The sequence below is a fragment of the Mycoplana ramosa genome (assembly GCF_041930185.1).
GTDB lineage: Bacteria > Pseudomonadota > Alphaproteobacteria > Rhizobiales > Rhizobiaceae > Mycoplana > Mycoplana ramosa.
Map to the genome: position 1 here is coordinate 1 of NZ_JBHEEW010000012.1, position 115343 is coordinate 115343.

Annotated in this window: 97 protein-coding genes, 1 tRNA gene, 2 pseudogenes and 1 riboswitch (1 of these 101 running past the window's edge); of the genes and pseudogenes, 43 read left to right on the forward strand and 57 right to left on the reverse strand. The window is 65.3% G+C overall.

The genetic code is table 11. The features are described 5' to 3' along the window. Window positions 1–75: 75 nt before the first annotated feature. The 3 genes and pseudogenes from cysD to JNC62_RS15510 all read right to left on the reverse strand — a co-directional run. Window positions 76–888 (reverse strand): annotated as a pseudogene (cysD, locus tag JNC62_RS15500) (sulfate adenylyltransferase subunit CysD); the annotation flags it as partial. Window positions 889–1296: 408 nt separating this feature from the next. After that, on the reverse strand, window positions 1297–3699 hold the full coding sequence (locus JNC62_RS15505; protein ID WP_374839921.1) for a methyl-accepting chemotaxis protein: 2403 nt from the start codon (window positions 3697–3699) through the stop codon (window positions 1297–1299). Between the two features lie 385 nt (window positions 3700–4084). Then, window positions 4085–5419 carry an O-antigen ligase family protein gene (locus JNC62_RS15510; protein WP_374839922.1) on the reverse strand — a complete coding sequence of 445 codons (1335 nt, stop codon included), beginning with the start codon at window positions 5417–5419 and terminating at the stop codon, window positions 4085–4087. A gap of 679 nt (window positions 5420–6098) precedes the next feature. On the opposite strand from JNC62_RS15510, the gene JNC62_RS15515 reads away from it, so the two are divergent. From JNC62_RS15515 to JNC62_RS15535, 5 genes are read left to right on the forward strand one after another with little or no spacing between them, the layout of a single operon-like run. Beyond that, a complete protein-coding gene (locus tag JNC62_RS15515; protein WP_374839923.1) occupies window positions 6099–11567 on the forward strand; it encodes a DUF4082 domain-containing protein in 5469 nt (1822 codons plus the stop codon). A 21-nt stretch (window positions 11568–11588) separates the two neighbouring features. Next, a complete protein-coding gene (locus JNC62_RS15520; protein WP_374839924.1) occupies window positions 11589–12839 on the forward strand; it encodes a GTP-binding protein in 1251 nt (416 codons plus the stop codon). Then, window positions 12836–13144 (forward strand): hypothetical protein, encoded by a 309-nt coding sequence (locus tag JNC62_RS15525; RefSeq protein WP_374839925.1) that lies wholly within the window; start codon window positions 12836–12838, stop codon window positions 13142–13144. Before JNC62_RS15520 ends, JNC62_RS15525 begins: the two co-directional genes overlap by 4 nt. A 27-nt stretch (window positions 13145–13171) precedes the next feature. Further along, window positions 13172–15316, forward strand: a complete 2145-nt coding sequence (locus tag JNC62_RS15530; protein WP_374839926.1) for a peptidase domain-containing ABC transporter — start codon at window positions 13172–13174, stop codon at window positions 15314–15316. Then, window positions 15313–16722 carry an HlyD family type I secretion periplasmic adaptor subunit gene (locus JNC62_RS15535; RefSeq protein WP_374839927.1) on the forward strand — a complete coding sequence of 470 codons (1410 nt, stop codon included), beginning with the start codon at window positions 15313–15315 and terminating at the stop codon, window positions 16720–16722. Before JNC62_RS15530 ends, JNC62_RS15535 begins: the two co-directional genes overlap by 4 nt. A 41-nt stretch (window positions 16723–16763) precedes the next feature. On the opposite strand, the gene JNC62_RS15540 is transcribed toward JNC62_RS15535, so the two are convergent. Next, the gene (locus JNC62_RS15540) at window positions 16764–17861 is read right to left on the reverse strand and encodes a 2'-deoxycytidine 5'-triphosphate deaminase (RefSeq protein WP_374839928.1); all 1098 of its coding nucleotides are present in this window, start codon (window positions 17859–17861) and stop codon (window positions 16764–16766) included. 73 nt (window positions 17862–17934) lie between these two features. Beyond that, window positions 17935–18013: riboswitch (SAM riboswitch) on the forward strand. 42 nt (window positions 18014–18055) lie between these two features. On the opposite strand from JNC62_RS15540, the gene JNC62_RS15545 reads away from it, so the two are divergent. After that, window positions 18056–19240: an O-succinylhomoserine sulfhydrylase gene (locus JNC62_RS15545; RefSeq protein WP_374839929.1), complete on the forward strand. Its 1185-nt coding sequence runs from the start codon at window positions 18056–18058 to the stop codon at window positions 19238–19240. Window positions 19241–19461: 221 nt separating this feature from the next. Next, on the forward strand, window positions 19462–19854 hold the full coding sequence (apaG, locus tag JNC62_RS15550; RefSeq protein WP_374839930.1) for a Co2+/Mg2+ efflux facilitator ApaG/CorD: 393 nt from the start codon (window positions 19462–19464) through the stop codon (window positions 19852–19854). 29 nt (window positions 19855–19883) lie between these two features. Here apaG and JNC62_RS15555 read toward each other — a convergent pair whose 3' ends face one another. The 4 genes from JNC62_RS15555 to JNC62_RS15570 form a co-directional block, all read right to left on the reverse strand. After that, window positions 19884–20345 (reverse strand): YybH family protein, encoded by a 462-nt coding sequence (locus JNC62_RS15555; protein ID WP_374839931.1) that lies wholly within the window; start codon window positions 20343–20345, stop codon window positions 19884–19886. A 129-nt stretch (window positions 20346–20474) separates the two neighbouring features. After that, window positions 20475–21464, reverse strand: a complete 990-nt coding sequence (locus tag JNC62_RS15560) for an Hsp33 family molecular chaperone (RefSeq protein ID WP_374839932.1) — start codon at window positions 21462–21464, stop codon at window positions 20475–20477. 206 nt (window positions 21465–21670) lie between these two features. Next, the gene (gene argF, locus JNC62_RS15565) at window positions 21671–22582 is read right to left on the reverse strand and encodes an ornithine carbamoyltransferase (RefSeq protein ID WP_374839933.1); all 912 of its coding nucleotides are present in this window, start codon (window positions 22580–22582) and stop codon (window positions 21671–21673) included. Between the two features lie 35 nt (window positions 22583–22617). Beyond that, window positions 22618–23811 carry an aspartate aminotransferase family protein gene (locus tag JNC62_RS15570; protein ID WP_374839934.1) on the reverse strand — a complete coding sequence of 398 codons (1194 nt, stop codon included), beginning with the start codon at window positions 23809–23811 and terminating at the stop codon, window positions 22618–22620. Here JNC62_RS15570 and JNC62_RS15575 point away from each other — a divergent pair. Next, a complete protein-coding gene (locus JNC62_RS15575) occupies window positions 23810–24067 on the forward strand; it encodes a hypothetical protein (protein WP_374839935.1) in 258 nt (85 codons plus the stop codon). The genes JNC62_RS15570 and JNC62_RS15575 overlap by 2 nt on opposite strands. 170 nt (window positions 24068–24237) lie before the next feature. Next, on the forward strand, window positions 24238–24756 hold the full coding sequence (locus tag JNC62_RS15580; protein WP_374839936.1) for a GcrA family cell cycle regulator: 519 nt from the start codon (window positions 24238–24240) through the stop codon (window positions 24754–24756). An 85-nt stretch (window positions 24757–24841) separates the two neighbouring features. Here the strand turns inward: JNC62_RS15580 and phoB are convergent, their stop codons facing one another. The 7 genes and pseudogenes from phoB to phoR all read right to left on the reverse strand — a co-directional run bounded on the left by phoB (window position 24842) and on the right by phoR (window position 32568). Further along, complete coding sequence (gene phoB, locus JNC62_RS15585) at window positions 24842–25525, reverse strand: phosphate regulon transcriptional regulator PhoB (RefSeq protein WP_310411495.1); 684 nt, start codon at window positions 25523–25525, stop codon at window positions 24842–24844. Window positions 25526–25571: 46 nt separating this feature from the next. Further along, window positions 25572–26285, reverse strand: coding sequence for a phosphate signaling complex protein PhoU (gene phoU / locus JNC62_RS15590; RefSeq protein ID WP_374839937.1), 714 nt, complete (start codon window positions 26283–26285; stop codon window positions 25572–25574). A 59-nt stretch (window positions 26286–26344) separates the two neighbouring features. Further along, a pseudogene (gene pstB / locus JNC62_RS15595) lies at window positions 26345–27161 on the reverse strand (phosphate ABC transporter ATP-binding protein PstB). Between the two features lie 14 nt (window positions 27162–27175). Continuing rightward, window positions 27176–28498, reverse strand: a complete 1323-nt coding sequence (gene pstA / locus JNC62_RS15600; protein WP_374839938.1) for a phosphate ABC transporter permease PstA — start codon at window positions 28496–28498, stop codon at window positions 27176–27178. Beyond that, window positions 28495–29976, reverse strand: coding sequence for a phosphate ABC transporter permease subunit PstC (gene pstC / locus JNC62_RS15605; RefSeq protein WP_374839939.1), 1482 nt, complete (start codon window positions 29974–29976; stop codon window positions 28495–28497). The genes pstA and pstC overlap by 4 nt, the downstream gene beginning before the upstream one ends. Window positions 29977–30056: 80 nt before the next feature. After that, window positions 30057–31091 (reverse strand): substrate-binding domain-containing protein, encoded by a 1035-nt coding sequence (locus tag JNC62_RS15610; RefSeq protein WP_374839940.1) that lies wholly within the window; start codon window positions 31089–31091, stop codon window positions 30057–30059. A gap of 190 nt (window positions 31092–31281) precedes the next feature. Beyond that, entirely contained in the window at window positions 31282–32568 is a 1287-nt protein-coding gene (phoR, locus tag JNC62_RS15615; RefSeq protein WP_374839941.1) for a phosphate regulon sensor histidine kinase PhoR, read from the reverse strand. 130 nt (window positions 32569–32698) lie between these two features. On the opposite strand from phoR, the gene ppk2 reads away from it, so the two are divergent. Further along, a complete protein-coding gene (gene ppk2, locus JNC62_RS15620; RefSeq protein ID WP_374839942.1) occupies window positions 32699–33580 on the forward strand; it encodes a polyphosphate kinase 2 in 882 nt (293 codons plus the stop codon). Between the two features lie 36 nt (window positions 33581–33616). On the opposite strand, the gene JNC62_RS15625 is transcribed toward ppk2, so the two are convergent. Further along, complete coding sequence (locus tag JNC62_RS15625; RefSeq protein ID WP_374839943.1) at window positions 33617–34771, reverse strand: serine/threonine-protein kinase; 1155 nt, start codon at window positions 34769–34771, stop codon at window positions 33617–33619. Between the two features lie 293 nt (window positions 34772–35064). Between JNC62_RS15625 and JNC62_RS15630 the strand changes: the two genes are divergently transcribed. From JNC62_RS15630 to JNC62_RS15640, 3 genes are all read left to right on the forward strand, one after another. Next, window positions 35065–36027 (forward strand): NAD(P)H-dependent flavin oxidoreductase, encoded by a 963-nt coding sequence (locus JNC62_RS15630; RefSeq protein ID WP_374839944.1) that lies wholly within the window; start codon window positions 35065–35067, stop codon window positions 36025–36027. A 124-nt stretch (window positions 36028–36151) separates the two neighbouring features. Next, window positions 36152–36227: transfer RNA gene (locus JNC62_RS15635), tRNA-Thr, on the forward strand. Window positions 36228–36402: 175 nt separating this feature from the next. Continuing rightward, window positions 36403–37572 (forward strand): calcium-binding protein, encoded by a 1170-nt coding sequence (locus JNC62_RS15640; RefSeq protein ID WP_374839945.1) that lies wholly within the window; start codon window positions 36403–36405, stop codon window positions 37570–37572. A gap of 60 nt (window positions 37573–37632) precedes the next feature. Here the strand turns inward: JNC62_RS15640 and JNC62_RS15645 are convergent, their stop codons facing one another. Continuing rightward, complete coding sequence (locus JNC62_RS15645) at window positions 37633–38793, reverse strand: AI-2E family transporter (protein WP_374839946.1); 1161 nt, start codon at window positions 38791–38793, stop codon at window positions 37633–37635. Between the two features lie 265 nt (window positions 38794–39058). On the opposite strand from JNC62_RS15645, the gene JNC62_RS15650 reads away from it, so the two are divergent. Continuing rightward, window positions 39059–39697: a 5-formyltetrahydrofolate cyclo-ligase gene (locus JNC62_RS15650; RefSeq protein ID WP_374839947.1), complete on the forward strand. Its 639-nt coding sequence runs from the start codon at window positions 39059–39061 to the stop codon at window positions 39695–39697. An 81-nt stretch (window positions 39698–39778) separates the two neighbouring features. On the opposite strand, the gene JNC62_RS15655 is transcribed toward JNC62_RS15650, so the two are convergent. Together JNC62_RS15655 and JNC62_RS15660 are read right to left on the reverse strand one after the other, a co-directional pair. Beyond that, entirely contained in the window at window positions 39779–41293 is a 1515-nt protein-coding gene (locus JNC62_RS15655) for a peptide MFS transporter (RefSeq protein WP_374839948.1), read from the reverse strand. A gap of 136 nt (window positions 41294–41429) precedes the next feature. Then, window positions 41430–41873 (reverse strand): BA14K family protein, encoded by a 444-nt coding sequence (locus tag JNC62_RS15660; RefSeq protein ID WP_374839949.1) that lies wholly within the window; start codon window positions 41871–41873, stop codon window positions 41430–41432. A 272-nt stretch (window positions 41874–42145) separates the two neighbouring features. On the opposite strand from JNC62_RS15660, the gene JNC62_RS15665 reads away from it, so the two are divergent. Both JNC62_RS15665 and pgi read left to right on the forward strand, forming a co-directional pair. Beyond that, window positions 42146–43843 (forward strand): long-chain-fatty-acid--CoA ligase, encoded by a 1698-nt coding sequence (locus JNC62_RS15665; protein WP_374839950.1) that lies wholly within the window; start codon window positions 42146–42148, stop codon window positions 43841–43843. A 149-nt stretch (window positions 43844–43992) separates the two neighbouring features. Beyond that, on the forward strand, window positions 43993–45621 hold the full coding sequence (gene pgi, locus JNC62_RS15670; protein ID WP_374839951.1) for a glucose-6-phosphate isomerase: 1629 nt from the start codon (window positions 43993–43995) through the stop codon (window positions 45619–45621). A gap of 188 nt (window positions 45622–45809) precedes the next feature. Here pgi and JNC62_RS15675 read toward each other — a convergent pair whose 3' ends face one another. The 3 genes from JNC62_RS15675 to JNC62_RS15685 form a co-directional block, all read right to left on the reverse strand. Further along, the gene (locus JNC62_RS15675) at window positions 45810–46736 is read right to left on the reverse strand and encodes a carbohydrate kinase family protein (protein WP_374839952.1); all 927 of its coding nucleotides are present in this window, start codon (window positions 46734–46736) and stop codon (window positions 45810–45812) included. Between the two features lie 75 nt (window positions 46737–46811). Then, the gene (locus JNC62_RS15680) at window positions 46812–47510 is read right to left on the reverse strand and encodes an orotate phosphoribosyltransferase (RefSeq protein WP_374839953.1); all 699 of its coding nucleotides are present in this window, start codon (window positions 47508–47510) and stop codon (window positions 46812–46814) included. Between the two features lie 146 nt (window positions 47511–47656). Next, the gene (locus tag JNC62_RS15685) at window positions 47657–48097 is read right to left on the reverse strand and encodes a DoxX family protein (protein WP_374839954.1); all 441 of its coding nucleotides are present in this window, start codon (window positions 48095–48097) and stop codon (window positions 47657–47659) included. A 243-nt stretch (window positions 48098–48340) separates the two neighbouring features. Between JNC62_RS15685 and JNC62_RS15690 the strand changes: the two genes are divergently transcribed. After that, entirely contained in the window at window positions 48341–49045 is a 705-nt protein-coding gene (locus tag JNC62_RS15690) for a Crp/Fnr family transcriptional regulator (RefSeq protein WP_374839955.1), read from the forward strand. 5 nt (window positions 49046–49050) lie between these two features. After that, the gene (locus JNC62_RS15695; RefSeq protein ID WP_374839956.1) at window positions 49051–50916 is read left to right on the forward strand and encodes a CHASE2 domain-containing protein; all 1866 of its coding nucleotides are present in this window, start codon (window positions 49051–49053) and stop codon (window positions 50914–50916) included. Between the two features lie 100 nt (window positions 50917–51016). On the opposite strand, the gene JNC62_RS15700 is transcribed toward JNC62_RS15695, so the two are convergent. From JNC62_RS15700 to pxpB, 4 genes are all read right to left on the reverse strand, one after another. Beyond that, the gene (locus JNC62_RS15700; RefSeq protein ID WP_374839957.1) at window positions 51017–51655 is read right to left on the reverse strand and encodes a FecR domain-containing protein; all 639 of its coding nucleotides are present in this window, start codon (window positions 51653–51655) and stop codon (window positions 51017–51019) included. Between the two features lie 152 nt (window positions 51656–51807). After that, on the reverse strand, window positions 51808–52842 hold the full coding sequence (locus tag JNC62_RS15705) for a proline racemase family protein (protein ID WP_374839958.1): 1035 nt from the start codon (window positions 52840–52842) through the stop codon (window positions 51808–51810). Between the two features lie 4 nt (window positions 52843–52846). Next, entirely contained in the window at window positions 52847–53857 is a 1011-nt protein-coding gene (locus tag JNC62_RS15710) for a 5-oxoprolinase subunit C family protein (protein WP_374839959.1), read from the reverse strand. After that, window positions 53854–54522 (reverse strand): 5-oxoprolinase subunit PxpB, encoded by a 669-nt coding sequence (gene pxpB / locus JNC62_RS15715; RefSeq protein WP_374839960.1) that lies wholly within the window; start codon window positions 54520–54522, stop codon window positions 53854–53856. The genes JNC62_RS15710 and pxpB overlap by 4 nt, the downstream gene beginning before the upstream one ends. A 180-nt stretch (window positions 54523–54702) precedes the next feature. Between pxpB and JNC62_RS15720 the strand changes: the two genes are divergently transcribed. The 5 genes from JNC62_RS15720 to JNC62_RS15740 all read left to right on the forward strand — a co-directional run bounded on the left by JNC62_RS15720 (window position 54703) and on the right by JNC62_RS15740 (window position 58592). Further along, on the forward strand, window positions 54703–55473 hold the full coding sequence (locus JNC62_RS15720; protein ID WP_374839961.1) for a LamB/YcsF family protein: 771 nt from the start codon (window positions 54703–54705) through the stop codon (window positions 55471–55473). A gap of 16 nt (window positions 55474–55489) precedes the next feature. After that, window positions 55490–55939 carry an acetyl-CoA carboxylase biotin carboxyl carrier protein gene (gene accB / locus JNC62_RS15725; RefSeq protein ID WP_374839962.1) on the forward strand — a complete coding sequence of 150 codons (450 nt, stop codon included), beginning with the start codon at window positions 55490–55492 and terminating at the stop codon, window positions 55937–55939. 46 nt (window positions 55940–55985) lie between these two features. Further along, on the forward strand, window positions 55986–57359 hold the full coding sequence (gene accC, locus JNC62_RS15730; protein ID WP_374839963.1) for an acetyl-CoA carboxylase biotin carboxylase subunit: 1374 nt from the start codon (window positions 55986–55988) through the stop codon (window positions 57357–57359). Continuing rightward, window positions 57356–57745 (forward strand): hypothetical protein, encoded by a 390-nt coding sequence (locus JNC62_RS15735; RefSeq protein WP_374839964.1) that lies wholly within the window; start codon window positions 57356–57358, stop codon window positions 57743–57745. The genes accC and JNC62_RS15735 overlap by 4 nt, the downstream gene beginning before the upstream one ends. A gap of 208 nt (window positions 57746–57953) precedes the next feature. Then, on the forward strand, window positions 57954–58592 hold the full coding sequence (locus JNC62_RS15740) for a DUF1236 domain-containing protein (RefSeq protein ID WP_374839965.1): 639 nt from the start codon (window positions 57954–57956) through the stop codon (window positions 58590–58592). Between the two features lie 85 nt (window positions 58593–58677). Here JNC62_RS15740 and JNC62_RS15745 read toward each other — a convergent pair whose 3' ends face one another. Further along, a complete protein-coding gene (locus tag JNC62_RS15745; RefSeq protein ID WP_374839966.1) occupies window positions 58678–59346 on the reverse strand; it encodes a phosphoribosyltransferase in 669 nt (222 codons plus the stop codon). Between the two features lie 232 nt (window positions 59347–59578). Between JNC62_RS15745 and JNC62_RS15750 the strand changes: the two genes are divergently transcribed. After that, window positions 59579–61906 carry a methyl-accepting chemotaxis protein gene (locus JNC62_RS15750; RefSeq protein WP_374839967.1) on the forward strand — a complete coding sequence of 776 codons (2328 nt, stop codon included), beginning with the start codon at window positions 59579–59581 and terminating at the stop codon, window positions 61904–61906. A 101-nt stretch (window positions 61907–62007) separates the two neighbouring features. Here JNC62_RS15750 and JNC62_RS15755 read toward each other — a convergent pair whose 3' ends face one another. Then, window positions 62008–62952 carry a nucleoside hydrolase gene (locus JNC62_RS15755; protein WP_374839968.1) on the reverse strand — a complete coding sequence of 315 codons (945 nt, stop codon included), beginning with the start codon at window positions 62950–62952 and terminating at the stop codon, window positions 62008–62010. A gap of 179 nt (window positions 62953–63131) precedes the next feature. Here JNC62_RS15755 and JNC62_RS15760 point away from each other — a divergent pair, with 179 nt between their 5' ends. Both JNC62_RS15760 and JNC62_RS15765 read left to right on the forward strand, forming a co-directional pair. Further along, window positions 63132–63563, forward strand: coding sequence for an Hsp20 family protein (locus tag JNC62_RS15760; RefSeq protein ID WP_374839969.1), 432 nt, complete (start codon window positions 63132–63134; stop codon window positions 63561–63563). Between the two features lie 141 nt (window positions 63564–63704). After that, a complete protein-coding gene (locus tag JNC62_RS15765) occupies window positions 63705–63962 on the forward strand; it encodes a BQ00720 family protein (protein ID WP_374839970.1) in 258 nt (85 codons plus the stop codon). Between the two features lie 112 nt (window positions 63963–64074). Here JNC62_RS15765 and trmB read toward each other — a convergent pair whose 3' ends face one another. From trmB to trpS, 15 genes are all read right to left on the reverse strand, one after another. Continuing rightward, a complete protein-coding gene (gene trmB, locus JNC62_RS15770) occupies window positions 64075–64776 on the reverse strand; it encodes a tRNA (guanine(46)-N(7))-methyltransferase TrmB (RefSeq protein WP_374839971.1) in 702 nt (233 codons plus the stop codon). Window positions 64777–64891: 115 nt separating this feature from the next. Next, a complete protein-coding gene (gene metK / locus JNC62_RS15775; protein ID WP_374839972.1) occupies window positions 64892–66148 on the reverse strand; it encodes a methionine adenosyltransferase in 1257 nt (418 codons plus the stop codon). 177 nt (window positions 66149–66325) lie between these two features. Continuing rightward, window positions 66326–66742: a helix-turn-helix domain-containing protein gene (locus JNC62_RS15780; protein ID WP_310411612.1), complete on the reverse strand. Its 417-nt coding sequence runs from the start codon at window positions 66740–66742 to the stop codon at window positions 66326–66328. A gap of 145 nt (window positions 66743–66887) precedes the next feature. Then, window positions 66888–68474, reverse strand: a complete 1587-nt coding sequence (lnt, locus tag JNC62_RS15785; protein ID WP_374839973.1) for an apolipoprotein N-acyltransferase — start codon at window positions 68472–68474, stop codon at window positions 66888–66890. A gap of 157 nt (window positions 68475–68631) precedes the next feature. Beyond that, complete coding sequence (locus tag JNC62_RS15790; RefSeq protein ID WP_374839974.1) at window positions 68632–69795, reverse strand: hemolysin family protein; 1164 nt, start codon at window positions 69793–69795, stop codon at window positions 68632–68634. Between the two features lie 9 nt (window positions 69796–69804). After that, the gene (gene ybeY, locus JNC62_RS15795) at window positions 69805–70311 is read right to left on the reverse strand and encodes an rRNA maturation RNase YbeY (RefSeq protein WP_374839975.1); all 507 of its coding nucleotides are present in this window, start codon (window positions 70309–70311) and stop codon (window positions 69805–69807) included. A gap of 16 nt (window positions 70312–70327) precedes the next feature. Continuing rightward, complete coding sequence (locus tag JNC62_RS15800) at window positions 70328–71383, reverse strand: PhoH family protein (protein ID WP_374839976.1); 1056 nt, start codon at window positions 71381–71383, stop codon at window positions 70328–70330. A 28-nt stretch (window positions 71384–71411) separates the two neighbouring features. Continuing rightward, window positions 71412–72812 (reverse strand): tRNA (N6-isopentenyl adenosine(37)-C2)-methylthiotransferase MiaB, encoded by a 1401-nt coding sequence (miaB, locus tag JNC62_RS15805; RefSeq protein ID WP_374839977.1) that lies wholly within the window; start codon window positions 72810–72812, stop codon window positions 71412–71414. A 41-nt stretch (window positions 72813–72853) separates the two neighbouring features. Continuing rightward, a complete protein-coding gene (gene olsA, locus JNC62_RS15810) occupies window positions 72854–73642 on the reverse strand; it encodes a lyso-ornithine lipid O-acyltransferase (RefSeq protein ID WP_374839978.1) in 789 nt (262 codons plus the stop codon). 38 nt (window positions 73643–73680) lie between these two features. Next, complete coding sequence (locus tag JNC62_RS15815) at window positions 73681–74106, reverse strand: Fur family transcriptional regulator (protein ID WP_374839979.1); 426 nt, start codon at window positions 74104–74106, stop codon at window positions 73681–73683. A 65-nt stretch (window positions 74107–74171) separates the two neighbouring features. After that, window positions 74172–74663, reverse strand: a complete 492-nt coding sequence (locus tag JNC62_RS15820; protein ID WP_374839980.1) for a GNAT family N-acetyltransferase — start codon at window positions 74661–74663, stop codon at window positions 74172–74174. Window positions 74664–74668: 5 nt separating this feature from the next. Further along, a complete protein-coding gene (gene tsaB, locus JNC62_RS15825) occupies window positions 74669–75328 on the reverse strand; it encodes a tRNA (adenosine(37)-N6)-threonylcarbamoyltransferase complex dimerization subunit type 1 TsaB (RefSeq protein ID WP_374839981.1) in 660 nt (219 codons plus the stop codon). Between the two features lie 30 nt (window positions 75329–75358). Next, complete coding sequence (locus tag JNC62_RS15830) at window positions 75359–75928, reverse strand: NifU family protein (protein WP_374839982.1); 570 nt, start codon at window positions 75926–75928, stop codon at window positions 75359–75361. 130 nt (window positions 75929–76058) lie between these two features. Beyond that, window positions 76059–76550: a universal stress protein gene (locus JNC62_RS15835; protein WP_374839983.1), complete on the reverse strand. Its 492-nt coding sequence runs from the start codon at window positions 76548–76550 to the stop codon at window positions 76059–76061. 161 nt (window positions 76551–76711) lie between these two features. Next, the gene (gene trpS, locus JNC62_RS15840) at window positions 76712–77776 is read right to left on the reverse strand and encodes a tryptophan--tRNA ligase (protein ID WP_374839984.1); all 1065 of its coding nucleotides are present in this window, start codon (window positions 77774–77776) and stop codon (window positions 76712–76714) included. 285 nt (window positions 77777–78061) lie between these two features. Between trpS and JNC62_RS15845 the strand changes: the two genes are divergently transcribed. Further along, complete coding sequence (locus JNC62_RS15845; protein WP_374839985.1) at window positions 78062–78556, forward strand: YcbK family protein; 495 nt, start codon at window positions 78062–78064, stop codon at window positions 78554–78556. Window positions 78557–78596: 40 nt separating this feature from the next. On the opposite strand, the gene murJ is transcribed toward JNC62_RS15845, so the two are convergent. The 3 genes from murJ to mutS all read right to left on the reverse strand — a co-directional run bounded on the left by murJ (window position 78597) and on the right by mutS (window position 85912). After that, window positions 78597–80192 (reverse strand): murein biosynthesis integral membrane protein MurJ, encoded by a 1596-nt coding sequence (gene murJ, locus JNC62_RS15850; RefSeq protein WP_374839986.1) that lies wholly within the window; start codon window positions 80190–80192, stop codon window positions 78597–78599. After that, a complete protein-coding gene (locus JNC62_RS15855; RefSeq protein WP_374840065.1) occupies window positions 80189–83026 on the reverse strand; it encodes a [protein-PII] uridylyltransferase in 2838 nt (945 codons plus the stop codon). The genes murJ and JNC62_RS15855 overlap by 4 nt, the downstream gene beginning before the upstream one ends. Window positions 83027–83167: 141 nt before the next feature. Further along, a complete protein-coding gene (mutS, locus tag JNC62_RS15860; protein WP_374839987.1) occupies window positions 83168–85912 on the reverse strand; it encodes a DNA mismatch repair protein MutS in 2745 nt (914 codons plus the stop codon). Between the two features lie 126 nt (window positions 85913–86038). On the opposite strand from mutS, the gene JNC62_RS15865 reads away from it, so the two are divergent. Beyond that, window positions 86039–88324: an NADP-dependent malic enzyme gene (locus tag JNC62_RS15865; RefSeq protein ID WP_374839988.1), complete on the forward strand. Its 2286-nt coding sequence runs from the start codon at window positions 86039–86041 to the stop codon at window positions 88322–88324. Between the two features lie 349 nt (window positions 88325–88673). On the opposite strand, the gene dnaA is transcribed toward JNC62_RS15865, so the two are convergent. The 3 genes from dnaA to mutM all read right to left on the reverse strand — a co-directional run bounded on the left by dnaA (window position 88674) and on the right by mutM (window position 92516). Continuing rightward, entirely contained in the window at window positions 88674–90227 is a 1554-nt protein-coding gene (gene dnaA / locus JNC62_RS15870; RefSeq protein ID WP_374839989.1) for a chromosomal replication initiator protein DnaA, read from the reverse strand. 861 nt (window positions 90228–91088) lie between these two features. After that, entirely contained in the window at window positions 91089–91355 is a 267-nt protein-coding gene (gene rpsT / locus JNC62_RS15875; protein ID WP_374839990.1) for a 30S ribosomal protein S20, read from the reverse strand. A gap of 270 nt (window positions 91356–91625) precedes the next feature. Then, entirely contained in the window at window positions 91626–92516 is an 891-nt protein-coding gene (gene mutM / locus JNC62_RS15880; protein ID WP_374839991.1) for a bifunctional DNA-formamidopyrimidine glycosylase/DNA-(apurinic or apyrimidinic site) lyase, read from the reverse strand. 175 nt (window positions 92517–92691) lie between these two features. Here mutM and ubiE point away from each other — a divergent pair, with 175 nt between their 5' ends. Both ubiE and ubiB read left to right on the forward strand, forming a co-directional pair. Continuing rightward, a complete protein-coding gene (ubiE, locus tag JNC62_RS15885; protein WP_374839992.1) occupies window positions 92692–93471 on the forward strand; it encodes a bifunctional demethylmenaquinone methyltransferase/2-methoxy-6-polyprenyl-1,4-benzoquinol methylase UbiE in 780 nt (259 codons plus the stop codon). Window positions 93472–93562: 91 nt separating this feature from the next. Next, entirely contained in the window at window positions 93563–95137 is a 1575-nt protein-coding gene (gene ubiB / locus JNC62_RS15890; RefSeq protein ID WP_374839993.1) for a 2-polyprenylphenol 6-hydroxylase, read from the forward strand. Between the two features lie 12 nt (window positions 95138–95149). Here the strand turns inward: ubiB and JNC62_RS15895 are convergent, their stop codons facing one another. Beyond that, window positions 95150–95776, reverse strand: coding sequence for a hypothetical protein (locus tag JNC62_RS15895; protein WP_374839994.1), 627 nt, complete (start codon window positions 95774–95776; stop codon window positions 95150–95152). Window positions 95777–95893: 117 nt separating this feature from the next. Continuing rightward, window positions 95894–97288, reverse strand: a complete 1395-nt coding sequence (locus JNC62_RS15900) for a selenium-binding family protein (RefSeq protein ID WP_374839995.1) — start codon at window positions 97286–97288, stop codon at window positions 95894–95896. Window positions 97289–97724: 436 nt separating this feature from the next. Between JNC62_RS15900 and JNC62_RS15905 the strand changes: the two genes are divergently transcribed. The 3 genes from JNC62_RS15905 to coaBC all read left to right on the forward strand — a co-directional run bounded on the left by JNC62_RS15905 (window position 97725) and on the right by coaBC (window position 101185). Further along, on the forward strand, window positions 97725–98810 hold the full coding sequence (locus tag JNC62_RS15905) for a hypothetical protein (RefSeq protein ID WP_374839996.1): 1086 nt from the start codon (window positions 97725–97727) through the stop codon (window positions 98808–98810). 191 nt (window positions 98811–99001) lie between these two features. Next, entirely contained in the window at window positions 99002–99802 is an 801-nt protein-coding gene (locus JNC62_RS15910) for a potassium channel family protein (protein WP_374839997.1), read from the forward strand. Between the two features lie 168 nt (window positions 99803–99970). After that, on the forward strand, window positions 99971–101185 hold the full coding sequence (gene coaBC / locus JNC62_RS15915) for a bifunctional phosphopantothenoylcysteine decarboxylase/phosphopantothenate--cysteine ligase CoaBC (RefSeq protein WP_374839998.1): 1215 nt from the start codon (window positions 99971–99973) through the stop codon (window positions 101183–101185). Window positions 101186–101231: 46 nt separating this feature from the next. On the opposite strand, the gene JNC62_RS15920 is transcribed toward coaBC, so the two are convergent. Next, window positions 101232–102047 (reverse strand): class II glutamine amidotransferase, encoded by an 816-nt coding sequence (locus JNC62_RS15920; protein ID WP_374839999.1) that lies wholly within the window; start codon window positions 102045–102047, stop codon window positions 101232–101234. Window positions 102048–102324: 277 nt separating this feature from the next. Here JNC62_RS15920 and JNC62_RS15925 point away from each other — a divergent pair, with 277 nt between their 5' ends. The 5 genes from JNC62_RS15925 (at window position 102325) to JNC62_RS15945 (ending at window position 107009) form a co-directional block, all read left to right on the forward strand. Continuing rightward, window positions 102325–103236: a pirin family protein gene (locus JNC62_RS15925; RefSeq protein WP_374840000.1), complete on the forward strand. Its 912-nt coding sequence runs from the start codon at window positions 102325–102327 to the stop codon at window positions 103234–103236. Window positions 103237–103411: 175 nt separating this feature from the next. Then, entirely contained in the window at window positions 103412–104089 is a 678-nt protein-coding gene (locus JNC62_RS15930) for a FadR/GntR family transcriptional regulator (RefSeq protein ID WP_374840001.1), read from the forward strand. Beyond that, a complete protein-coding gene (locus JNC62_RS15935; protein ID WP_374840002.1) occupies window positions 104086–105390 on the forward strand; it encodes a CynX/NimT family MFS transporter in 1305 nt (434 codons plus the stop codon). The genes JNC62_RS15930 and JNC62_RS15935 overlap by 4 nt, the downstream gene beginning before the upstream one ends. A gap of 116 nt (window positions 105391–105506) precedes the next feature. Beyond that, window positions 105507–106142: a DUF1326 domain-containing protein gene (locus JNC62_RS15940; protein ID WP_374840003.1), complete on the forward strand. Its 636-nt coding sequence runs from the start codon at window positions 105507–105509 to the stop codon at window positions 106140–106142. A gap of 15 nt (window positions 106143–106157) precedes the next feature. Continuing rightward, the gene (locus tag JNC62_RS15945) at window positions 106158–107009 is read left to right on the forward strand and encodes a DUF2182 domain-containing protein (protein WP_374840004.1); all 852 of its coding nucleotides are present in this window, start codon (window positions 106158–106160) and stop codon (window positions 107007–107009) included. 9 nt (window positions 107010–107018) lie between these two features. Here JNC62_RS15945 and JNC62_RS15950 read toward each other — a convergent pair whose 3' ends face one another. After that, window positions 107019–108602, reverse strand: a complete 1584-nt coding sequence (locus JNC62_RS15950; RefSeq protein WP_374840005.1) for a peptide chain release factor 3 — start codon at window positions 108600–108602, stop codon at window positions 107019–107021. Window positions 108603–108696: 94 nt separating this feature from the next. On the opposite strand from JNC62_RS15950, the gene dut reads away from it, so the two are divergent. Together dut and JNC62_RS15960 are read left to right on the forward strand one after the other, a co-directional pair. Continuing rightward, complete coding sequence (gene dut / locus JNC62_RS15955) at window positions 108697–109173, forward strand: dUTP diphosphatase (RefSeq protein ID WP_374840006.1); 477 nt, start codon at window positions 108697–108699, stop codon at window positions 109171–109173. After that, on the forward strand, window positions 109170–109463 hold the full coding sequence (locus JNC62_RS15960; protein ID WP_374840007.1) for a hypothetical protein: 294 nt from the start codon (window positions 109170–109172) through the stop codon (window positions 109461–109463). Before dut ends, JNC62_RS15960 begins: the two co-directional genes overlap by 4 nt. A 23-nt stretch (window positions 109464–109486) precedes the next feature. Here JNC62_RS15960 and JNC62_RS15965 read toward each other — a convergent pair whose 3' ends face one another. Further along, complete coding sequence (locus JNC62_RS15965; RefSeq protein WP_374840066.1) at window positions 109487–109927, reverse strand: Lrp/AsnC family transcriptional regulator; 441 nt, start codon at window positions 109925–109927, stop codon at window positions 109487–109489. A 122-nt stretch (window positions 109928–110049) separates the two neighbouring features. Between JNC62_RS15965 and JNC62_RS15970 the strand changes: the two genes are divergently transcribed. After that, window positions 110050–110946 (forward strand): DMT family transporter, encoded by an 897-nt coding sequence (locus JNC62_RS15970; RefSeq protein ID WP_374840008.1) that lies wholly within the window; start codon window positions 110050–110052, stop codon window positions 110944–110946. Between the two features lie 70 nt (window positions 110947–111016). On the opposite strand, the gene JNC62_RS15975 is transcribed toward JNC62_RS15970, so the two are convergent. Beyond that, window positions 111017–111535 (reverse strand): Dps family protein, encoded by a 519-nt coding sequence (locus tag JNC62_RS15975; RefSeq protein WP_374840009.1) that lies wholly within the window; start codon window positions 111533–111535, stop codon window positions 111017–111019. 201 nt (window positions 111536–111736) lie between these two features. On the opposite strand from JNC62_RS15975, the gene JNC62_RS15980 reads away from it, so the two are divergent. Both JNC62_RS15980 and cysK read left to right on the forward strand, forming a co-directional pair. After that, window positions 111737–112354: a LysE family translocator gene (locus JNC62_RS15980; RefSeq protein ID WP_374840010.1), complete on the forward strand. Its 618-nt coding sequence runs from the start codon at window positions 111737–111739 to the stop codon at window positions 112352–112354. Between the two features lie 138 nt (window positions 112355–112492). After that, on the forward strand, window positions 112493–113461 hold the full coding sequence (gene cysK, locus JNC62_RS15985) for a cysteine synthase A (protein WP_374840011.1): 969 nt from the start codon (window positions 112493–112495) through the stop codon (window positions 113459–113461). 44 nt (window positions 113462–113505) lie between these two features. Here cysK and JNC62_RS15990 read toward each other — a convergent pair whose 3' ends face one another. Next, on the reverse strand, window positions 113506–114210 hold the full coding sequence (locus JNC62_RS15990; RefSeq protein WP_374840012.1) for a GNAT family N-acetyltransferase: 705 nt from the start codon (window positions 114208–114210) through the stop codon (window positions 113506–113508). Window positions 114211–114475: 265 nt separating this feature from the next. Continuing rightward, on the reverse strand, window positions 114476–115343 hold the 3' portion of the coding sequence (locus JNC62_RS15995) for a YifB family Mg chelatase-like AAA ATPase (protein ID WP_374840013.1). Its footprint extends 665 nt past the window's final position; 868 of the gene's 1533 nt are visible here — the last part of the coding sequence; the start codon falls outside the window, past its right edge; the stop codon is at window positions 114476–114478.

Genomic DNA, 115343 nt, shown 5'->3' on the forward strand with positions numbered 1-115343 from the left:
TTTCCGGGGCTTTAGCGCCAGTTCCCGCCTTATCCCAGATATTCCCGGTAATTCCGGTCCTTCGTGTCAAACAACAGTCAGCATTTCCGCAACGATCTTCTCCAACGTGTCGGCGTCGGATTCGATGGCGCCGGTGAGCGGGTAGCAGCCGAGCGTGCGGAAGCGGACGAGACGCTTTTCCGCCTTCTCGCCCTTCTTGAGCTCCATGCGCTCGTCGTCCACCATAATCAGCGTGCCGTCGCGCTCCACCACGGGGCGCTCGTCAGCGAAATAAAGCGGCACGATGGGGATTTTTTCCTTCAGGATGTATTGCCAGATGTCCAGCTCCGTCCAGTTCGACAGCGGGAACACGCGGATCGATTCGCCCTTGTTGACGCGCGTGTTGTAGGTTCTCCACATCTCCGGGCGCTGGCTCTTTGGATCCCAGGTATGATTGGCGGTGCGGAAGGAGAATATCCGCTCCTTGGCGCGCGACTTTTCTTCGTCGCGCCGCGCCCCGCCGAAAGCCGCGTCGAAGCCATATTTGTCGAGCGCTTGACGCAGCCCCACCGTCTTCATCACGTGCGTGTGGTAATTCGAGCCGTGCCGGAAGGGGTTGATGCCCTCGGCAACGCCGTCCGGATTGATGTGCACGAGCAGGTCGAAACCCAGATCCTTCGCCATCTTGTCGCGAAACGCGATCATCTCGCGGAACTTCCAGGTTGTGTCGACATGGAGGAACGGAAAGGGCGGCTTTGCCGGGAAGAATGCCTTCATCGCCAGATGCAACATGACAGACGAATCCTTGCCGATCGAATAGAGCATGACGGGATTCGTGAAGTTCGCCGCCACCTCGCGGAAAATATGTATTGCCTCGGCCTCGAGCCGATCCAGATGCGAAAGGTGCATTCCGAAAAAGTCCTCTGAAGAATAGCTGACTGCACGACGGGACCGAGGTCTGCCTGCCCGTTCCGTAAGCAGGTGCCGGAAGATCTTCCCTCTTTCAAAAATGTGACCGAGGATGTCAACCCAAAAGAGGCCGTGCCGCCTATGACCCAGCCTCGAGAGACGCCGTGGCGAGCACTCGAGAGATCTATGGCATCGACGACGCTGAGATCGAAAATTGGGAGGCGACTGGAGGCGGTTGAGGCCGGCGCCTGTTTTCATATGTGGAGGACGCTTGCACGCCGGCCGCACCAAAATCGGTGAAAAGCGGCTCCTTGTCCCCTCGATCTTCAGACGGGGAGACGCCGGCCATCGCATCCGATGGCCGGCGCCTCCTGCTCCTGATTTTTCAGCCTGGCAGATGAACGCGCATCAGAACTCCTCCCAGCGCTCCCGGGGTGCGGCCGCCGCATTTCCGCTGCGCCCTGCAAAATTGGCGACGCGCTGGATCAATGCGCGCGCGGGCGAACGCGCAGCAGCGGCAGGCTGTTCCCGCACCGGCTTATCAGCCTCGCCGAAGCGGAACTTGGCGAGCAGTTCGTTGAGCGCGGCCGCCTCCGAGGCGAGGCTGTGGCTCGCGGCGGACGACTGCTCCACCATGGCCGCGTTCTGCTGCGCACCCTGATCCATGAGGTTGACGGCGGTGTTGATCTCGCCCAGGCCGACGGACTGCTCGCGGGCGGCCTCGACGATCGCCGTGACATGATGGCTGATTTCCTGCACTTCCGCGGCGATTGTCCGCAGCGCATTGCCGGTTTCGTCGACGAGCGCCACGCCGGTATTGACCTGCTCGGCCGAGCTGGTGATGAGCGCCTTGATCTCCTGCGCCGCCTTCGCCGACCGCTGCGCCAGCTCACGCACCTCCTGCGCGACCACGGCGAAGCCCTTTCCGGCCTCACCGGCCCGCGCGGCTTCCACCCCGGCGTTCAGCGCGAGAAGGTTCGTCTGGAAGGCGATGTTGTCGATCACGACGATGATGTTGTTGATCTCGCGGGAGGAGGTCTCGATCGCCCCCATCGCCGTGACGGTCTTTTCGACGATGGCGCTGGAGCGTTCGGCCTGCTCGCGCGCCCGCGCCACCAGGTTGCCGGCCTCGCTCGCCCTCTGGCTGGTGTCCCGCACGGCCGTGGTGATCTGTTCGATGGCGGCGGCGGTCTCCTCGACCGAGGCGGCCTGCATTTCCGTGCGCTTGGAGAGGTCATCGGCTGCCGCCCGGATCTGCTCCGAACCGGAATGAATGGCGGCGGCGTTATCGCCGACGGAACGCAGCGCCGCCTCCAGTTTGCTCGCCGACTGGTTGAAATCGGTCCGCAAGCGATCGAGAGACTCCGCAAACACCGTTTCGATCCGATGTCCGACGTTGCCTTCGGCCAGATGACCGAGAGCGGTACCGAGCGCGTCGACCGCTGCCTGCATTTTTTGCGCGTCGGCGGCCCGCTGCGCTTCGCGCTCGCGCCGCTCGCGCTCGGTCAATTCGCGGCCTTCGTGGGCTTCCGCCTCAAGTCGGCGGTTGTTGCGACCGGCTTCACGGAACACTTCCACCGCGCGCGCCATCTCGCCGATCTCATCGCGACGCTCGACCGACGGGATCGAGGTCTCCAGATCGCCGTCCGCCAGTCGGGACATTGTTTCCGTCAGCGACTGGATCGGCCGCGTCACCCGGGTGGTGACGATCCAGAAGGCGAACAGGCCCAAAACCACGGCAGCAAGCAGCACCGCAGAGCTGGCGATGAAGCCGTTGCGTCCGCTGTCCTCGATCTGATGCGTGTAGGTGCCCGCCGATTGGCCGATCGCATCCGACAGGGCCTGCAAGCTGTCGATGGCCTTTGTCGCCGCGGCAATCCACGCCTCACCGGTCAGCGGGTAGTCGCGGCCCTGCGCGCTGGCGGCGTAGACGCTTTTGCGAACCTCCTCGAACGTGCCGAAGAACTCCGAGCGCGCCGCAGCGATCGCAGACAATACCGACGGGTCGGCGAATTCGCGATCCGCATAACTGTCGATCGACACCCAGGACTGCTCGAGCCGCCCGCGGTATTCGGAAAGCGTTGCAAGCATGCTCTCGTCCAAACGGGCGCCGCGCGCAACCGCACCGCCGATTGCTGCACGCTCGCGCCCGGCATATTCGCTGACCACCCAGCTGGCCTGCCTCAGGTCGAGGACGATTTGCGTCCGGGCAAGCGCCGACGACGGCGTCACCTGCGCGTCGATGCGCAGATGCTGCGATGACATGATGAGCGCGGTCACCGTCGGCACCCATCGGCTTTGGATCTCGGGGTTTCGCGCAGCCCCCTCCATCGCCAGCTGGCCGTCAATGTCGCGCCGCAGGGCCTTCAGGGCCTCGTGGTCCTGCCGGACCTTCGCGATCATGGCGTTCTTGTCCTTGAAGTCGGACGAGCGTTGCAGCTGCTCGAGCGCCGCTTCGAGCGCCTCGTCTGCCCGCTGGCGATGCTCGAGGATCTTTGCGACGGTCGCCGGTCCGGCACTGGCCGCACCGGCGAAAGCGGTGTTCGTCATTCCGCGCTCGCTGGCGAGCGAGCCCGCGCTTGCAAGGAAGAGATCGCCGATTTCATTGTTCGCCCGCATGGCCTGCGCGCTGCGCATGCTATCCCATGTCGAGAGCATGTTCATGCCCGCCAGCACCAGCAGCGTCGCAACGAATGCCGACAGGATCAGAAACAGTGTGGCGCGGATCGTGATTGCGATCCGGCCGGAAGCTTTCGCCGCAAGGGGACCTGGTCCCGCCGCAATGCCTCCGGAAATAAGCGCGTTCGTCATAGAAGACCCTTCCCCACCTATCGTGGTTCCTCATGGGTTTAGTCAATGTCGGGGAAGCGGCATCCTGCCGCCTGCAGTGCCGGGCCGTTGGCTTACGGCCCGCACGTTTGCCAGATTGCTCTGGCACTGGTTGGTTGCGGTTCAATCCCGCACGCTTCGCCTGTCGCACAATCGCTGCACAGCGCTCCCCCTGCGCCGCAACCCTCGTCCGACCCGTGATCGACCATCCGGCAGACCCGACGAAGTGACGGTGGCGGCCGGAATAATGAACGGTAGCGTACGATTGCAAGCTTCAGTTAACAATCACTTACGGTAGTACTGAAAAAATTCGCCTCGAATTTGCATAAAGCGAACTCTCCAGCAGCTCGGGGTGTCGTCGTGGCAATTAGGATGAGGCGGGCCCGTTTGTCGGGCGGGCTCGCCTGTTCTCCGTGACTGGACGGGGCGAGCGAGTGATCCTTCCGCGGACCGGCCGGGGGCCGCGCTCTCGCATTGCCGGTTCCTCGGCCTCAAGCAACCAGACACCGCCCCCCAGCGTGAACAGAAAAAGGACGAAGGTGGCATTCCAGAAATGAACCGTCCAGCCGACACAGAAAAGACTGGCCATCGATGCAAGATAGGCAAGGCGATAGGCCATCAGCTTGGGATCCGCCGCCGCCGGCCGCAACGACACAGCGAGAAAGACCGACAGAAATGCCGCGAGCATCGCAACGGCGGCAGGAATGCCATAGACGATCGCGTGGTAAAGCCAGAACATGTCGATGCTGGGTGGCATCCACGCCGGTCGCTCCCAATCCTCCATGCCGGTGCCGAAGACCGGATGATTCAATGCGGACGCCGAGCCGTGGTTCCAGATCAGAACGCGGAAATAGGCGTTCGTCGGGCTGAAGGAGAAATAGGTGATCGCGAACTGAAAGACGCTCTGGTTGGAAGCGATCGCGACGAGTGTGTATCCGGCAAACATTGCAGCCCAAAACAGTTTCCAACGTTCCTTCACGCTCGCCAGCATGCCATTCCAGGTGAGCAGCACGATTTGCACGAACAGTGCGGTCAGCGGGCCCGAGGACATGGATAGAAACGCCGTCAAGGCGACGACCGAAGAGCGGAAGTAGCGCTTGACGATGCCCTGCCCATAGCCGAGCACCAGATGGGCCGGCGCCAGCGCACTGCCGACGACGACACCGAACAGGATCGGATGTTCGAGGACACTCTGCACGCGCGTCAGTCCCCAGCGCGTGTCGGGGACGGCATAGTGTGTCGTGACCAGCGCCCTTGAGGCTTCAAGCAGGATGTTGTTGCCCGTCAGGGCCTCAAAGACGGCAAAGGGCATCAACAACAGAATGCAGCGGAAGAACAGCAGCGCCACGTTGTAGTAGTCGCGGGCACTTCGAACGAAACACCGGGCCAGGAGATGAGCGCCCATCGTCTCGACGAACAGGATGCCGCCGCCCTCCACTGCAGATCCGACCCCGTCGCGGACAGCCATGCTGATTGCCGCCCACAGACAGTAGAACAGCAGGCAGAAGTCGGCGACGCGAAAGCGGCCGGCCGCGCCGTTGAGCCATCGGAACAGGCATGGAAGCACCATGGCAAGGAGAACGAGCCTGTACGGGCTGATGATCAGCCCATTCAGGTCGAACAGCCAGGGCACAAACAGGGCGACGACGAAGAACCTTATCGGCCATGCCGGCCAGGCGCCCGACCGTCCGGTCCATTCCAAGTTGCCATTCGCATCACTGACGGTCGACCCTGATCGCCGCGATTGGGCAACGCGCTCCTGTCGCGCCGGACGCGTCCGGATCCGCGCGGCAGGCGCGCTGTGCCTGACATTGCCGAATTCATGTGCACGCACGTCGCGTCCGCCTTCACTGTTCCGCAGCACGCTCCGATCAAGCCTCGGACACGGTATCGGTTCCATCCGGCATGATCCCGGCCGAAGGCCCGCCGGCCTTGCGGCTCTGGGCTGGGGAACCGTGCCGGAAACAACGGTATCTGCCCATTCTAGGGACGCCGAGCAGGAACAGTATCTGCCATTCCGTCTGAGTTCCAACCTTGCCCATACGTCGTAGGGGGTATTGCATCGTCACGATCGCCAAGGTTTTCGAAGTTGCGGTTCCGGGCCGTCATTGCGGGCGGCTTTCGCTTTCCGACGCTTGAGCCTTTCGCGGCAGCGCCCCCCGCAAGGCTCTCCTGCGCCGGCGCGCCGGAGGTAGGCGACATCATCCACGGACAAGGTGCATCGTCACATGGGAGGAGGCCGCCCGCGGGCCGGGTACTTCCGATTGATGTGGTACGCCGGCACCGGATTGTTGGCAGAATGTGATGTTAAGACTCAATTCATTTCTTCATTTCAACCGACACCCATGTCCGCGAAGTTCGGTGCGGATCGGAGGCGAAACATGTTCAGGCTTCACATCCGAAACCACGACCTGTTGAGCATGTCCGGCGGCACCAGCTACGGTGCAGCGCTTCGGCCTCACCTGGCCGGCAAGGGTGCGTGCCTGTCGCCGGCGACGGCGAGCCAGCCCGGCGACCTCCCGGGTATGTCCGATATCCGGGCGGCTTGGACGCAAGCCGTGTCCGCCGCGGACCTCCCGGCGTTGCCGGGATGGATGTCGACTTCCCTGATGACTGGCGGCTACGCCTTGTCCTGGAGTTTCGGTGCGCCGTTCAGCCCGGCCAGGGGGCTTTCGGCCGACGCGGACGGCCCATCGATTTCCGCTGATGGCCCAGAGCAGGCGCTTGAAAGCGCGCCGTCCGGCAACGGGTTCGCCCCATTCGCCCCCATGGCGCACCATCGGTCTTCGGGCGGCATCGCAGCGGAGGCGCCGGCGCCTGTGTCGATCTCTTTCCGGCCGGCCGCGGCGGCCGCGTTCGGCGCTCCCCCCAGCGCGGCGTCTGCCCGGTTGAGCGATGTCACGCCTCAGGCCGACGGGGAGGGCTTTGTCCCGAGCGTGACCCTGGCTGCGCCTGTGGTCACCGGCGCTTGGACGGGCGGCGAACGTGCGGACGATGTCGCGCCAGCGGCCGAAGGAGCCGGCCGGGCCGGCTTCGAAACTCCGACGGGATCGTCGCTCATGCCGGCGCCGTCAGCCGAGCCGATCGAAGCGGAGCCCGCGACCGAAGTGCTGGCCGCTCCGATTTCGGCGCTGGCTGCAGAACCCGCAGCGGCCACGGCCGCAACACCGAACAAGATCGCGCTTGAGAACATGAAGCAGGGAAACCCGCGCAGCGAATGGGGCGTCGCCGGCGACGGCGACGCCAACATCCAGGGTTTCGCTACGGAGATCAGCACCAATATCGGCCAGACGGTGGACTTCAAGATCGCCACCGATTCGACCAACTACCGGATCGACATCTACCGGCTCGGCTATTACGGCGGCGACGGCGCCCGCAAGGTCGCCACGATCAACCAGTCGCTCACCTCCGCGCAAATCCAGCCGCATCCGATCATCGACATGTCCAAGGGGCTGATTGATTGCGGCAACTGGTCGGTCTCGGCAAGCTGGGCGATCCCCTCCGACGCGGTCTCCGGCGTCTATATCGCCAAGCTGGTCCGCCAGGACGGCACCGCGGGGCAGAGCCTGATCCCCTTCGTCGTGCGCGACGACAGCTCCACGAGCGACATCGTCTTCCAGACCTCCGACACCACCTGGCAGGCCTACAACGCCTGGGGCGGCGCCAGCCTGTACTACGGCGAGGTCCCGGTCGACCCGGCCGAACTGATTGGCTACCGGCCGCCGAACTGCAGTTGCGGCCTGAATGCGATCGGTCGCGCGTCGGCCGTCAGCTACAACCGCCCCTTCATCACCAACACCAGCCCGTTCGGCGGCACGCACGATTTCATCTTCGGCGCCGAGCATTCCGCCATCCGCTGGCTGGAGCAGAACGGCTATGACGTTTCCTACATCTCCGGCGTCGATTCCGCCCGCAACGGCGGACAGTTGCTGAACCACGACGCCTTCCTGTCCGTCGGGCATGACGAGTACTGGTCGGCCGAGCAGCGCAGCAACGTCGAGGCCGCGCGCGACGCCGGCGTCAACCTGGCCTTCTGGGGCGGCAACGACTGCTACTGGAAGGTTCGCTGGGAAACCAGCATCGACGGCAACGGCACCCCCTACCGCACCATGGTCTGCTACAAGGAGACCTGGGGCACCAGCACCGATCCGAGCAATGTCGGCACCGGCACCTGGCGCGATCCGCGCTATGCCGATCCCGGTCAGCAGCCGGAAAACGCCCTGATCGGCACCATGTTCACGGTCGACAGCAATCGCCAGGACACGATGACCGTTCCCTATGACTTCTCCAAGCTTCGCTTCTGGCGCAACACGGACGTCGCCAACCTGCAGCCCGGCCAGACTTACAGCCTGCCGCGGAACATCCTCGGCTACGAATGGAACTCCGACGTCGAGAACGGCTTCCGGCCGGCCGGGCTCGTCAATCTGTCGCTCTCCAACGTCTCGGTAAACACCTATCTGCGCGACTACGGCACGACCATTGGCAATGCCGACGCCACCCACAGCCTGACGATGTACCGTGATGAGAGCGGCGCACTCGTCTTCAGCGCCGGCACCGTCTTCTGGTCCTGGGCGCTCGATGCCGCGCACGAAGGGGCGGCGACGCCGACCGACCGGAATGTCCAGCAGGCGATGGTCAACATGTTCGCCGACATGGGCATCCAGCCCTCCACGCTCGTCTCCAGCCTTGTCCTGGCGACCCAATCGACCGACACCATCAGGCCAACCTCGACGATCACCTCGCCGACGATCGGCGCCAGCTTCGTCGAGGGCCAGCACGTGACGATCACCGGCACGGCCCAGGATCTCGGCGGCGGCGTCATCGCCGGCGTCGAGGTATCCACCGACGGCGGAAACAGCTGGTTCAAGGCAACCGGCCGGGAGAGCTGGAGCTACAACTGGGTCGTCCAGGCGAGCGGCACCTATACGATCATGTCGCGGGCCGTCGACGACAGCGTCAACCTCGAGACGCCGGCGGCGGGCAAGCAGGTGAGCGTGACGCTGCCCTCGACCGCCAGCCTGTGGACGCTGGCCGCCAAGCCGGCGGTCGAGACCAACCTCGAACCCGACGGGGTTGAATTGGGCGTGCGCTTCCAGGCCAATACCAACGGCACGATATCGGGGATCCGCTTCTACAAGAGCTTCTACAATATCGGCGAGCACAAGGTCAGCCTCTGGACCGCCAACGGGACGCTGCTCGGGACGGCGACGTCGACCGGCGAATCGCTCTCCGGTTGGCAGACGGTGACCTTTTCCAGCCCGATCAATATTACCGCGGGGACGACCTATGTCGCCTCCTACCACACCAACGGCTACTATTCGAGCAGCACCGGATACTTCGACTCGGCCTACACGCGGGGGCCATTGAGCGTCAGCCCGAACGGCGGCGTATACGCCTATGGCGACAACGCGGGCATATTCCCGAACAGTTCCTACCGCGGCGAAAACTACTGGGTCGACGTCGTCTTCAACGCCTCGACCGTGAACAGCGTGCCTATCGCCGCCAACGACACGGGTTTTTGGGCGACCCAGAACACGGTTTTGACCATCCAGGCCGCGTCGCTGCTGGCCAACGACACCGACCCGAATGGCGATGCGCTCGCCATCACCGGGGCGGACAACGGCGTGAACGGCACTGCCGTCTTCAACAGCCAGACGAACACGGTCACCTTCACGCCGACGACCGGCTACACCGGGCCCGCGAGCTTCCGCTACACCATCTCCGACGGGCGCGGCGGCACGGCCTCGGCCACTGTCAGCCTGACGGTCAACCCGCCCTCGACGGCGACGAGCCTGTTCTCGCTCACCGATACGCCGAGCGTCGCCTCCAACAACGACGCCAGCCCGGTCGAGCTCGGGATGAAGTTCGTGGCCTCGGCGAGCGGCCAGATCACCGGGTTGCGCTACTACAAGAGCGCCCAGGACACCGGCACCCATGTCGGCTCGCTGTGGACCAGCTCCGGGACGCTGTTGGCGAGCGCCACCTTCGTCAACGAGAGCGCCAGCGGCTGGCAGACGGTGATGTTCTCGCAGCCGGTCAACATCACCGCCGGCACGACCTATGTCGCCAGCTACCAGTCCAACGGCCGCTATGCCGCAACGCCGAACTACTTCACCACGACGCGGACGAACGGCGTGCTCAGCGCCCCCTCCAGCTCCACCAGCGGCGGCAACGGCGTCTATGCCTACGGCTCGGGCAACGAGTTTCCGACCTCGAGCTGGAGTTCGTCGAACTACTGGGTGGACGTTCTGTTCGAGCGCTCCACCGCCAACGCGGTTCCGGTGGCCGCCAACGACAGCGGCTTCTCCACCACGCCCGGCACCGCCGTGACGATCCAGGGGTCCTTGCTCCTTGCTAATGACAACGATCCGGACGGCGACCCGCTGACGATCACCGGGGTCGACAACGGGGTGAACGGCACCGTGGCCTTCAACAGCCAGACCAACGCCGTCACCTTCACGCCGACGGCCGGCTACAGCGGACCCGCGAGCTTCCGCTACACCATCTCCGACGGGCGCGGCGGCACGGCCTCGGCCACCGTCAGCCTGACGGTCAACCCGCCCTCGACGGCGGTGAGCCTGTTCTCGCTCACCGATACGCCGAGCATCGCCTCCAACAACGACGCCAGCCCGGTCGAGCTCGGGATGAAGTTCGTGGCCTCGGCGAGCGGCCAGATCACCGGGTTGCGCTACTACAAGAGCGCCCAGGACACCGGCACCCATGTCGGCTCGCTGTGGACCAGCTCCGGGACCCTGTTGGCAAGCGCCACCTTCGTCAACGAGAGCGCCAGCGGCTGGCAGACGGTGATGTTCTCGCAGCCGGTGAACATCACCGCCGGCACGACCTATGTCGCCAGCTACCAGTCCAACGGCCGCTATGCGGCGACGCCGAACTACTTCACCACTACACGGACGAACGGCGTGCTCAGCGCCCCCTCCAGTTCCACCAGCGGCGGCAACGGCGTCTTCGCCTACGGCTCGGGCAACGAGTTCCCGACCTCGAGCTGGAGTTCGTCGAACTACTGGGTGGACGTCCTGTTCGAGCGCTCCACCGCCAACGCGGTTCCGGTGGCCGCCAACGACAGCGGCTTCACCACCACGCCCGGCACGGCTGCGACGATCCAGGCCTCGGTGCTGCTCGCCAACGACAACGATCCGGACGGCGACCCCCTGACGATCACCGGGGTCGACAATGGGGTGAACGGCACCGTGGCGTTCAACAGCCAGACGAACGCCGTCACCTTCACGCCGACGGCCGGCTACAGCGGACCGGCAAGCTTCCGTTACAGCATCTCCGACGGCCGCGGCGGAACGGCCTCGGCCACCGTCAGCCTGACCGTGGTCCCGCAATCAACGGGCACGCAGAGCGTCTTTGCCGCCACCAGTACGCCGACGACGCTCTCGGTCAACGACAACAACCGCGTCAACCTCGGCATGAAGTTCCAGGCGGACGTGGCCGGCTCGATCACCGGCTTCCGCTTCTACAAGGGCGCCAACAACACCGGACCGCACACCGGTTATCTGTGGAGCGCGACCGGCACGCTGCTGGCGAGCGCCACCTTCACGAACGAGACCGCCAGCGGCTGGCAGACCGTCAATCTCTCGAACGACGTCGCGATCCAGGCGAACACGACCTACGTCGTGTCCTACAGCAGCAACGGCAACTACTCGGCAACCAGCAACTTCTTCAATTCGGGCGTCGACAACAACAACCTCCATGCCCTGTCCTCCGCCTTGAGCGGCGGCAACGGCGTGTACGGATACGGGGCGGCGGGCTTGTTCCCCACCAGCACCTACAACAACACGAACTACTACGTGGATGTACTCTTCAGACCGCAGTTGGCGGCCTAAGGTTGGGCACAAGGGGCAGGCATGGTCGACGACAATCGACTCCCCGTAACCGTGCTGGCAGGGTTTCTGGGGGCCGGCAAGACGACGATTCTCAATCACGTTCTTCGCAACCGCGAGGACCTGCGGGTGGCGGTCATCGTCAACGACATGAGCGAGATCAACATCGATGCGGATCTCGTTCGTGATGGCGGCGCAAACCTTTCGCGGACGGACGAGACGCTGGTCGAGTTGACCAACGGATGCATCTGCTGCACGCTGCGCGACGACCTGCTCGGCGAAGTGCGCCGGCTCGCAGGCGAGCGGCGCTTTGACTATCTGCTGATCGAAGGCACCGGAATCGCCGAACCCCTGCCGATCGCCGCGACATTCTCCTTCCGCGACGCGGCCGGGACGGCGCTGAACGACATCGCCCGGCTGGACACCATTGTATCGGTCGTCGACGCCGCCAATCTGCTGGCGGACTATGCCAGCACCGATTTCCTCAGCGACCGGGGTGCGACGCGCGACGCGGACGACCATCGCAGCCTCGTCGACCTTCTGGTCGAGCAGATCGAATTCGCCGACGTCGTCGTCGTCAACAAGGTCTCCGAGGTGTCCGCGGAAACGCGGCAAGCCGTTCGCCGGATCATTGCCGCGCTCAATCCCGATGCGCGCGTGCTGGAGACGGACTTCGGCGTGCTTCCATTGCGGGCCATCCTCAACACCGGCCTGTTCTCCGAAGCCAAGTCGGCCAGGCATCCCTTGTGGCACAAGGAATTGTTCGGGTGGGGCGACCATGTGCCGGAGACCGAGGAATACGGCATATCCAGCTTCGTCTACCGGGCACGCCGCCCGTTCGATCCGGCGAGGTTCCATGCATTCCTCTCCAGGGACTGGCCCGGCCTGATCCGGGCGAAAGGGCATTTCTGGCTGGCGACGCGCCCTGACTGGATCGGCCTGCTGTCGATTGCCGGCGTGCAGCGGCGCACCGAGGCGAAAGGGCTTTGGTGGGCGACGGTGCCGCCCGCCCACTGGCCCCGCCAGCCGCAGTTTCACGCGCTTCTCGACCGCCACTGGAGCCCGATCTGGGGCGACCGAAGGCAGGAGCTCGTCTTCATCGGCAACGGGCTGGTCGAAGCCGCGATCCGGTCAGCGCTCGATGAGTGTCTGGTCGGCGACGAGGCCGGCTTCGACGCGCGCAGCATGCGCGATCTCGATGATCCCTTCCCGCCCTGGTACCACGACGCCCCTCCTCCTCCACCCGCGAACCACAACCTATGGAGAACACAATGACCCAGGAACTCTATTCCGATGGCATCGGCGAGATCACCGTGACCGGAACGATCGTCCGGATCGACCTGATGTCGCTGTCGGCGACCGAACGCGACGCGAACAACAATCCGAAGCCGGTGTTCCGCCAGCGGGTCGTCATGCCGGTGGATGCCTTCGCCAACGCGGTCGACCTCATGCAGAAGGCGCTCAACGGCCTCGTCGAAGCGGGCGCCGTTCGCCGTGTCGGCGACATGACGGGCCTTCCGGCAGGCGATGCGGGGCAGCAGGCACGGGGCTCGACGAACGAGTCGCCGAATTTCAACTGAGACCGTTCGGCAGTATTGGGAGCGGCCATGGGCACGTCTCAGCACACCAACCTGCAGTGCCTGACGCTGGTCGCGCGTCATCATGGAATCGACCTCGCGCCCGAACGGCTGATGCATGACTATGCCGTCGGCGAGCAGGCGGTCCCCACGCGGAAACTTCTCAGGATGGCGAAGGATGCCGGCCTGAAGGCCCGGCATGTTCACCTGACCTGGGATGGCCTGTTCACGCTGGGCCAGGCCTATCCCGTGCTCGCCGAACTCGACAACGGCAACTGGATCGTGATCGCCGGCGCCGGCGGCAGCGGCGAGGACCGGATGATCCGCGTGCTCGATCCGCTCGCGAAGCGTCCTGAGTTCATACTTCTCGACGAGGAGAAATTCTCCAGAAGCTGGCATGGCTCCGTCGTGCTCCTGAAGCGCAACTATCGCCTCTTCGACGACGATCAGCCCTTTGGGCTGCGCTGGTTCCTTCCTGAAATCATCCGCCAGCGCAGCCTGTTTCGCGACGTGGCGCTGGCCGCCTTCGTCCTTTACGGGCTCGGCCTGACCACACCGATCTTCTTCCAGCTGGTGATCGACAAGGTGCTGGTGCACCAGAGCTATGCGACGCTGACCGTCCTCACCGTCGGCATTGCGATTGCGCTGATTTTCGACGCGGCCTTCACCTTTCTGCGACGCTACCTGTTGCTCTACGCGACCAACAAGATCGATATCCGGATCGCCACACGAACGTTCGGCCATCTGCTCGATCTGCCGATCGCCCTGTTCGAGCAATCCTCCGCCGGCGTGATCGTCAAGCATATGCAGCAGACCGGGCGCATTCGCGAATTCCTGACCGGCCGGCTGTTCCTGACGCTTCTCGACAGCCTGTCGCTGCTGGTGTTCGTGCCGATCCTGCTGCTCTACAGCGTCAAGCTGACCTTCGTCGTGCTCGGCTTTGCCTTGCTCGTCGGGCTCGTCGTCATGGTGCTCGTCGGGCCGTTCCAGCGACGGCTGCAGGCGCTCTACCGGGTCGAGGGCGAGCGCCAGGCGCTGCTGGTCGAAACCGTGCACGGCATGCGCACCGTGAAATCCCTTGCGCTTGAGCCGCGCCAGCGGCAGGTGTGGGACGATCGTTCGGCCGAGACCATCTCCGTGCGCTTTCGCGTCGACAAGATCTCGTCGATCGCCCAGGCCATCACCGGGCTTTTGGAAAAGCTGATGAGCGTCGCCATCATCGGGCTCGGAGCGCTCGACGTCTTCAGTGGTGCGATGACGATCGGCGCACTGGTCGCCTTCAACATGCTGGCGGGGCGCGTTTCCGGGCCGCTCGTCCAGATCGTCACCATGGTGCACGAGTACCAGGAGGTGGCGCTCTCGGTGCGGATGCTTGGCGAGATCATGAACCAGCGCCGCGAACAGGCCGGTCGCGGCCGCGGGATCCGGCCGGAGTTCAGCGGACGGATCGAGTTCGACAGGGTCACCTTCCGTTACGTGCCGGAAAACGCCCCTGCCCTTGACGACGTCTCGTTCACGGTGCCCGCCGGCTCGGTCTTCGGCATCGTCGGCAAGAGCGGCTCCGGCAAGACGACCGTAACCCGGCTTATCCAGGGGCTGTACCAGAACCAGCAAGGGCTCGTCAGGATCGACGGCTATGACAACCGGGAAATCGACCTCGTCCATCTGCGCTCGAGCATCGGCGTGGTGTTGCAGGACAATTTCCTCTTCCGCGGCACGGTGCGCGAGAACATCGCGGCGGCCAAGCCGGATGCAAGTATCGAGGAGATCGTCGATGTTGCCCGTATTGCCGGCGCAGAGGAATTCATCGAGCGGCTGCCGCGCGGCTTCGAGACCATGCTGGAAGAGAACGCCGCCAACCTTTCGGGCGGACAGAAGCAGCGCCTCGCCATCGCCCGGGCGCTGCTGACCAACCCGAAACTGCTCATTCTCGACGAAGCCACGAGCGCGCTCGATCCCGACAGCGAAGCGATCATCCGCGAAAACCTGAGCAAGATCGCCAAGGGGCGCACGGTCATCATCGTTTCGCACCGGCTTTCGACGCTGGTCGATGCCGATGCGATCCTCGTCGTGGAGCGCGGCAAGGTCGCCGATATCGGCCGCCACGACCAGCTGGTTTCACGCTGCATGACCTATCGCCACCTGTGGACCCAGCAAACGAGGCAGGTGGCATGAGCGACGACGGCGCGAAACGGCAGGACACTCTTCCCGCTACGACCGGAACGCCCGGAACCGAACTCGTCGTCCAGTACGCTCGTCCGCCGGTGATCGCGGAGTTCCAGTCGGACGCCGTGGAGCTCGAAGAGCGCCTGCCGCCCAGGGTGGCGCGAATGACCCTCTACGGCATCACCGCGCTGATCGGCTCGGCCATCCTTTGGGCATCGCTCTCGAAGATCGACGAGGTCGTCATCGCCCCCGGCAAACTCGTCACCACCCAACCGACCATTGTCGTTCAGCCGCTCGAGACGTCGATCATCCGCTCGATCGAGGTGGCGGCTGGGGACGTGGTTCACGCGGGCCAGACGCTTGCCAGAATGGACGCGACCTTCAGCCAAGCGGACGCTGACCAGCAGCGCACGAAATTTTCCGCCCTCGACGCCCAGGTCAAGCGCATCGACGCCGAACTCGCAGGGGCTGACTACACGGCAATCGCCGGCAATTCGCCGGATGAGGTGCTGCAGGCGCAGCTTTTCGTCCAGCGGCGCGCCTACTATCTCGCGCAGGTGCAGAACTTCGACCAGCAGATCGCCGGCCAGCTTGCGGTGATCGCCTCCAGCAAGGATCAGCAGGCAGTGCTGACGAACCGGCGCGAAAATCTCAGTCGTATCGAAAGCGCCCGCGAGTCCCTCTACCGGAAGGACAGCGGCTCGCTGATCAACTTCCTCGGGGCGCGCGACGCGCGGCTCGACGTCGAGACGAGCCTGTCGGCGTTGCGCGGCAAGGCGGCGGAGGCCGATCATACGCTGGCGAAGCTGCAAGCCGACCGACAGGCTTTCGTTGAGGACTTTCGCAGGGCGGCGATGGAGCAACTGGTCGAACTGCGCAACCAGCGCGACACGGTCGCCGATGAACTGAAGAAAATGGAGCTGCGGCGTGAGATGATCACGCTGACGGCACCGGCTGACGCCGTCGTCCTCGACCTGGCCCAGCGCTCGGTCGGGTCGGTGGTCCGCGAAGCCGAGCCGATCGTGACGCTCGTCCCGCTCGACGTCCCGCTCGAAGCGGAGGTCTCGGTGAGCTCGCGCGACATCGCACGCGTGGCGGTCGGCAGCGAGGCCCGGATCAAGCTCGACGCCTATCCGTTCCAGAAGTACGGAACGGCGTCGGGGACGATCCGGACGATCAGCCGCGATGCCTTCAACCCGACCCAGCAGGAAGCCGCCACCGGACTATCGCCTGCGCCCTACTTCAAGGCCCGGCTGCCGCTGACCGACATGCAACTCCGCTCCGCCGGTGAACCGATCCGGCTCCTGCCCGGCATGACGGTCTCGGCCGAAATCAAGGTCGGTCGCCGAACCGTGATCTCCTATTTCCTCTATCCGCTGCTGCGCGGGCTCGACAGCGCCATCCGCGAGCCCTGACGGGTGCCGCGGCTCGCAATGACGACCCTTCCAGCGGACGTTCAGCTCGTGCGAAAATGCTTCGACAGCTTCAGGCCTTGCGCCTGGTAGTTGGAGCCCAGTCCGGCGCCGTAGAGGCTTTCGGGAAGTTCGAGCATTCGCTCGTAGACGAGGCGGCCGACGATCTGGCCGTGATCGAGGATGAAGGGCACCTCGTGGCTGCGCACTTCCAGCACCGCCCGGCTGCCCGAACCGCCGGCGGCGGCGTGGCCGAAGCCGGGATCGAAGAAGCCGGCATAGTGCACGCGGAACTCGCCGACGAGCGGGTCGAACGGCGTCATCTCGGCAGCATAGAGCGGCGGCACGTGCACCGCCTCGCGCGAAACGAGAATATAGAATTCGTCCGGATCGAGGATCAGTTCGTTGCGGCCGCGGCTGAACAGCGGCTCCCAGAAATCGAACACGTCGTGCTGGTTCTTCTTGTCGACGTCGATGACGGCCGTGTGATGCTTGCCGCGATAGCCGATCAGCCCTTCCGGCCCGGTGCCCTTCAGGTCTATCGAAAGGGCGATGCCGCCGCCGGAGACGTTCGGGGTGTCGCTCGCCACCAACGTGTCGGACGCGTGCAGCGCCAGCAGTTCGGCATCCGACAGAATGGCATTGCCGCTGCGGAAGCGGATCTGCGACAGGCGCGAGCCGCGCCGCACCACGATCGGGAAGGTCCGGGGCGAGATTTCGAGATAAAGCGGCCCTTTGTAGCCGGCCGGAATCTTGTCGAACTCCTGCGCGCGATCGGTGATGACGCGGGTGAAGATGTCGAGCCGGCCGGTCGAACTTTTCGGATTGGTGGAGGCAGACAGATCCTCCGGCAGGTCGAGGCTTTCCATCAGCGGCACGATGTAGACGCAGCCCGTCTCCAGCACGGCGCCGTGGTCGAGGTCGATCACATGCAGCTTGAGCCGGTCGAGCTTGTCGGCAACGAGATGCGCGGGCCCGGGTAGGAAACTGGCGCGGACGCGAAAGGCCTTCGAGCCCAAGCGCAGATCGAGACTCGCCGGCTGGATCTGGTCAGAATCCAATGCGGCCTCGCTTACGAGCCTGTCGCTGTCGAACAGCCCCTTGATGGCGCGGTCCGCCAGAATTCCTGTTGCACGTACCATAAAGCGTTCCTTTAAGCTGGCCGACAAAACCAAATACGGGCAATTGACGCAAGCACCGCCAGGCAGTATGGACCGGATATCCCGTGGTGATTTGGCCGGTCGGCTTGCAGCCACGTTAAACAAGTAGCTAAAAAGGCCGGGTGTCCAACCGGCCTGCTTTTGCGGCCGGTTTTTTTGTTTGGAAGGCAATCATCATGAGCAAGTCCTGGCGCCCGGCAACCCAACTCGTCCATGGCGGCACCACCCGCTCGCAGCACGCCGAAACGTCCGAGGCCATCTTCCTGACCCAGGGCTTCGTCTATGAAACGGCCGAGGCCGCCGAGGCCCGTTTCAAGGGCGAGACGGAGGGCTTTATCTATGCTCGCTACGGCAGCCCGACCAACGACATGTTCGAGAAGCGCATGTGCCTGCTCGAAGGTGCCGAGGAAGGCCGGGCCATGGCCTCCGGCATGGCGGCGGTCGCTGCCGCGATCCTCTGCCAGGTGAAGGCCGGCGACCATATCGTCGCCGCCCGCGCCCTGTTTGGCTCCTGCCGTTGGGTGGTCGAAACGCTGGCGCCGAAATACGGCGTCGAGTGCACGCTCGTCGACGGGCGCGAGCTCGCCAACTGGGAAAAGGCGATCCGGAAGAATACCAAGGTCCTTTTCCTCGAAAGCCCGACCAATCCGACGCTCGAGGTGGTCGACATCGCCGGCGTCGCCAGGCTGGCAAACCAGATCGGCGCCAAGGTCGTGGTCGACAACGTCTTTGCCACGCCGCTGTTCCAGAAGCCGCTCGAGCTGGGCGCGCATGTGGTCGTCTACTCGGCCACCAAGCACATCGACGGTCAGGGCCGTTGCCTCGGTGGCATCGTGCTGTCCGACAGGCAGTGGATCGAGGAGAGCCTGCAGGACTACTTCCGCCACACCGGTCCGGCCATGTCGCCGTTCAATGCCTGGACGCTGCTGAAGGGGATCGAAACGCTGCCGCTGCGAGTCCGCCAGCAGACCGAGAACGCATCGCGCATCGCCGACTTTCTCGCCGATCACCCCAAGGTCGCGCGCGTCATCTACCCCGGCCGCAAGGATCACCCGCAGGCCGACATTATCGCCCGGCAGATGTCCGGCGGGTCCACGCTGATCTGCATCGAGCTCAAGGGCGGCAAGGAAGCCGCTTTCGCCCTGCAGAACGCACTCGAGGTCGTCGAGATCTCGAACAATCTCGGCGATGCCAAGAGCCTGATCACCCATCCGGGAACGACGACGCACAAGAACCTGACCGACGAGGCCCGCGCGGAACTGGGCATTTCGCCCGGCACTGTCCGCTTCTCCGCCGGCATCGAAGACAGCGAGGATCTGCTCGCCGACTTCGCCCAGGCGCTGGAGAAGGTAAAATCCTGAACCTGGCAGAGCAGCGCATGCCAGCCGTGCGCTGCTTTTTTGCCCCGGAGGCGCCAACGCCGCTTGACGATCGACAATTGTCTTGATCGGATCGTCAAGAACGTGCCAACCAATGCGTAGCGCGTGCTGATGCACATGCCAATGCGCAGATGCGACGCCTCTGCCCGCATGATTCGACCCGACCCGTTCAAGAACAACCCGTTCGAGCTCAAGGCCCTGGAATGTACAGAGCGCTTACCCGCGATATCGAGGTCACTGTCGAGCCCTACTTCCTGGAGGAGCAATCCGACCCGGACGACAGCCGCTATGTCTGGGGATACCGCATCGTCATCGCGAACCATTCCGATGCGACGGTGAAGCTGATGGCGCGCTATTGGAACATCACCGACCAGAACGGGCTGGTTGACGAGGTCAGCGGGCCTGGCGTGGTTGGCGAACAACCGGTGCTGGGACCGGGGGATACGTACGAGTATTCCTCCGGCTGCCCGCTCGACACGCCCTCCGGCGTCATGTTCGGCCATTACCAAATGGAAACGACGACCGGCGAAGCCTTCGATGTCGCCATCCCCGCCTTCTCGCTCGACGCGCCGGGCCAGAGCCGCACCCTGAACTGAAACCGCCGGCGCCGAGAGCCTCTCCGGATCTACATCGCGCCGTCGCTGTTGAAGATGTCGGCCATCACCTTCCAGTCGTCACCGGCCTTCTTCCACACGACCACGTATTTTCCCTTTTCGTCGACGGGCTTTTCGGTCGCGTATCGGAGTTCGTATGTTCCGATCTCATAGGCGAGGTCACCCGACTCCGCGACCTCGACAAGGGTGGGCGAGAAGGTGAGGGAAAAGTCCTTCATGCCGACCAGGCCCTTCCAGGCGGCCTCGACCGCGCCTCGTCCCTTGGCAATCGGCATGCCCGGCGCCAGGATCGATCCGTCCTCGGCATAGAACGCGGCGATGGCCTGCGGGTCCTTGGTCGCAACGGCCTTCAGCCAGGCCTCGTCATTGTTCAGGATCTGCTGCTTGTCGGCGTCCGAATTCGCGGCCGGCATATCGGCCGCCATCACGACGCCGACCGTCATCGGCACGAGAAAGGCAAGTGCGCGCATCATGGCCTCCTCCTCGACGAGCGTGGCGACGGCAGGACGCTGTCACCGCGATCGTACTGTCCATGCGGGCGACTCTAACACAAAAGCGGACGCCGGGGCGGCATTCGCTTTTGCAACCAGAACCCTGGCGCGTCAGGCAGCGGTCACTTCGCCGACCTCGAAGCGATACGTCGTCGAACAGAATTCGCAGGTTGCCGCGATATGGCCGTCGGTCGCGGTATTCTCGACCTCATCCGGCGACAGGCTCGACAGCACCGCCTTGAGCTTGTCGCGCGAGCAGGAACACCGGTCGAACACCTGCTGCGGCGGATAGACCCGCACACCACGCTCATGAAAGAGGCGGAACAACAGGCGTTCGGTTCCGACATTCGGATCCGTCAGTTCGTCGGCATCGATCGTCTCGACGAGCGATCGGGCCTCGGCCCACTTGTCGTCTTCCCCGATGCTGTGACCGAACTTTTCCCCGTCTCCGCCCGGCAGATCCGCCTGGCGCATGCGTTCGGGCGACTCCGGGAGGAACTGCGCGACCATGCCGCCCGCCCGCCAGCGGTGACGCGCCTTGCCGTTCTCATCGCGATCGAACAGCTCGGCCACGCCCAGCCGGACGCGCGTCGGGATCTGTTCGGACTGGCGAAAATAGACCCCGGCGATCTCCTCGAGCGTGTGGCCGTCGAGGGCGACGATGCCCTGGTAGCGCTGCGTGTGCGCGCCCTGGTCGATGGTGAACGCAAGGATGCCCTTGCCGAGCAGTTCGTGCGGGGCGGCCTTGCCGGACTGCACCGCCGCATCCAGCGCGTCGGCGTCGAACCGGGCATAGGCGCGCACGTTCTCGGGGCTGGAAAAGTCCGCCACGAGCAGATCGACCGGACCGTCGCTCTTCGTCTGCAGGATCAACTTGCCTTCGAACTTCAGCGACGTGCCGAGCAGGACCGTCAGCACGATCGCCTCGGCCAAAAGGCGCGCGACGGGCTGCGGGTAGTCGTGCCGCTCGAGGATCGCGTCAAGCACCGGCCCAAGCTGGACCGCGCGGCCGCGCACGTCCAGGCCTTCCACCTGGAACGGCACGACGTGATCGTCGCCGGCAAAATCGATTTCGCCAAGTGTCGGGGCTGGCTGGGCCATATTTCGCTCCTTCAACGCCCGGCCGTCCGGCGCGATGCTGGTCACATCTGCCTGCGACGGCTGCGTTCTTCCATGATTCTGCACCATCGCCGCCGGAATGGTCTCATATCCGGCGGACGCGACGCCAGCGACGTCGCTGCAACATTGGGGTTCGCGCCATAGATCGTGGCACGTCGAGCCGTTTTCAATAGGGCGTGAACGGCCGGTCAAATGGCGTTCAGGCACCAGGCCAGAATCGACTTCTGCGCATGCAGGCGGTTCTCCGCCTCATCGAAGACGACCGACTGCGGTCCGTCGATCACCTCGTCCGTCACTTCCTCGCCGCGATGGGCGGGCAGACAGTGCATGAAGAGCGCATCCTTGTCGGCCTTCTGCATCAGCGCCCCGTTCACCTGGAACGGCTGGAAGATGTTGTGACCGCGGGCACGGTGCTCCTGGTTCATCGACACCCAGCAATCGGTCACGACAGCGTCGGCGCCGGCGACGGCCCGGTCGGCATCATGGCAGAGCACGATCTCGCCGCCATTGTTGCGTGCCCAGTTGAGGATCTTGTCCTCCGGCTCGGAGCCAAGCGGCACGGCCATGTTCATCCGGTAGCCGAAGCGGGCCGCCCCCTCGACGAAGGAATGCAGCACGTTGTTGCCGTCCCCGGTCCAGGCGATCGTGCGGCCCTTCACCGGTCCGCGGTGCTCCTCGAACGTCATGATGTCGGCCATGATCTGGCAGGGGTGCGTCAGGTCGGTCAGCGCGTTGATCACCGGCACGGTCGCATGTTCGGCCATCTCCAGCAGGCGCGCATGGTCGGTCGTGCGGATCATGATCGCATCGACGTAGCGCGACAGCACCTTCGCCGTGTCGCCGATCGTCTCGGCGCGCCCAAGCTGCATCTCGGTGCCGGAGAGAAACAGCGTCTCGCCGCCGAGTTGACGCATGCCGACGTCGAACGACACCCGGGTGCGGGTCGAGGGCTTCTCGAAGATCATCGCAAGCATCTTGCCGGCAAGCGGCCTGTCTGCCGTGCCCTGCTTGGTCGCCGCCTTTCGCACCTTGGCGTCGTCGATGATGGTGCGAAGGTTCTCGGCCGTCATGGCGGAGAGATCGAGGAAGTGTCTGGCCATGTTGTCAGTCCTGCTGTTTCACCCTCGGCATCGCCTCAGGCCTGCTTCTTCTCGGCGCTCAGTTTCTCCGCCGCCCGTTCGATCCGCGTCAGCCCCTCGCGCGCCTCCTCGGCGGTCGTGATCAACGGCGGCAGCAACCGCAGCACGTTGTCGCCGGCCGGGACGAGCAGCATGTGTTCCGCGCGAACCGCCTTGAGCAGGTCGCCCGAGGGGACCTTGGCCTTGATGCCGAGCATCAGGCCCTCGCCGCGGACTTCCTCGATGATATCCGGAAAGCGGTCCGCCAGCGAGGCCAGGCCCTGGCGCAGCACGAGCGCCACGTCGCGAACGTGCTGCAGGAACCCCTCCTCCAGCACGACGTCCAGCACCGCATTGCCGACCGCCATCGCCAGCGGATTGCCGCCATAGGTCGAGCCGTGCGTGCCCGCGACCATCCCCGCCGCAGCCTCCGCCGTCGCCAGGCAGGCGCCGAGGGGGAAGCCGCCACCGATGCCCTTCGCGACCGCCATGATGTCCGGGGTGACGCCGGCCCATTCATGGGCGAACAGCTTGCCGGTCCGGCCGACGCCGGACTGCACCTCGTCAAGCACGAGCAGCAGCCCGTATTCGTCGCAGAGCGCGCGCAGCTCCCGCAGGAACTCGTTCGATACCACGCGGATGCCGCCCTCGCCTTGCACCGGCTCGATCAGGATTGCCGCCGTCTCTTCCGTTATCGCGGCCTTCACGGCGGCGATGTCGCCGAACGGCACTTGGTAGAAGCCGGGAGCCTTGGGTCCGAAGCCTTCGAGATACTTCTCCTGGCCACCGGCGGCGATCGTCGCCAGCGTCCGGCCATGGAAGGCCCCCTCGAAGGTGATGATGTGAAACTTGCCTGGATGGCCCTTGGCGAAATGATAACGCCGCGCGGTCTTGATCGCGCACTCCAGCGCCTCTGCGCCGGAATTGGTGAAGAACACCTTGTCGGCGAACGTCGCGTCGATCAAACGCTTGCCAAGGGCTTCCTGCCCCGGCACCTCGTACAGGTTCGACACGTGCCAGACCTTGTCGGCCTGACTCTTCAGGCTGTCGACCAGATGCGGATGAGCATGGCCGAGCGAATTGACCGCAACGCCGGCGGCAAAGTCGAGATAGCGCGAACCGTCTTCCGCGATCAGCCAGACGCCTTCGCCGCGCTCGAAGCGCAGCGGCGCACGCAGATAGGTCTCGTAGAGCGGCGTGGCGTCAGCCATGGCGCGTATCTCCTTCGCAGCGGATGCGGAAATCCATTCTCGTCTTGAGCTTTCCGTGTGGAAAAATGAAAAATGCCGCCCAGCGGCGGCGGCGGCACTATCGGCATTTCGGCGGTCGATGTCAATAAAAGCAGCTTCCATCCGTTCCGCCCCAGTTGGTCGCGGAGACGGATCCGGATTGCGCGCGGAAAGTGTCGCCGCGCAGCCACACCTCAACGAGCAAGTTGGGGAAAACTGGAAAATCGATTCGGCCTGAATCGGGCGACTCTTGTCACCGAGTCCCCCTGTCAGTAGGTTAAAAGTCAATTGCTAGACTGCATGCGGCGGAACTAGTCACCAACAGTATCAAGGCGTTCCGAGCTCCGGAGCCATCCGGGGCATTGACGACGGATTCCCGGTAGCGAACGCTGGAACGGAGGCGATAGTATGAACTGGACAGACGAGAGGGTCGAGAAGCTCAAGAAGCTCTGGTCCGAAGGATTGAGCGCCAGCCAGATCGCAGCACAGCTCGGCGGCGTCAGCCGCAACGCAGTCATCGGCAAGGTGCACCGCCTCGCTCTGCCCGGCCGCGCCAAGGCCGGCGGCACGCCGACAGCGACGCGCGCCAAACGGCCGGCCGCTGCGCCGCGCCCCGCGAACTTCGCCCCGCGCGTCGTCACCCGCACCGTCGCCCGTCCGGCAGGCGCGACCGTCGTCAAGGAAGAGGTCGCGTTCGAGTACGACGACGCACCGCTCGCGCGCATCGACACCAACGTGGTGTTGCCGATGTCGCGCCGGCTGGAGCTGACCGAACTCACCGAGCGCACCTGCAAGTGGCCGAATGGCGACCCGCTGACGGACGATTTTCACTTCTGCGGCAACGAGTCCCCGGACAATTCGCCCTACTGCCTCTACCATCAGCGTCTGGCCTACCAGCCGTCGGCCGAACGTCGGCGCATGCGCTGACCGGTTCAAGGCCGGGAACGAGGACCGAAATTGCAAACGGGCCCCGCGGGGCCCGTTTTTCGTTTCCGACGTCGTGGCCCGCCGATCAGGCCTCCAGCGAATAGCCGGCTCCGCGCACGGTGCGGATGACGTCCTGCATGTTGGAAAAGTTCAGCGCCTTGCGCAGCCGGCCGACATGCACGTCCACCGTACGCTCGTCGACGTAGATATCATGCCCCCAGACGCCGTCGAGCAGCTGCGAGCGCGAGAAGACGCGCCCCGGAGAGGTCATGAAAAACTCGAGCAGGCGGAATTCCGTCGGGCCGAGGCGCACCTCGCGCGTCCGGCGATGGACCCGGTGCGTCTCGCGGTCGAGTTCGATGTCGCCGCACTTCAGCAGCGTCGAGACCACCTCCGGCCGGGCGCGCCGCAGCATCGCCTTCACCCGAGCCATCAGCTCCGGCGTCGAGAAGGGCTTCACCACATAGTCGTCGGCGCCGGTGGCAAGACCGCGCACCCTTTCGCTCTCCTCGCCGCGGGCCGTCAGCATGATGATCGGCAGGCGTTCGGTCTCGGAGCGCTGGCGCAGACGCCGGCAAAGCTCGATGCCGGAGACGCCGGGCAACATCCAGTCGAGGATCAGAAGATCCGGCTGGCGCTCCTGCAGGCGGATCTCCGCTTCGTCGCCGCGCAGGATCGTATCGACCTCGAAACCCTCCGCTTCGAGGTTGTAGCGCAGGAGGACGCTGAGCGCCTCCTCGTCTTCGACCACGGTAATCTTGGGAACCATGCCTTGAGAACTCCGGCGTTCTAAAATTCAGACACTTCGAGGCGGATCATTCCATCTCCGCGCCGACCGAGGTGGTGTGATCGTCCTTCGGGCGCTCGCCTTCCGGTGGTGCACCCGTCGCCATGTAGAAGATCGTCTCGGCGATGTTGGTGGCGTGGTCGCCGATGCGCTCGATGTTCTTGGCGCAGAACAGGAGATGGGTGCAGGGCGTGATGTTGCGCGGGTCTTCCATCATGTAGGTCAGGAGCTCCCGGAACAGCGACGTGTAGACCGCGTCGATCTCGTCGTCACGCTCACGGATCTCCTTGGCCTTCTCGACGTTGCGTGAGGCATAAACGTCGAGCACTTCCTTCAGCTGCATCAGCGCCAGTTCGGCCAGATGCTCCAGACCGCGGGCGAGCTTGCGCGGCATGCCGGAACTCTGCACGGCAATCACGCGCTTGGCATTGTTCTTTCCAAGGTCGCCGACGCGCTCGAGTTCCGCAGCGATGCGGATCGCGCCCATGATTTCGCGCAGGTCCGCCGCCATCGGCTGGCGCTTGGCGATCGTCAGGATCGCCTTTTCGTTGATCTGCCGCTCGGCATTGTCCAGGATGACGTCCTCGGAGATGACCTTCTGCGCCAGCGCGGCATCGGTGTTGACCAGCGCGCGCACGCTGTCACCCACCATCTGCTCGGCGGTGCCGCCCATCTCGGAGATGCGGCGCGCTAGGTACTTCAACTCTTCGTCGTAGACGGAAACGATGTGGGTCGATGACATGGTTTTATCCTCAACGGGCGCCTTGGCGCCGGGTCTTCATTCGCGACTGCGCAACGAGTTTAGCCGAACCGGCCCATGATGTAGTCCTGCGTGCGCTGGTCGTCGGGATTGGTGAACATCTTGTCGGTGTCGTTCTCCTCGACAAGATTGCCGAGGTGGAACATGGCGGTGCGCTGCGAAACACGCGCGGCCTGCTGCATCGAATGGGTGACGATGACGATGGTGAAGTTTTCGCGCAGCTCGTGGATCAGTTCCTCGACCTTGGCGGTGGCGATCGGATCGAGCGCCGAGCAGGGCTCGTCCATCAGGATCACCTCCGGGCTGACCGCGACGGCGCGGGCAATGCAGAGACGCTGCTGCTGGCCGCCCGACAGGGCCCGTGCCGCCTTCATGCAGCCGGTCCTTCACCTCGTTCCAGAGGCCGGCCTTCTGCAGGCTGTGCTCGACCACCTGGTCCAGATCCGCCTTGTTCTTGGCGAGACCGTGAATGCGCGGCCCGTAGGCAACGTTCTCGTAGATCGACTTCGGAAACGGGTTCGGCTTCTGAAAGACCATGCCGACACGGGCACGAAGCTCGACCACGTCGATGGCGGGGTCGTAAACATCCTCGCCGTCGAGCGTGATCGCGCCGGTGACGCGGCAATTGTCGATCGTGTCGTTCATGCGGTTGAGCGTGCGCAGGAACGTCGACTTGCCGCAGCCGGACGGGCCGATCAGCGCCGTCACCGTATTCTCTCGGATGTTGAGGTTAACGTCGTAGAGGGCGCGTTTGTCGCCGTAGTAAACGGAGACATCCTTGCCGACCATCTTGTAGGGCACAGTGTTCATCTTCTTTTCCAGCGCTTCTTCAGCCATGGCTTCGGTCATGATGTTCATCAGCTTCTACCCCACTACCAGCGGCGCTCAAACCGGCGCCGCAACAGGATTGCACCGAGGTTCATGACGATCAGGAACACCAGCAGCACGATGATCGCCCCCGAGGTCCGCTCGACAAAGGCACGCTCGGCCTCGTTCGCCCACATGTAGATCTGCACCGGCAGGGCCGTCGACGGATCGAGCGGCGTGGCGGGTACGTTGGCGACGAAGGCGACCATGCCGATCAGGAGCAGCGGCGCGGTCTCGCCGAGCGCATGCGCCAGGCCGATGATCGTGCCGGTCAGGATGCCGGGCATGGCGAGCGGCAGGACGTGGTGGAAGATCGTCTGCATCTTCGAGGCGCCAAGTCCGAGGGCGGCGGCACGGATCGACGGCGGCACGGCCCGCAGCGCCGCGCGGGTGGCGATGATGATCGTCGGCAGCGTCATCAGCGTCAGCACCAGACCGCCAACGAGCGGCGCCGAACGCGGCAGGCCGGCAAAGTTGATGAAGACGGCGAGGCCGAGAAGACCGTAGACGATCGAAGGCACGGCGGCGAGGTTGTTGATGTTGACCTCGATCAGGTCGGTCAGCCGGTTCTTCGGCGCGAACTCCTCCAGATAGATCGAAGCGGCAACGCCGACCGGCAGCGACAGCACGAGCACGATGCCCATCAGGTAGAGCGAGCCCACGAGCGCCACGCCGAGGCCGGCGGCTTCCGGCCGGCTGGAATTGCCGTTGACGAACAGCCCGGTATTGAAACCCTTGGCGAGCACGCCTTCCGCTGCAAGCTGGTTCATCCAGCCGACCTGGTCGTCGGAAATCTTGCGGTTCTTTTCGTCGACGGTCAGGTCGAACTGCCCCTTGAAGGCGGAATCGATGGTGGCGCTGGCGAGAACGGTGACGGGCACGGTCTTGCCGATGATCGAGGGATCGTCCTCCACCATGTCGCGCAGCGCCACGCGCGCGCTTTCCGACACCATCGCCGAAATCTGCTTCAGCGCCGCCCGATCGGTCGACTTGACGCCGAGCTTCTCGGCCAGCGCATTGCGCACCAGCAACGGATAGTTGGCGGTCACCAGCACCTTCGGATCGGTGGCGCGCTTGTTGGAGGGGTCGATGACCTTCTCGGAGAATTCGACCGGCAGCGTGATCTCGGTCTGCTGGAAGGCGGTGTAGCCCTTGCCCGCGACCGACCACAGCAGCACGAACAGAAACACCAGACCGAAGGTGATCGCGGCGAGGCCATAGAAGCGGAAGCGGCGTTCGGCGGCATAGCGGCGGCGAATGCCGATGTCGCGGCGCGGCGGTGCCTTGGAGACGGTGTCGCCGGAAACCGGTGTAACGAGATCGGTCATTCGTACTGCTCCCGGTATTTGCGGACGATATAGAGCGCGTAGACGTTGAGTGCGAGCGTGATGCAGAACAGGGTGATGCCGAGTGCGAAGGCCACCAGCGTCTGCGGCGAGGTGAATTCCAGGTCGCCGGTCAGCTGGTTGACGATCTTCACGGTCACCGTCGTCATGGGCTCGAACGGGTTGATCTGCATGCGCGCGGCGACACCTGCGGCCAGCACCACGATCATCGTCTCGCCGATGGCTCGCGAGGCGGTCATCAGCAGCGCACCGACGATGCCCGGAAGGGCGGCCGGCAGGATCACCCGCTTGATCGTCTCCGACCGGGTGGCGCCGAGACCGAGCGAGCCGTCCCGCAACGCCCGCGGCACCGCGGTGATGATGTCGTCGGACAACGAGGAGACATAGGGGATCAGCATGATGCCCATGACGATGCCGGCGGTGAGAACGCTCTGCGCCTGGATGAAGCTGGCGTAGTTGCCGGTGGCCAGGCCGTTGAGGCTGGCGGAGATGTCGCGCAGGAACGGGCCGACGGTGACGAGCGCGAAGAAGCCGTAGACGATCGTCGGGATGCCGGCCAGCACTTCAAGCAGCGGCTTTGCCAGCGAGCGCATGCGGGGAGATGCATATTCGGCCATGTAGATGGCGGCGAACAGCCCGACCGGAACCGCCACGAGCATGGCGACAAAGCCGATATAGAGCGTGCCGGCCAGCAGCGGAATCAGGCCGAACTGGCCCGAGGAGCTGGCGCCCGCGCCGGCGAAGCGCGGATCCCAGACGGTGCCGAAAAAGAACTCGGAGGCCGGCACCATGCGGAAGAACAGGATCGCCTCGGTCAGCATCGATGCGGCAATGCCGATCGTCGTCAGGATGGCGATCGAGGAGGCGCCGATCAGCGACCACAGCACGACCCGCTCGACCTTGTTGCGCGCGCGAAGCCGCGGGGCGACTGTGCGAAGGGCCACGAAGGCGCCCGCAAGTGACAGAGCAATCGACAGGGCGGCAAGTGCCATCCGGCTCGACTGCGACTTGGCATTCAGGGTGGCTGCCGAATCCAGCATGTAGGGCTGCGCCTCGGCGGCGACGGCGACACCCTTTGCGGCGAAAACCGACTGGAGGGTCGAAGGATCCTGCTTGACGGACCGAACTTCGTCCTCGGAAAGCAGCGGAAGGCCGCGGGCGATCGTGGCGACCATGCCGAAGGCGAGGCTCTGCTGCGACGGCGACTGTGCCTTGACCGCATCCGGAAAGCTGTCACGGACGGAAGAATTGACGATGAACGGGCTGATCGTCAGCCAGAGAGCGATCAGGATCAGCGGCGGCAGCAGCGCCGCGAGCGCCACATAGGCGCCGTAGTAATTCGGCCGGGAATGAAGCGCGGAAGACCGGCCCCCGGACACCGCGTTTGCCCGCATGCGGCCGAGAACAAAGGCGACCGCGGCAATGGCCGGCAGGATGGCGAGTAGTAGCGTCGTGCTCATGCGGATGTCCTGGCCGCCTCATGCGGGAAAGTTCGAATGAGCGGAACCGGCGCAGACTGGCTGCGCCGGTTCCCTCAATATTACATGGTCTTGCCGGCTTCGACCGCCGTGCGGATCTCTTCGCGCTCTGCATCCGGAGCAGCCACGAGACCGTACTCGGCGAGCGGGCCGTCGGGGCCGATCATCTGGTCGGATACGAAGAACTCGACATATTCCTTCAGGCCCGGGACGACACCGACATGCGCCTTCTTGACGTAGAAGAACAGCGGACGGGATACCGGGTACTCGCCCGAAGCGATCGTCTCGACCGACGGCGTCACGCCGTTGACGGTGGCAACCTTCAGCTTGTCGGCATTGTTCTCATAGAACGACAGGCCGAAGACGCCAACGCCGGACTTGTTGGCGGCGATGCGTGCGAGCGTCTCGGAGTAGTCGCCGTCGATGTCGACTGCAAGACCATCCTTGCGGACGGCGATGCACTTCTTGCCGGCTTCCTTCTCGTCGGCGACCGCAGCCTTGATCACGTCGACAGCACCGGTATCCTTGCAGCCGACCGCAAGAACCTTCTCTTCGAAGACTTCGCGGGTGCCGTGCTTTTCGCCCGGAATGTAGGCGGCGATTTCGGCGTCCGGAAGCGCCGGGTTCACTTCCGACCACTTCTTGTAGGGATTGGCGACGAGCTTGCCGTCAACCACGACCTCGGCGGCGAGCGCCTTGTAGATGTCGGCCGGGGCAAAGGCGAGGTCCGGATTGCCGGCGTCGGTCGCAAAGACGATGCCGTCATAGCCGATCTTGACTTCCTGGACGTCGGTGACGCCGGCCGCCTTGCAGGCTTCCAGCTCCGAATCCTTGATCTTGCGCGAGGAATTGGCGATATCGATCGTAGCCTCGCCGACACCCTTGCAGAATTCCTTCAGGCCGGCGCCGCTGCCGCCGGATTCGACGACGGGGGTCTTGAAGTCGCCAAAGGTCTCGCCGAAGGTCTCGGCGACGATCTTGGCATAGGGCAGAACGGTCGAGGAACCGGCGATCTGGATCTGGTCGCGGGCCGCGGCACCGCCAGCGAAGGCGACCGAGGCAACCAGTGCGGCTACGGTGAGCTTAAGAGAATTCATCTGTTGTCTCCCATGATGGGCTTGTGTGGGTTCGCCGGCGGCCGGCCTTTGCCTGCCGTCGATCGGCGGCCCTATCTAGCGCCCCGTCGCAATCGCTTTTATGTCACTTCGATGAAACATTTGTGACATAGCAAGCACCTGATATTCCAGTGCTATTCTCGACAATCCCAGATTTTCGCCGATCTTTGTGTCAGAATTTGACGGTGAAGACCGTTCCCTGGCCGACCTCGGACTTCACCACCAGCCGGGCGCGATGGCGCGTCAGGATGTGTTTGGCGATCGCAAGCCCCAGGCCGGTGCCCTTCTTCGACCGGCTGGCTTCCACATTCACCCGATAGAAGCGCTCGGTGAGGCGCGGAACGTGCTCGGGCGGGATGCCCGGGCCAAAATCCGTGACGGTCACTTCCGGATGCTCGAAATCGGCCGCCGAGAGCTGCACTTCGACGCGCTTCCCCTCCTGGCCATACTTGCATGCATTCTCTACCAGGTTCTCGAACACCTCGGTCAGCTCATCGCGGTCACCGGCAACCTCGACGGCCTGTTCCGGCAGGTCCAGATGGATCTGAACGCCCAGTTCGGCCGCAAACGGCTGCAGGCTGTCGCACACATGCCCGAGCAGCGGCTTGAGATCCACCATCTCGTCGGGGACGATATTCGATTTCAACTCCAGCCGGGAGAGCGATAGGAGATCGTCGACAAGCCGGCTCATTCGCGTGGCCTGCTCATGCATGATGCCCAGGAACCGCTCATGCGCCTTCTCGTCGCCCTTCGCCGGTCCCTGCAGGGTTTCGATGAAACCCCGCAGCGAGGCAAGCGGCGTGCGCAGCTCGTGGCTGGCATTGGCGACGAAATCGGAACGCATCCGGTCGATCCGCCGCGCCTGTGAGACATCGCGGAACGAAATCAGGAAGTAGCGTCCACCGCCGAGCAGTTGGCCGAGCGACGGCATCGGCGCGGCGCGCACGATGTAGGCCGTCTCGGCCGGCAATCGCTCGGAATGTTCGATTTCCTTCGTCTGCCCGATTGCGATTACCTCGCGTGCCATGTCGAGGATTCCCGGCGCACGGATGCGCCCCGCCAGATCGGCATTGCGCGGGATGGGCCCGAACAGAGCGGTGGCGGCCCGGTTCTGAAGCTTGACCGTCTCGTCGGCGGTGACCACCAGCACGGGCATGTCGAGCGCATCGATCAGCACGGCGATCGACGCAAGTCCATCACTGGCGTTCGCATCCGGACGCGCCGTGGCGACGGGCATGGGGTCAGGTTTAGCCTCGATGCGGTCGGCGCGGGCAAATCCGGCGAGAACCAGCAGCACCGCCGCAAAGACGACCCAGCCCGCCGGTATCCCGCCCATCCACATCAGGAAGGCGGTGAACATGACGGCGGCCAAAAGCACGCGCTCGTCCCACAGCTGCCCCAGGAGCCAGCGAATTGTCGACCCGCGCGTCTCCACCAGAACTCCCTTCGTCACCTTCATCGGCTTGCTCCGCAATTGCCACCCCAACAGGCAGCAATAGCGCGATTTGATGACATGTTTTTCACGGTGCGCTTGAAATCGCAACGCGGATATGTCCTGCTCGCCGGACATCGAACGGAGGGCACGCGGCATGGTGATCTTTCCCGACATAAAACCTGTGGAGATCGAGATCGGCGGCAAGAAGCGCCCAGTCGACATCGACGATCCAAAGCTTCCTGATTGGGTCGATGACAACGCCCTGTCTTCGGGCGGCTTTCCCTACCAGAAAAAGATCGGCAAGGACGAGTACGACGACACCTTGGAGCGGCTGCAGATCGAGCTTGTGAAGGTGCAGTACTGGCTGCAGGCGACCGGCCGGCGCGTGATCGCCGTTTACGAGGGACGCGACGCCGCTGGCAAGGGCGGCACGATCTTCGTCACGCGCGCCTATCTGAACCCCCGATCCGCGCGGGTCGTGGCGCTCGCCAAGCCGACCGAGAGCGAGCAGGGGCAATGGTACTACCAGCGCTACGTGGCACAGTTTCCCACCGCGGGCGAATTCGTCCTGTTCGACCGGTCCTGGTACAACCGCGCCGGCGTCGAACCGGTCATGGGTTTCTGTACGCCGGAACAGTACGAAACCTTCCTCGAAGAGACGCCGCACTTCGAGCGGATGGTGCTCAACGATCGCATCTTCTTCTTCAAGTTCTGGCTCGACATCGGCCGGGAGATGCAGATCAAGCGCTTCCACGATCGCCGGCATGATCCGCTGAAGACCTGGAAGCTGTCGCCGATGGACGTCGCCGCACTCAACAAATGGGACGACTACACCGAAAAGCGCGACCGCATGCTGAATAAGACCCACACCGAGCGTGCGCCCTGGACCGTGATCCGCGCCAACGACAAGCGGCGCGCCCGTCTCAACGCCATCCGCCACATCCTCCACCGCATCGACTACGAAGGCAAGGACCGGGGCGCGATCGGCGAGATCGACGACAAGATCCTCGGTTCAGGCCCGAAGTTCCTGAAATAGCGAACCGGACATTCCTGGTCCACGACTGCGGATCGGTTATTCGCCCGGCAGGACGCGAATGGCAAAGAGGTTGACCGCGGCCCCTCCGCCGCTCACGTCGCTGTTGATGAACAAGCGCCCCGCCCCGTTTGGCGAAAGCGTGCGGTCGAAGGTGACCTGGAACAGCAGATCCGTGCGATCCGAGACGGCGAAGCGATGGCGATCACAATCGCCGAGCGTGGCGAAGTCGCATTCGACCGAGACCTGAACGGGCTTGCCGCTCTCGGCCTCGACCGTCAGGGCGATCGTGGACGTCTTGCCGGCCATCGCCTGCAGGACCTCCGGCTCGACCGACACCGCCACGGCGCCGTCTCGATCGGGAACCTGCGAGACGAGCCGGACCGCCGGTCCCTCGTCCGTGCTGACCGGTTCGAAGCGCCCCTTGGCCCCGGCCGTCAGCGCACTGGTCAGACTCGGCTCGAAGACCTCCCGCCAGTCGGCTGAAAAGGTGTTCTGCGTGTCGAGCGCCTCCTTGACCGGATCGTTTCCGGAGAAATCCTCGCCCCGCACCGTCTGCGGCGGGTTGGCTACGCTGCCGTCGCGTGCGCCGGGAGGCAGCAGCAAGCCACTGCTTTGGACCCACCAGGCCGCCGTCCCGATCGCGGCAGCCAGTGTCGCGACGACCAGCAGGAAGGAGAACAGCCGCCCGCGCCGCCTGGGCGCCTTGGCCATCCGGGGCGAGGCTGCAACGGTCGCATCCACCTGCCCCGCGGGATTGACGGCAGCAGGCCGCACACCCTTGGCGGCCGCCCCAAATCCATCCCCTCGATCAGGCCGGATCTCATCCAGCATCGGCACCGCTGCGGCTGTCGCAGGCGGCTTCTCCCGCGCCATCGGCCGTTGGGGCCTTACTTGCGCATCCGCCGCCGTTTTTCCGCGCTCGTTCGCCGCGCTTTGCGGCGCAACCGGTGTCCGCTCCGCCAGCGGCCGTTCCGCCTTGATGGCGGCACGCTGTTCGCTCTCGATCTGGCGGATGGTCACTTCGAGGCGATGGCGCTGTGCGGCGATCGCCTCCGGATCGTTGATCTCCTGCTTGCGCAGCCCCGCCTCGAGGGCGTTGCGTGCCGACTGGTAAATCCGCGCACGCGTCTCGGGGTCGTTGCTGTCGGCGCGCGCGAGCGCATTCCTGATGGCCTGTTCCAGTCCGCTCACATTGCCTCCTCGGGCGGCTTCGCGCAGATCCAGCCGCGCGGGTCAAACGCGATCAAGGCGTCTTCGATTTCCTTTGTTTAAGAATTCGGTAAACGTTGCGGCAGCGTTCCGCAAGCCTTGCGACGACTCATGCGGGCGCAACGGTGTGAAAACCCGCGGAACCGCAGCCTTGCGCTCTCAGCCGCTTGGAGCCGAAGGGGGTGGACCGGAGGGAACGCTGCAAGGCCTTTTCAAGCGGCAGGAAGATTGTTACGGTTTTTACGTTTTCGTAAACGTCAATCGATGGACCGATCATGCCCCTTCCCGCCATTCTGCGCGACAATCTGCGATTGCCCGTCGTCGGTTCGCCGCTCTTCATCATTTCGCATCCGGCTCTGACTTTGGCCCAATGCAAGGCGGGCGTGATCGGCGCCTTTCCCGCGCTCAATGCCCGGCCGGAATCGCAACTCGACGAGTGGCTTGCCGAAATCACCGAAGGCTTGCGCGACCACGACGCGAAACATCCCGGGCGCCGCGCCGCCCCCTTTGCCGTCAACCAGATCGTCCACAAGTCCAACAAGCGGCTCGAGCACGACCTGACGCTGTGCGTGAAGTACAAGGTGCCGATCGTCATTTCGTCCCTCGGTGCCATGCCCGAGGTCAACGAGGCGATCCACTCCTATGGCGGGCTGGTGCTGCACGACGTCATCAACAACCGTCATGCCAGCTCCGCGATCCGCAAGGGGGCCGACGGCCTGATCGCGGTGGCCGCCGGCGCGGGCGGCCACGCCGGCACGCTGTCGCCGTTCGCGCTCGTCCAGGAGATCCGCCAGTGGTTCGACGGGCCGCTGCTTCTGTCGGGTGCGATTGCCACCGGGGCTGCGATCCTCGCCGCCCAGGCGATGGGCGCGGACATGGCCTATATCGGCTCCCCCTTCATCGCCACGACCGAGGCCCGCGCCAGCGACGCCTACAAGCAGGCCATCGTCGAGGGCAATGCGGCCGACATCGTCTATTCCAACTTCTTCACCGGCATCCACGGCAACTACCTGCGCGCGTCGATCCGCGCCGCCGGACTCGATCCGGACAAACTTCCCGAGGCCGACCCCTCCAAGATGGACTTCGAGAAGTCGGAAAGCGGCGCCAGGGTCTGGAAGGACATCTGGGGCTGCGGTCAGGGGATCGGCGCCGTCAGCGGCGTCACCTCCACTGAGGCGCTCGTCGCCCGCCTGGAAGGCGAATACCGGGCCGCCCGAGCCCGCCTTGCCGCCCTTTGAAGCCGGCCGCGCCCACAGGCCGTCGAAAAAGCGCCAAAGCGCCAACAGATGACTTGAAATCTCCGCGCAATGCGGTTATCAGCCCCACACATTCCGGCCCACGAAGCTTCGCGGGCCGATGCGGGCCGCTTTAGCTCAGTCGGTAGAGCACATCATTCGTAATGATGGGGTCACGTGTTCGAGTCACGTAAGCGGCACCACTTCCCGTTGATTTTCAAATATTTGCAGTTGCCCCCGTGGCTGGGTTGAACCCTTGCGCGGCGCGCTTGACTCGCACCTGCTTTAGGCGTCGCTTTTTAAGCGCTGCATAAACAACCAAAACACCCTAGCTGTTCCAACCAGGAATTGAAAACCTGGAGGACTTCAATCATGGCTTTGAGGGGAATCGGTTCAAATCTGATCGGCACCGGCATTCAAGTTAACCTTGGCACGACCGACGACGTCTACGTCGCCGCAAATGTGCTCCTTTCGTCGAGCAACACTGCTGCCATCTACGGTTCGGGTAGCGGGCACATTGTTTACGTCGACGGCACAATTGCCGCTGCGGCGGACGGAATAGCTCTCCGGGGATCAGCTTCTGCAGATCGCGACCAGCATGTCATCATCGGGCAAGCGGGCAACATCAGGAGTTTTGGATCTACCGGCATATCGATCTATGGCATCAACAGCGTCTTAGAGAATTACGGAAAAATCTGGTCAGACTACGACGGCGTCTACATGAACGGCGAGTCAAACGCGACGACGTCAAGAGTTGTCAATTCCGGAACGATAGAAGCCGCCAACTGGGCGATCTGGCATGGTTCAGACGCCACCGAAACACTTGTCATCACCAATTCGGGCATCATCAAGGGTGGACAATACGCGATCTACAGCAGCAATGACGTGCCCCCCTCCATCGAGAAGATAACGAACACCGGCAAGATCATCGGCAACATGGCCCTGAAGACCGGCAACGACGTGTATGACGGCACCGGTGGCCGGCTGACCGGAACGATTTTCGCCGGTGCGGGCAACGATACGCTAAAAGGTGGCATCGACAACGACAGGTTCAACGGCGAGGCCGGCGGCGACAAGCTCTATGGCGGGAAAGGCAACGACACCCTGAAAGGCGATGCAGGTAATGACCATCTGCAAGGGGATGACGGCAACGACGTTCTCGTCGGCGGTGACGGCCATGACACGCTCAACGGCGGCATCGGAAAGGACACGCTTACAGGCGGCGCCGGCAAGGACATGTTTATTTTCAAAAGCCTGAGGGACAGCACGGTCGACGCCCTTGGCCGTGACGTGATCAAGGATTACTCCCGTGCGCAAGGCGACAAGATCGACCTGAAAGGGATCGATGCCAACGCCAAGGCAAGCGGCGATCAGGCGTTCGTCTTCATCGACAAGCAGGCGTTTCACAAGACGGCTGGCGAACTGCGCTACGAGATCAAGTCGGGCGACACCTACATCCACGGCGATACCAACGGCGACGGCAAGGCAGACTTCTCGATCCTGCTGGATTTCTCCCTCGCCATGAAGGCGACCGACTTCATCCTCTGACCGCCGTTAGGGTTCAGGGGGGCGTGCGACATTTCGTGCGCCCCGCCCCCGCTCGAGACGCTATTCCGCCGCCCGCTTCTCGATGACCGGCCCAGCCTCGCTGGTCAGCTCCACTTCGCGCACCCACTCGCGCCAGACCGCCACCAGCAGCGCCATCAGGACGGGGCCGATGAAGAGGCCGAGGAAGCCCATGGTCTTCACGCCGCCGATCAGGCCGAAGAAGGTCGGCAGGAACGGCAGCTTGATCGGGCCGCCGACCAGCCGCGGGCGCAGCGTCTTGTCGACGATGAAGAGTTCGATCGAGCCCCAGAGGAAAAGCGCGATGCCGGCAAACGGCGACCCGCTGGAGATCAGGTAGATCGAGACGAGCGTGAACGAGAGCGGCGCCCCGCCGGGAAAGAGCGCCATCAGACCGGTCAGCACGCCGAGCGTGACGGCCGAGGGAACGCCGGCGATCCAGTAGGCGACCCCGAGCACGATGCCCTCGCCGATCGCAATGAGCGTCATGCCGGTGACGGTCGAGCTGATCGTCGCCGGGACGATGCGCGATATCCGCCCCCAGCGCATCGGCAGAATGCGTTCGCCGATGCTGTCCACCTGCGCCATGAAGGTCTCGCCATCGCGGTAGATGAAAAACAGGGCGATCAGCATGAACAGCATCGTCAAAAGCAGGTGAAACGCCGCCCCGCCTGCGGCCAGCGCCACCCGATAGATATTGCCGATGTTGGCGCCGCTGATGATCTGGGTCAGCTCGCCAATGGCGCCGGGATGATCCAGGAGATCCGTCCATTGCTTCGCCGTCCACTCCCCGATGACCGGCAGGGCGCGAATCCAGCCGGGCACCGGCGCGCCGGTCTTGTTGGTCGCCACCGCCCAGCCGATCCAGTCGCGCACCTCGTGGAAGGCGTAGGTGATCGCGTACATCAGCGGCACGACGATGAAGCCGAGGATCAGCAGGATGGCGACCGATGCGGCCAGCGTCCGGCTGCCGCCGATCGCCTGACGGAGGCGGCAGAAGAGCGGCCAGCTCGCCGAGGCGATCACCAGCGCTGCAAGCACCGGCACGACGAAGCCATGGAAGAAATAGATGCCGGCGATGATGATGAGCAAGAGCAGCCAGCGTGCGGCGGAAATCGGAGAGATCAACGCGACGCTGAAAGGCCGGGCGGCTCCGAGCAAGCGCGGTTCGGAGCGGATGTTGCGCACTTCGGGCTGATGCACCGTGTTCCTCCTTGTCGGCGTCGCCCCCGGTACCGGTGTTTGTCGGGCCATGTCACCTCGATTATCGTGATATCAGTGTCTTATGTCATGACAAAGAAAACCTTGCGTGTCCGGCGATCTTTTTTGCCGTGGCCCCGGCGGACATCGCGCTCCTTGCAGGCCCGCAGTGCTGGAACCACCGATTGCGACGGCTGCTGCCGCACTTGGATGGGATGCGGCTGGCGCTGTTCGGCACAATGGCCGCAGTCCTCATCGGGAGAGCACGATGCACGACAAGGAAAGCAGCAGTGGCGATACAGCAACCTCCGGCGCCAGCGCCAAGACCGGGATGGCGACGCCGCTCCCGATTGAGGGTGTCGCCGGGTGGCGGAAGCAGGAACGGGAGCGGTTGATCACGCAGCGGCTCGCCCATTCCACCGAGAGCCGGACGCAGGCCGCGGCGACCATCCTTGAGCGACTGCGAGAGACGGTGGGCGACGTCCGCGGCCGACGGATCAGCCTGTACTGGCCCTTCCGCGGCGAGCCGGACCTGCGGCCGTGGATCGAGGAGATCTGGGCCGCCGGCGGCATGGCGCTGCTGCCGATCGTCGTGGAGAAGAAGCATCCGCTGCTGTTTCGCAGCTGGCGACAGGGCGAGCGCCTCGAACGTGGCGTCTGGAACATCCCCATGCCAGTGGATGGAGTTGCCACCGATCCGGATATCGTGATCGCGCCGGTGGTCGGATACGATCCTGCGCACTATCGGCTGGGCTATGGCGGCGGCTTCTTCGACCGCACGCTCGCAGCGCTGCAAAAAAAGCCAATGGCCATCGGCGTTGGCTACCGTTCGCAGGCGATCGCGACGATCCATCCCCAGCCGCACGACATCCCCATGGACCAGATCATCGCGGCAGACATCGGCTGAGCCGGATCGCAACGCGCCGGTCGGTTGGCTGGGCGGGCAGATGCAGGTAGAGGCCTCTGCGGCTGGGCAACGTCGTGTCGCCTATTGAGCCGGTGCCGTCTCCTCGACACGCTCGCTGCCGCCGAGGATCCAGCGGGTCAGCGGGCGGGCGAGAAGGATGAGCACCAGGCCGAAGCCGGCGCTGGTCAGGAAGATGCGCAGGAAGGCGTCCTCCAGGCCGGTCGCGTGCTCCGTGTCCATGCCGGCGGCGAGCAGCCCCGCCATCAGGTTGCCGAGCGAGGAGGCGACGAACCAGAAGCCCATCATCTGGCTGGTGAACCGGTCCGGCGCCAGCCGCGAGAACGTGGAAAGGCCGACCGGGCTCAGCATCAGTTCGCCGACGGTGTGGAGGAGATAGGTGGCGATCAAAAACAGCGCCGAGACCCTCACGCCGGTTGCAGCGGTCTGCGCCGCGGGCACGAGGACCAGATAGCCCAGCCCCATGAAGACGAGCCCCGCGCCGAATTTCACGAAGACGGGAATGGTCCAGCGCTGCTCGGCATAGATCCAGAACGCGGCGAAGGCCGGGGTCAGAAGGATGATGAAGAGTGCGTTGAGGTTCTGAAACCACGAGGCGGGCACGGTGAAGCCACCGAGTTCGCGACGGGTGAGATCGTTGGCGAACAGGTTGAGCGAGGACCCCGCCTGCTCGAAGCCCGACCAGAACAAGGCTGCCGCGACAAAGAGGATGGCAAGCGCGATCATGCGCCTTTTCTCGGCGCCGGTCAGGTCGCCGGCGAAGTAGATGTTGAGGAAGAAGCCGACGGCCACGGTGACGATGATCAGGCCCATGGCCTTGGCCAGGCCCGCGGCGCTGGCGAGGTCGATCAGGCCGGTGACGGCGGCGGCGGCGACCAGCACGACGACGAGGCCGCCGATCAGGCCGGTGAAGAGATGGTCGCGGCGGCCGGTGGCCGCATCGGGGTGGTGATGGACGGCGGGCACGCCGCCCTTGTCGCGCAGCGACCTGGTGCCGGCGTAGAGGAAGTTGACGAGGCCGATCAGCATGGCGACGGCGGCGGCGCCAAAACCCCAGTGCCAGCCCCAGTTCTCGCCGAGATAGCCGGCGATCAGGCCGCCGAGGATCGCGCCGACATTGATGCCCATGTAGAAGAACGAGAAGCCGGCATCGCGGCCGCCGATATCATTCTTGTCATAGAGCTGGCCGACGAGGGCCGAGATGTTGGGCTTCAGCAGTCCCGTGCCGGCGGCGATGCAGACGAGGCCGATGAAGAAGATCGTCGCGGCGGAACCGGACATTGCGAGCAAGGCGTGCCCAAGCATGATGGCGATGCCGCCGAGAATGATCGCCCGCTTGCTGCCCCAGAACCGGTCGGCGATCCAACCGCCAGGCAGGGCCAGGATATAGGCCGAGGCGGTGTACAGGCCGTAGATCGCCGCCGCGTCGGCCGTCGTCAGGCCGAGGCCACCATTCTGCACCTGGTCGACGAGAAACAGGATCAGGATCGCCCGCATGCCGTAGTAGCTGAAGCGTTCCCACATTTCGACGAAGAAAAGGGCAATGAGGCCCGACGGATACTTCACCGACGTCGCCATTGACGCCTCCCGACCGTTACTCGAGGAAACTATAGCGCAGATCGGCGGTCTCGACACGCGTCAAGACCGCCTGCCACTCGAAAGCATTGCGTGAGCGAGCTTTAGTCCGGTGCGATCATGGGTCCGCTGTGCGCGCCTACTGCGGCACGCACGGGACGCGTGGGCCGCCGGCCCTCGGCAGGTAGGTGTTGTCCGAGAGCCGGTAGCTCCGGTAGCGGTTGGCGCACCATTGCTCGGCGGTCATGCCATAGATGGGCGCGCCCGGCCCCACTGTCACGTCGCCGAGCAACTCTCCGGTGGTAAACGCGGACCGCGGATACCAGTAACCATCCTTATAACGAAAGTACCCGTCCCGATAGAACCGGCTGCCAAGGAATCCGCGATGGTAGCGCCCACCGCCGCGCAACGTGTCGACGGGATCCCCGCCTCGGCCGAGCGCATCCACCGGGTCGCCGCCCCCCAGCAGGGTGGCGTCGTTGGAGGAGCGCAACGCATCGATCGCCCCGGCTGGGGCCGGCGCGGCGAAGGCGAGACATCCACCGATGGCGGCTGCGGACAGGATGGCGAACAGTTTATCCATTGCTCTCTGCCTCCCCTTCATATGTCATTCTCTCACCCTCACCGGCACATTTCCAGCTGCTTGGCGACGGCACCGATCCTGTCGGCATGACATGATTGCACCGGGTCCTTGTCCTGGGTGTGACCCGTGCTGACGCTTGCGGCAATGCTCGCTGGCGATTGTGCTTGAAGCCACGGATCAAAGGCATCATGCTCGTTGCATCGGATGGTAGGGGATGCGATTCCGGTGCAGATTCCGGCCAATGCAGTCGAGACGAGGGAGGACGCGCGCTCATGTCAGCAACCAGGGACCAGGCCGCCACCGCCCCGAACAAGGTCTGGCTCGCCTCCTACCCTCCGGGAACCCCTGCCGAGATCCCGCCACTGGCGTATCAATCGATCGGCGCGGCCCTTGTGCACCATTGCGGGACGTATGCCGACCATCCGGCCTTCACCAGCATGGGCAAGTCGATCAGCTTTCGCGAGCTGGAGGCGCAGTCGGCCGGAATCGGGGCGTGGCTGCAGTCACGCGGCTTGGCCAAGGGCGATCGCGTCGCCGTCATGATGCCGAACATCCTGCAAAACCCGGTGGTGGTCTACGGCATTCTGCGCGCCGGCTACACGGTGGTGAACGTCAACCCGCTCTACACGCCGCGGGAACTGGAGCACCAGTTGAACGATGCCGGCGCCAAGGTGCTGTTCACGCTGGAGAACTTTGCCCATACGGTTCAGAAGGTGGTCGCGCGCACCCATGTCAGGGACATTGTGGTCTGCAGCGTGGGCGACATGCTGGGTGTGAAGGGCCTGATCGTCAATTTTGTCGTGCGCAAGATGAAAAAGCTCGTCCCCGCCTGGTCACTGCCCGGCCATCATGCCTTCAGGAGGGTGCTGGCCAAAGGCGGTGGCCTGAAGCTCACCGACCTGAAGGTGCAACTGAACGACATCGCCTTCCTGCAGTACACCGGCGGCACCACGGGCGTTTCGAAAGGGGCCATGCTGACCCATGCGAACCTGCTGTCGAACATGGAGCAGATGGGCATCTGGCTGGAGACCGCCTTTATCGGCAAGCAGCGGCCGGAGCGGCTGGTGTTCCTGTGCGCGCTGCCGCTCTATCATATCTTCGCGCTGACGGTGAATTCGCTGGCCGGGCTGCTGACGGGGGCGAACAACATCCTGATCGCCAATCCGCGCGACATCCCTTCCCTGGTAAAAGAGATGGCCACCTACAAACCCAATGTCTTTCCCGGCCTCAACACGCTGTTCAACGCGCTGATGAACAATGCGGGGTTCCGCAAACTCGACTTTTCCGACCTGGCGCTCACCTTCGGCGGCGGCATGACCGTGCAGCGACCGGTCGCCGAGCGTTGGCACAAGATGACCGGCTGCCCGATCGCCGAGGGCTACGGCCTTTCGGAGACCTCCCCGGTCGCGACGGCCAACCGTCTCGACTCCGCCGAGTTCACCGGCACGATCGGCATGCCGCTCCCCTCGACCGAAGTCGACATTCGCGACGACGCGGGCAACTCGCTGCCGCTCGGCGAGCTCGGCGAGATCTGCATCCGCGGCCCGCAGGTGATGGCGGGGTACTGGAACCGGCCGGAAGAGACCGCCAAGGTCATGACCGCGGACGGCTATTTCCGCACCGGCGATATCGGTTTCATGAACGACAAGGGCCTGATCAAGATCGTCGACCGCAAGAAGGACATGATCCTTGTTTCCGGTTTCAACGTCTTTCCCAACGAGGTGGAAGAGGTGGCGATGACCCATCCCGGCATCGTTGAATGCGCGGCGATCGGCGTGCCGGACGAGCATTCCGGCGAGGCGGTCAAGCTCTTCGTCGTCAAGCGGGATCCGGAGCTGACGGAAGCGGATGTGAAGGCCTATTGCGCGGCGAACCTCACCAACTACAAGCGGCCGCGCTATGTCGAATTTCGCAACGAACTGCCGAAATCGAACGTCGGCAAGATCCTGCGAAAGGATCTTCGGACGTAAAGTGCCACCACTTTTGAAATAAATCGATTTAATCTTTCCACGTAAAAGCCGGCCGCTTCCGCGTGAAAGCGGCGCAATGCCCTTGATTCCAGCCGTTCAAAACGACTAGCTAGCGCTCGTCAGCCATAAGCGATGCAGGGAGCCCGACCATGAACGCGCTTGTCGAGACGCTGAAAACCACCGTTGCGGAAACCGGTGCCACGGACATCCGTGCCGCCTTCGCCGCGGACCCGCAACGCTTCGCCCGCTTCAGCGTCGCGCTCGACGATTTCCTCTTCGACTATTCAAAATGCGCGGTGAACGATCGCGTGCTGGACGGTCTCGAGGCGCTGGCAAGGCAGGCCGGCGTCGAGAGGAAGCGCGAGGCGATGTTCGCCGGCGAAAAGATCAACATCACCGAGGACCGCGCCGTCCTGCACACGGCCCTTCGCAACCGCGCCAACAGCCCGGTTCTGGTCGACGGCAAGGACGTCATGCCGGAGGTCAACGCGGTGATCGAGGCGATGGGCGCCTTTTGCGACGGCATCCGCTCCGGCGCGATCACCGGCGCGACCGGCAGGAAGATCACCGACGTCGTCAACATCGGCATCGGCGGCTCCGATCTCGGCCCGGCGATGGCGACGCTGGCGCTCAGCCCCTATCACGACGGGCCGCGCCTGCATTTCGTCTCGAACGTCGACGGCGCCCACATCGCCGACACGCTGAAGATCCTCGACGCCGAGACCACCCTCTTCATCGTCGCCTCGAAGACCTTCACCACGATCGAGACGATGACCAATGCCGAAACGGCGCGCGGGTTCATCGTCGACAGGCTCGGCGAAGCCGCCGTCGGCCAGCATTTCTGCGCGGTCTCGACCGCACTCGACAAGGTCGCCGCCTTCGGCATCGGTGCGGAGCGCGTTTTCGGCTTCTGGGACTGGGTCGGCGGGCGCTATTCGATCTGGTCGGCGATCGGCCTGCCGCTGATGATCGCGATCGGCAAGGACGATTTCGCCGGATTTCTCGCGGGCGCTCATGCGATCGACAACCATTTTCGCACCGCGCCGATCCGCCGGAACATTCCGATGCTGCTTGGCCTGATCGGCTTCTACCATCGCAACGTGCTGGGCTACCCTTCGCGGGCAATCCTGCCCTACGACCAGCGCCTGTCGCGCTTTCCGGCCTACCTCCAGCAACTCGACATGGAATCGAACGGCAAATCGGTGACGCTGGAGAGCAAGCCGGTCGAGGGCAATACCGGGCCGGTCGTCTGGGGCGAGCCGGGCACCAACGGCCAGCACGCCTTCTACCAACTCATCCATCAGGGGACCGACATCATCCCGACGGAGTTCATGATTGCCGCCAATGGCCATGAGCCGGAGCTCCGTCACCAGCACCAGTTGCTGATGGCCAACTGCCTGGCCCAGTCCGAGGCCTTGATGAAGGGCCGCACGCTTGCCGAAGCCAGGGCGCAGCTGACCGCAAAGGGCATGGACGAGGCGAAGGCCGACAGGATCGCCCCGCATCGCGTCTTTACCGGCAACCGGCCATCGATCACCATGGTCTACGAGGCGCTGACGCCGTTTGCGCTTGGCCGCCTGATCGCGCTTTACGAGCACCGGGTCTTTGTCGAGGGCGTGCTGTTCAACATCAATTCATTCGACCAGTGGGGGGTCGAACTCGGCAAGGAACTGGCGACGGGGCTGTTGCCGGTGATCGAAGGCAAGGAAAGTGCCGCCGGCCACGATTCGTCCACGGCCGGGCTGGTGGCGGCGCTGCTGAAGGCGGCGAAGGCGTAAAGCGCTCGCCCATCCGCCTGCCGGCACCGTCTCCCCGCAGGCGGGGAGAAGGATCGATGCGTCACGAGCCGTGTCTCTGTTTTGCGCCACCAAAACATGTTTTCCCTGTGCGGCTTGCGCCATGCAGCCATCTTCCCTCTCCCCGCTTGCGGGGAAAGGGTCAGGGTGAGGGGCAATGCCGTGGGCTGTTACAGCCCGATCTCGCTCGCCCACGGCGGATTGGCGCCGGCGCGCGACACCGTCACCGCCGCCGCCTTGGCGGCAAGCGCCAACGCATCGCGCAGCGCCTCTTCGGAAAGGGCGGCCACCTGCTGCTTCGTCAAGAGGTCGTTGCGCTTCAGCGACGCCAGGACGCCGGCGTCGAACGTATCGCCGGCGCCGATCGTATCGACGACCGCGACCTTCTCGCCGGGCACGGAGACCTTGAAATCCCGCGTGTAGCCGTCGGCGCCGTCGGCGCCCTTGGTGATTACCACCACCTTCGGCCCGCGTTTCAGCCATTCGGCGGCCAGTTCGTCATGGCTGCCGTGCATGCCGAACCAGTCGAGATCCTCGTCGGAGAACTTGATGATGTCGGACTGCGCGGCCATCCGGTTGATGCGCGCCATATGGGCCTGGTTGTCCTTGATGAAGCCGGGGCGGATGTTCGGGTCGAGCGAGATCACGCGCCTGTCGTGCTCACGCGCCAGCAGCGCCTCGTAGGTGGAACCACACGGCTCGGGGATCAGGCTGATAGCACCGAAATGCAGCGCCTCGCAGTCATCGCCGAGCACGGGCAGGTCTTCGATCGTGATCATCCGGCCGGCGGTGTTCTCGTCATAGAAGGCATAGGTCGCCTGGCCGTTGACGAGCTTGACGAAGGCGACGGTCGTCGGCCGGGAGAGGACCGCGCAAGGACTGTAGTCGACGTTGCTGGCAGCCAGCGTCTTGCGCAGCACGTCGCCCAGCATGTCGTCGGAGAGGCCCGTGAAAAAAGCGGTCGGCACGCCGAGCCGCCCGAGCGCGATCGCCGTGTTGAAGATCGCCCCACCGGCATAGGGGGCATAGGCGTCTTCGCCGAGCGTCGATGTCCGCGGCAGCATGTCGATCAGCGCCTCGCCACAGCACAGGATCATGAGAGCCCTCCTCCGCCTTTGAACCCATTTTCAATCGATTTAATCGAGCGCCACGCAAAATACCAGCGGTTTTGCTCAGGTGGTCGGAAGCGCGTTGACGCCGCCGTGGTCGGCCGACCAGAGCAGCGGTGCGTTGAGAAAGGCTTCGACCGAGGCGAGCGTCGCCTCGTCGAAAAGTTTTTCTGACCGGGCGGCGGCAAGCACATGGCGCCAGGTGGCGATGTGGTGCAGCTTCACCTTTCCGTTGGCGAACCGCGCCTCGGCCTCCGGGAAGATGCCGTAGTAGAACAGAGCCATGCCATGATCGACGACACCGCCGGCCTGGCGGATCGCGTCGATGAAGGTGAACATCGAGCCGCCGGCCGTCGTCAGGTCCTCGATCACCAAGACGCGCGCGCCTTCCGGCATGTGTCCCTCGATCTGCGCGTTGCGGCCGTGGCCCTTCGGCTTCTTGCGGACGTAGATCATCGGCAGGCCGAGGCGGTCGGCAAGCAGCGCGGCAAAGGGAATGCCGGCCGTCTCGCCGCCGGCCACCACGTCGAACTGCTCGAAACCCGCGCCGCGCAGCACGGTGGCGGCGGCAAAGTCCATGGCCGCCGAGCGCACACGCGGATAGGAGATCAGCTTGCGGCAGTCGATATAGACCGGGCTCGCCATGCCCGAGGCCAGCTTGTAGGGCTCCTCGGGCCGGAAGTGGACCGCCTTGATCTCCCACAGCATGCGGGCGAGCAGCTCCGCCATCGTGTCGCGATCCGGAAACGAATTGGAAAACATGACAAGCCTCCTGCTGGTGTTTCCGAGCGAATACCAGCAAGGCGCGGCATTTGCCATACAAACCGGCGATTACAGCGGGCTTCAAAAAACAAAAAACCTCCCCGGTGCGCCGGGGAGGCTTGTGTCGATCCGGAGAAACAGGTGTCTCAGGCGACGGCCGTGGCGGAACCGCGGCGCGCATCGACGGAGAGGGTGCCCGGGCCGAAGGCGGCCAGCACGAGGAAGCCACCGGCAATCGTCAGGTTCTTCATCATCATCAGGCTGTTGAACATGCTGAGCATCATGTTGGCACCGTCCGGGAAGTCCGGAACGTTGATTGGGCTGCCGTGGAAGACGAGCGCGGTGAAGGCACAGAAGGCGGCCAGCAGGTAGGCGGTGATCTTCGTCTGGAAGCCGACGAGGATGAACAGACCGGCGACGAGTTCGAACAGGCCGGCGAGGTAGGCGAGCGCGGTGGCTGCCGGCAGGCCGGCGCCGGCGATCATGCCGGCGGTGCCGGCGGGATCGAGCAGCTTGGGATAGCCAGCCAGGATGAACATGGCCGAAAGCAGGATGCGTCCGACGAGAATGACGACGTTCTGAGGCATGGAGTAAGCTCCTGAAAGGGTTGCAGCGGGACTTCTTGCGGCAATTTTTACCAGAACTTCGCGTTTACACTAGCCCGTCACCAAGTGGACAGTTCGTTCAATATTTGCGCACGATATCCGGCCTGATTCCCAGTTCGCGCGCGCGGCTGCGCCGCTTCAGCCTCCGACTTTTCTGTTGCAACCGAAGGCGGAGTGGAGGAAGAATTCCGCCAAAGATCGCGGGGCTGGGGGGAGCATCGGGGCATGAGCGAAATCAGCAAGAGCACCGCGTTCTGGCGCTCGTTTCCGATCTTCGAGGGCTTCACCAAGGAGACGATCGCCGATGTCGCCGCGATCGCGAGCTATCGCAAATGGAACGCCGGCAACGTGCTGTTCCAGCGCGGCGACGAAGGCAGCTACCTCATCGTCGTCGTCTCCGGCCGCATCAAGATCGCGCTGATCACCCCGCAAGGCAAGGAACTGACGCTGCGCCACCTGGAGGCCGGGTCGATTTTCGGCGAGATGGCGATCCTCGACGGTCAGCCGCGTTCGGCCGACGCCACGGCCATGACCGTCACCGAGGGCTACATCATCAGCAAGCGCGACTTCCTCGAGGTGTTGGAGCGCAATCCCCAAGCCTATCACGCCATCATCCATTATCTCTGCACCAAGCTGCGCGAAACGACCGAGCAGCTCGAAACGATCGCCCTCTACGACCTCGACGCCCGCGTCGCCCGCTTCTTTCTCGCAACGCTTCGCAACATCCACGGCAACGAGCTGCCGGAAAGCGCCAACCTGCAGCTTTCGCTGAGCCAGGCGGAGATCGCCAGCATCGTCGGCGCAAGCCGGCCCAAGATCAACCGCTCGATCCTGACGCTCGAGGAGGCCGGAGCGATTCGCCGCACCGACGGCATCATCTTCTGCCACATCGGCAAGCTGCTCGGCATAGCCGAACCCTTGGACGAGTAGCGGCCTTGGGCGCCGAATTCCGACAGCTGCGCACCACGCCGCTTCTCGTCGGAATTCTGGCCAGCCTGCTCTGCGCCGTCCTAATCTACACCCTCCCCCGCGTTGCGCTCGAAACGCCGCGCGAACTGTTCTTCGACAGGCTGACCCAGTCGGTTCCCGCACCGGAGAGTGACAGGCTGCTCGTGGTCGATATCGACCACGCCTCCTTCCAGTCGGTGGCCGGCGGCGAGTGGTACCGCGCGCATACGGCGGAACTGATATCCGCACTTGCCGCAGCAAAGCCCGTCGCCGTGGCGCTCGACTTCGTCTTCAGCGGCAATTGCGATGCCAGCGATCCGGGAAACCGGGCGTTGGCGGAGGCCGTCGGCAAGGTCCCGGCCGTGCTGGGATTCCTGATCGGTGACCGACCGCTTCCGACACCGACGCCCGTTCCCGAACTGGCCGTGCAAAGGCCGGTGGACATCCCGCCCTCCTGGTTCGTCGACGGAACCGAGGCGTCCTGCCCGATGTTCCAGGATCGCGCCGCCGCCGCGGCGTCGGCGTTTCTCGTCGGCGACGCGGACGCGCTGGTGCGCCGGGTCCAGGCCTATTCGATCATCGACAACACCGCCTATCCGGCCCTGGGCGTCGAGGTGGCGCGCCGCGCCGCCGGCGCGGGGACGCCGGTGCTCGGCGGCACGCCCGCCTGGATCCGGCAGGACACGCGCATCCTGCATCCGGACGAGAGCGGCAGCCTGCGTTTCGTCGCCGCGGATGCCGCGCGCATCGCACGCCGGACGGTGTCTGCCACGGCCGTGTTGCGCGGCACGGTGGCACCGGAACGCCTCGCGGGCAGGGTCGTTCTGATCGGCAGCAGCATGCCGGCGCTCGGGGGCTTGCGGGCCAGCGCCTCGATGCCGCTCGAGCCTTCGGTGCAGATCCACGCCGATCTTGCCACCGCGATCCTGACGGGATTCATCCCGACGCGCGACCAGCGCCTTGTCGGCTGGGAGGCGGCATTTGCGCTGGTGGCGGGGATCGGCATCGCGTTTGCCGTCACGCGGCTGCGGCCAATGCCTGCCGCAGCCCTCGGCCTTGTCCTGCTCGCCGCCACCGTCGCCGCGGCGGCACTGATCTACCGGCAGACGGCCCTCCTTGTCGATGCCGTCAGCATCGTGCTTGCGCTGGGTTCCATTGTGCTGGTGACCGGCATCTTGCAGTTTTCGCACGTGCGCCGCGCCGAGCAGACCGCCCGTCAGCGCTTTGCCCAGTACCTGCCGGAATCCGTCGTCTCCCGCTACGTCGACAACCCGGGCCTGGATCGCGTCGCCGGCGAGGAACGACAGGTCACCGCCGTCTTCACCGACATCGAAGGGTTCTCCGCACTTTCCCACCGCATCGGTCCGCAACGCCTCGTCCCCTTGCTCGACATCTATTTTCGCGAGGTCAACGCGCTGGTCGAGCAGCGAGGCGGCATGGTCAACAAGATCGTCGGCGATGCGGTGACCGCGCTGTTCAACGCGCCCGACGACCTCGACCGCCACGTCGACAAGGCGATCGCGTGCGCCGTCGCGATTCACAGCCTAACCGAAGAGATGCGCCAGCGCCCGCCATTTGCCGCCGTCACCTTCGGCCGGACGCGGATCGGCCTTGAAACGGGCCTGGTGGTGCTCGGCGAGGTCGGTACCGGCGGACGGCTCGACTACACCGCCCATGGCGAGGCGATGAATGTCGCAGCGCGCCTGCAGGACGAAAACAAGGCGCTCGGAACCGACATCTGCATCGGTCCCGCCGCCGCCGCGCAAGCCAGCCGCCCCCTGCGCTCCCTCGGCTTCCGCGAGATCCGCGGGATCGGTTCGATGGAACTCTTCACCCCGGACGCACCGCAATAGCGGCGACTGCCGCCAGTCGTAAACAGGCGTCGTGGCTGCCGCGCCAAGCACGCGCGGTCTTTCAGAACCGCTCGGGCTCGCTTCCTGTTTCGGAAACAGGCTAGCGCACCCCGACGCTTTCATAGGCCTCGCGGATGCGCGCCTCGCCCCATCGCCGCACTGGCCCAGGTGCCGCGCCCGGGGCCGCTATGTCGATGCCCTCGCCTGCGCCGACCCGGCGCGTAACACCGCCGCCGGTGACGTCGACGGCCCCACGTTCGACGAAGACGGCGAAGGCTCCGCGGTTCGGTCCGGCAAAGAACTTGGTGCCGCGCACGCCGATCATGCCGAAGGCGGTGCGCAGGGCGAGATCCAGCTTCGGCGCTCCCTCCGGCCGATCGAAGATCATTCGGCCCGTGCCCAGCTCGATCGTGCCGCCCTGGCCGGCGATAAAACTGTCGACCAGCAGTTGGGTCTGGCTGCCGAGCAGAAGCTTGGTGTCGCTGCCCAGTGTCAGCGCGGCGAAGCTCTGCTCGCCGGTGATGATGAAATCGCGGTCCATGATGTCGGCGCCGGCACGGATCGGGGCGTTCGTGCCGCCGATCTTGCGGCTGACCATGCCGCGCACTTCATCGGCGGCACCGATGACGGCATTGGCCGCAGCGGTCCTGGAGGGGATCGACGCGAGCGCGAGGAGGCTTCCTGCGACGAACTCGCGACGGCCAACCGGCAGCCCGCCCCAACGGTCTCGTTCCTGCATCGCCAACCTCATTACCCGCCCGATCGTGACGGCCCTCACCTCGGAAACGGTTGGGCTGGTCGATTTCTTCGTTCGGCCGCAACCTTTCGAGAAAGGCAGCGGCCGATCATGCTGGTTAGGTCGGGATGCTCATGCGGCTCCACGGCGCACGATCAGAGGATCTCGCCGGCCTGCGGGCCCCAGGTATCGGTCATGGCAAAGCCGTTCGCCAGCGGGTCGGTCGGATCGAGCGCGACCTGGTGGAGGCCGAAGGTCCATCCGCGGCCGGTGATGGTCGGGATGATCGCCTTGCGGCCGGCGACTTCCGTCTCCGCCTGCAGGCCGACCTCGAATTCGGTGCCGATAATCGAGCGGGACTTGAAGGTGTCGCCGACCTTGACCTGGCCGCGGGCATGGAGCGTGGCGAGGTTGGCCGAGTTGCCCGTGCCGCAGGGCGAGCGGTCGACGCGGCCCGGCCACATGGTCGTGGCGGTGCGGATCGTGCCGTCTTCCTCGCGGTCGCGGAACATCACATAGGCGATGCCGTTGATCTCCGGAATTTCCGGATGGACGACGGGCATCGCCTTGTTGATCAGGTCCTTCAGCGCCATGCCGGCGTCGACCAGCTTGCGGGCATTGGCCTTTTCGATCTTCGTGCCGATCTGGTCGACATCGACCAGCGCGTAGAAGATGCCGCCATAGCTGATGTCGAAGCGCACGCGGCCCCAGTGGGGCGTGTCGATCTCGGCGTCGAGCTCGTGGGCGTAGCAGGGCACCATCGTCAGCTTCACCTTCTCGCAGCGGCCGTCGCGGCAGGTCGCCGTCGCCCTGACAAGACCAGCGGCCGTGTCGAGCGTGACGATCGTTTCCGGCTCCTTCATCTCGATGATGCCGCTTTCCAGCAGCGCCGTCGTGATGCAGATCGAGTTGGAGCCGGAGGAAGCGTGCGCCTGGTCGGCCTGCAGGATGATGAAGCCGGCATCGGCTTCCGGGCGCTTGGCCGGCAGCAGCAGATTGACCGAACCGGTCGCCGCCGCGCGCGGCTCGAGGCAAAGCCACCGCCGCAGGCTGTCATCGACCGTGTTGATGTAGTTCAGCTGCTCGGCGATCGTGTTGCCGGGGATCTTCGGCACGCCGCCGATCGCGACCTTGCCGATTTCACCTTCGCAATGAACGTCCAGCAGCTGGATCGTACGTTTCCATCTCATCGTTTCATACTCCACTCATGTGATTGGATGTCTGGCGCCGCTCGCTTTGCCTGTCCTTGCGGGCAAGCGATGCGAGCGTTGCAATGTCGTCGAGTGCGCGGCGCTGGCGAACGAGCGCCGCGACGGCTTCCGCCCTGTCGACCAGCGCGAAGCGCAGCGTCGCGCCGACCGGCGCCTGCGCCAGCCGCCACAGGTCGGCCTCGATGACATTGGCGATCTTCGGATAGCCGCCGCAGGTGTTGGCCTCGGCCAGCTGGATGATCGGCTGTCCCGACGGCGGCACCTGCACCGTGCCCGGCATGATGCCGTGCGAGAACAGCTCGAGCTTCCGGGTCAACGCAAGGTCGGGCCCGCTGAGGCGATAGCCCATGCGATTGGCCTCGTTGGTGACAATCCATGCGGTCGAAAAGAAGGTCTCGAGCGCCGTGTCGGTGAAGGCCAGGTACTCCGCCGACGGCAGGACACGCAGGACGACCGGGCTCTCGGTCGGCGCCCCGCCGTCGCGCAGGGTCGTCGGATCGATGCCGATGCCGCCCTCGGGAAGCGCGCCGCCGACCACGAGCGGCAGCCGGTCGCCGCGATTGAGGCCCCGCCCCTGCCAGCCGCCAAACCCGCTCTTCAGGTCGGTGGCGCGCGAACCGAGCACCTCCGGCACGTTTAGGCCGCCACCCATCGCGAGATAGGCGCGCGCGCCGGCACGCGGCAGGCCGAGCGTCAGCGTTTCGCCGGCCCGCGCCGTCTCCGCCCACCACGACGGCAGCGACCGGTCGCCAAGCGTCACCGGACAGTCCGCTCCCGTGAGGGCGAAGACGGTGTCGCGCAGAAAGCGCAGGCGGAAGGGAAAGAGCGAAACCTCAATGCCGGCCGCATTGGGCGGGTTGCCGATCAGAAGATTGGCGGCCGCCATTGCTGCCGTGTCCATCGCCCCGGACCAGCCGACGCCGACGTCGAGAAACCCGGAGCGGCCAAGGTCCTGGACGCTGTTGACCGCACCGGTCGAAAGGATTTCGATCACAGCTCGATCCTTTCTGCGCGGAAGCGGATCCGGTCTCCCGGTCGGAAGGCGGCCGGCGGATCGCGTGAAGGGTCGAACAGCGCCATCTCCGTCCGCCCGATGATGTGCCAGCCGGAGGGCGCCGTCACCGGCATGATGCCGGCCTGCGCACCGCCGATGATGACCGAGCCGATCTCCACCTTCATGCGCGGCACCGCGCGCCGCGGCATGGCAAGGCTCGGATCGAGCCCGGACAGGTAGACGAAGCCCGGCATGGCGCCGACGGCGGCGACGGAATAGTGGGCCTGCGCGTGCCGCCGCACGACGTCCGCCGGCGTCAGGCCGCAATGCTGCGCCAGGGCGGCAAGGTCCTCGCCCGCGGCACCGCCATAGGCAACCGGCACCTCGATCTCGCGCCCGGCGACGGCGTCGGGGACGATGTTGTGCCAGGCCGCATCAAGCTTGCGCTCCAGCCTCTCCGGCGCGATCGCGACCGGATCGAACACGACCATCAGGTTGTTCATGCCCGGCACGGTCTCGCGAACACCGTCCAGCCGGCGCAGCGCCCTGGCCACCGCCCAGATCCGCTCCTGCGTTGCCGGCGAAAAGACCGTGTTCGCGGCATCGAGCAGAACGGCGCCCGCCCCCTCCATACTGATTACCGGATTTTCGCTTTTGTCGATCAAACGGGGGATCCAATCCGAACGGCGTTGCAGGATTGACGATGACGGCCCTGATATATCAGGTCGGATCGCAATCCAACTGCTTTCATCATGCGTCGGCGAGCGCATCGCATCAACTGCGCTTTGGGCGGGACAGACGGACGAAATCGTCCTAGAAGCAAGTTGGAACGGGAGGAGACGAAAATGACCGACAAGCCCTTGAGCGTCGATCTCAATTCGGACATGGCGGAAGGTTTTGGCGCCTATCGCATGGGAGACGACGACGCCATCCTGCGCGTCGTGACGTCCGCCAACATCGCCTGCGGTTTCCACGGCGGCGACCCGGAAATCATGGCGACCACCTTCGGCCTTGCGCGCGAGCGGGGCGTCGCCGTCGGCGCGCATCCCGGCTTTCCGGACCTTTGGGGCTTCGGCCGGCGCAACATTCCCTTCTCCGCCGGCGAGATCGAACGGCTCGTCGCCTACCAGATCGGCGCGGCCCAGGCGCTTTCGAGCTACGCCGGCCATCCGATCACCCACGTCAAAGCCCATGGCGCGCTCGGCAACCTCACCCAGCAGGACGCCGAGGTCGCGATGGCGGTCAACCGGGCGATCAAGGCCGTCGATCCGAAACTCGTCTGCCTCGTGATCGCGCTCGGACATCAGCAGCGGCAGGCGAACGAGATGGGGCTCGCCACCGCCTCGGAGATCTTTGCCGACAGGGCCTATACCGAGGAGGGCCATCTCGTCCACCGCAGCCAGCCGGGCGCCGTCATCCATGACGCAGCCGAAGCGGCCGCCCGCGTCGTGCGCATGGTGCGTGCCGGCGCGATCGAGACCGTGACCGGCAAGTGGATCGAGACGCCGATCGATTCCATCTGCGTCCACAGCGACACGCCGGCCGCCGTGACGATCGCCCGCACCGTCCGCGATGCGCTCGAGGCGGACGGCATCACCGTGCGCAATTTCCTTTAAGTAGGCGGAGTCGGGGATGGATCTCGAAGTCATCGAACGGCTGATGCAGATGCTGTCGAACTCGGATGTCGAGGAGATGGAGGTGACGGAGGGCAACCTGCGCATCCGGCTCGCGAAGGGCGCGACTGCGCGTAGCAACACTACGCCAGTGGCGAGCAGCCACAACGCATATTCCGCGATCCAGACGGCTGATGCAGCTGAAGCTGCCATCGACAGCAACGTGCACACGATCGTGGCCGGCCTCCCGGGCACCTTTTATCGCGCTCCCGCGCCCGGCACAGCACCGTTCATCAATGCGGGCGACGAGATCCGCGACGGCCAGCAGCTCGCGATCGTCGAGGCCATGAAGATGATGAACCCGGTGGAGGCCGACTGCGACGGCACCGTGCTGGAGATCCTCCTCGACGATGCCGCAGCCGTGCAGGCCGGAACCCCGCTGTTTCGCATCCGCAAGCTGGCCGGCTGACCATGCCCCGCCAATCCACTCGCCCTGATCCCGATTGGATGACGCCATGACCCGGCGTTTCGGTACCGTGCTCATCGCCAACCGGGGCGAAATCGCGCTTCGCATCCTGCGCGCCTGCCGGGAACTCGGCCTCGCCACCGTCGCCGTGCATTCGGAGGCCGACCGTAACCTGCGGCATGTCGAACTCGCCGACCGCTCGATCTGCATCGGCCCCGCGCCCTCGGGCGCAAGTTATCTGGATGCGCACGCGCTGCTGCTCGCCGCCCGCCATGCGGGCGCCGATGCCATCCATCCCGGCTACGGCTTCCTCGCCGAGAACGCGACGTTTGCGCGAATGGTGGAAGATGCCGGCCTCGTCTTCGTCGGTCCGCCGTCGCAGGCGATTGCGCTGATGGGCGACAAGGTCTCGGCGAAGGCGGCGATGCGCGCAGCCAGCGTGCCCTGTGTACCCGGATCAGACGGCGCCCTGCCCGACGACCCGGCCGAAATCCAGGCGCTCGCCGCGGCCACCGGCTATCCGCTGATCGTCAAGGCCGCGGGCGGCGGCGGCGGTCGCGGCATGCGCGTCGTGCGCCGTCCGGAAGATCTTGCGAACGCCGTCGCCGTGACCCGCGAGGAGGCCGGCCGCGCCTTCGGCAACCCGGCGCTCTATCTCGAGCGCTTCCTGGAGCACCCGCGCCACGTGGAGATCCAGGTCCTGGCTGACGCCCACGGCAACGCGGTCTATCTCGGCGAGCGCGACTGCTCGGCCCAGCGCCGACACCAGAAGGTCATCGAGGAGGCACCGGCGCCGGGCATCGACCGGAGCCTGATCGAGGCGATCGGCCGGCGCTGCGCAGAAGCCAGCCTTGCGATCGGCTACCGCGGCGCCGGCACCTTCGAATTTCTCTACCAGGACGGCGAGTTCTTCTTCATCGAGATGAACACCCGCGTCCAGGTGGAGCACCCGGTTACCGAAATGGTCACGGGCATCGACATCGTCGAAGCGCAGCTGCGCATCGCGCAGGGCGAAGCGCTCGGATTTCGGCAGGACGATGTGCGCCTGTCGGGCCACGCGGTCGAATGCCGCGTCAACGCCGAAGACCCGTTCCGCTTCACGCCTTCACCCGGCCGGATCGAACGCTTCGTCGCACCGGGCGGCTTCGGCATCCGCGTCGAAACCCACCTCTATGCCGGCTACGAGGTGCCGCCGCACTACGATTCGCTGGTCGCCAAGATCATCGCCCATGGCGCAACGCGCGAGGAGGCGCTGGTGCGCATGCGGCGGGCGCTCGCGGAAACGACGATCGAGGGCATCCGCACCAACATCCCGCTGCACCTGAAACTGCTCGAGGAGCCTGGCTTTGTCGCCGGCGGCTTCGACATCCACCACCTGGAACGGCTGCTCGAAGGTGGCGCCCTCGGAGGCACGCCGCAATGACCGACGATTTCGCCAGCCGGCTGGAAGAGCTGATGACGCGCTACGGCATCGCCGAGCTCGACATCGAGGAAGGCGGCCTGCGGCTGTGCCTGCGCCATCGCGCCCCCCGTTTTCAGGCGCCGGGTGAGACGGCAGACGCGGGCGCAAAAGCGGCCGCGATCTTTCGCTCGACCGCTTTCGGCACGCTGCACCTGTCGCATCCCGGAAGCGCCGCCGCCCCGCGGGCGCTGCCCCGGACGGTCCGGCGCGGCGAGATCATCGCCTATGTCTCGATCAGTTCGCTGCTGCGCCCGATCCTCGCCCCGCGCGATGCCCTGCTCGTGACGCTGTTGCAGGCGGACGGTGCGGAGATCGGCTATGGCGATCCGCTGTTCAGCGCGGTCTAGGATCGCGATGCGGCGTCCCGATAGGCGCGCCCTGCCCCTCGCCTCGGCACATCGCCGCCGGAGACGTTTCACCCGCCAGCCTCTCGTTTCGGGCCGTTTCCATGACGACGGCTCGTAATTCTCCGCGTCCGGACGTCGGAACCCTATCCACCGGCAGGCGTTTGGCCCTGGTGAAGGGACCGACAGACCCCGTTCGAAGGAGATGATTATGTACAGGATACTCATGGCTGGAGTTGCGCTTGCGTTGGCGGGCGCGACGACCGTCCACGCTGAAGAAAAGAAGAACAACCCCGGGCTCGGCGCCGCCACCGGCGGGGCGGCAGGTGCCTTGACCGGCGCGCTGGTTGGCGGGCCCGTCGGCGCGGCGATCGGCGGCGTGGCCGGCGCGACCCTTGGCGCGGCCGCTTCCGTTCCACCGGCCGCACGCACTTACGTGGTGGAGCACCCGGTCGAACCGGTCGTGCTCGAAGGGCCGGTCACGGCTGAAACCCGCCTTCGGGAAGACGTCGTGCTGACGCCCATCCCCGACCATCCGGACCTCGCCTACGTTTACGTCGATAACCGCCCGGTGATCGTACGAACCCGGGACCGGCGGGTCGTCTATGCGCAGGACGTGCAGACGACGGGCAGCATCGCCCGGGGAGTGCCGCCAGCGACAATCACCTATATCGAGCGCCATCCAGTCGGCCCGGTTGTGCTTGAGGGGCCTGTCGAGACGGGAACCGTCATTCCCGACAACGTCGACCTCGTCGCCGTGCCGGACAGCCCGGACTACAGCTACATCTATGTGGATCAGCGCCCGGTCCTGATCGAGCGCAACACCCGGAAAGTCGTCTGGGTGCGCTGATCGCCCCCATGCGTCGGCGGCCCGCTCCCCGTGTGGCGGGCCGCGCCTGCATGCCTGATTTTGGGGAAACTGACGACGCCGCGCTTCAGGCCTGTCCTGCCTCACCGCTTCCACGCTGCAGCGCCTCGATGACCTCCCCGTCGGAGACCTGCGCAAAGTCGAGGTAGTGCAGCCCCACGGCGCGAAAGTCGCGCGGTTGCTTCAGGCAGACGACACGGTCGACCGACGGCGTCAGGAGCTCGATCGCCTCGGGCGGAGCCACGGGAATGGCCAGCGTGACCGAGCGGACGCCCTGCAGACGGAGCGCTTTCAGTCCGGCGGCCAGCGTGGCCCCGGTCGCCACGCCGTCATCCGCGACGATCACGTCGCGCCCCTCCAACGTCACTGCCGCTTTGCCGCCGAGATAGGCTTTTCGCTGCCGGTCGATCTCGGCGATCTGCCTTGCGACCTCGGCCTCGATATAGGCCCGGGTCGCCCCGCTCGCGCCGACAAGATCGCTGTTGAACACCGTCTCGGGCGCCCCGCAGTGGGCAACTGCGCCGATCGCCACTTCCCGGTTCCACGGGGCACCGATCTTGCGCACGAAGAGGAGGTCGAGTTCGGCCCCGAGCCGGGCGGCGATCTCCGCTCCGACTGCGACGCCGCCGCGCGGAATGGCGAGCACCACCGGCCGCTCGAAGGCTTCGCGCGACAGCAACTCCGCCAGGCTCCGGCCCGCATCGGCTCGATCGACAAACTGATGGAATCCGGACATTCCGGCCCCCACAGAGAGGAAGAGAAACTCACTGGAGTTCAGGAGGTCATCATATCAAATTCGTTAATGTCTTGACGATACTGAAATAGACAGAAGAGCAGCCTCCGCAGGGTCTGGAGCTGTTCCCGGATGCCGGTCGGCATTTGCATTTCTCCATGACGGAGCCACTCCCATTTTGATTGCGTCTGGTCGCCGCGAAACACCGGCGAATGTCTCAACTCGTGAGGATCACATGTTCAACATACAGGCCAAGTCGCTTGCGACGAAGCTGATCGCAGTAACCGGGAGCACCATCGCCATCGTTATGCTGGCGTCGAATTTCGTCCTGATTTCCCAGTCCGAGGACCGGGTGGAAAGGCTGATCCTGAACGAGGCAAACAGCGAGGCACGCGCGATCGCCGCAGACATCGCCGGAGCGGTGGGGGAACTGGCCGGGGCAGCTCGCTCGACAATGGGCATCATCGGCACGGGCCACGAAGCCGGACGGCTCGATCGCAAAAGCGTCATTGATCTCCTGAAGGTCAATGTGGAGCGCAACGACTTTGCCTTTGGCAGCTGGTTCGCCGCGGAGAAAGACATCTTCGACGGCAAGGCAGCCGAATTTGTCGGGAACACCGAGTTCGGTGGCGCCAAGGATGGCACCTTCAATCCCTACTGGACCAAACGCGCGGACGGCATCACCTTCTCCACGTTCGAGTCCGAGTATGACTCCGAATTCTATCAGCTCGCGGCAAGGAGCGGTAAGGGCGCCATGACCGCACCCTACCTGGAAACAGGGACGGGGCAGGCCATTTCCATCGCCTCGATCGCCTATCCGGTCATGTCGAACGGCAAACTGATCGGCGTCGGCGGGATCGATGTCAGGCTTACGACGCTTGCCGAACGCGTCTCCCAGCTCAAGCCCTTCGGCTCGGGCCGCGTTCTGGTCTTGACCCAATCCGGCAAATGGCTGGTTGCCCCGCAACCGGACCTGCTGATGAAAGACTATGAGGGAACCGGCAGCGAGGTCATCAAGGACGCGCTCGCGTCACAGAAGATCGGCCTCATCTCTGACCTCCAGTTCGACAATGGCGCGTCGTTCGACCGGGTCGTCTATCCGGTCGCGCTGCCGGACGTGAATGCAACCTGGGTCGTCCTGGTCGACATCCCGCACACGGTGATCAACGCCCCCGTCAAGGATCAGACCTTCATGATGGTGATCGGCGGCCTGATCGTGCTCGGCGCCGTGCTGGTCGGCCTTTGGGTCGCGGTCCGCCGGTACGTGCAGAAGCCGCTCGCTGGCCTCGTCAGCGATGTCGAGATCCTGAGCCAGGGCGACTACGCCCATCCGGTTTCCGGACAGGAGCGCAGCGACGAAACCGGTGCCGTAGCCAAGGCGCTGGAAGGGTTCCGCCACCAGCTCGCCGACGCCAGGCGCCTGGAGGCCGAAGCCGAGAGCCATCGCCAGATGAGCGAAACCGAGCGCAATCGCTCGGAGGCCGAGCGGCAGGCGGCAAGCACCGTGCAGCGCGACATCGTTGCGCGTCTTGCCGACGGCCTTGCCCGGCTTTCCGCCGGCGAGCTTTGCTATCGCCTAGATGGCGAGTTCCCCGGCGAGTACGCCAAGATCAAGACCGACTTCAACTCCGCCATGGCGAGCCTCGAAGAGACGATCCAGACGGTCAATGCATCGGTCGCCAACATCGGCAACGGCACCAACGAGATCTCCAATGGCGCTGCCGACCTGTCGCACCGGACCGAACAGCAGGCCGCAAGCCTGGAGGAAACTGCAGCCGCCCTCGACGAGCTGACCTCGCAGGTCAATTCGAGCGCCGACAATGCCCGCATCGCCGCGCAGTCGGTCGCCATCGCCAGCGACGATGCCGGCAAGTCGGGCGAGGTCGTGCAGAAGGCGATCGCCGCCATGAAGGGCATCGAGAAGTCGTCTGCCGAAATCTCCAACATCATCGGCGTCATCGACGAGATCGCCTTCCAGACCAACCTCCTGGCGCTCAACGCAGGCGTCGAGGCCGCGCGTGCCGGCGAGGCTGGCAAGGGCTTTGCCGTCGTCGCCCAGGAGGTGCGCGAGCTCGCCCAGCGCTCCGCCAATGCCGCCAAGGAGATCAAGAACCTCATCAACGCCTCGGAAACGCAGGTGCGCGAGGGCGTCAGCCTCGTCGGCAATGCCGGCGACGCGCTGCACAAGATCGCCGACCAGGTCATGCAGATCAACGAGCTGATCCGTCAGATCTCCTCCTCGGCGTCCGAACAGGCCGTCGGCCTGAAGGAGATCAATTCGGCGGTGAACCAGATGGACCAGGTGACCCAGCAGAACGCGGCGATGGTGGAGGAAACCACCGCCGCCAGCGTTGCGCTGAACGAGGAGGCCAAGACGCTGCAGTCGCTCGTCGCCCGCTTCCGCACCGAGCGCGGCCAGCCGGTCGTGGCGCGGCAGCCGCAGCGTCCGGTCCAGGCCGCCGCACAGCCGACGGCGCCGGTCCGCCGCCCTGCCCCCGCCCGCGCGATTCTGCAGGTCTCCGGGAATACGGCGCTCGCCCGGGACGATTGGGAAGAGTTCTGATCCGAACGGCATGACACAAACAGGAACGGCGCCCTCGCGGCGCCGTTTCCATTTTCAGTTCGTGCTGATGTCGTTCGGCAGAAGCCTCTTCCGCAACCGCCTCACAGTCGCGCGACGCGCTCCGTCAGAAGTTCGAAGAACCCGTGCGCGTCGACGTCGCGCATGACCCGGGCGTTGGGCTTGCGGTCGGTGACCTGCCACCAGTCGACAACGGTCATGCCGGCGGTCAACTCCGAAGCGGTCTCGATCTCGACGTTGCAGACCCGACCGTCGAACAGATCGGGACGCAGCAAATAGGCGATCACGGTCGGATCGTGCAGCGGCCCGCCGTCGGAGCCGTACTTCTCGACGTCGAAGCGCTCGAAGAACTCCAGCATCTCCACCAGCGCGATCGCCGGCCGCGACCCGATGGCGCGGATCTTCTCGACCCGGGTGTTGAGCGTCAGCACCTTGTGCGTCACGTCGAGCGGCATCATCACGATCGGGACACCGGCGCGAAACACCATCGCGGCGGCCTCCGGATCGACATAGATGTTGAATTCCGCCGCCGGCGTGATGTTGCCGCCCTCGAAGAAGCCGCCGCCCATCATGACGATCTCGGCAAGCCTACCGGCAATGTCCGGCGCCTTCTGCAGCGCCAGCGCGACGTTCGTCAGCGGCCCGAGCGTGCACAGGGTGATCGTGCCCGCCGGCTCGCTCCGCAGCGTCTCGACGATGTAGTCGACCGCATGCGTGGCCTGCAAGGCCATGGTGGGCTCGTCGAGATCGGGCCCGTCGAGGCCGGTCTTGCCGTGCACGTGCTCGGCGGTAACGAGCGGGCGGCTGAGCGGTGCATCGGCACCGGCAAAGACCTTGACGTCGGTGCGGCCGCACAGCTCGCAGAGGATGCGCGCGTTGCGCGCCGTCAACGACAGCGGCACGTTGCCGGCGACGGTGGTGATGCCGAGAACGTCCAGTTCCTCGGGGCTGCCGAGCGCCAGCATGATGGCCGCCGCATCGTCCTGACCCGGGTCGGTGTCTATGATTATCTTTCTTCGTTGCGACATGGGTCTTCACTTTCTCGAATCATCTGCAGCGCCGTCCTCCCGGCAAGCGGCCGACTATATTTGCCGGAGGCCGCGTGGCAAGCGTCTTGCGCCCCCGTCGGACAATACCCATATTGCGCTCATGCGGGATGCTGAAATTCGGGTCCCGCAACGGTCGCTTGAAAGCAAGGACTAACAAAATGACGCGCATACAACCCTTTGCCAGCCCGCTCCTTCTCGGGTTCGACGCGATGGAGAAAACGCTCGAACGGATCGCCAAGGGCAACGATGGCTACCCGCCATACAACATCGAACGGATTCGCTCCGATACCGCGTCCGGCGAGCCTGAGCGGCTTCGCATCACGCTGGCGGTCGCCGGCTTTGCCGAGGACGAACTCGAGGTGACGACGGAAGAGAACCAGCTGGTCGTCCGCGGCCGGCAGGCCGACACGAGCGAGCGCGACTTCCTCTATCGCGGCATTGCCTCCCGGCAGTTCCAACGCATGTTCGTCCTTGCCGACGGAATGCGGGTGCTCGGTGCCGAGTTGCGCAACGGCCTCCTCTCGATCGACCTCGTGCGCCCCGAACCGGAGCGTTTGGTAAAGAAAATTAACATTTCCGTACCAGACTAGGCCAAAGCGATCATTGCAGCGGCGACCACCGCGAAATGCTCACGGATAGTCTGATCTAAACCGGACGCACCGACGGGTCATGACGACAGCGGGCATCCGGGCAGGCCGGTAGTCAATCCGGCGAATTGCCAGGAGGCAACCATGGGACTGAAGACAATTACGCCTCAATTCACACAGGCCGACCTTGCACATCTGGGCGCGGGCGAAATCGGTTATATCCGCAAGATGCGGGCCGACGAAGTGTCGCGCTGCTTCCCCGAAGCGCCGGACATCGATCCGAGCCTCGACCTGTGGGCGCTGTTTGGCGCCGACGGCACGCCGATCCTTCTGACCGACAATCGCTCCAGCACCTTCTACAAGGCGGCGGAAGACGAGTTGCGCACGGTCAGCCTGCACTGACCCGCGGCCGTCTTTCAGGCGCGCTTGCCGGGCATCCTTTCGGCTTTCACCCATTTTCGTCCCGGAGCCGGTTTCCGGTTTCGGGAGAAACGCTTCTCGAACGCCGCCGGGATCAGACCCGCCGGAAGGTGAGATAGGCGGAGCTCCGGCCCTCCCGCCGCGCCTTGGCCTCGTAGCGCGTTCCGGGCCAGCCGGCAAACGGCGTCAGCCAGTCGGCGGCATCGCCGGCCGTCCAGTCGAAGGCCGGATGTGCGCCGCAATGCAGGAGCGTCCAGTTGACATAGGTGTCGATGTCGGAGGCGAAGCAGAACTGCCCGCCGGGCTTGAGCACGCGGGCGAACCGGTCGAGATTGACCGCCGAGACGAACCGGCGCTTCCAGTGCTTCCGTTTCGGCCACGGGTCAGGATAGAGCAGGTCGATCTGGTCGATCGAGGCTGCCGGCAGCCAATCCAGCACCTCGGTTGCGTCATCATCATACAGGCGAATATTGCGCGCGCCGGTCTCAACGATCCGGCCGACCAGCTTTGCCATGGAATTGACGAAGGGCTCCACGCCGATGAAGCCGGTATCCGGCTGCTCCAGCGCGCGGTGCATCAGGTGCTCGCCGCCGCCGAAGCCGATTTCCACCCGCAGGCGGGCGGGCGTGAAGGTGAACAGGTCCTCGATCCGGTCCGGAGCCGGTCGTGACAGGTCGAGCGCCAGCGTCGGCAGCACCTCATCCATCTGCCGCGCCTGCCGTTCGCGGAGCGGTTTGCCCTTGCGGCGTCCGAAGAAGGCTTCCGTGGCGCGGCTCGGGTGCTGCTGTTCTGTCATCGGCTGGTCTCTCACGATAAAAGCGGGTGTCTGCCTGAAGCCGGCCCCGAAAGGGGAACCGGTTCCTCAGGCAGACGCCCGCTTTACAATCTTCCGACGCCTCCGCAAAGGCCGATCAGGCCGCCTTGAGCGTCTCCGCCCGAACCGCTTCCTTCAGCGGCTTGACCAGGTCCAGCTTCTCCCAGGAGAACGACCCGTCGCGGCCGGCCTTGCGGCCGAAGTGACCGTAGGCAGCGGTCTTGGCGTAAATCGGCCGGTTCAGGTCGAGGTGCCGGCGGATGCCGGAGGGCGACAGGTCCATCACCTGGCGGATCGCGGCCTCCACTTGATCCTCGGTCACCTTGCCGGTGCCGTGCAGGTCGACATAGACCGACAGCGGCTGGGCGACGCCGATCGCATAGGACAGCTGAATCGTGCAGCGATCGGAGAGCCCGGCCGCAACGACGTTCTTGGCCAGGTAGCGCGCCGCATAGGCCGCCGAGCGGTCAACCTTGGTCGTGTCCTTGCCGGAGAACGCGCCGCCGCCGTGCGGCGCGGCACCGCCATAGGTATCGACAATGATCTTGCGGCCGGTCAGGCCGGCGTCGCCGTCCGGCCCGCCGATGACGAACTTGCCGGTGGGGTTGATGTACCAGATGCAATCGTCGGCGATCTTGATGTCGTGCAGAGCCTCGCGGATGTACGGCTCGACCACCTTGCGGACCTTGGCCGAATCCCAGCTGTCGTCGAGGTGCTGGGTCGACAGCACGATCGAAGTGACTTCCGACGGCTTGCCGTCGACGTACTTCACCGTCACCTGGCTCTTGGCGTCGGGACCTAGCTTGGCCACGTCGCCGTCGCCCTTCTTGCGGGCGTCGGCCAGAAGCTGGAGGATCCGGTGGGAGTAGTAGATCGGCGCCGGCATCAGCTCCTCGGTTTCGCGGCAGGCATAGCCGAACATGATGCCCTGGTCGCCGGCGCCCTCGTCGCCCTGCTGGTCGGCGGCATTGTCGACGCCCTGGGCGATATCGGCCGACTGCGCGTGAAGCAGCACGTCGATCTTGGCGTTCTTCCAATGGAAGCCGCTCTGCTCATAGCCGATGTCGCGGATCGCCTTGCGCGCAGCCGCCTTGAATTTCACGGGGTTGATGACGTCGTTGCCGTGCTTGTCCTTCTTCATCAGGCTCGGCGGCAGCCGCACCTCGCCCGCAATGACGACGCGGTTGGTCGTCGCAAGCGTCTCGCAGGCAATGCGAACGATCCAGGGGTCGAATTTCGTCTTGTTCGCTTCGCGGTAGACCAGGTCGACGATTTCATCGGAGATCCGATCACAGACCTTGTCGGGATGCCCCTCGGCCACGGACTCGCTGGTGAAAAGATAATTGCTGCGCATACGGGAGTTCCCTCAATGAAGACGCACCCGTCTTAGTCATTTCGGGCTCGAAAAACAAGCGCAGAACGACATAAACATATCTTTATGTCCAACTATTTCACCGCAGTCGCCACAAAAAGATAACGGCCCCCAAGGGAGCCGTTTTCCTGCGCACAAATTGTCCAGGCACGCGAGCGGCTATTCGACTTCCGCCTCGGCCGCGAGTGCCTTCACGAGGTCCACGAGTTTGCGTCGCACCTTGGGATCGGCGATCTTGACGAAAGCGCGGTTCAGTTGCAGCCCCTCCGAGGAGGAAAGGAAATCAACCACATAATTCGAACTGGAGGCCTCGGCCATGCCGGGTTGATTGCCCGAGCCGTCGCCCGGGGCATCTTCGAAGAAGAAGGAAACCGGCACGTTGAGTATGCTGGAAATGTTCTGCAACCGGCTCGCGCCGACTCGATTCGTGCCCTTTTCGTATTTCTGGATTTGCTGGAAAGTGATTCCCAGGTTTTCGCCCAGTTTTTCCTGACTCATGCCAAGCATGGTGCGGCGAAGGCGGATCCGGCTACCGACATGAATGTCGATCGGGTTCGGCTTCTTCTTGTTTTCCATCTTTGCTGTTTCCTAACGCGCGAAATGGCCTGTCATCCGGCATCGACCATTGGGCCTTACGTCACGTTGTACCCGAAAATTTTCCGGACTTGATATACGAATATGATGCCGGTCGCTGTCACTATGCAATTTTAGGGGTTTTTGGTCAATTCGCTCGCCTGATAAAACCATTGCGAGAAATCACCGCAGCTCCGAAAAAGATTGCAACTAGAGACCAAAACCAGAGGTTTTGTGACACAATATCAGGAAAAGCGGCGACTTTTCCCGGTATGGCTGCATCGATGAATCCACCCATATCATAAGGAAGCCCTAATGCAACCTCTCCGTTGGAATCGACGACTGCCGAGATCCCGTTATTGGCGGCGCGCACGAGCGGCAGACCCGTCTCGACCGCACGCACCCGGGCCTGATGGAAGTGCTGGTAGGGTCCGGGCGTGTTGCCGAACCAGGCATCATTGGTGACATTGAGCAGGGCGTCGGTCGCATAGGCCGCTTGCTCGATCTCGCCGGGGAATATCGCCTCGTAGCAGATGAGCGGGTAGAACGATCGTCCCATAGGCAGCGTCAGCACCTGATGGGCGCGTGCGCCGGAAAAACCGCCCGAGACGGCGGCAACGGCATTGATCCCCCATGAATTGAACGCCTCCTCGAACGGCATGTATTCGCCGAAGGGAACGAGATGCACCTTGTCGGCCGCGCCGAGGATCTGCCCCTTTCCGTCGATCGCATAGATCGAGTTGTAGTAGCGCGGCGGCTTGCCGGCGCCCCCCTCCTCCGTGCGCACCGCCCCGGCGATCAGCACCTGATCGTCATCGAGGACATCGGCGATCCTTGCCAGCGCATCGGGACTGTCGGTCAGGATGAAGGGGATCGAGGTTTCCGGCCACACGACGATGTCCGGACGTTTTTCGCCGGAGGGCGGCGCGGCGGTCAGCGCCAGGTGCTTCTCGAACACCGCGGCCCGCTGCCCGTCGTCAAGCTTGAGCGACTGGTCGATCACCGGCTGCACCAGCCGGATGGTCACATCCGTATCGGCCGGCTCGGGCTTCAGGCGCAGCGCGTAGAAACCGTATCCCGCCTGCAGCGCCAGCAGCAGGACCGCGAGCGAAAAACCCAGCCGCTTGCCGCGACCGGTCCACAGTAGCGCAGGTGCAGCGAAGACGAAAACCGCCAGGACGTTCATGCCGGCTATGCCGACAATGCGCGCCGGCTGCATCATCAGTGTCACCGGCATTGCGCCGTAACCGACCGCATTCCAGGGAAAGCCGGTGAACAGCCAGGAGCGCAACCACTCGGCAAGCCCGAAGGCGGCGGCGAGCGCAAGGATGCGGCCCAGGCCGTCGGACCAGAAGAGCCGCGCCAGCGCGGTCGCAACGCCGTAGAAGAAGGCCAGGAATGCCGGCAGGCCCAGCACCGCCAGCGGCAGCGCCCAGGCAAACTCATCCGCCTCGACCAGAAGCGCATTGCCGAGCCACCAGAGCCCACCGAGGAAATAGCCGAACCCGAAACACCAGCCGATGCGGAAGGCCGGGGCCAGCCGGCGCAGCAGGCCGGCGTCCGGATCACCGCTCGCCCCGTCGATCAGCCAGACCAGCACCGAAAACGAGACGAACAGGGCGGCAAAGAAGCCAACCGGCTGCAGCGCCAGCACCCCGACCAGGCCCGCCAGGAATGCCACCGTTGCCCGCGCCCAGCCGGACATCAGCATGACCTTGCCTGCCAGTCGCTCCATACCGTCCCCTCAAGCCTCGCGCGAATCAGCGCGCCAAGTCTTTCAAAAAACGGCGCCCTTGTCGCGCACCGCTAGAGGCCGTGAAGGTGGCAAAAGAGCGGCGGCGAAGGCGCGGGAGCATCCCTGACGGAATCAGTTCAGCACAATCGCGCCGGGGTCAGGCGCTGTTCTGGGTCTTGTCGCCTTCGACAGGGGCGGTCTCGGGCCGGGGGATTGCATTCTCGCTCTCCGGTTTCGCCAGCCGGCGGCGCTGGGCGGGCGGACGCTTGCGGGTGATCCGCACGCGCTTGACCCGGCGCGGATCGGCGTCGAGCACGTGGAACTCGAAGCCGGGCAAGGCCTGCACGACCTGGCCGCGCACCGGGATGCGACCGAGCGAGTTGAAGATCAGGCCGCCGAGCGTGTCGGCGTCTTCAAGCTGCTCGCGAATGTCGAAATCGCTGCCGATCGTCTCGGCGAGTTCCTCGAGCTCGGCCCGCGCATCGGCGATGAAGACGTCGTCGGAGACCGGTGTGATCATCGCCTGATCGTCGTCGTGCTCGTCCTCGATGTTGCCGACGACCATCTCGACGATGTCCTCCAGCGACGCAAGACCGTCGGTTCCGCCATATTCGTCGATGACCAGCGCCATCTGCGTGCGGGCGGCCTGCATCCGCCCCATCAGGTCGGACGCCAGCATCGAGGGCGGCACGAACAGCACCGGGCGGATGATGCCCGCCTCCAGCACCGTCTTGTTCAGGTCGATGCGGGCGAGATCGAACTGCGCCTTCGGCGCCTTGACCGGCTTTTCACCGGCGGCAGCGAGCGCAACCGGCGCGGCGGCGCCGTTCTTCGCGCCCGTGCGCCGCTTGTTGCGCGCCTGCTTCGTCACATAGGCGAGCAGATCGCGGATGTGGACCATGCCACGCGGATCGTCGAGGCTGTCGCAGTAAACGGGCATGCGCGAATGGCCCGATTCCTCGAAGATCACCATCAGTTCGCCGATGGTGACGTCCTGCTCGACCGCCTCAATGTCGGCGCGCGGCACCATCACGTCTTCGACGCGGACCTCGCGGAAGCGCAGGATGTTGTGCAGCATCGCCCGCTCTTCGGGCGAAAAGGCCGCGTCGTCGGCCGGGTCCGAGGTCTTCAACGCCTCGGCCAGGTCATGGCGCAGCGTCGAAGCGTCCTGGTTGCGGAAGAAGCGCGTGGCGCGCGCCCAGAAGGATCGTGCCGGTCTCGCCTGAGGTTCCGGCCTGGGCGTACTGCCCCCGTCGTCCTGCTCTGAGGCCCCGGCCTCGCCGTTTTCAGCCGAAAGCGGCTGTGATTTTAAATCGCTCATCGTTCCAAACTATTGAACCGGGTCGTCCCCGTAGGGGTCAGATAGGCCAAGCTCGCCCAAAATGCGAGTCTCCAGCCCTTCCATTTCTTCGGCCTCGTCGGTTTCCATGTGATCATAACCGAAGAGGTGCAGAAATCCATGCACCAGAAGATGCGTCAGATGCTCGTCGAACGGCTTGCCCAGCTCGCCGGCCTCCCGCTGCAAGGTCTCGTGCGCCAGGATGATGTCGCCCAGCATCGGGCCGGGCATGTCGCCGGGCGCCAGCGGAAAGGCCGGGAAGGACAGGACGTTCGTCGGCTTGTCCTGCCCCCGCCATTCGGCGTTGATCGCGCGGATCGAAGCGTCGTCGGTGAAAAGCAGCGACAGTTCGGGCGGCCGTTTCGGGAAGGGCTGTCCCTCCTGCCTGGCCAAATGGCCGGCCGCCGCACCGATCACCCGCGCGCTCTGGGCAAGAAGCGCCGCCTCGTCGGGCCAGGCACCCCCTTCGATGCTGATCTGGATGTCGATCTCGCTCATGGGACAGGGGACCGCCTCAGCGGTCCATCAGCTCGCTTTCGTCCTGGACGGCGCTCTGGGATTCGTAGGCCCGGACGATGCGCGCCACCATCGGATGGCGAACGACGTCGGCGTCCCTGAAGCGCACCACCGACACCCCTTCGACCCCTTGCAGAATGTGCAGCGCCTCCACCAGGCCGGACTTCATCCCGCGCGGCAGGTCGATCTGGCTGGGGTCGCCGGTGACGATCATGCGCCCGTTCTCGCCGAGGCGGGTGAGGAACATCTTCATCTGCATGGACGTGGTGTTCTGCGCCTCGTCCAGGATCACCGCCGCGTTGGCGAGCGTGCGGCCGCGCATGAACGCCAGCGGTGCGATCTCGATGACGCCGGCGGCGATCGCCCGCTCGACCTTGTCGCCGGGCATCATGTCGTAAAGCGCGTCGTAGAGCGGGCGAAGATAGGGATCGACCTTCTCCTTCATGTCGCCCGGCAGGAAGCCGAGCCGCTCGCCGGCCTCCACGGCCGGACGCGACAGGATGATCCGGTCGACGGCGCCGCGTTCGAGAAGCTGGGCGGCATAGGCGACCGCGAGATAGGTCTTGCCGGTGCCGGCCGGCCCGACGCCGAAGACGAGCTCGGACCGCTCCAGCGCGCGGATATAGGCATCCTGCATCGGCGTGCGCGCCGCAATCGTCTTCTTGCGGGTGGAAATCTGCGTCATCGTCAGCTTGGCCTTGCGCTCCATGGTCGGCAAGGACAGCTGGTCGTCGGCGGCGACCGCCATGCGGATCGCGCCCTCGACGTCGGACAGCTCCACCGACCCGCCGCTCTGCAGCCGGCCGTAGAGATAGTCGAGCGCGCGGCGGGCCTGGTTGGTCGCCACCACGTCACCGGAAATGACCACGGAGTTGCCGCGGGCGCGGGCGTCGATCTGCAGCCGCTCTTCCAAGAGCTTCAGATTCTGGTCGAACTGACCGAACAGCTCGCTGGCGTATCGGTTGTTCTCGAAGGTGAGCACGAAGTGATTTGCGTCTGTCGCAGGCGTTTTCGACTGGCGCGGCGATGTCGTCATCAATTCGTGTCCGTTCAAGCGGCAAGGCTCCCTAGCTGTCCGCCCATCAACCGATCGCCTCGGCGAAGAGGCTGTTGGGGCCGGCACCGGTGATTCGCACCCTTACAATGTCACCGATTTCGGAACCTTTTGCATCAACATTAACAGGCTGCAGCCAGGGCGAACGTCCGACGAGCTGGCCGGGCATGCGTCCCGGTTTTTCAAGCAGAAGGTCGATCTCCTTGCCGACGCAACCTGCGGCGAAGGCCGTCTGCTGCTGAAACAGCAGGGCCTGCAGTCTCTCAAGGCGTTCGGACTTTACACCCTCGGGGACCTGCCCGTCCATCTCCGCGCCCGGCGTGCCCGGCCTAGTCGAATACTTGAACGAGAAGGCCTGCGCGTAGCCGACCGTGCGCACGAGCGCCATCGTGTCCTCGAAGTCGGCCTCGCTCTCGCCGGGGAAGCCGACGATAAAGTCGCCGGAAATGGCAAGGTCGGGCTGGACGGCGCGGATGCGACCGATCAGCGCGACGTACTCGGCGGCCGTGTGGCGCCGGTTCATCGCCTTGAGAATGCGGTCCGAGCCCGACTGCACCGGCAGGTGCAGATAGGGCATCAGCTTGGGCAGGTCGCGGTGGGCGGCGATCAGGGCGTCGTCCATGTCGCGCGGATGACTGGTCGTGTAGCGGATGCGCGCCAGCCCCTCGATCTTTGAAAGCCTGCCCAGCAGGGCGCCGAGCCCCAGTTCGACGCCGTCGGGGCCGATCCCGTGCCAGGCGTTGACGTTCTGGCCGAGCAGGGTGATCTCGCGCACGCCGGCCTCGACCAGCCGTTCCGCCTCGGCGACGATTTTGTCCATCGGGCGGGAGACCTCGGAGCCGCGCGTGTAGGGCACGACGCAGAAGGTGCAGAACTTGTCGCAGCCCTCCTGCACCGTCAGGAACGCGGTGACGCCGCGCGCACGGGTCTGCGCCTTCTGCGGTGCGGGCAGGTGATCGAACTTGTCCTCGATCGCATAGTCGGTCTCGACGACGCGCTCGCCCTGCTTGGCGCGCCTGAGCGCCTCCGGCAGACGATGATAGGTCTGCGGCCCGATGACGAGGTCGACCGCCGGGGCGCGACGCAGGATCTCGTCGCCTTCGGCCTGGGCGACGCAGCCGGTGACGCCGATCATGAAGTCGCGGCCTTCCTTGGCGCGCGCCTTCTTCATGTCGCGCAGGCGGCCGAGCTGCGAGTAGACCTTTTCCGCCGCCTTCTCGCGGATATGGCAGGTGTTGAGGAGGACGAGATCGGCGTCCTCGAGCGTGGTCGTCGCCTCGTAACCGTCCTTGGCCAACGCATCGGTCATGCGCTCGCTGTCGTAGACGTTCATCTGGCAGCCATAGGTCTTCACGAACACCTTGCGGGTGCTGGCGGTCGCCGGCGTCTGCTGCTCGGCCACTTCGGTAGCGGAAATCTGGTCGGTCATGGCGGCTCTTTAGTCGAAACGGCCCGGAAAATGAAGCCCTTTCACCGCCCGCGCAGCCGATCGCCGAGCATCTTGCGGATTCGAGCCTCCACCTCGCGGCTGACGACCTTGCGGTTGCTCGAAGGACCGTAGACGATCATCTCGCCGAAATCGACGTCCACCTCGAGCGCCCCCTCCTTCAGGATGCCGAGCAGATGCGGGATCATCTCGATGTCGCCGGGCCAGGCGGCGATCGGGCGGTGATAACGCCCCATCGCCATGCCGTGAACGCCGGTGTAGGCGATCGAAACCGGCTGGATGAAGACCGTGCCGCCCGGGGCGGCGGAAGCGGCGCTGGCCGCGGCACCGAACAGCGAGGTCTTGATCTGCAGCAGCCGGTTGCCGTCCGAGGTCGTGCCTTCCGGAAACAGAACGACGATCTCGCCGTCCGCGAGACGCGCGGCGATGTCGTTGACCTGCTCACCGGTCTTTCGCCGCTCCTCGCGCACGACGAAGATCGACGCCTGGAGACGGGCAAGAAGCCCGAAGACCGGCCAGTCCCGCACTTCGGCCTTGGCGATATAGACGACGTCGGCGATCGAGCCGAGCACGAGAATGTCCTTCCAGGACGCATGGTTGGCCGCCAGCATCAATGGCCGGCGCCGTTCCAGCGTTCCGTGCACCCGCACGTGCAGTCCGATCAGCCGGCAGGCCGCGCGATGCCAGAGCCGTGGAATGCGCCGGCGAAGCCTGAGGTCGAAGCGGAGGGCGACGAGTTGGACCGGCAGCAGCGCCAGCGTCACCAGCGCCAGGCAGGAGAGAGCAAGAACGATGCGGAGCCAGGCGATCAAGCGCGTCTCGCGAGCGGGCGGCGCCTCGACAGACCGCCCTACTCGCCCTCCTTCAGGGGCACGCCGTAGAGCTCTAGCCGGTGATCGACGAGCCGGAAGCCATGCTCACGCGCGATCCGCTCCTGCAGCGCCTCGATTTCGGGCGAGTGGAACTCGATCACCCGGCCGCTCTTCAGGTCGATCAGATGATCGTGATGCTCCTCGGGAACCGTCTCGTAGCGCGAGCGGCCGTCGCGGAAATCATGACGCTCGATGATGCCGACGTCCTCGAACAGCTTCACCGTGCGGTAGACCGTGGAAATCGAGATGCGCGGGTCCACCTCCGCCGAGCGGCGATAGAGCTCCTCCACGTCGGGATGGTCGGCGGAACTCTCCAGCACGCGGGCGATGACGCGGCGCTGCTCGGTCATGCGCATGCCGCGCTCGACGCAAAGCTCTTCCAGCGTTTTCTCCGGCTCTGTCATGTCGCACTGTTCCCGTCGCCACTAGGTCCGGTGCGCATCGAAATCTGGCACCGCTCACATGGGGACTAGCGAAGATCGCGCCTCATGACAAGCGCCGTGGACCGTCCGCCGGCCCCCTCGTAGTAGGCTTTCCGTTCGCCGACCTTGGTGAAGCCGAGCTTGTCGTAGAGCCTCAGCGCGGCGATGTTGCCCTCATCCACCTCGAGAAAGATTTCGTCGGCACCGCGCATGCGCGCCTCGCGCAGGGCCGCCAGCATCAGCCGCCAGCCGAGGCCGGCGCGCTCGAAACGCGCATCGACGCTGATCGTCAGGATCTCCGCCTCGCCTGCCGCAGCACGCGCCAGCACGAAGCCGCCGGCCGACCGGCCGGACGTGTTCACCTGCCAGGCGACGAAGCCGAAAACCGTGTCCTGGGCGAGCAGCGAATGAAACTCGCCGTCACTCCAGGCGCGCGCGAAGCGCGCCTTGTGCAGCCTTGCGGCCACGCCGCGATCGCCCGGGGCGATCGGAAAGATCTCGAATTCCGGCTTGCGCATGAAAAAGTCGGTCAGCGCCACGGCAATCAGGCCCTCGCAATGGCAAAGCCGGCCTGGGGCTTGGCGTCCGGGCCGCGAAGATAGAGTGGTTTCGGCCGGTCGGCCGTGGGATCGGCGAGCGCGCCGAGCCGCGCGACGATGTCGATGGAGAGCGTATCTGAGGGGCCGGCCGTCTCACCGTCGCCGAGAAGCGGCGCAGCCGAACCTATGACGGGGCCGCCTGCCGCGGCCGCAGCGATCCTTGCTTCGTCCAGGGAGAGCACGGCCGCCTCACCGGCGGGCTGGCCATCGGGCGAGAAAGCCTGGCAATAGGCTTCGCCCCGCTTGGCGTCGATCGCGACGAACACGGGCGTGCCCGGCTGGTCGCGCAGATGCTGCGCGGCCAGACCGGCGAGCGTCGTGACGCCGACGGAGGGGACGTTCAGCGCCAGTGACAGGCCGCGCGCGGCCGCCACCCCCACACGGATGCCGGTAAACGAGCCCGGGCCGATCGTAACGGCGATCCGCTCGATCTGCGGCAGGTCGACGCCGGCCTTCGCAAGCGCCAGGTCGATGAACGCCATCAGGCGCTCGGCATGGCCGCGGCTGATGTCTTCGCCGGCGGCGCCAAGCGTCCTGTCTTCATCACTGTCGTATACGGCCACGTTGCAGCCGCTGCCGGAGGTGTCGAGCGCCAGCAGGATCATCGAAGGCACCCGACGTTCGGGCGCCGGAATTCACATGACAGCTTCAACTTCCTGCACTTCCGGTACGAAATGGTGCAGCAGCTTCTGCACACCGTGTTTCAGCGTTGCGGTGGACGACGGGCAGCCGGAGCAGGCGCCCTTCATGTTGAGATAGACGCGGCCGTCGCGATAGCCCTTGAAAGTGATGTCGCCGCCGTCCTGCGCAACCGCGGGCCGGACGCGGGTGGCCAGCAGTTCCTTGATCGTGGCGACGATCGCCTCGTCCCCCTCGTCATAGAACTCGCCTTCCTCGTTCTCTTCGTCACCGAACGACCCGGCGGCCAGCACGGGCTGCCCGGACATGAAATGCTCCATGATCGTGCCGAGGATGGCCGGCTTCAGATGCTGCCAGTCCGCGTCCTCCTTGGTGACCGTGATGAAATCGTAGCCGAAGAACACGCCGGTCACCCCCGGCACGGCAAAAAGGCGGGCGGCGAGCGGCGACGCGGCGGCGGCATCCGTCGCGCTGCGAAACTCAGCCGTGCCCTGCTCCAGCACGACCTTGCCGGGCAGGAACTTCAGGGTCGCCGGATTCGGCGTGGTTTCGGTCTGGATGAACATCGTTTCGTCTCCATGCTGCCAGGCCGCGGCCCACAGCGAACTGTTTAGAATTATTCAAAAGAAAGATAGACTTTTCCCTGCGCCGCATCAAGAGACCGGCGGCAAAATCGCGCTCGCCAGCCGCGAGCCCTCAACTCAGCGCGTCGAGCTCCTCGTCCGTCAGGTCTTGCGGAATCACCGTCACGGGGATCGCAAAGGCAGCGCCGCGACCGGCAAGCGAGGAGACCAGCGGCCCCGGTCCTTCCTTCGCCGAGCCGGCGGCCAGCACCAGGATCGCGATGTCGCGGTCCTCCTCGATCTGGGCGTTGATCTGCTCGGTTGCGTTGCCCTCGCGGATCACCGTTTCCGGCTCGATGCCGAGCGTTTCGCGCAGCGACTGGGCGACCTTCGCCAGGACCGCCTCGGCCGCCTCGCGGGCCTCCGCCCGCATGATCTCTTCCACCCCGAGCCACTCGCGAAAGTCACCGGCGGGGATGACGTAGAGCAGCACCACGGCACCGTTGGAATTCTTCGCCCGCGTCGCGGCATAGCGGCTGGCACGCCGGCATTCGGGCGTTTCGTCGACGATCGCCAGGAACTTCCGGCGATGGCCGTCCAGGCGTGAAAGTCGTGGCGATACCATTGTGCATTCACCTTCCGGCCGATTCCATTGCAGCTTATACCAATTCGCGGCGATGGGAATTGGCAAGCGTCAATGTCGGGCGATCGGCCCCGCGCCGCTTGCCCCCGATGCCGCGCCCGCCCCCTCCCGGCTCGCCGGAAAAGGGCGCGGGCACGGCGGTCTCAGCGCAGGAAGCCGATGATGTCGGAGACTTCGCCCATTGTCTTCTCGGCCCGCTCGCGCGCCCGCTCGCCGCCGCTGCGCAGGATGGCGTCGATGTGGTTGGTGTCGTCCATCAACCGGCGCATCTCCGCCGTGATGGGCGAAAGGACGCTGACGGCGAGATCGACCAGCGCGGGCTTGAAGGTGGAGAACTGCTGGCCGCCGAACTCCGACAGCACTTTCGCCTTCGACGTGTCGGCAAGCGCGGCATAGATGCCGACGAGGTTCTCCGCCTCGGGCCGATCCTTCAGCCCTTCGACCTCGCTCGGCAACGCGTCGGGGTCGGTCTTGGCCTTGCGGATCTTCTTCGAGATCGTCTCGGCATCATCCATCAGGTTGATGCGCGACAGGTCGGACGGATCGGACTTCGACATCTTCTTGGTGCCGTCGCGCAGGGACATGACGCGTGGCGCAGGCCCGCCGATCAGCGGCTCGACCATCGGGAAATAGGCGTGCACCGGCTCGTCGCCGACCGTGATGTCGACGCCCGTACCGGTGCGGCGGATCTTCTCCTTGAAGTCCAGGTTGAACTTCATGGCGATGTCGCGGGCCAGTTCCAGATGCTGCTTCTGGTCGTCGCCGACCGGCACGTGGGTGGCGCGATAGACGAGGATGTCGGCCGCCATCAGGCTCGGATAGGCCAGCAGTCCGAGCGAGGCATTCTCGCGGTCCTTGCCGGCCTTGTCCTTGAACTGGGTCATCCGGTTCATCCAGCCGATGCGGGCGACGCAATTGAACACCCATGCCAGTTCGGCATGGTGAGGCACCGCTGACTGATTGAAAACAATATGCTTTTTTGGGTCGATGCCGGAGGCGATGAAGGCGGCGGCGATCGAGCGGATCTGGCCGGGCAGGTCTTCGTGGACCAGTTGCGCGGTGATCGAATGCAGGTCGACGACGCAATAGATGCAGTCGTTGCTTTCCTGCAGGGCGACGAACTTGCGGATCGCGCCGAGGTAGTTGCCGAGATGCAGGTTGCCCGTCGGCTGAACGCCGGAAAAGACGAGCGGCTTGAATGCGGTCATGTTGTCCTCGTGAGGCTGGTGGAGGGCCCAAGCAGCGATCGCTGCAACAGGTTCACGTGCGCGCTTATGCACGGCGGCAAAGCCACAATCAAGGGGCGTTCCATCACGCAACACCGGCCCCACGCGCAATCGGGCGGACCGGATGCCGCGCCTACCCCTACTCCATAAGGATGATCTAATATTAGCAATTTTATCCGTAGAAAAGCCTTTTTCTGGATTTCAATTCTCGCTGGGGCAGAAGGGGGACACCGTCAGCACGCCTGACGGGCAAAAGGGAGAGGTATCATGCGAAATGCCTGTTCCATCCTGCTGGCCGGCCTGTTCACGCTGTCGTCGCTCGTCATGGACGAAGCGCGGGCCGGCGATCCGATGAAGGTACCGTTGCGGACGCCGAAGGCCCGGGTCACGCTGGCCTATGCGACCCAGACGCCCCGCGTTCGGCACAGCTGCTTCCCGGGCAAACTGCACGCGGTCCTGGCGCATATCGCCGCCCAGACCGGCCGGCGTCCGCTCGTCACCTCCGGCCACCGCTCCGGCGGTCGCCGCGGCTCCTATCACCGCAAATGCATGGCGGCCGACATCCGGATCCCCGGCGTTGCGGTCAACAAGATCATCGCTGCGGCCAGATCGGCGCCGGGCATCGGCGGCATCGGCACCTATTGCAACGGCATCGTCCATGTCGACGTCGGACCGAGCCGGCGCTGGAACTATTGCGGCCGCGGCCTGGCGCGCCTGAAAAAGCAAAAGACGCAAGAGACTACGACGGTGGCCATGCGTTGAGCGGCCGCGGCCGCTCTTGCGATCACGGGCGACCGCGCCCTCAGTCGCCGCCTGCCGGCGTGTCCGGTTCTGCCGCGGCCTTGCGGCGCACGCTGCGCCGGATCATGCCGAGGTCGGCGCCGCCGATGAGGAAGGCCACGCCGAAATAGACCGCCATGGCAAGCCCGACCAGCGCGCCGAGCGCGGTGACCTGGTCGAGCAGCGGCGATGTCGGCGCCAGCCTGCCGGCCAGCGCCTCGGAGGCGTAGTCGAGGCTGACGGCCATGATCACGGTGGCGATCACAAGCCGTGCCACGCGCCAGGCCAGCGCCCTTTCCAGCGGCCAGTGGCCGCGCCGGACGAGCGTTGCGAACAGGACGATCGCCGTCAGCCAGCCGGAGGTCGCCTCCGCCGTGGCGATGCCGCGCTCGTAGAAGAAGGGAAAGAGCGAAACGGCGAGCACGCAGTTGACGGCCACCGAGACCATGGTGATGCGCATCGGCGTTTTCGTGTCCTCGCGGGCGAAGAAGCCCGGATTGAGCGCCTTGATCATCACGAAGCCGGGCAATCCGAGCCCGTAGATCGCCAGCGTCCCGGCGACGACGGAGGTCGTTTCCGGCGAAAACGCGCCGCGCTCGTAAAGCACCCGGACGATCTCGTCGGAGATCACCCAGAGCGCGCCGGCCGCCGGCAGCGTCAGAAACAGCACGAACTCCATCGAGCGGTTCTGCAGGTTGCCGGCCTCCTTGTCGTGCCCGGCCTTCAGGGCCCGCGCCAGCTCGGGCAGGAGCACGACGCCGACGGCGATGCCGACGACGCCGAGCGGCAGCTGGTAGACACGGTCGGCATATTGCAGCACCGAGATCGCTCCGTCCTTGGTCGAGGCGATCATCTGGCCGATGATCTGGTTGATCTGGGTGATGCCGCCGGTCACCGCCGCCGGCAGCGCCAGCCAGAGCAGCCGCTTGACGTTGGGCGTCATCCGCGGCCGGCGGAAGCCGATGCGCATGCCGGCGTGGCGCACCCCGGCATAGAGCACCGCCATCTGCAGCACGCCGGCCGCCAGCACGCCCCAGGAGAGGTACCAGGCCGTTTCGAGCGGCGCAGCGCCGGTGTAGAGCGCAAGGCCAAGCGCCCCGATCAGCACGACGTTGAGAAACACGGGCGCCACGGCCGCGGCGAAATAATGATGCAGCGAGTTCAGCATGCCCGACAGCATCGCCGTCAGCGACATGCACATCAGATAGGGGAACATGACGATCGCCAGTTCCACCGTCACCTCGAATTTCTCCGGTTCACCGACGAAGCCCGGCGCGATCACCCAGGCCACCAGCCACGGCATCGCCAGTTCCATGGCGATGGTGATGATCATCAACACCGTGAACAGGACGCCGAACACCTCCTCGGAGAAGCGCTTGGCGCCGTCGATGCCGCCCGCCTCGATCTCTTTGGCGAAGAGCGGCACGAAGGCGGCATTGAAGGCGCCCTCGGCGAACAGCCGGCGAAACAAGTTGGGAAAGCGGAACGCCGCATAGAAGGCGTCGGCCATCGGCCCGGTGCCGAGGGCCGCCGCCATCAGCGTCTCGCGGGCGAAACCGAGGATGCGGCTGCCGAGCGTCGCCCCGCCGACGGTCGCGAATTTCTTGACCAGACTCATTCTTTGGATCTTGTCCCTGCCTGTGTGCCCGCCGGAGCCAGGATGCCGGACGGCATCCGGTCACGCGCCTCGTCCGCCTCCTCGGCCATGACGGCCTTCAGCCGGGCGGCGATGTTGTTCTGCCGGTTCTCGTTGGTGATCTTGTGGCCGAGCAGATCGGTCACGTAGAAGGTGTCGATCACCTTCTCGCCGAAGGTGGTGATGTGCGCCGAGGCGATGTCGAGCGACAGGTCGGACAGCACCGCCGTCACCTCCGACAACAGGCCCGGCCGGTCGAGGCACTCGATCTCGATGACGGTGAACTTGTTCGACAGCGTGTTGGAAATCGTCACCGCCGGCGGAATCGTGAACGTCTTCGACCGCTTGCGTCCGCGCGTCCGCGTCGCGATCACCTCCGGCAACCGCTTGCGGCCGGAGAGCACGTCCTCGATCATCCGGCCGACGCTGGCCGCGCGGCGCATCTCGTCGGAATCGTTGGGAAACTCGCGGTTGACGAGGATCGTGTCGAGGGCGCGGCCGTCGGAGGTCGTGAAGATCTGCGCGTCGACGATGTTGGCGCCGGCCGCGGCACAGGCGCCGGCGATCACCGTCAGCAGGCGCGGATGGTCCGGGGACAGGACCGTGATCTCGGTGATCGCGTGGAAGGAATCGGTGCGCACCATCGTGGCGAGCGCCTGGCCCGCCTTGTCGGCGCCGCGGATGAATTCCGCGTGGCGCACCTGGTCCTCCAGCGGCACCGTCAGGAGGTAGGGATCGTAGTGCAGCTGGGTGTAGGCGCTGCGATCTCCCTCGCGCCAGTCGAGCAGCGCCTCGTGCAGCTTCTCGCGCGCAAACCTGGCGCGTTCCTTGCGCGAAACCTCGGAGAACCCCCCGGAAAGCAGCAGCTCGGTCTCGTAATAGAGCGTGCGCAGCAGCTGGCCCTTCCAGCCGTTCCAGACGCCCGGGCCCACCGCGCGGATGTCGCAGACGGTCAGCACGAGCAGCATCTTCAGCCGCTCCATCGAGCGCACCTTGTCGGCGAAGTCGACGATGGTCTTGCGGTCGTTGAGATCGCGCGTCTGCGCCACCATCGACATGACCAGATGTTCCTCGATCAGCCAGACGACCGTCTCGGTCTGCTTCGGCGAAAGCCCGAAACGCTGGCAGAGCTTGCGCGCCACCCGGGCGCCGGCGACGGAATGGTCCTCCGGGCGGCCCTTGGCAATGTCGTGCAGCAGCACCGCCACATAGAGCGAAACGCGGTCCTCGATCCCCGGCATGATCTGGGCGGCGAGCGGATGCGCCTCGGCCTCGCGTCCCTGGTCGATCGCCGCCAGCACGCCGACGGAGCGGATCAGGTGCTCGTCGACGGTGTAGTGGTGATACATGTTGAACTGCATCATCGCGACGATCTTGCCGAAATCGGGGATGAAGCGGCCGAGCACGCCGGACTCGTTCATCCGCCTCAGGATCAACGCCGGATCGCGCGGCGAGGTCAGGATCGACAGGAACAGCCGGTTCGCCTCGTCGTTCTCGCGCAGCGCGTTGTTGACCAGTCTCAGCGACCGGGTGACGAGCTTCAGCGCATCGGGGTGAAACTCGAGCCCGTTGAGATCGGCGATGTGAAACAGCCGGATCAGGTTGACCGGATCGCGCTTGAACACCTCCGGATCGGCGATGGTGATGCGCCCGCGATCGTCGACGAAATCGAGCGTGCCCGGGATCTTGCGGTTGCGGCGGGCAAAGCGGCTGATCGCCGCCGTAATCCCCGGCGCCTCCTTGGCCTGTTGATCCTCCAGCGTGGCGCAGAAGATCCGTGTCAGGTCGCCGACGTCCTTGGCCACCAGGAAATAGTGCTTCATGAAGCGCTCCACCGCCGACAGGCCGGGATGCGGCTGGTAGCCGAGCGAGGCGGCGATCTCGGGCTGGACGTCAAAGGACAGTCGTTCCTCGGCCTTGCCCGTCAGGAAGTGCAGGTGGCAGCGCACGGCCCAGAGAAAGTCTTCCGCCTTCTGGAACAGCTTGAACTCGTGACGGGAGAGCACGCCGAGCTTCACCAGTTCTTCGGTGTCGCGGATGTGGTAGTGGTACTTGGCGATCCAGAAGAGCGTGTGCAGGTCGCGAAGCCCCCCCTTGCCCTCCTTGATGTTCGGCTCCACCAGGTAGCGCGTGTCGCCCGCCTTGCGATGCCGCTCGTCCCGCTCGGAGAGCTTGGCGGCGATGAACTCCGGGCCGGTGCCGCGCATGATCTCGTGCGTAAAGCGCGTCCACAGCTCGTCAAACAGCGGGCGCGAGCCGCAGAGATAGCGGGCCTCGAGGATCGCGGTGCGGATCGTCATGTCGCCCTTGGAAAGCTCGATGCTGTCCTCGATGCTGCGGGTCGCGTGGCCGACCTTGAAGCCCATGTCCCACAGGATGTAGAGCATGAACTCGATCGCCGGCGCGCTCCACGGCGCCGGCTTGGCCGGCAGCAGGAAGAGAAGATCGATGTCCGAGCCGGGCGCCAGCGTGCCGCGCCCGTAGCCGCCGACGGCGGTCACGGTGATGCGCGCGGCCTCGGGCGCCAGCGCGGCGTTGAAGATGTGGTTCAGGGCAAAATCGTGCAGCACCGTGATGATCTGGTCCTGCAGCCAGGAGAGCCGCGCGGCACAGGCAAGTCCGCTGCCGTCGACGAAGAGCAGTTCGCGCGCCTGTTCGCACCCTTCCGTATAGGCCTTTTTCAGCTCGCCGAGCAGCGCCTTGCGCATCTGGTCGCGGTAGTCGGCAAGCGCGCTGGCGATGAACTCGCAACGCCCCTTGAGGGCGGCGATATCGAGCAGGCCCGAATGGCCCGGAGCAGTAACCTTGCTGTCCATCGAATGCCGGCCGCCCGCTTTCTGTTGCTCCATCGTCACCCTTCAGTGCCAGGTCATCGCCCTTGGGTGTGCAAGGCGTATAGCCTTTTTCGGCGCGCCGCGACAGTCGTTCCGGGCGCTGGGGTCAGCCGGGCTCGACACCTACCCCTTGCAGACCTCCCGCTTCAGCGCATAGAGTGCCTCCAGCGCCTCGCGCGGCGACATGTCGTCCGGGCTGAGCGCTTTTAGCATCTCCTCCACCTTCGACGCGCCGGCGCTTTTTGCCTCTTCGCGGCGCACCGCCACCTGGAACAGCGGCAGGTCATCGATCAGCTGGCTCGCCGGGTTCTTGCGGTCGGCGTCCTCCAGCTTGGCGAGCACGTCCTTCGCCCGCGCCACCACCGACGGCGGCAGCCCCGCGAGCCGCGCCACCTGGATGCCGTAGGAGCGGTCGGCCGCACCTGGCCCGACCTCGTGCAGGAAGATCACCTCGCCATCCCACTCCTTCACCCGCATCGTGGCATTGGAAAGGCGGGCGAGCTTTTCCGACAGCACCGTCAGCTCGTGGAAATGGGTGGCGAACAGGCCGCGGCAGCGGTTGGCCTCGTGCAGGTGCTCGACCGCCGCCCAGGCGATCGAAAGCCCGTCGAAGGTCGCCGTCCCGCGGCCGATCTCGTCGAGGATGACGAGCGAATGCTCGGTCGCCTGGTTGAGGATCGCCGCCGTCTCGACCATCTCGACCATGAAGGTCGAGCGCCCGCGGGCGAGATCGTCCGAGGCGCCGACGCGCGAAAACAGTCGGTCGACGATGCCAATGTGCGCGCTTTCGGCCGGCACGTAACAGCCCATTTGCGCGAGGATGGCGATCAGCGCGTTCTGGCGCAGGAAGGTGGACTTGCCGCCCATGTTCGGCCCGGTCAGCAACCAGATCGCGCCATCCCCCTTGGCGCCCATGCCGCCCTTCGGCGACAGGTCGCAGGAATTGGCAACGAAAGGATTGCCGGCCTGTTTGCGCAGCGCCTGCTCGACCACCGGATGGCGGCCGCCGACGATGGCAAACATCTTCGAGCGGTCGACCACCGGCCGGCAATAGGCCTGCTCCTCGGCAAGCACCGCCAGCCCTTGCGAAACATCGACCACCGAAAGCGCCCGCGCGGCCGCCTTGATCGCATCGGCCTCGGCGACGACCGCTTCGCTCAGCGCGTCGAAGGCGGCAAGCTCGATCGCCAGCGCCCGGTCCGCCGCATTGGCGATCTTCGTCTCCAGCTCGGAGAGCACGGTCGTCGTGAAGCGCATTGCGCCCGCCATCGTCTGGCGGTGGATGAAGCGGGCCTTCGCCTCGTCGCCATCCGTCAGCGCCGAAGCGTTGCCCGCGGAGACCTCGATGAAATAGCCGAGCACGTTGTTGTGCTTGATCTTCAGCGACTTGACGCCGGTCTCCTCGGCATATTGCAGTTGCAGCCCGGCGATCACCCGGCGCGACTGGTCGCGCAAGCCGCGCATTTCGTCGAGTTCCGCATCCGCCCCCTCGCGGATGAAACCGCCGTCGCGTTTCAGGAGCGGCAGTTCGTCGGCCAGCATCGCCTCCAGCCGCCGCGCCAGCTCACCGGGCAGGGCGGCGATAGCCGCGAGGGCTGCGGCCAGTTCGCCGTCCAGCGCCTCTTGCGCCATCAACCGCGCCACCGCATCCGCCGCCCGCAGCCCCTGCAGCAGCGCGCCGAGGTCGCGCGGTCCGCCGCGGCCGAGTGCGAGCCGCGACAGCGCCCGCGGCATGTCGGGCAACATTTTCAGCACATCGCGCAGGTCGGAGGCAAACGACGGCCGATCGGCGAGTGCGGCGATCGAATCGAGGCGTTCGTTGATCGGCTCGGGGTCGGTCAGCGGCGACATCAGCCGCTCGGCTAAGAGCCGGGCGCCGCCGCTCGTCACGGTGCGGTCGATCGCCTTCAGCAGCGTGCCGTTCCTGTCGCCGGAAAGCGTGCGCACCAGCTCCAGGTTCGCCCGCGTCGCCGGATCGATGAACAGCGTCGACGCCGCGCTTTCGCGCTCCGGCGGCCCGAGCGGCGGGCGCTCGGCGATCTGCGTCTTCTCGACATAGGCAATCGCCGCCGAGGCCGCCGACAGCTCGGCGCGCGAGAACGTGCCGAAGCCGTCGAGCGTGCCGACGTCGAAATAGCGCGCGATCCGCCCTTCCGCCGTGGCGCTGTCGAACAGCACCGCCGGCTGGGGCACGACGACCCGGCCGAGCACGTCGATCACCGGGCGGAACTCCGGGTCGTGAAACAGCGTGTCGGGCACGATCAGCTCGCGCGGCTCGATGCGCAGGATGTCGGCGAGCAGGCGTTGCGGCGTCGTCTCGGCCAGCCGGAAGACGCCGGTGGAGATGTCGATCCAGGCCAGCGCCAGCGACGGCTCCGCACCGCTGCGGAGGCGTGACAGCGTCATCAGGTAGTTGGCGTCGGACGGCGAGAGCAGCTTTTCTTCCGTCAGCGTGCCCGGCGTGACGAGCCGCACGACGTCGCGGCGCACCACCGATTTCGATCCGCGCTTCTTCGCCTCGGCCGGGTCCTCGACCTGCTCGCAGACGGCGACGCGGAAGCCGAGCGCGATCAGCTTCTGCAGGTAGTCGTCGGCGGCGTGGATCGGCACGCCGCACATCGGGATGTCCTGCCCCATGTGCTGGCCGCGCTTCGTCAGGGTGATCCCGAGCGCGCGGGCCGCGTCGACGGCGTCCTGGAAGAACAGCTCGTAGAAATCCCCCATGCGGTAGAAGAGCAGACTGTCGGGATTGTTCGCCTTGATTTCGATATACTGCTCCATCATCGGCGTCGCCGATGCGCGGCTTGCCTGGCTGGCGAGCTCGGCGGTCGTCAGTATGTCGCTGTTGCGCACGATTTGGTCGTTCACGGAAAGACTGTTCATCTAAAAAAAGAAGTGTCACCCTAGCCGCGGGTCGCTATAGAACACAACACCTGAGGGGTGCCGCGTCGGCGCTTCCCACAGGAGCTTGACTTCTAGACATGGGGAGTACCGATGGCGGACACCGGCAAGACGAAACGGGCAGTTGCGAGCGTAACCGATCAGGAAGCGCTGGATTTTCACGTCCATGGCCGGCCCGGCAAGCTGGAAATCACGCCGACCAAACCGATGGCGACGCAGCGCGACCTGTCGCTGGCCTATTCGCCCGGTGTTGCCGCTCCAGTCAAGGCGATCGCAGAGGATCCCTCGCGCGCCTATGACTACACCACCCGCGGCAACATGGTTGCCGTCATTTCCAACGGCACGGCGATCCTTGGCCTCGGCAATCTCGGCGCACTCGCCTCCAAGCCGGTGATGGAAGGCAAGTCCGTCCTGTTCAAGCGCTTCGCCGACGTCGATTCGATCGATCTCGAGGTCGACACCGAGAACGTCGACGAGTTCATCAACTGCGTGCGCTATCTCGGCCCCTCCTTCGGCGGCATCAACCTTGAGGACATCAAGGCGCCGGACTGCTTCATCATCGAGCAGCGCCTGCGCGAGCTGATGGACATCCCCGTCTTCCACGACGACCAGCACGGCACCGCCATCATCGCCGCCGCCGGCCTGATCAACGCGCTGGCGCTGACCGGCCGCGACTTCAAGACGACGAAGCTCGTCTGCAACGGCGCGGGTGCCGCGGCGATCGCCTGCATCGAGCTGATCAAGGCGATGGGCTTCGTCGCCGACAACGTCATCCTCTGCGACACCAAGGGCGTCATCTACCAAGGACGCGAGGAGGGCATGAACCAGTGGAAGTCGGCGCATGCGGTCAAGACCGACCGCCGCAGCCTGAAAGAGGCGCTCGACGGTGCCGACGTCTTCTTCGGCCTGTCGGCCAAGGGGGCGCTGACGGCGGAGATGGTCAAGTCGATGGCGCCGCAGCCGATCATCTTCGCCATGGCCAACCCCGATCCGGAGATCACGCCGGAGGAGGTCGCCCGCATCCGTGACGACGCGATCGTCGCCACCGGCCGGTCGGATTATCCGAACCAGGTCAACAACGTCCTCGGCTTCCCCTACATCTTCCGCGGCGCGCTCGACGTGCGCGCGACGACGATCAACGACGCGATGAAGATCGCCGCGGCCGAGGCGCTTGCGAACCTGGCCAAGCAGGACGTGCCCGACGATGTCGCCGCCGCCTATCAGGGCAACCGGCCGCGCTTCGGCGCGCAGTACATCATTCCCGTGCCGTTCGACCCGCGCCTGATCTCCGCCATTCCCGTCGCCGTGGCGAAGGCGGCGATGGACACCGGCGTCGCCCGCCGGCCGCTGCTCGACCTCGACGCCTATGCGCGCGAACTGAAAGCCCGGCGCGACCCGATCGCCTCGACGCTGCAGAACATCTATGCCCGCGTCCGCCGCCATCCCAAGCGCGTCGTCTTCGCCGAGGGCGAGGAAGAGCAGATGATGCGCGCGGCCGTCTCCTACGCCAACCAGCAGCTCGGCACCGCCATCCTGCTCGGCCGCGAGGAGCGCATGCGCAGCGTCGCCGAAACGGCCGGCATCGTCCTCGACCGGCCGGGGATCGAGCTGCTCAACGCCCGCATCTCCAAGCGCAACGACGCCTACACCGACTATCTCTACGCCCGGCTGCAGCGGAAGGGCTACCTGTTCCGCGATGTCCAGCGGCTGATCAACACCGACCGCAACCATTTCGCCGCCTGCATGGTGGCGCTCGGCGATGCGGACGCGATGGTCACAGGGCTGACGCGCAACTATTCCACCGCGCTGGAGGACGTGCGCCGCTGCATCGACGCCAAACCCGGCCACCGGGTGATCGGCGCCTCGCTGGCGCTCTGCCGCGGCCGCACCGTGCTGGTCGCCGACACCGCCGTGCACGACATGCCCTCGGCCGAGGAGCTGGCCGACATCGCCGAGGAGGCCGCGGGCCTTGCCCGCAAGCTCGGCTACGAGCCGCGCGTGGCCATGCTCGCCTATTCCACCTTCGGCCACCCGACCGGCGAGCGTTCCGAGCGCGTGCGCGAGGCGGTGAAGATCCTCGACAGGCGCCGCGTCGACTTCGAGTTTGACGGCGAGATGGCCGCCGACGTGGCGCTCAACCCGAAGATCATGGAGCAGTATCCGTTCTGCCGCCTCTCCGGCCCCGGCAACGTGCTGGTCATGCCGGCGTTCCACTCCGCCTCGATCTCGACGAAGATGCTGCAGGAACTCGGCGGCTCGACCGTGATCGGCCCGATGCTCGTCGGCCTCGACAAGCCGGTGCAGATCGTCTCGATGGGCGCAAAGGACTCTGACATCGTCAACATGGCGGCGCTGGCCGCCTATAACGCGGGCGTCTGACCGCCGGGCCGCCCTGTCTGGGTAAAACCGTGGCGTACGCGGCGCGCGAGCCGCTTCCGGGCGTAGGCGATTGCTGTGCCCGGCGCGGCGGCCCATAGCCGCGCAACATCAACGACACCGGGGGGAAACGCCGCCCCTGCACCGCCACCCCCTGCCTCCCGACCTGCCTCCCGGAAGCGGGGACCGGTTTCGGGTCAAAGGCTTGCGACACGCCCAAAAGCAAAAAGCACAACGCGCGGACCGGAACGTCCGCGCGTTGTGCTTTAGCCGGCTATACCACAAGGCAAAAAGAAGCCCGGGGCCTCGTATCCCCCGGGCTCAAGGGCCGCACCCCCAGGCGCGTTTTTGCTTACTCGTTGATCAGGCGCTTCAACAGCTCGATCTCATGGCTCAGCTTGGTGTCCGAGGCGATCAGATCCTCGATCTTGCGCACGGCATGCAGCACCGTGGTGTGGTCGCGGCCGCCGAAACGCCGGCCGATCTCCGGGAAGGAGCGCGGCGTCAGCGTCTTGGACAGATACATGGCGATCTGGCGCGGCATCACGACGACCCGCGTGCGCCGGCTCGAGACCAGTTCCTGGCGCGAGACGTTGTAGTGCTTGGCGACGACCCGCTGGATGTCCTCGATGCGCACCCGCCGCGGCTCGCCGGCGGCCACCAGGTGCGACAGCAGTTCGTCGACGCGCTCGATCGTCAGCTGCGGCTCGAAGGTGCGGCGGAACAGCAGCTGGTTGAAGGCTCCCTCGAGCTCGCGGCCGCTGGCGGTGATGTTGCGGGCGACATGGCTGAGGATCTCGGCCGGGATGTCGAGCGACGCGTCCTCCTGGCGGGCGGCCTCGAGGCGGCGCTTGAGGATCTCCAGGCGCATCTCGTAGTCCGGCGCCTCCATTTCGATCGCCACCCCGCCCTGCAGGCGCGAGCGGACGCGCGGATCGAGCGATTCCAGCTCCCACGGCGCCCGGTCGGCCGCGACGACGACCTGCTTGGCCGAATCGAGCAGCATGTTGAGCAGATGACAGAATTCGTTCTGGATCGAGTTGCCCTGCAGGAACTGCATGTCGTCGATGACCAGGAGGTCGATGTTGCGCAGCGTCTCCTTCAGCGATAGCGCGTCGTTGTCGCGGATCGCGGTGGCAAAGCGCCACATGAAGTACTCGGCGGTCAGGTAGACGACGCGCGGGCTGCGGGCGCTCGAAAGGGCCGCATTGGCGATCGCCTGCAGAAGATGCGTCTTGCCGAGACCGACGCTGGAATGGATGAACAGCGGGTTGAACCGCACCGCACCGGCGCCGGCTTCCGCGATCGTCTTGGCGGCGGCGAGCGCCACCCGGTTGGACGAACCTTCGACGAAGCCCTCGAACGTGTAGCGCTGGTCGAGCGGTGAGCCGAAGAGCGTGCCGGCCTGCGTCGGCTGGCGCTGCGGCGCGGCCTGCGGCGTGATACCGGCGGCGACCTGGGAGATCGGTTGCGGCCCGGCGGCGCGGCGCGGCTGGGCGGCCGGCGCGGCGTCGCTGGCCGACGCAACCTCTTCCGTGCCGGGACGGGCGCCGCGCGTCGCGGTGCGGACGAGGATTTCCACCTTCAGGATTTCCGCGTCCTCCTGCTGGAAGAGCGAGGTGATGAGGTCGAGATAGCGGTTGTTGATCCAGGATTTGAGGAAGGTCGTCGGCACGGACAGCCGCACGACGCTCTTGGACTGGGAGTGAAGCTTCAGCCGGCCGAACCAGCTTGCATAGACATCCTGGCCTACCTGCGCCTTGAGGCGCGCGCTCACCCGCTCAAAGAGGGCGTCATGCCTGGTCCCGGATGTGTCCCCCGGCTTATCGCTTCCTTCCGCGATAGCGTTAAGCGCATGATCCCCGTTTCCGAATGCACCTACAGACGTAGCCGTGTTCGTTTGCATTTTGCCGCCTTTCAAGTTCAGTCGACGCGCCGGCAAGTCATGCCGGCACCCTTTACATTTCCATCCTCCACCGCGTCGCCGGTATCATCGGCGGGCGGTCTCGGTCTGCTGGCCGCGTCGCCCCCACTACCGGACGCGATCAGCATTTTTGCGGCAGTTCCGGCGATCGCGGCCATCGGCCGCGCCGTCCAAACTGCCCTCCCGCTGCGCGAACTCCTCGTACCGATCGCGCGCGGGCATTCCCTCAGCCTCACCCTGGCTGCCGTCCTCGCGGCTCCACCGGACACGGCTGTTGGACGGCAAAAATTACCGCTCCGGCCTCCTTGATGCGGCGGCCGGTCAGCTGCTCCCGGTGTCAGATGAGACAGAGCTATGCACTCCGCTACAGGGTCGAACCGTCTCCCACCACCCGAACGAGCAGTGTTTGGCGTTTCTTTACGCTTGCGTGTGCGCCCCCTGTGGAAGGCATTTAGGCAGGATCAAACGGTAGAATCAATGCCCTATTTTACGCAATATTAAGCCGTGGCCGTTGACTCCGGGAACGCAATTTGACTCAGGAAACAGGGGCTTGCGAAGAATCTGTTATGAATCAATGGCTTTGATTTTTCCGGGGTTTCAACGCCGGCGCGAATCAAAAAAAATAATTATTCGCTTGACTCATAAGCTGCCGCAATTGCCCCCACCCCAGGTGGCATCGCCGTCACCATCCTCGCATAAGTCTTTGTTTTTAAAGTGTTTCTTTTGTCATGATGCCGCCATGAGGCAGCTTTGCACGTTAACCATAACGGCGACAAAAAGGCAAAGAAAAAGCCCGGCGAATCCGCCGGGCTCCTCTAAATTTGCATAGCTCGCTTGGCGAGATCAGGCCGAGAGGGCCTTTACGCGGTGGGCGAGTCGCGACACCTTGCGCGAAGCTGTGTTGGAATGAAGCACGCCCTTGGTGGCGGCGCGCATCAGTTCCGGCTGGGCTGCCTTCAGCGCCGCAGCGGCCGCGGCAGCATCGCCGGCAGCGATGGCTTCCTCGACCTGACGGACGAAGGTGCGAACGCGCGAACGGCGCGCCTTGTTGATTGCAGTACGGCTAGCGATCTTGCGGGTCGCCTTCTTCGCCGAAGTGGTATTGGCCATGGATGCCTCTCTTCAGATACCAGACACAAACTCCGCCTTCGCCGTGCCGGGTCACTACGACCTGTCATACAAGCAATTCGGGAGCAATATCGGAAAACCAAGGGGCTTTCCAAAACTGTGGCCGGCGTATAGCGGGAATTGGCAGGCGCGTCAACGCGCAAATTGAAGAAATGCCACGCCGGTGCCGGCGCTGCACCGATTCAGAATTCGGGGTTTTTGGCCCGTTCGGCCGGGCGGCGCGACCGCCGGCCCGATCGACCCGCCCTTTGCCTATTTCTGGCAGGCCACGCACTGGAAGGTCGAGCGCCCGCTCTGGACGATGCGACCGATGGTCCCCTTGCAGCCGGGCGTTCGGCAGGCCTGGCCCTCCCGATCGTAGACCGAAAACGAATGCTGGAAATACCCGAGCGAGCCGTCCGCGCGGATGTGATCGCGCAGCGTCGAACCGCCCGCCTCGATCGCCTCGGCGATCACCGCGCGGATCGCCTCCGTCAGGAGCGCAAGCTCCTTTCTCGGCTTGCCCGCCGCCGTCACCAGCGTGCCCGCGGCCCGCTCCGGCGACAGATGCGCCCGCCACAACGCCTCGCACACATATATATTGCCGAGACCGGCAATCGTCTTCTGGTCGAGCAGCGCCGCCTTCAACGGCTGGCTCCTGCCGCGCAAGCGCGCGGCGAGATAGTCCGCATCCAGCGCGTTGCCGGTCGGCTCCTCGCCGAGATCGCGCAAATAGGGATGCTCGGTGAGCGCCTCGCGCCGGGCCAGGTCCATGAAGCCGAAGCGGCGCGGATCATTATAGATGACGCGGCGCGGGCCACCCTCGGCCGCAAGATGCAGCACCACATGGTCATGCCGCTCGTCCTTGCCGCGCGGAACATGGAAATCGCCGGGCACCGCCTCGCCCGCCCCGTCCGCGACGCGGAACGACCCGGACATGCCGAGATGGGCGATGATGACGTCGCCGCCCTCGAGGTCGATCAGCAGATACTTCGCCCGCCGTCCGAGCGCGAGCACCCTTCGCCCGGTAACGACCTCGGCGAAACGGTCGGGAAAGGGAAAGCGCAGGTCCGGCCGCCGGAGCTCGGCGCGCGCGATCACCGCCCCCTCCATCACCGGCGCCAGACCGCGCCTGACCGTTTCCACCTCCGGCAATTCCGGCATTGTCAGCTCCTTGACCGGATTTAACCGTGCGGCGCATTTGCCGCAGCCCGGCAATTCCCTATCGCCCATCTTTATTCTATATACCAGCGCGACGATGCCGCAGGCCGAAACCGCGCCGGCGCGCAACCGCGGCGCGAGCGGGACACCGCCGGCGGCGCATCAGGTGGAGACAGGCATGAGCGATCGGGAACGCACGTCGGCGAATGGCGGCATGGAAACCTCCTACGGTTTCCGCCAGGTGGGTGCGGGCGAAAAGCAGGCGCTCGTCAACGACGTCTTCCACAAGGTGGCCAAGCGCTACGACATCATGAACGACATCATGTCCGCCGGCCTGCACCGGGCCTGGAAGGACGCGATGATCGCCGCCCTCAACCCGCGCAAGGATCCGGCCTACCGCGTGCTCGACGTCGCCGGCGGCACCGGCGACATCGCCTTCCGCATCGTCGAGGCCTCCGATCGGCTCGCACACGCGACCGTGCTGGACATCAACGGCTCGATGCTCGCAGTCGGCGCCGATCGGGCGGCAAAGAGGGGACTGTCCGCCAATCTCGATTTCGTCGAGGCGAATGCCGAGGCGCTGCCCTTCGAGACGGGCAGCTTCGACGCCTATACGATCGCCTTCGGCATCCGCAACGTGCCGCGCATCGACGTCGCGCTCTCCGAAGCCTACCGCGTGCTGAAGCGCGGCGGCCGGCTGCTCGTGCTGGAATTCTCCGAAGTCGAGGTGCCGCTGCTCGACCGCTTCTACGACGCCTGGTCGTTCAAGGCGATTCCGCAGTTCGGCAAGATGGTCACCGGCGAGGCCGAGCCCTATCAGTACCTGGTCGAATCCATCCGCAAGTTCCCGAACCAGCAGGACTTTGCCGAGATGATCCGCAAGGCCGGCTTCTCGCGCGTGTCCTTCACCAACTATACCGGCGGCATCGCCGCCCTCCATTCCGGCTGGAAGCTCTGATGCGGCGGGATTTCGTGACGCCGACCGCCTCGCTCCGCCTCCTGCGCCGCACGCCCCGCGGCCGCGCCTGCGGCCTTTGGGGGGGCCGCGCATGACCACGCCTGCTGCCTATTTCCGCCTGGCCCGCGTCGGCTGGGTGCTGGTGCGCGAAGGCGTCGTCTCGGAGCTGCCGGTGCAGGAAATGCCACCCTCGGCGCGGTTCCTCTCGAAGGTCGCCGGCCTGTTCGCCCGTCGCCGCTCGGCCAAGGAAGACCGCAGCGCCCGGCTCGCGCACGCGATCGAGCGGCTCGGCCCCTCCTACGTAAAGATGGGCCAGTTCCTCGCCACCCGCCCCGACGTCGTCGGTGTCGCGATCGCCGAGGACCTCTCGGCGCTGCAGGACCGGATGGCGACCTTCCCGATGGCCGAAGCCGTCGCCACCGTCGAGGGCTCGCTCGGCCGGCCGGTGACCGACCTCTATGCAAGCTTCGGCGAACCGATTGCCGCCGCCTCGATCGCCCAGGTGCACCCGGCAACGGTGCGCGATGCAAACGGCGAGCGCCGCGTCGCCGTCAAGGTGATCCGCCCCGGCGTGCGCCAGCGCTTCACCCACGACCTGCAGGCGATGTACGCCGCCTCGCATCTGCAGGAGCGCTTCCTGCCGCAGACGCGCCGGCTGAAGCCGGTCGAGGTGACGCGCACGCTCGAGCAGACGACCCGCGTCGAGATGGACCTGCGCCTCGAGGCGGCCGCCATCTCCGAGCTCGCCGAAAACACGAAGGACGATCCCGGCTTCCGGGTGCCTTCGGTCGACTGGGAGCGCACCGGCCGCGACGTCGTCACGATGGAGTGGATCGACGGCATCAAGATGTCGGACCTCGACGGCCTGCGCGCCGCCGGCCACGACCTCGACGCGCTCGCCGACACGCTGATCCAGTCGTTCCTGCGCCACACGCTGCGCGACGGCTTCTTCCACGCCGACATGCACCAGGGCAACCTGTTCGTCGACCCGCAGGGCCATATCGTCGCCGTCGACATGGGCATCGTCGGCCGGCTCGGGCGCAAGGAGCGCCGCTTCCTCGCCGAAATCCTCTACGGCTTCATCACCCGCGACTATGTGCGGGTGGCGAACGTGCATTTCGAGGCCGGCTACGTGCCGGCGCGCCACGATGTCGCGAGCTTTGCCCAGGCGATCCGCGCGATCGGCGAGCCGATCCACGGCCAGCCGGCCGAGACGATCTCGATGGCGAAGCTGCTGACCCTGCTCTTCGAGGTCACCGAGCTGTTCGACATGGAGACGCGCACCGAGCTCGTCATGCTGCAGAAGACGATGGTCGTCGTCGAGGGCGTGGCGCGCACGCTCAACCCGCGCTTCAACATGTGGAAGGCCTCCGAGCCGGTCGTCGGCGGCTGGATCCGCGACAATCTCGGGCCCAAGCGCATCCTCGCCGACCTGAAGGACGGCGCGCATGCCGCCCTGCGGCTCGCCGAGGCCGCGCCCGAGATCGCCGCCAAGACCGAAAAATTCTCGCGCGACCTCACCGCCATGGCCGAAAGCGGCCTGCGCTTCGACGCCGCCACGGCGGAGGCGATCGGCAAGTCCGAGGCCCGCCACGGCCGCTCGGGCCGGATCGCGCTGTGGGTGATCGCCGCGGCGCTTGTCTATATTGCCTGGGTGGTCGGGTAGCGCTCGCCCCGGCTACCACAGGATCAGCATCGCCCCGGTCAGCAGCAGCACCGCGCTCCAGACGACGTCGACATTGACCCAGGCGCTGCGCAGGATGCCGAGCCCGACGAAGCGGTAGACGGCAAGCGCCACCAGGCCCATGGCGCACAGCATCGCGCCGGTGTGCACGGCGACCGCCGCCAGCATCGCCGCCGTGCTTCCGCCGCCCGCCGCCGCCAGCGGCGGCGACGCCAGGCAGATCGGCGTCAGCGCCGGCAGCACCATCAGCCCGGCGCCATGCGCGGTCGCCATCAGGAAGGACCAGAGCGCCAGCCCGACGAGCCCCGTCGTCATGCCGACGCGCACGCGCTGGCGATGCCCGAAGAGATGGTGCCAGACGGCCCAGGCGACGAGCACCGCCCCCGTTGCCGTCCGCACCAGCGACGGCTCGACGACCAGCCCCGCCATGATGGTGATCGCCACGACCAGACCGACCGACGCCGCATGGCCAAGGGCGATCGCCGGCACCGCGCCGACCACCGCCGCCGCGCTCTGCCGATGCAGGCCAAGCGCGACGGCGAACAGCCAGCCCATCGCCGGGTTGAGGCCGTGAAAGGCCCCGAGCCCCGCCAGCAGCAGCCATGGCCACAGGTCGTTCATCGGCAGCCTCTCACCTTAGCGCGCGTCGCGATCCGTCAGTTGCCCTTGCCACGCTTTAACATCCTTGTTTCGCCTTTCTTTGTCCCGAAACCGGTTCCCAGTTTCGGGAGACATGCTTCACGGATAGCAGTAGGAGTCCGACGAGCAGTCGCCGCCCTGCAGGCGCACCTGGTGCGGCCGGTGCGACTTCGGCCATTCGACGAAGAACCTTTCGTCGAAGGCGATGCCGCCGTCGGGCCCGGCGTCGAGCTTGACCATCCAGCCGTTCAGCCCCTCGGGATAGAACTGCTCGTCGATCGCGCCATACAGCGAGTTGGTGAAGTAGACGCGCCGGCCGTCGCGGCTGATCTCCACCATCTGCGGCCCGCCGTTGAGCGCGCCGTTCTTCGCCCCCGGGTGCGAGGCGCGCGAGACGATGCCGCCGATCCGCACCTTGCCCGTCTGCTTCGGCTTGAACGGATCGGAGACGTCATATTGCAGCAGGTCGCCGGTGCCCCAGCAGGAGACGTAGAGGAACCGGTCGTCCATCGACAGGTCGATGTCGGTGACGAGCGGCGGCACCGCCTTGAAGCCCTGAAGCATCGGCGGCAGTTGTTCCGGATCGGCCGGCTCGGCGGGGATGTCTATCACCTTGGTGACGGCCCACTTGTCGCCGTCGCGGTGCCAGACCCAGATCGATGACGACAGATCCTCCAGGCACACCACGGAATTGACGAAGCCATAGGCCTTGGTCGGATCATGTGCCGGCCGCAGCTCGAACACCAGCTGGTATTTGTCGCCGAAATCGATCGTCTGCAGGTGCTTGCGCTTGTGCAGGTCCCAGAAATGCAGCCTGCGCCCGTACTTTGCGCCGAGCAGGATTTCCGGCACGAGACCGTTTTCGAAGGTGTCGGGCGTCCCCCACTCGCTGGTGACGAGGGTGTCGTGGCCGAGGTGCCACCAGACATCGTAGGAAAGCTCCTGCGGCCCGCGGTCCAGTTCCCATTGCCCGCGGACCTCGAAGGTTTCGTGGTCCATCAGGAAGACGCCGCCGGGCGCCTTTCCCTCGCGGTTGCCCAGCGCTGCGACATAAATGCCCTCCGGGCCGCAATGGACGGTGTGGGGGCGCGAGTAACCGGCCCGCTCGGCCACCTCCTGCGGCTCGATCACCTTGACGATCGCCGGCTTGCGGCCGTCCGGCTTGGTGTCGAGGATGTGGATGCGCGACGATTTCAGCCCCGGCACCACCAGGTAGCGCCGCTCGGCGTGCGGATGCGGCGCGTTGGGGCAGAGGCACGACGAACAGGCGTTCCAGCCGAAATGGTGCAGTTCGTCGCCGACGTTGGGCATCGGGACTGTGTGAACGATCTGCCCGTAGGTCGCCGAGGCGGGATCGACGTCGACGACGGCGAGCTCGTCCGGGACGGCCCGCTTCGGGTCGAATGCCGCGACATAGGCCAGCGTTTCGGGCGCCGCCTTCATCGCCATGCGCGGTGAGGGATAGAAACTTGGATCGGGTTTCCACGTGACCATGTGAAGGCCTCCTGGCTTCGCGTTTGCAAAACAACTGGAATGCCGACTGTCCGCCGCGCCGCGTCGCGGGACGACAGGATCAGGGATGCTTCAACAGGATACCGGGATGCAGATCGCGCCTGACCGCGTCTGGGTTTCCCGCGGCAATTCTCTCAGATGAGCGCGGCCTTCGGCAACCTTTTTCGGTGTTCCGGCACAAACCACCGCACGGCGCCGCCGAGGCCGCTTCGCTGTGTCGAGCGGAAGTCTCCCTGGCGGCGCCATTAACTTCGCACTCGCTAAAATTAGCAGCTTCATCTTATCGAATTGGTCGCGGTTTAAGGAGCAGGCTCTGGCGTCGTGATCAGCCGCCTGCCCGGCACGCCACAAATTCGGCATAAATCCGGCTCCAAGCTCCACCGGGGCGTGCAATATAAATAATTCGGAGGATTGCGCCATGCGCAGAATCGGTAACCTCGCCCTCGCGGCATGCATCTCAACAACGCTTGCCGCCGTCCCGGTCGGCCTCGACCTGAAAAATCCGACCAAGCTCACCGCCGCGTCCGTCTTCGCCAAGGATGGCAATGGCGGCGGCAACGGCGGCGGCAATGGCGGCGGCGGAAACGGGGGTGGTAACGGCGGCGGCGGAAACAGCGGCGGTAAGGGCGGCGGCAGCGACAAGAGCGGCGGCGGCGACAAGGGTCGCGGGAGTGACAAGAGCGCAGGCAAGAACACCTCCGGACGCGGCAAGTCCGAAACCGCGCATGCGCGGGCTGAGACGAAGGAAAAGAAGGATCCGATCGCCAAGGCCCTCGACAAGCTCTTCGGCAAGGATGATGCCAAGGCGAAGACCAGGGTCGCGTCGGTGGATAAGTCGAGGCCGATGTCCAAGCCGGCCAAGACGAGCCCCGTCACGACGACCGCCAGGCTGCCGGTCCCGGAAGAAAAGCCGCTCTCGGCCAAGCTCGGCAGCCTGAATTCGCTGAAGCGCAACTATCACGCCTACATGAATTCGCAGGATCCGCGCATGGCCGCGGTCCGCGCCTACGTCATGGCCTATGCGCAGTTCGAGCTGGAGAACGGCGTCGACGCGGTGCCGGTCGATCCGGCTCTGAGCGACGAGGCGCTCAGCGCCGCCCTGCTTTCGGCCGCCAACAAGACCATCGATACGGCGCTGCCGGGCGAGCCGGCGGTCGTCGATCCCGAAGTCATGGACTGGGCGAAGGACGTCCTGGGCGTGGGCCCCTCGATCGGCAAGATCGATCAGGTGCGCGATGAACTGGCATCCCGACAGCCGACGGATGTCGTCACCGAGCAGCCGGATGAGCCGGACGCCGAACAGCCGACAGACGTCGTCGAGCAGCCGACCGAACCCGACGTCGAACAGCCGACGGATGTCGTCACGGAGAACCCAACCGAGCCGGAAGCCGAACAGCCGGCCGACGTTGTCACGGAGCTTCCCGCCGAACCCGAAACCGAGCAGCCGAGCGACGTTGTCACCGGGCTGCCCGGAGAAACCGAACAGGCCGCCGTGGCCGAATAGGCCCCGCCCTTCGCCGCACTGCGCCGCGCGGGCCGAAAAGACAGCCGAGGGGGCGCATCAGCGCGTCCTCGGTTGCTGTGAACGCCGTGTCGCGCCCCGCACGCCGTCACCCGGGCGACGTTTCGCCACCCCGCGCATCTCGGCGGCCCGGCCATGCTTGACCCGCAGGAGGCCCGGTCTAGATTGTTGCAATGGCTGAACGACGGAACATTGACCAGACAGCCGCACCCGTGATGGCGGCGATCCGCCATCGGCTGCGCAGCCTCTACTATGGCAGCCACCCCCGCGCGCTGGCGTTCCAGTTCTCCCTGATGATGGTCGATCTCGCCATCATCGTCTTCTTCCTGATGGGACCGTACCTGCGCGCCGGCAACGCCTATCTGCTCGTCGACTACGTCGTCACCGTCATCATTGCGCTCGAGCTGGTCGCGCGAATGCTGGTGGCGCCAAGCTTGCGCTACTGGCTCGGGCGGCCGATGACCTGGGTCGACCTGTTCATCCTCGCCACGCTGCTCTTTCCCAACCAGCTCGCCAACTTCGCCTTCCTGCGGGCGCTGCGGATCTGGGCAATCAGCCAGAGCCGGCTGTTCTCGCTGATGTTGAAGCGGCGGGGCTACAGCGAGTACGAGGACACGATCCAGGCCTGCGTCAACTTCCTGATCTTTTTGTTCATCGTCACCGGCTTCGTCTACTCGACCTTCTTCTACGGCGAGCACGTCGGCGGCTTCATCGATGCGATGTACTTCACGGTCGCCACCGTGACAACCACCGGCTTCGGCGACATCACCCTGCCCGGTCCACTCGGCAAGCTGACCTCAATCGTCACGATGATCATTGGCATCTCGCTGTTCGTGCGGCTGGCGCAGACGATCGTGCGACCGCCCAAGGTCACCTTCCCCTGCCCGCAATGCGGGCTGCGCCGCCACGATGCCGATGCGGTCCATTGCAAGGCCTGCGGCTACCTCCTGAATATTCCCGACGAGGGCAGCTGATGGCGAAGCGCCCCGCCTTTTCCGGCCTGCCTTGCGAAGCGACGCCTCACGATCGGCCGCTCCGGGACATTGCGGAATTCCGTTCCCGTTCGTGCGGTTATGCGCTAGGAACCTCACTCTGCCTGCCGCCCCGGCGGCGGCCCTGATCGCCATGGATGGAACCGGCTCATGACCTTGAAGGACAAGCGCATTCTTCTGATCATCTCGGGCGGCATCGCCGCCTACAAGAGCCTCGACCTGATCCGCCGGCTGCGCGAGCGCGGCGCGACGGTGGTGCCGGTGATGACGGCCGGCGCGCAGCAGTTCGTCACCCCGCTGGCCGTCGGCGCGCTGTCATCCGGCCATGTCTTCACCGACCTGTTTTCGCGCGAGGATGAGCAGGACGTCGGCCATATCCGGCTGGCGCGCGATTGCGACCTCGTCGTCGTGGCGCCGGCCACCGCCGACCTGATGGCGAAGATGGCGAACGGCCTGGCCGACGATCTCGCCTCGACCGTCCTTCTGGCGACCGACCGTCCGGTGCTGATCGCGCCGGCGATGAACCCGAAGATGTGGACGCATCCCGCCACGTTGCGCAACGCCGAGACGCTTGCCGGCGACGGCATCCGCTTCGTCGGCCCGAACGCCGGCGAGATGGCCGAGGGCGGCGAGGCCGGGCTTGGCCGCATGGCCGAGCCGCTGGAGATCGCAGCAGCCGCCGAACGGATGCTGGACGGCGGGCCGAGACCGCTTGCCGGCAAGAAGGCGATCGTCACCTCCGGCCCCACGCACGAGCCGATCGACCCGGTGCGCTACATCGCCAACCGCTCCTCCGGCCGGCAGGGACACGCGATCGCCGCCGCGCTCGCCAAACTCGGCGCGGACGTCACCCTTGTCTCCGGCCCGGTCGAGATCCCGGATCCCGCCGGTGTCACGACCGTGCATGTCGAGCGCGCCGAGGAGATGCTGGCGGCGGTCGTCGCAGCACTCCCCGCCGACATCGCCGTGATGGTGGCGGCCGTCGCCGACTGGCGCGTCGCTGCGGCCGGCACGCAGAAGATCAAAAAGAAGCCGGGCGAGGCACCGCCGCCGCTTTTGCTTGCCGAAAACCCCGACATCCTCAAGACGATCGGCCATCATGCCGACCGCCCGAAGCTGGTCGTCGGCTTTGCCGCCGAGACGCAGGACGTGGAGGCGAATGCGCGCGAGAAACTGACGCGCAAGGGCGCCGACCTGATCGTCGCCAACGACGTCTCGCCGGCAACCGGCATCATGGGCGGCAGCCGCAACAGCGTCAGGATCGTCTCCAGGGACGGCGTCGACGCCTGGCCGGACCTGGCCAAGGCCGAGGTCGCCACGCGCCTGGCGGCATTGATCGCCGAAAGGCTCGCGGCGCTGCCGTGACGGGCCTGGCCGGCCCCGACCGCCCGGCTGCCAGCGAGAGGCCGCGTCAGCCGGCCACGGCGAGATTGCCTTTGGCCGGCGCGTGGCTGCCGGGCGCAAAAAGCTGCACGTCGATGCCGTCCTCGCCGAGGACGACGGCGCTGCCGTCGGGGATTTCGACCCAGGCATCGGTGTCGTCGTTGAGCGGCTCGGAAACGAGGCAATAGCCGCCCGTCCGGTCCATCGGCGCGGCATACAGCGTCGGCGCGTGTAAATCGGTGGCGTACCGCACGGCATAAAGGGTGCGCCCGTCGGAGAAGGCGGCGGTGAAGCGGACGAGGACCTTGCGGCCGAGCTGCGCCGCCAGCCGCTCGACCAGGCCGATGGTCTCGGCCATGGCGGCGAGCGGGTCGCGCTCGAGACCGAACTGCTTGGCAAGCAGGAACAGAAGCTCGGAATCGGTCGCGCCGGTGCGGGCGGCGTAGAGATCGTTGTCGAGCATCGATTCCATCGGCCGGCGCAGATGTTCGAAATCGGCGATCTGGCCGTTGTGCATGAACGACCAGACGCCATGGACGAAGGGATGGCAGTTGTCGCGCCGCGTGCCGCCGCCGGTCGCCGCGCGGACATGGGCGAGAAACAGCGGCGAGCGGATCTGCCGGGCGAGGCTTTTCAGGTTGCAGTCCGACCAGGCCGGCAGGATATCGCGGTAGCGCCCCGGTTCCGGCCGCTCGCCGTACCAGGCGATCCCGAAACCGTCGCCGTTCGTCGCCGTCTTCGCCCGCGTCGCGCAATGGGATTGCTCGATCAGCGAGTGGGCCGGCGAGGAGACCAGTTCCTCGAGATAGAGCGGTTTTCCGCGATAGGCTGCCCATCGGCACATTGGTTTCACTCGCTTTCTGCCGGCCTTCCGGCCGAAAGGTGGACGAACGCATTGACCCGGTGCCGGACCAGAATCATCGAAAAAAGGTAAAAATGCGTTAACGAAAGTAAACGGCCCGGAAACCATATGCGCCATTTTGGACCGAAACCCCGCCGGGGCCCGTTCCCTGCGAGACAGGCGATTTGTGAACACTGCGTTTCAGCGTCCACAATTTCTTACCCTTGCGGCCCGCACTATATTCACCGGCAAGTGACGAACCATTGAGAGGTCCCCTTGCATGTCCATACGCCCCGTCAAGCATGAAAGCATCGCCCGCCCCGCCATGGAGGGCGCCGGCGTCAAGCTCCACCGCGTCTTCGGCTTCGGCGACCCGTCGTTGACCGACCCCTTCCTGATGATGGATGACTTCCGCAACGACGATCCCGCCGACTACATTCGCGGCTTTCCCTGGCACCCCCACCGCGGCATCGAGACGATCACCTATGTGCTCGCCGGCACCGTCGAGCATGGCGACAGCCTCGGCAACCACGGCACCATGGGTGCCGGCGACGTCCAGTGGATGACCGCCGGCAGCGGCATCCTGCACCAGGAGATGCCGAAGGGCGATTTTGCCGGGCGCATGCACGGCTTCCAGCTCTGGGCCAACCTGCCATCGTCGCTGAAGATGACCGCGCCGCGTTACCAGGACATCAAGTCCACCGACATTCCGGTGGTCGTCGACGACGACGGCACGGCGGTGCGTATCATCAGCGGCGACTTCTGGGGCAAGAAAGGCCCGGTCGACGGCATCGCCGCCGAGCCGGTCTATCTCGACGTCTCGGTGCCGCCCGGCAAGACGAAGACGATTCCAGTCGACACCTACCGGTCGGCCTTCGCTTACATATTCGCCGGGTCCGGCACCTTCCGCGATGCCTCGAAGCCCTTCGGCGTCAAGGTCGAGAAGGAATACCAGGGCGAGGAGCTGAACATCCGCGACCTTTCCGGAAACCGGACGCTGGTCGTCTTCGACACCGGCGACCATGTGACGGTGCAGGCAGGCGAAAAGGGTATCCGCTTCCTGCTTGTCACCGGCAAGCCGATCCAGGAGCCGGTCGCCTGGCACGGACCGATCGTGATGAACACGCGGGAGGAATTGCAGCAGGCGATGCGCGAGCTGCAAAACGGCACCTTCATCAAGCCCGCACATTGACAGGACTGCCGCGTTCTCCGTTGCCGTGTCTTGAGTTGGAGAAAACAGCAGGCGTCATAAGCCCAAAACCAGACGAAAAGGGTCGCGCGCGGCCCTTTTCACTTTGGGTGGGCAATTGACCTACCTGCGAAGCGTCTCTATTCATCGAGTCATCCGATGACTTGATGAATGCAAGATGGAAACGGTGCACCGAAGCAACCTCGCGGAAACCGCAGCCGAGGCGATCCGCAAGGAGATCGTCGCCAAGCGCTGGCGCGTCGGCGACCGGCTGCCGAACGAGGCGTCGCTGTCGGCCATGCTGGCGGTGAGCCGCGGGACGGTGCGCGAGGCGGTCCGCGCCCTTGCCGCACAGGGCTACCTCGAAACGCGCCAGGGGTCTGGCACCTATGTGCTCACGACCGTCGATCCCGCACCCCGCCTGACCGCGGCGCGAGGTGCAAGCCTGCGCGACCAGTTCGAAGCACGCCTGGCCCTCGACGTGGAAGCGGCCCGCCTTGCGGCACTCCGGCAGACGCCGAAGATGATCGCGAGGCTTCGCACGCTTCTCGCCCGCCGCGGCAGCTACGACGGCTCGGACCGGGCCGCCTTCATCGAACGCGATCTTGCCTTCCACAAGGCGGTGATCTCCGCTTCGGGCAACCGGGCGATGGTCGAGATCTACGAGTTCTTCTCGCAATCGATCGCGGAGACGATCGAGGCCACCCTGGGCAACGACCTGCCCGAACCCGACATGCAGGCCCACGCCGACATCGTCGACGCCATCGAGACCGGCGAGCCGGAGAAGGCGGATGCCGCTGTCCGGCGTTTCATGCACCCCATCACTGCCGCTCTCGATCAAATGGCGAAATCATGAACCTGCATCTCGAGGACGCGGCCACCACCGCCGAGGACATAGACCGCCAGCTGATCGACGCGGAAGCGGACAGCGTCCCGCCGCCTGTCCCGCCGGCAGCTGGCAGCGGCCTTGCCCGCGTCATTCTCGGGGCCAGCCTGGTGCTGATCGCGTTCAACCTGCGGCCGGTGTTTTCCAGCGCCTCGGCACTTCTGCCGGAGATCCGCAGCACCCTGCAGCTTTCGCCGCTGGGCGCGAGCCTGCTGACCACCTTGCCGGTCGTTTGCCTCGGCCTGTTCTCGCCGATCGCACCACGTCTTGCACAGAGGATCGGCAGCGAGCGCACGCTGCTGGCGGTTCTCTTACTGCTGGCGCTGGGCACCGCCCTGCGCGGCCTGTCCTCGATCCCGCTCCTCTTCCTTGGAACGGCGCTCGCCGGCGCCTGCATTGCCGTCGGAAACGTCCTGCTGCCCGGTCTGGTGAAGCGCGATTTCGCCGAGCGCACGGCCTCGATGACCGGACTTTACACCATGGCCCTGTGCGGTGGCGCCGCCGCCGCCGCCGGCCTCTCCATCCCCGTCGCGCAGGCATTCGGAGGGTCGCTGAATGCGGCGCTGGCGATCTGGGCCGTCCCCGCAGTCATCGTCGGCCTGATATGGCTTCCCCAGGCAATGTCCGTCGACCGGGCCGGACGGCGCACCGGCTTCCGGGTCGAGGGCCTGTGGCGCGACCGCCTGGCGTGGCAGGTCACGCTTTTCATGGGCTTGCAGTCCGCCCTCGCCTACTGCGTTTTCGGCTGGCTGGTGCCGATCCTGCGGGAGCGTGGGCTCGACGGCGTCACCGCAGGCGCAATCGTCTCCATGTCCGTCATGGTCCAGTCGGCAGCCTGCATCGTCGCACCGCAGATCGCCGTTCGAGGCAAGGACCAACGGCTGATCCACGTGGTGCTTTGCGCCCTTGCCGTGATCGCTCTGCTGGGCCTGCTTTTTGCCCCGCTGTCGACCGCGTGGTTCTGGGCAGTGCTGCAGGGCGTCGGCCAGGGCGGATTGATTGCCGTCGCAATGACGGCGATCGTGCTTCGCTCACCCGATGCGCATGTCGCCGCCCATCTGTCCGGCATGGCGCAGTGCGTGGGCTACCTGCTTGCCGCCATCGGCCCGCTGATCGTCGGCCTCATCCAGAGCTGGACGGGCAGCTTCCAGGCCAGCGCGGTTCTCTTCGTGCTTCTCGGCGTTGGCGCTGCCATCAACGGCTGGGGTGCCGGACGGGCGCTTCATGTTGGTGCCAGGACTGTCAAGCTCGACGATCCGACCCGCGCCTAAGGCGCAGCTCCCGCAGGCGAACTGCCGAGGGCAGCCGAGTTTGCTGGACAAGTAGAAGGCGCAGGTATTTAATCAGCAACTCCTAAAATTCTCATTTCCAGGTGTTGGAGGGCGTCATGGCGAACGTCAAATGGGAACTCCAGGGACGTGAATTCTTTCAGTGCAATTGTGCCTATAGCTGCCCCTGCCAGTTCAACGACCTTCCGACACATGGCAATTGCCGGTCGGCCGGGGCGATCGACATCGAAACCGGTTTTCACGGGGATACCAGGCTCGACGGGCTGCGGATCGCAATGATCGCCACCTGGCCGGGCGCAATCCACGAGGGCCATGGCCAATGCGTGCCAATCATCGACGAGCGCGCCACGCCGGAACAGCGCAACGCCCTGCTCCGCATCACGAGCGGCCAGGACACGGAGCCCGGCGCCACCTTCTTCGCCGTCTTTGCCACGACTTTCGACACCGTGCACGAGCCGGTCTTTGCGCAGATCGACTTCGATGTCGACGTGGACAAGCGGACGGCGCGGATCGGAGTTCCGGGGTGGATCGACGCGCGCGGCGAGCCAATCCTCAACCCGGTAACGGGCGACGAACACCGTGTCCGACTCACCCTGCCGCAGGGATTCGAATTTGACACCTGCGAGGTCGGCCGCGGATGGGCGGAAGTCAAGGGCCCGCTGACGGTATCGCTGGCCGACAGCCACGCCCATTTCGCCCGCCTCCACATGACTGAAACCGGTGTCGTCCACTAGATAATCGGTCGGGCCATGGCGGCTTCAGCACTCGACACGATCCTCAGGCGAGACCGCATCATCGTGGCCGTATGCCTTGCAGCGATTACGGCGCTCGCGTGGTTCTATCTTCTCTCCCTGGCACGGTCGATGGGCGACGCCGGCATATCTATGGAGGGCATGTCGGGGATGGAGGGGTCGCAGGACATGCCGGGGATGGACATGACCGGCATGGCGGGGACGATGGCAAGCCGGCCAGCCTGGAGCCCCGGCGACGCCGCGCTCGTGTTCACCATGTGGTTCGTGATGATGATCGGCATGATGCTGCCATCCGCAGCCCCGATGCTGCTTCTCTATGCACGGGTCGGCCGGCATGCGGAGGCGCAGGGCACGCCGTTTGCCGCGACCGGCATCTTCGGCGCCGGCTATCTCGCGGCCTGGTCCCTGTTCTCGCTCGCTGCCACATTTGGCCAGTGGCTGCTCGAGCGCTCACTTTTGCTGACACCGATGATGGAAAGCAGCAGCACCGTCCTCAGCGGTGTCACGCTCATCATCGCCGGGATCTATCAGTGGACGCCGTTGAAACATGCCTGCCTTTCAAAATGCCGGGCGCCAGTGGCCTTCCTCCAGGCGGCCGGCGGGTTCCGGCGCGATCCGGCAGGCGCGTTTGCCATGGGCGTGCAGCATGGCGCCTATTGCGTCGGCTGCTGCTGGCCGCTGATGCTGCTTCTGTTCGTCGGCGGCGTGATGAACATTCTCTGGATCGCCGCAATCGCGATCTTCGTGCTGGCCGAAAAAGTCGTGCCGGGCGGCGACCGCATCGGGCGGATCGCCGGCGCGCTTCTCATTGGCGCCGGCGCGTGGTTCCTCGTCAGGGGGCTTCAGTAAGCCTGAACCTCACGCCGCCTTGGCGACGTGGTATTCCTTGATCGCGGCCATCTTGATCGCCGGATGGCGCTCATGCTCGTAGCGCAGCGAGAACGCGTCCTGCGCCATGAACACCGGGTCGCCGTCGAGGTCGCGGGCGATATCGCCGCGGCGCACGGTGACGAACTTTTCGAGGTCTGCCGGATTGTCGGCGGAGATCCAGCGGCAGACGGAGAAGCGCGACATCTCGAACGAAACGGGCAGGCCGTATTCCTGCTGGAGGCGTTCCTTCAAGACGTCGAGCTGCAGTGCGCCGACGACGCCGACGATCGCCGGCGAGCCATCCTCGGGCGAGAACAGCTGGACGACGCCTTCTTCCGCCATCTGGTGCAGCGCTTCCTTCAGCTTCTTCGCCTTCATCGCGTCCTCGAGCCGGACTCGGCGCAAGATCTCCGGCGAGAAGTTCGGGACGCCCTCGAAGACGAGCGCCTCGCCTTCGGTCAGCGTGTCGCCGATGCGCAAGGTGCCGTGGTTCGGAATGCCGACCACGTCGCCGGCATAGGCCGTATCCGCCAGTTGCCGCTGCGAGGCGAAGAAGAACTGCGGCGCAGTGAGGCCGATCAGCTTGCCGGTGCGCGCCAACCGCGCCTTCATGCCGCGCTCCAGCTTGCCGGAGCAGACGCGGGCAAAGGCGATGCGGTCGCGGTGGTTCGGGTCCATGTTCGCCTGGATCTTGAAGACGAAGGCCGTCATCTTGTCTTCCGCCGCATGCACGGTGCGGATGTCCGCCACCTGATCGCGCGGCGGCGGGGCATAGGCGCCGAGCGCATTGATGAGGTCGCGCACGCCAAAATTGCGCAAGGCCGAGCCGAAATAGACGGGCGTCAGGTGGCCTTCGAGGAAGGCCTTCCTGTCGAACGGCTTGCAGGCCTCGATCGCCAGCGTCAACTCTTCGACAAACGCTTCGCGCTCGTTCTCGGGCAGGCGATGCGACGCCATTTCCGGATCGTTGACCTTGGTGAGGCGTTCTTGCGTGTCGGCGCCGCGCACCTCGTTGGTGGCGAGATGGTAGGAGCCACAGAAGGTTTTGGCGCGACCGATCGGCCAGGTGACGGGCGCGCAATCGAGCGCCAGCTTCTCCTCGACCTCGTCGAGGATCTCGAAGGGATCGCGGCTCTCGCGGTCCATCTTGTTGATGAAGGTGATGATCGGGATGTCGCGCATGCGGCACACCTCGAACAGCTTCAGGGTGCGCGGCTCGATGCCCTTGGCGGCGTCGATGACCATGACCGCCGCGTCGACCGCCGTCAGCGTGCGGTAGGTGTCGTCGGCGAAGTCCTCGTGGCCGGGCGTGTCGAGGATGTTAAAGACATTGCCCTCGTACTCAAAGGTCATCACCGAGGTGACGACCGAAATACCGCGCTCGCGCTCGATCTTCATCCAGTCCGAACGGGTCTGGATCCGGTCCTTCTTCGCCTTGACCTCGCCGGCGAGCTGGATCGCGCCGCCGAACAGGAGCAGCTTCTCGGTGAGCGTCGTTTTACCGGCATCCGGGTGCGCAATAATAGCGAATGTGCGGCGGCGGGAGACCGCCTCGGCGAGACTTTCGGCCATGCTTTCTGAATTTCCTGTTGATCGCGCGCCTTCTACTGGTTTCCTCGGCGATTTGCAAATTGACGAGGGAAACCCGCGGACGGCTTATGCAGCCATGACCACGACCAAAGCGACCGCCATTCCGACCCTCAATCTTGTCCGCCTGCCGCATGGCGACGGCCTCGACCTGCCGGCCTACGAGACCGCCGGCGCGGCCGGCATGGACCTGCGCGCCGCCATCGGCGACGGCGAGCGGCTCGTGATCCGCCCGGGCAAGCGGGCGCTGGTGCCGACCGGCTTCGTCTTCGAGATTCCCGCGGGTTACGAAGGGCAGGTCCGGCCGCGCTCCGGACTGGCCTTCAAGTACGGCATCACCTGCCTCAATACGCCGGGCACGATCGACAGCGACTACAGGGGCGAGGTCCACGTGCTGCTGATCAACCTGGGCGAGGAGAAGTTCGTCGTCGAACGCGGCATGCGCATCGCCCAGTTGGTGATCGCCCCCGTCGTCCAGGCGGCGGTGCGGGAGGCGAACATTGCCGGCGAGACCGGTCGCGGCGCCGGCGGCTTCGGCTCGACCGGCGTGCAATGAACGATCGCACCGGCCTGGTCTATCGCGAGGGTTTTTTCGACACTCCCGGCGGGTGGGCGGCTCTCAAGGATATCCTCGAAAGCGTATTCGGCATCGACCTCAATCCCCTCGACCGGCTGGGCGGCCCCGACCCGAGCAGCCTGCCGTCGGCCTATTTCGATCCGGCGGGGCGGTGCGTCGCCAACTTCACCGCCTTTTCGCTGCCGCTGATGGTCGACCGGCGGGTGGTGAAGGCCGCCGGCCTGATGCCGGCCGGACCGGGCCGGCTTTCGCCGATGGCCGAGGTCTGACCCGGCCGCGACCGATACCGTCGCTATGGCAACAGCCCCGGCAGCCGCCTCTTCACAGGCGTGGCCTTCACCAGCGAGGTGTTCGTCTGCGCCCGCTCGGCGATGCCGTCGAGCAGCGTGTCGAGCTCTTCCATCGAGCGCAGGTAAAGCCGGACGATGAAACAGTCGTCGCCGGTGACCTTGTCGCACTCGACGCATTGCGGCATCTCCTGGATCAGGCGCTCGACGATATGCAACTGGCCGGGCAGCGGGCGCACCCGCACGATCGCCTGCAGCGAATAGCCGATCTGGTGCGGATTGACATCGATGGTGAAGGCGTCGATGACGCCGCGCTCCTCCAGCTTGCGCAGCCGCTCGGCCACGCTCGGAGACGACAGCTCCGTCGCCGCGGCCAGCTCCTTCAGCGATAACCGGGCGTTCTCCGCCAGCAGCGCCAGTATGCGCCTGTCCGTGTCATCCATAATCATCCATCCGCTCAAAACACCTAAGATTATAAATAAACAATAGCATATAGCCTAAGAAATTCCATGGAGACCCGACGCAGCGGCTCCTATTCTTCGCGCCATGGTATCGCGGGAGAAAGACCATGGACAAGACAATCCGGGCCGGCGCAGTCGAGATGACGGCGGCCATGCTGATTTCCGGAACGATCGGCTGGTTCGTGCTGGTCTCGGGCCAGCCGACGTTGAACGTGGTGTTCTGGCGTTGCGCGATCGGCACGGTCGGCCTTGCCGCCATTTGCGCGGCCCTCGGGCTGTTGCGGCCCGGCCTGCTCACGCGGCGACGGTTTATCCTTGCCGTCCTTGGCGGCGTCGCGATCGTCGCCAACTGGCTGCTGCTGTTTGCCGCCTATCCGCTGGCGTCGATCTCGATTGCCACCACGGTCTACAACACCCAGCCGTTCATGCTGCTGGCGCTCGGCGCGCTGTTCTTCAAGGAACAGGTGACGGCGGCCAAGCTGTCCTGGCTGGCGCTGTCCTTTGCCGGAATGGTGGCCATCGTGCAGGCGAAGCCGGCCGGCGGTCTCGGCGGCGCCGACTACGCGCTCGGGATCGGGTTCTCCCTCGGCGCCGCGTTCTTCTACGCGCTGGCCGCCATCGCCGCCAAGGGCCTGAAGGGCACGCCGCCGCACCTGATCGCCCTGATCCAGGTTGCCACCGGCGTCGTGATGCTGCTGCCGTTCGCCGATTTTTCGGCGCTGCCGTCGACCCCCGCCGCCTGGTCGAGCCTGGCCACGCTTGGCATCGTCCACACCGGGGTGATGTATGTGCTGCTCTACGGGGCGGTCCAGAAGCTGCCGACCCACCTGACCGGCGCGCTCTCCTTCATCTACCCCGTGGCGGCGATCCTCGTCGACCGCGTCGCCTTCGGCCATGCCTTGCAGCCAACGCAGATCGTAGGGGCTGCCGTGATCCTGATCGCGGCGATGGGCATGAACCTCGGCTGGTCACCGGCGCGCATGCTGCGGCGGAGCGCCAGCTAGGCGGGGAGCGACGGGCCCTGCCGGCACCCTGCCGCTGGCTTGGCTTTAGGCTGGCCCGCGTGTGGTCGCGCTACTTCGACTGCCGCGTCGCCTCGAACAGGAACCAGGTGCGGCGCTCGGCCTCATCGATCCAGGTCTCGAGCAGGCTTGCGCTCGCCACGTCGCCGTGCTCGTCGCACAGGCCGTGCGTCTCGCGCATGAGCGAGATGAGATGTTTGTTGTCCTCCAGAAGTTCGGCCAGCATGTCCCCCGGGGTAACGTAGTCGGCGTCGTTGTCGGGGATGCGCTGGAGGCGCGCGGCATGGCCGATCGAGCGCAGTGTCGTGCCGCCGATCTTGCGGGCCCGCTCGGCGATGTCATCTGTCGTTGCGAAGATTTCCTGGGCCTGCTCGTCCAGCAGCAGGTGATAGTCGCGAAAATGCGGACCGGACACGTGCCAGTGGAAGTTCTTGGTCTTCAGGTAAAGCGCCAAGACATCGGCGAGAAGCGCCGTCAGCGCGGTCGAAATGTCGGTGATGGCGTTGGAGGCGAGACCCGAAGGCGTCTTCAGGGGCGCCAGCCTGCGTTTTTCGGCTGAAGTCGGCGACATGCGGTCTCTCCTTTTGAGGACGAAGGTAAACGACGTCGATCGGCGCGACGAAGCCGCGTCTGCCTGGCCGGCACAGCAGCGCTTGCGGCGGCGATGGAGAAGCTAGCGCGGCGCGCCCGATCGTCAACTGCCGCTTGTCACCGCCCGACTTGAAAGCCAGTCCGCGAAAGCGTAGAGAACGCGCGAACGCGAGGGATCTCCATGACACTTGCCGCCTTGCTTGCATACAGCGGAGCGCTCTTCATCGCCGCGGTGATCCCGGGCCCGGGCATCACCGCCATCGTCGCGCGCGCGCTCGGCTCCGGCTTTCGCGAGACCTTCTTCATGGGGCTCGGCCTGATCCTCGGCGACATGATCTACCTGACGGCCGTCATCCTTGGCCTGGCCTTCATTGCCCAGACCTTCACGACGGCCTTCATGGCGATCAAGATCGCCGGCGCGCTTTATCTCTGCTACATCGCCTGGAAGCTTTGGACCACGGGCCTGGTGCCGCAGCAGATCGAGGCGCGCCGTTCCTCCAGCATGGCCATGTCGTTCCTGTCGGGACTGCTCGTCACGCTCGGCAATCCAAAGACGATGCTTTTCTATGTGGCGCTGGTGCCGACGCTGATCGACCTTGGCGCAATCGGCCTCGACGACTACGGCTTGCTGCTCGGGGCGACGTTCATCGTGCTGCTGGTGGTGCTCATTCCATACATGGCGCTGGCATCGCGCGCCCGAACGCTGCTGAAGCGGCCGACCGCCCTGCGGAGCCTCAACCGCGTGGCGGCGGGCATACTGGCAAGCACAGCGGCCTACATCGCAACCCGCGCTGCGTGAAATAAAGATCCGTCTTCAACCGCAATGGAAAGCGATTTTTTCAATCCGCGGCCGATCCATGGACGATGCGGCACTGGCTTCCGCACGTCTTAGAACCTATTCTCGCCACGACATCCGAAGATTGAAAGGGAGCCGAATATGTCTGAACCCCGCAAGCCCGGTCGCGGCCGCGTCTACGCCTCGATCACCGAGACGATCGGCGACACTCCGATCGTGCGGCTCGACAAGCTGGCCAAGGAAAAGGGCGTGAAGGCGAACCTCCTGGCGAAGCTCGAATTCTTCAACCCGATCGCTTCGGTCAAGGACCGTATCGGGGTAGCGATGATCGAAGCGCTCGAGGCCCAAGGCAAGATCACCCCCGGAAAGTCGACGCTGATCGAGCCGACCTCCGGCAACACCGGCATCGCGCTCGCCTTCGCCGCAGCGGCCAAGGGCTACCGGCTGATCCTGACCATGCCGGAAACCATGTCGGTCGAGCGGCGCAAGATGGTGGCGCTGCTCGGCGCGGAACTCGTGCTGACGGAAGGATCGAAAGGCATGAAGGGCGCGATCGCCAAGGCCGAAGAACTGGCGGCGACCATTCCCGACGCGATCATCCCGCACCAGTTCGAAAACCCGGCCAATCCGGAAATCCACCGCAAGACGACGGCGGAGGAAATCTGGAACGACACGGAGGGCCAGGTCGACATCCTCGTCTCCGGCATCGGCACCGGCGGCACGATCACCGGCGCCGGCCAGGTGCTGAAGGCGAAAAAGCCGGGCGTCAAGGTGGTTGCGGTCGAGCCGGCGGACAGCCCCGTTCTTTCCGGCGGCAATCCCGGCCCGCACAAGATCCAGGGGATCGGCGCAGGCTTTGCACCGGCGATCCTCGATACCAAGATCTATGACGAAGTCGTCACCGTGGCCAACGACGAGGCCTTCGAGAACGCCCGCCTGGTGGCGCGCCTCGAGGGGGTCCCGGTCGGCATCTCCTCGGGTGCGGCCCTCGCCGCCGCCATCAAGGTCGGCAGCCGGCCGGAGAACGAAGGCAAGACCATCGTCGTCATCATTCCCTCCTTCGCCGAGCGTTATCTTTCGACCGCGTTGTTCGAGGGTCTGGGCGGCTGAAGCAAGCCGTTCGATCCGGGCGGGGGAGCCAACAAGACCGCTCCTCACGTCATTAGCATCTCCGGAAACAGCAGCGGGCCGGGCGGCATCGGGCGCGCGGCCCGCCAATACATGAAGGCGGCGTCGTCCGGTTCGAGGCGCAGATTGTCCCCGAACCAGCCGCACGGAGGCAGGAAACCAAACTCGATCCTCACCACCGGTGCGCTCATCACCGAACAGAGCGTCGCAAGCGGGTCAACGGGAAGCGGACCGAGCCAGTCATGGACGCGCAGGCAACTGTCGGCTTCCGTGACGAAGACGATTGACCGGCCCCCATCAAGCACCAAGGCCCTCGCCAACCCGTTGCAGAGATACCAGAGCGGTAAGGACGGCTCGGGCGCGGCCGAAAGAGCACCGCCATGGGGGATCGACCGGGTGCAAATGTCCGAAAGCAGCCGGCGATCCGCTTCCCGCGTCGGATCGAGAGGCGTTGCCACGGCGCCGGAAGGCTCGAAGGCTCCCATCGTCCACGCCCGATGCGACGGCAGCCGGTGAAATCCGAAGCGCGGGTAGAAGTCTGTCACCGACGAATTGGCGAACAACAATACCGGCAACCGAAGCGTATCGGCCGACGCGAGAACGCGCTGCATCAGCGCGCCGGCATAGCCCCTGCCCTGTCGGTCGGCGCGTGTTGCGACCGCACCCAGTTGCAGCCCGGGCATGGCTTCCGCGGATCCCTTTCCGCCGCCGCCGCGAAGCACGAGTTGCATGGCTGACGCCGACCGTGGACACGATCTGGTCGTTCTCCAGCAGCGCCATCACGCTGTAGCCGCCACCCCAGCCACCCGCTGCCGCCCAGCGCTGGAAATCGATGTCGCCGAACGCGTCGGCGACATGACGAAAGAACGGCTCATGCCAGCGCGTATCGTGGCAACCTATTTCGATGATCTCGCCGGTCATTTAGCTCGCCCTGGTTCCCATTGCCGCTTGCGGTCCCGCTCATGTCGCAAATCCATAGGCGGCCCGGCAAAATCGTCAAGCCGCGGCAGACAGCCGTTCCCCGGCAATACGATAGGAGATCGCCTCGGCGAGATGGATACGGCCGACACTGTCCTTTCCGTCGAGGTCGGCCAGGGTGCGGGCGACCTTGAGCACGCGATGGTAGCCGCGGGCGGAAAACCGCAGCTTCTCCGCGGCATCCCGCAAAAGCTGCAGGCCGCCGGGGTCCGGCTCCGCGATGCGCTCGATCAACGCGGTGGAGGCTCGGGCGTTGGTCGAAACCTCCGGGCAGCCAAGCGCCACGAACCGATCGCGCTGGGCGTCCCGGGCCCGAGCGACGCGAGCCGCCACCGCCGCGCTCGACTCTGCCTGCATCGGCCGGATCAGATCGCTCGCCGAGACGGCCGGCACGTCGATGCGGATGTCGATGCGGTCCATCAGCGGACCGGAAATCCGCCCCTGGTAATCGGCCATGCAGCGCGGCCCGCGGGCGCAGACCTGCCCCGGCTCACCCGCCATGCCGCACCGGCAGGGGTTCATGGCCGCGACCAGTTGGATGGCCGCCGGATAGCTGACGCGGTGATTGGCCCGCGCGATCACGCATTCACCGGTCTCGAGCGGCTGGCGCAATGCATCCAGCACCTGCGGCGAGAACTCCGGGAACTCGTCGAGGAAGAGGATACCGTGATGGGCGAGCGAGGCTTCACCGGGCCGGGCGCGCAAACCGCCACCTATAAGAGCGGCCATCGTCGCCGAATGATGCGGTGCCCGATAGGGGCGGCGATCGGACAGCTTGCCGCCGGCGAGCTGGCCTGCGATCGAATGGATCATCGAGACTTCGAGCAGTTCGGCCGGTGCGAGCGGCGGCAGGATCGACGGCAGGCGGGCGGCCAGCATCGACTTG

Excerpts from the sequence above, each read along its gene's own strand:
- JNC62_RS15505 (WP_374839921.1), bottom strand. The coding sequence starts at position 3,699 with ATGACGAACGCGCTTATTTCCGGAGGCATTGCGGCGGGACCAGGTCCC.
- JNC62_RS15515 (WP_374839923.1), top strand. The coding sequence starts at position 6,099 with ATGTTCAGGCTTCACATCCGAAACCACGACCTGTTGAGCATGTCCGGC.
- JNC62_RS15520 (WP_374839924.1), top strand. The coding sequence starts at position 11,589 with ATGGTCGACGACAATCGACTCCCCGTAACCGTGCTGGCAGGGTTTCTG.
- JNC62_RS15525 (WP_374839925.1), top strand. The coding sequence starts at position 12,836 with ATGACCCAGGAACTCTATTCCGATGGCATCGGCGAGATCACCGTGACC.
- JNC62_RS15530 (WP_374839926.1), top strand. The coding sequence starts at position 13,172 with ATGGGCACGTCTCAGCACACCAACCTGCAGTGCCTGACGCTGGTCGCG.
- JNC62_RS15535 (WP_374839927.1), top strand. The coding sequence starts at position 15,313 with ATGAGCGACGACGGCGCGAAACGGCAGGACACTCTTCCCGCTACGACC.
- JNC62_RS15540 (WP_374839928.1), bottom strand. The coding sequence starts at position 17,861 with ATGGTACGTGCAACAGGAATTCTGGCGGACCGCGCCATCAAGGGGCTG.
- JNC62_RS15545 (WP_374839929.1), top strand. The coding sequence starts at position 18,056 with ATGAGCAAGTCCTGGCGCCCGGCAACCCAACTCGTCCATGGCGGCACC.
- apaG (WP_374839930.1), top strand. The coding sequence starts at position 19,462 with ATGTACAGAGCGCTTACCCGCGATATCGAGGTCACTGTCGAGCCCTAC.
- JNC62_RS15555 (WP_374839931.1), bottom strand. The coding sequence starts at position 20,345 with ATGATGCGCGCACTTGCCTTTCTCGTGCCGATGACGGTCGGCGTCGTG.
- JNC62_RS15560 (WP_374839932.1), bottom strand. The coding sequence starts at position 21,464 with ATGGCCCAGCCAGCCCCGACACTTGGCGAAATCGATTTTGCCGGCGAC.
- argF (WP_374839933.1), bottom strand. The coding sequence starts at position 22,582 with ATGGCCAGACACTTCCTCGATCTCTCCGCCATGACGGCCGAGAACCTT.
- JNC62_RS15575 (WP_374839935.1), top strand. The coding sequence starts at position 23,810 with ATGGCGCGTATCTCCTTCGCAGCGGATGCGGAAATCCATTCTCGTCTT.
- JNC62_RS15570 (WP_374839934.1), bottom strand. The coding sequence starts at position 23,811 with ATGGCTGACGCCACGCCGCTCTACGAGACCTATCTGCGTGCGCCGCTG.
- JNC62_RS15580 (WP_374839936.1), top strand. The coding sequence starts at position 24,238 with ATGAACTGGACAGACGAGAGGGTCGAGAAGCTCAAGAAGCTCTGGTCC.
- phoB (WP_310411495.1), bottom strand. The coding sequence starts at position 25,525 with ATGGTTCCCAAGATTACCGTGGTCGAAGACGAGGAGGCGCTCAGCGTC.
- phoU (WP_374839937.1), bottom strand. The coding sequence starts at position 26,285 with ATGTCATCGACCCACATCGTTTCCGTCTACGACGAAGAGTTGAAGTAC.
- pstA (WP_374839938.1), bottom strand. The coding sequence starts at position 28,498 with ATGACCGATCTCGTTACACCGGTTTCCGGCGACACCGTCTCCAAGGCA.
- pstC (WP_374839939.1), bottom strand. The coding sequence starts at position 29,976 with ATGAGCACGACGCTACTACTCGCCATCCTGCCGGCCATTGCCGCGGTC.
- JNC62_RS15610 (WP_374839940.1), bottom strand. The coding sequence starts at position 31,091 with ATGAATTCTCTTAAGCTCACCGTAGCCGCACTGGTTGCCTCGGTCGCC.
- phoR (WP_374839941.1), bottom strand. The coding sequence starts at position 32,568 with ATGAAGGTGACGAAGGGAGTTCTGGTGGAGACGCGCGGGTCGACAATT.
- ppk2 (WP_374839942.1), top strand. The coding sequence starts at position 32,699 with ATGGTGATCTTTCCCGACATAAAACCTGTGGAGATCGAGATCGGCGGC.
- JNC62_RS15630 (WP_374839944.1), top strand. The coding sequence starts at position 35,065 with ATGCCCCTTCCCGCCATTCTGCGCGACAATCTGCGATTGCCCGTCGTC.
- JNC62_RS15650 (WP_374839947.1), top strand. The coding sequence starts at position 39,059 with ATGCACGACAAGGAAAGCAGCAGTGGCGATACAGCAACCTCCGGCGCC.
- JNC62_RS15655 (WP_374839948.1), bottom strand. The coding sequence starts at position 41,293 with ATGGCGACGTCGGTGAAGTATCCGTCGGGCCTCATTGCCCTTTTCTTC.
- JNC62_RS15660 (WP_374839949.1), bottom strand. The coding sequence starts at position 41,873 with ATGGATAAACTGTTCGCCATCCTGTCCGCAGCCGCCATCGGTGGATGT.
- JNC62_RS15665 (WP_374839950.1), top strand. The coding sequence starts at position 42,146 with ATGTCAGCAACCAGGGACCAGGCCGCCACCGCCCCGAACAAGGTCTGG.
- pgi (WP_374839951.1), top strand. The coding sequence starts at position 43,993 with ATGAACGCGCTTGTCGAGACGCTGAAAACCACCGTTGCGGAAACCGGT.
- JNC62_RS15675 (WP_374839952.1), bottom strand. The coding sequence starts at position 46,736 with ATGATCCTGTGCTGTGGCGAGGCGCTGATCGACATGCTGCCGCGGACA.
- JNC62_RS15680 (WP_374839953.1), bottom strand. The coding sequence starts at position 47,510 with ATGTTTTCCAATTCGTTTCCGGATCGCGACACGATGGCGGAGCTGCTC.
- JNC62_RS15685 (WP_374839954.1), bottom strand. The coding sequence starts at position 48,097 with ATGCCTCAGAACGTCGTCATTCTCGTCGGACGCATCCTGCTTTCGGCC.
- JNC62_RS15690 (WP_374839955.1), top strand. The coding sequence starts at position 48,341 with ATGAGCGAAATCAGCAAGAGCACCGCGTTCTGGCGCTCGTTTCCGATC.
- JNC62_RS15700 (WP_374839957.1), bottom strand. The coding sequence starts at position 51,655 with ATGCAGGAACGAGACCGTTGGGGCGGGCTGCCGGTTGGCCGTCGCGAG.
- JNC62_RS15705 (WP_374839958.1), bottom strand. The coding sequence starts at position 52,842 with ATGAGATGGAAACGTACGATCCAGCTGCTGGACGTTCATTGCGAAGGT.
- JNC62_RS15720 (WP_374839961.1), top strand. The coding sequence starts at position 54,703 with ATGACCGACAAGCCCTTGAGCGTCGATCTCAATTCGGACATGGCGGAA.
- accB (WP_374839962.1), top strand. The coding sequence starts at position 55,490 with ATGGATCTCGAAGTCATCGAACGGCTGATGCAGATGCTGTCGAACTCG.
- accC (WP_374839963.1), top strand. The coding sequence starts at position 55,986 with ATGACCCGGCGTTTCGGTACCGTGCTCATCGCCAACCGGGGCGAAATC.
- JNC62_RS15735 (WP_374839964.1), top strand. The coding sequence starts at position 57,356 with ATGACCGACGATTTCGCCAGCCGGCTGGAAGAGCTGATGACGCGCTAC.
- JNC62_RS15740 (WP_374839965.1), top strand. The coding sequence starts at position 57,954 with ATGTACAGGATACTCATGGCTGGAGTTGCGCTTGCGTTGGCGGGCGCG.
- JNC62_RS15745 (WP_374839966.1), bottom strand. The coding sequence starts at position 59,346 with ATGTCCGGATTCCATCAGTTTGTCGATCGAGCCGATGCGGGCCGGAGC.
- JNC62_RS15750 (WP_374839967.1), top strand. The coding sequence starts at position 59,579 with ATGTTCAACATACAGGCCAAGTCGCTTGCGACGAAGCTGATCGCAGTA.
- JNC62_RS15755 (WP_374839968.1), bottom strand. The coding sequence starts at position 62,952 with ATGTCGCAACGAAGAAAGATAATCATAGACACCGACCCGGGTCAGGAC.
- JNC62_RS15760 (WP_374839969.1), top strand. The coding sequence starts at position 63,132 with ATGACGCGCATACAACCCTTTGCCAGCCCGCTCCTTCTCGGGTTCGAC.
- JNC62_RS15765 (WP_374839970.1), top strand. The coding sequence starts at position 63,705 with ATGGGACTGAAGACAATTACGCCTCAATTCACACAGGCCGACCTTGCA.
- trmB (WP_374839971.1), bottom strand. The coding sequence starts at position 64,776 with ATGACAGAACAGCAGCACCCGAGCCGCGCCACGGAAGCCTTCTTCGGA.
- metK (WP_374839972.1), bottom strand. The coding sequence starts at position 66,148 with ATGCGCAGCAATTATCTTTTCACCAGCGAGTCCGTGGCCGAGGGGCAT.
- JNC62_RS15780 (WP_310411612.1), bottom strand. The coding sequence starts at position 66,742 with ATGGAAAACAAGAAGAAGCCGAACCCGATCGACATTCATGTCGGTAGC.
- lnt (WP_374839973.1), bottom strand. The coding sequence starts at position 68,474 with ATGGAGCGACTGGCAGGCAAGGTCATGCTGATGTCCGGCTGGGCGCGG.
- JNC62_RS15790 (WP_374839974.1), bottom strand. The coding sequence starts at position 69,795 with ATGAGCGATTTAAAATCACAGCCGCTTTCGGCTGAAAACGGCGAGGCC.
- ybeY (WP_374839975.1), bottom strand. The coding sequence starts at position 70,311 with ATGAGCGAGATCGACATCCAGATCAGCATCGAAGGGGGTGCCTGGCCC.
- miaB (WP_374839977.1), bottom strand. The coding sequence starts at position 72,812 with ATGACCGACCAGATTTCCGCTACCGAAGTGGCCGAGCAGCAGACGCCG.
- JNC62_RS15815 (WP_374839979.1), bottom strand. The coding sequence starts at position 74,106 with ATGACAGAGCCGGAGAAAACGCTGGAAGAGCTTTGCGTCGAGCGCGGC.
- tsaB (WP_374839981.1), bottom strand. The coding sequence starts at position 75,328 with ATGATCCTGCTGGCGCTCGACACCTCCGGCAGCGGCTGCAACGTGGCC.
- JNC62_RS15830 (WP_374839982.1), bottom strand. The coding sequence starts at position 75,928 with ATGTTCATCCAGACCGAAACCACGCCGAATCCGGCGACCCTGAAGTTC.
- JNC62_RS15835 (WP_374839983.1), bottom strand. The coding sequence starts at position 76,550 with ATGGTATCGCCACGACTTTCACGCCTGGACGGCCATCGCCGGAAGTTC.
- trpS (WP_374839984.1), bottom strand. The coding sequence starts at position 77,776 with ATGACCGCATTCAAGCCGCTCGTCTTTTCCGGCGTTCAGCCGACGGGC.
- JNC62_RS15845 (WP_374839985.1), top strand. The coding sequence starts at position 78,062 with ATGCGAAATGCCTGTTCCATCCTGCTGGCCGGCCTGTTCACGCTGTCG.
- murJ (WP_374839986.1), bottom strand. The coding sequence starts at position 80,192 with ATGAGTCTGGTCAAGAAATTCGCGACCGTCGGCGGGGCGACGCTCGGC.
- JNC62_RS15855 (WP_374840065.1), bottom strand. The coding sequence starts at position 83,026 with ATGGACAGCAAGGTTACTGCTCCGGGCCATTCGGGCCTGCTCGATATC.
- JNC62_RS15865 (WP_374839988.1), top strand. The coding sequence starts at position 86,039 with ATGGCGGACACCGGCAAGACGAAACGGGCAGTTGCGAGCGTAACCGAT.
- dnaA (WP_374839989.1), bottom strand. The coding sequence starts at position 90,227 with ATGCAAACGAACACGGCTACGTCTGTAGGTGCATTCGGAAACGGGGAT.
- rpsT (WP_374839990.1), bottom strand. The coding sequence starts at position 91,355 with ATGGCCAATACCACTTCGGCGAAGAAGGCGACCCGCAAGATCGCTAGC.
- mutM (WP_374839991.1), bottom strand. The coding sequence starts at position 92,516 with ATGCCGGAATTGCCGGAGGTGGAAACGGTCAGGCGCGGTCTGGCGCCG.
- ubiE (WP_374839992.1), top strand. The coding sequence starts at position 92,692 with ATGAGCGATCGGGAACGCACGTCGGCGAATGGCGGCATGGAAACCTCC.
- ubiB (WP_374839993.1), top strand. The coding sequence starts at position 93,563 with ATGACCACGCCTGCTGCCTATTTCCGCCTGGCCCGCGTCGGCTGGGTG.
- JNC62_RS15895 (WP_374839994.1), bottom strand. The coding sequence starts at position 95,776 with ATGAACGACCTGTGGCCATGGCTGCTGCTGGCGGGGCTCGGGGCCTTT.
- JNC62_RS15900 (WP_374839995.1), bottom strand. The coding sequence starts at position 97,288 with ATGGTCACGTGGAAACCCGATCCAAGTTTCTATCCCTCACCGCGCATG.
- JNC62_RS15905 (WP_374839996.1), top strand. The coding sequence starts at position 97,725 with ATGCGCAGAATCGGTAACCTCGCCCTCGCGGCATGCATCTCAACAACG.
- JNC62_RS15910 (WP_374839997.1), top strand. The coding sequence starts at position 99,002 with ATGGCTGAACGACGGAACATTGACCAGACAGCCGCACCCGTGATGGCG.
- coaBC (WP_374839998.1), top strand. The coding sequence starts at position 99,971 with ATGACCTTGAAGGACAAGCGCATTCTTCTGATCATCTCGGGCGGCATC.
- JNC62_RS15920 (WP_374839999.1), bottom strand. The coding sequence starts at position 102,047 with ATGTGCCGATGGGCAGCCTATCGCGGAAAACCGCTCTATCTCGAGGAA.
- JNC62_RS15925 (WP_374840000.1), top strand. The coding sequence starts at position 102,325 with ATGTCCATACGCCCCGTCAAGCATGAAAGCATCGCCCGCCCCGCCATG.
- JNC62_RS15930 (WP_374840001.1), top strand. The coding sequence starts at position 103,412 with ATGGAAACGGTGCACCGAAGCAACCTCGCGGAAACCGCAGCCGAGGCG.
- JNC62_RS15935 (WP_374840002.1), top strand. The coding sequence starts at position 104,086 with ATGAACCTGCATCTCGAGGACGCGGCCACCACCGCCGAGGACATAGAC.
- JNC62_RS15940 (WP_374840003.1), top strand. The coding sequence starts at position 105,507 with ATGGCGAACGTCAAATGGGAACTCCAGGGACGTGAATTCTTTCAGTGC.
- JNC62_RS15945 (WP_374840004.1), top strand. The coding sequence starts at position 106,158 with ATGGCGGCTTCAGCACTCGACACGATCCTCAGGCGAGACCGCATCATC.
- JNC62_RS15950 (WP_374840005.1), bottom strand. The coding sequence starts at position 108,602 with ATGGCCGAAAGTCTCGCCGAGGCGGTCTCCCGCCGCCGCACATTCGCT.
- dut (WP_374840006.1), top strand. The coding sequence starts at position 108,697 with ATGACCACGACCAAAGCGACCGCCATTCCGACCCTCAATCTTGTCCGC.
- JNC62_RS15960 (WP_374840007.1), top strand. The coding sequence starts at position 109,170 with ATGAACGATCGCACCGGCCTGGTCTATCGCGAGGGTTTTTTCGACACT.
- JNC62_RS15970 (WP_374840008.1), top strand. The coding sequence starts at position 110,050 with ATGGACAAGACAATCCGGGCCGGCGCAGTCGAGATGACGGCGGCCATG.
- JNC62_RS15975 (WP_374840009.1), bottom strand. The coding sequence starts at position 111,535 with ATGTCGCCGACTTCAGCCGAAAAACGCAGGCTGGCGCCCCTGAAGACG.
- JNC62_RS15980 (WP_374840010.1), top strand. The coding sequence starts at position 111,737 with ATGACACTTGCCGCCTTGCTTGCATACAGCGGAGCGCTCTTCATCGCC.
- cysK (WP_374840011.1), top strand. The coding sequence starts at position 112,493 with ATGTCTGAACCCCGCAAGCCCGGTCGCGGCCGCGTCTACGCCTCGATC.
- JNC62_RS15990 (WP_374840012.1), bottom strand. The coding sequence starts at position 114,210 with ATGCAACTCGTGCTTCGCGGCGGCGGCGGAAAGGGATCCGCGGAAGCC.